The organism is Paenibacillus sp. FSL k6-2145, assembly GCF_037976585.1.
In the GTDB taxonomy this organism is placed as follows: domain Bacteria; phylum Bacillota; class Bacilli; order Paenibacillales; family Paenibacillaceae; genus Paenibacillus.
In genome coordinates this window covers 4,671,163-4,786,505 of sequence record NZ_CP150267.1, presented here as the reverse complement: position 1 = coordinate 4,786,505, position 115,343 = coordinate 4,671,163, and the positions used below count along the sequence as shown (strand labels likewise).

128 protein-coding genes and 3 pseudogenes (2 of these 131 only partly in view) are annotated in these 115,343 nt (G+C 43.7%); 14 read left to right on the top strand and 117 right to left on the bottom strand.

The window, feature by feature from the left end; genetic code table 11:
* The 23 genes and pseudogenes from NZ043_RS21460 to NZ043_RS21350 all read right to left on the bottom strand — a co-directional run.
* Nucleotides 1-21, bottom strand: partial view of an alpha/beta hydrolase gene (locus NZ043_RS21460; RefSeq protein ID WP_133384413.1) — the 5' portion only. The gene continues 1,008 nt to the left of window position 1, outside the view; only the first 21 of its 1,029 coding nucleotides appear in the window; its start codon is at nt 19-21; its stop codon lies off the left edge, out of view.
* Nucleotides 22-72: 51 nt separating this feature from the next.
* The gene (locus NZ043_RS21455) at nt 73-708 is read right to left on the bottom strand and encodes a hypothetical protein (protein WP_133384412.1); all 636 of its coding nucleotides are present in this window, start codon (nt 706-708) and stop codon (nt 73-75) included.
* Nucleotides 705-1,238, bottom strand: a complete 534-nt coding sequence (locus NZ043_RS21450) for a GNAT family N-acetyltransferase (RefSeq protein WP_133384411.1) — start codon at nt 1,236-1,238, stop codon at nt 705-707. Before NZ043_RS21450 ends, NZ043_RS21455 begins: the two co-directional genes overlap by 4 nt.
* A gap of 360 nt (nt 1,239-1,598) precedes the next feature.
* On the bottom strand, nt 1,599-2,066 hold the full coding sequence (locus NZ043_RS21445; RefSeq protein ID WP_133384410.1) for an NUDIX domain-containing protein: 468 nt from the start codon (nt 2,064-2,066) through the stop codon (nt 1,599-1,601).
* Nucleotides 2,067-2,086: 20 nt separating this feature from the next.
* Complete coding sequence (locus NZ043_RS21440; RefSeq protein ID WP_339309185.1) at nt 2,087-2,908, bottom strand: serine hydrolase; 822 nt, start codon at nt 2,906-2,908, stop codon at nt 2,087-2,089.
* 20 nt (nt 2,909-2,928) lie between these two features.
* On the bottom strand, nt 2,929-3,372 hold the full coding sequence (locus NZ043_RS21435) for a GNAT family N-acetyltransferase (protein WP_133384408.1): 444 nt from the start codon (nt 3,370-3,372) through the stop codon (nt 2,929-2,931).
* Nucleotides 3,373-3,431: 59 nt separating this feature from the next.
* Entirely contained in the window at nt 3,432-3,890 is a 459-nt protein-coding gene (locus tag NZ043_RS21430) for a GNAT family N-acetyltransferase (protein WP_133384407.1), read from the bottom strand.
* Nucleotides 3,887-4,456: a hypothetical protein gene (locus NZ043_RS21425; protein WP_133384406.1), complete on the bottom strand. Its 570-nt coding sequence runs from the start codon at nt 4,454-4,456 to the stop codon at nt 3,887-3,889. Before NZ043_RS21425 ends, NZ043_RS21430 begins: the two co-directional genes overlap by 4 nt.
* Nucleotides 4,453-4,995 carry a GNAT family protein gene (locus NZ043_RS21420; protein WP_091031606.1) on the bottom strand — a complete coding sequence of 181 codons (543 nt, stop codon included), beginning with the start codon at nt 4,993-4,995 and terminating at the stop codon, nt 4,453-4,455. The genes NZ043_RS21425 and NZ043_RS21420 overlap by 4 nt, the downstream gene beginning before the upstream one ends.
* A 2-nt stretch (nt 4,996-4,997) precedes the next feature.
* The gene (locus NZ043_RS21415) at nt 4,998-5,495 is read right to left on the bottom strand and encodes a GNAT family N-acetyltransferase (RefSeq protein WP_091031609.1); all 498 of its coding nucleotides are present in this window, start codon (nt 5,493-5,495) and stop codon (nt 4,998-5,000) included.
* Nucleotides 5,496-5,689: 194 nt separating this feature from the next.
* Nucleotides 5,690-5,878 carry a hypothetical protein gene (locus tag NZ043_RS21410; protein ID WP_339309184.1) on the bottom strand — a complete coding sequence of 63 codons (189 nt, stop codon included), beginning with the start codon at nt 5,876-5,878 and terminating at the stop codon, nt 5,690-5,692.
* Between the two features lie 34 nt (nt 5,879-5,912).
* A pseudogene (locus NZ043_RS21405) lies at nt 5,913-6,792 on the bottom strand (methyltransferase domain-containing protein).
* A gap of 391 nt (nt 6,793-7,183) precedes the next feature.
* Nucleotides 7,184-7,651 carry a DUF2691 family protein gene (locus NZ043_RS21400; protein ID WP_091031615.1) on the bottom strand — a complete coding sequence of 156 codons (468 nt, stop codon included), beginning with the start codon at nt 7,649-7,651 and terminating at the stop codon, nt 7,184-7,186.
* 47 nt (nt 7,652-7,698) lie between these two features.
* Nucleotides 7,699-8,229, bottom strand: coding sequence for an AAA family ATPase (locus NZ043_RS21395; protein WP_339309183.1), 531 nt, complete (start codon nt 8,227-8,229; stop codon nt 7,699-7,701).
* 12 nt (nt 8,230-8,241) lie between these two features.
* Nucleotides 8,242-8,727: an N-acetyltransferase family protein gene (locus tag NZ043_RS21390; protein WP_339312822.1), complete on the bottom strand. Its 486-nt coding sequence runs from the start codon at nt 8,725-8,727 to the stop codon at nt 8,242-8,244.
* Nucleotides 8,728-8,800: 73 nt separating this feature from the next.
* Entirely contained in the window at nt 8,801-9,151 is a 351-nt protein-coding gene (locus tag NZ043_RS21385; RefSeq protein WP_289392126.1) for a DUF952 domain-containing protein, read from the bottom strand.
* A 29-nt stretch (nt 9,152-9,180) separates the two neighbouring features.
* Complete coding sequence (locus NZ043_RS21380; protein ID WP_289392125.1) at nt 9,181-9,711, bottom strand: AAA family ATPase; 531 nt, start codon at nt 9,709-9,711, stop codon at nt 9,181-9,183.
* Nucleotides 9,712-9,904: 193 nt separating this feature from the next.
* Nucleotides 9,905-10,969, bottom strand: a complete 1,065-nt coding sequence (locus NZ043_RS21375) for a polysaccharide deacetylase family protein (protein ID WP_249911016.1) — start codon at nt 10,967-10,969, stop codon at nt 9,905-9,907.
* A gap of 218 nt (nt 10,970-11,187) precedes the next feature.
* The gene (locus tag NZ043_RS21370; RefSeq protein ID WP_289392124.1) at nt 11,188-12,240 is read right to left on the bottom strand and encodes an ABC transporter substrate-binding protein; all 1,053 of its coding nucleotides are present in this window, start codon (nt 12,238-12,240) and stop codon (nt 11,188-11,190) included.
* Between the two features lie 105 nt (nt 12,241-12,345).
* Nucleotides 12,346-13,320, bottom strand: a complete 975-nt coding sequence (gene yjfF / locus NZ043_RS21365; protein ID WP_017689006.1) for a galactofuranose ABC transporter, permease protein YjfF — start codon at nt 13,318-13,320, stop codon at nt 12,346-12,348.
* Nucleotides 13,310-14,353: an ABC transporter permease gene (locus NZ043_RS21360; RefSeq protein ID WP_339309182.1), complete on the bottom strand. Its 1,044-nt coding sequence runs from the start codon at nt 14,351-14,353 to the stop codon at nt 13,310-13,312. The genes yjfF and NZ043_RS21360 overlap by 11 nt, the downstream gene beginning before the upstream one ends.
* Before the next feature lie 4 nt (nt 14,354-14,357).
* Nucleotides 14,358-15,869: a sugar ABC transporter ATP-binding protein gene (locus NZ043_RS21355; RefSeq protein WP_289392122.1), complete on the bottom strand. Its 1,512-nt coding sequence runs from the start codon at nt 15,867-15,869 to the stop codon at nt 14,358-14,360.
* Between the two features lie 85 nt (nt 15,870-15,954).
* Complete coding sequence (locus tag NZ043_RS21350; protein WP_289392121.1) at nt 15,955-16,977, bottom strand: ABC transporter substrate-binding protein; 1,023 nt, start codon at nt 16,975-16,977, stop codon at nt 15,955-15,957.
* Between the two features lie 243 nt (nt 16,978-17,220).
* Here NZ043_RS21350 and NZ043_RS21345 point away from each other — a divergent pair, with 243 nt between their 5' ends.
* Genes NZ043_RS21345 through NZ043_RS21335 form a run of 3 tightly spaced genes read left to right on the top strand, consistent with a single transcriptional unit; the run spans nt 17,221 to nt 21,585 of the window.
* Nucleotides 17,221-19,032, top strand: a complete 1,812-nt coding sequence (locus NZ043_RS21345) for a sensor histidine kinase (protein WP_339309181.1) — start codon at nt 17,221-17,223, stop codon at nt 19,030-19,032.
* A 5-nt stretch (nt 19,033-19,037) separates the two neighbouring features.
* Nucleotides 19,038-20,627 carry a response regulator gene (locus NZ043_RS21340; RefSeq protein WP_339312821.1) on the top strand — a complete coding sequence of 530 codons (1,590 nt, stop codon included), beginning with the start codon at nt 19,038-19,040 and terminating at the stop codon, nt 20,625-20,627.
* Nucleotides 20,620-21,585, top strand: a complete 966-nt coding sequence (locus NZ043_RS21335; protein WP_249911022.1) for a substrate-binding domain-containing protein — start codon at nt 20,620-20,622, stop codon at nt 21,583-21,585. Before NZ043_RS21340 ends, NZ043_RS21335 begins: the two co-directional genes overlap by 8 nt.
* 452 nt (nt 21,586-22,037) lie before the next feature.
* Here the strand turns inward: NZ043_RS21335 and NZ043_RS21330 are convergent, their stop codons facing one another.
* The 6 genes from NZ043_RS21330 to NZ043_RS21305 form a co-directional block, all read right to left on the bottom strand.
* The gene (locus NZ043_RS21330; protein ID WP_339309180.1) at nt 22,038-22,562 is read right to left on the bottom strand and encodes a GNAT family protein; all 525 of its coding nucleotides are present in this window, start codon (nt 22,560-22,562) and stop codon (nt 22,038-22,040) included.
* Between the two features lie 36 nt (nt 22,563-22,598).
* Entirely contained in the window at nt 22,599-22,922 is a 324-nt protein-coding gene (locus tag NZ043_RS21325) for a hypothetical protein (RefSeq protein WP_339309179.1), read from the bottom strand.
* Nucleotides 22,923-22,967: 45 nt separating this feature from the next.
* Complete coding sequence (locus NZ043_RS21320; protein WP_339309178.1) at nt 22,968-23,414, bottom strand: GNAT family N-acetyltransferase; 447 nt, start codon at nt 23,412-23,414, stop codon at nt 22,968-22,970.
* A 187-nt stretch (nt 23,415-23,601) separates the two neighbouring features.
* Nucleotides 23,602-24,117 carry a hypothetical protein gene (locus NZ043_RS21315; RefSeq protein WP_339309177.1) on the bottom strand — a complete coding sequence of 172 codons (516 nt, stop codon included), beginning with the start codon at nt 24,115-24,117 and terminating at the stop codon, nt 23,602-23,604.
* Nucleotides 24,118-24,336: 219 nt separating this feature from the next.
* Entirely contained in the window at nt 24,337-24,534 is a 198-nt protein-coding gene (locus NZ043_RS21310; RefSeq protein WP_339309176.1) for a hypothetical protein, read from the bottom strand.
* A 34-nt stretch (nt 24,535-24,568) separates the two neighbouring features.
* Nucleotides 24,569-25,396, bottom strand: coding sequence for a methyltransferase domain-containing protein (locus tag NZ043_RS21305; RefSeq protein ID WP_289392114.1), 828 nt, complete (start codon nt 25,394-25,396; stop codon nt 24,569-24,571).
* A 387-nt stretch (nt 25,397-25,783) separates the two neighbouring features.
* Here NZ043_RS21305 and NZ043_RS21300 point away from each other — a divergent pair, with 387 nt between their 5' ends.
* Nucleotides 25,784-26,233: a DUF1569 domain-containing protein gene (locus tag NZ043_RS21300; protein WP_339309175.1), complete on the top strand. Its 450-nt coding sequence runs from the start codon at nt 25,784-25,786 to the stop codon at nt 26,231-26,233.
* Nucleotides 26,234-26,445: 212 nt separating this feature from the next.
* On the opposite strand, the gene NZ043_RS21295 is transcribed toward NZ043_RS21300, so the two are convergent.
* The 16 genes from NZ043_RS21295 to NZ043_RS21220 all read right to left on the bottom strand — a co-directional run bounded on the left by NZ043_RS21295 (nt 26,446) and on the right by NZ043_RS21220 (nt 36,009).
* On the bottom strand, nt 26,446-27,027 hold the full coding sequence (locus NZ043_RS21295; protein WP_339309174.1) for an HAD-IA family hydrolase: 582 nt from the start codon (nt 27,025-27,027) through the stop codon (nt 26,446-26,448).
* A gap of 232 nt (nt 27,028-27,259) precedes the next feature.
* Nucleotides 27,260-27,739, bottom strand: coding sequence for a DinB family protein (locus NZ043_RS21290; protein WP_339309173.1), 480 nt, complete (start codon nt 27,737-27,739; stop codon nt 27,260-27,262).
* A 35-nt stretch (nt 27,740-27,774) separates the two neighbouring features.
* Nucleotides 27,775-28,572 (bottom strand): AAC(3) family N-acetyltransferase, encoded by a 798-nt coding sequence (locus tag NZ043_RS21285; RefSeq protein ID WP_339309172.1) that lies wholly within the window; start codon nt 28,570-28,572, stop codon nt 27,775-27,777.
* 85 nt (nt 28,573-28,657) lie between these two features.
* Nucleotides 28,658-29,197, bottom strand: a complete 540-nt coding sequence (locus tag NZ043_RS21280) for an AAA family ATPase (RefSeq protein WP_339309171.1) — start codon at nt 29,195-29,197, stop codon at nt 28,658-28,660.
* 54 nt (nt 29,198-29,251) lie between these two features.
* Nucleotides 29,252-29,734 (bottom strand): DinB family protein, encoded by a 483-nt coding sequence (locus tag NZ043_RS21275; RefSeq protein WP_249911031.1) that lies wholly within the window; start codon nt 29,732-29,734, stop codon nt 29,252-29,254.
* A 30-nt stretch (nt 29,735-29,764) separates the two neighbouring features.
* Entirely contained in the window at nt 29,765-30,418 is a 654-nt protein-coding gene (locus tag NZ043_RS21270) for a DUF4367 domain-containing protein (RefSeq protein ID WP_339309170.1), read from the bottom strand.
* 39 nt (nt 30,419-30,457) lie between these two features.
* The gene (locus NZ043_RS21265; RefSeq protein ID WP_339309169.1) at nt 30,458-31,012 is read right to left on the bottom strand and encodes a helicase; all 555 of its coding nucleotides are present in this window, start codon (nt 31,010-31,012) and stop codon (nt 30,458-30,460) included.
* A gap of 187 nt (nt 31,013-31,199) precedes the next feature.
* Nucleotides 31,200-31,745 (bottom strand): YfiT family bacillithiol transferase, encoded by a 546-nt coding sequence (locus tag NZ043_RS21260; RefSeq protein WP_339312819.1) that lies wholly within the window; start codon nt 31,743-31,745, stop codon nt 31,200-31,202.
* Between the two features lie 300 nt (nt 31,746-32,045).
* A complete protein-coding gene (locus NZ043_RS21255) occupies nt 32,046-33,029 on the bottom strand; it encodes a phosphotransferase (RefSeq protein WP_339309168.1) in 984 nt (327 codons plus the stop codon).
* A gap of 167 nt (nt 33,030-33,196) precedes the next feature.
* Nucleotides 33,197-33,598, bottom strand: a complete 402-nt coding sequence (locus tag NZ043_RS21250; protein WP_105598261.1) for an NUDIX hydrolase — start codon at nt 33,596-33,598, stop codon at nt 33,197-33,199.
* Nucleotides 33,599-33,651: 53 nt separating this feature from the next.
* Nucleotides 33,652-34,080, bottom strand: coding sequence for a hypothetical protein (locus tag NZ043_RS21245; protein ID WP_339309167.1), 429 nt, complete (start codon nt 34,078-34,080; stop codon nt 33,652-33,654).
* Nucleotides 34,081-34,166: 86 nt separating this feature from the next.
* On the bottom strand, nt 34,167-34,691 hold the full coding sequence (locus NZ043_RS21240) for a DNA topology modulation protein FlaR (RefSeq protein WP_339309166.1): 525 nt from the start codon (nt 34,689-34,691) through the stop codon (nt 34,167-34,169).
* Between the two features lie 205 nt (nt 34,692-34,896).
* A complete protein-coding gene (locus NZ043_RS21235; RefSeq protein WP_307537520.1) occupies nt 34,897-35,100 on the bottom strand; it encodes a helix-turn-helix transcriptional regulator in 204 nt (67 codons plus the stop codon).
* 103 nt (nt 35,101-35,203) lie between these two features.
* Complete coding sequence (locus NZ043_RS21230; protein ID WP_339312816.1) at nt 35,204-35,413, bottom strand: GNAT family N-acetyltransferase; 210 nt, start codon at nt 35,411-35,413, stop codon at nt 35,204-35,206.
* 43 nt (nt 35,414-35,456) lie between these two features.
* On the bottom strand, nt 35,457-35,603 hold the full coding sequence (locus tag NZ043_RS21225; protein ID WP_339309165.1) for a hypothetical protein: 147 nt from the start codon (nt 35,601-35,603) through the stop codon (nt 35,457-35,459).
* 184 nt (nt 35,604-35,787) lie between these two features.
* The gene (locus NZ043_RS21220) at nt 35,788-36,009 is read right to left on the bottom strand and encodes a helix-turn-helix transcriptional regulator (RefSeq protein ID WP_179086413.1); all 222 of its coding nucleotides are present in this window, start codon (nt 36,007-36,009) and stop codon (nt 35,788-35,790) included.
* A 153-nt stretch (nt 36,010-36,162) separates the two neighbouring features.
* Here NZ043_RS21220 and NZ043_RS21215 point away from each other — a divergent pair, with 153 nt between their 5' ends.
* Nucleotides 36,163-36,450, top strand: a complete 288-nt coding sequence (locus NZ043_RS21215; protein WP_036609138.1) for a hypothetical protein — start codon at nt 36,163-36,165, stop codon at nt 36,448-36,450.
* Nucleotides 36,451-36,633: 183 nt separating this feature from the next.
* Here the strand turns inward: NZ043_RS21215 and NZ043_RS21210 are convergent, their stop codons facing one another.
* The 25 genes and pseudogenes from NZ043_RS21210 to NZ043_RS21090 form a co-directional block, all read right to left on the bottom strand.
* Complete coding sequence (locus NZ043_RS21210; protein WP_249911036.1) at nt 36,634-37,125, bottom strand: GNAT family N-acetyltransferase; 492 nt, start codon at nt 37,123-37,125, stop codon at nt 36,634-36,636.
* A gap of 257 nt (nt 37,126-37,382) precedes the next feature.
* Nucleotides 37,383-38,017: pseudogene (locus NZ043_RS21205) on the bottom strand (lysozyme inhibitor LprI family protein).
* A 205-nt stretch (nt 38,018-38,222) separates the two neighbouring features.
* Nucleotides 38,223-38,573 carry a hypothetical protein gene (locus tag NZ043_RS21200; protein ID WP_339309164.1) on the bottom strand — a complete coding sequence of 117 codons (351 nt, stop codon included), beginning with the start codon at nt 38,571-38,573 and terminating at the stop codon, nt 38,223-38,225.
* A gap of 13 nt (nt 38,574-38,586) precedes the next feature.
* Complete coding sequence (locus NZ043_RS21195; protein WP_249911039.1) at nt 38,587-38,874, bottom strand: DUF4304 domain-containing protein; 288 nt, start codon at nt 38,872-38,874, stop codon at nt 38,587-38,589.
* A gap of 209 nt (nt 38,875-39,083) precedes the next feature.
* Complete coding sequence (locus tag NZ043_RS21190; RefSeq protein ID WP_249911040.1) at nt 39,084-39,626, bottom strand: GrpB family protein; 543 nt, start codon at nt 39,624-39,626, stop codon at nt 39,084-39,086.
* A 156-nt stretch (nt 39,627-39,782) separates the two neighbouring features.
* Nucleotides 39,783-40,805 (bottom strand): phosphotransferase, encoded by a 1,023-nt coding sequence (locus tag NZ043_RS21185; protein ID WP_339309163.1) that lies wholly within the window; start codon nt 40,803-40,805, stop codon nt 39,783-39,785.
* A gap of 163 nt (nt 40,806-40,968) precedes the next feature.
* Nucleotides 40,969-41,769, bottom strand: a complete 801-nt coding sequence (locus tag NZ043_RS21180) for an inositol monophosphatase (RefSeq protein ID WP_339309162.1) — start codon at nt 41,767-41,769, stop codon at nt 40,969-40,971.
* Nucleotides 41,770-41,954: 185 nt separating this feature from the next.
* Complete coding sequence (locus tag NZ043_RS21175; protein WP_339312815.1) at nt 41,955-42,482, bottom strand: AAA family ATPase; 528 nt, start codon at nt 42,480-42,482, stop codon at nt 41,955-41,957.
* A 68-nt stretch (nt 42,483-42,550) separates the two neighbouring features.
* On the bottom strand, nt 42,551-43,183 hold the full coding sequence (locus NZ043_RS21170; protein WP_339309161.1) for a hypothetical protein: 633 nt from the start codon (nt 43,181-43,183) through the stop codon (nt 42,551-42,553).
* A 174-nt stretch (nt 43,184-43,357) separates the two neighbouring features.
* A pseudogene (locus NZ043_RS21165) lies at nt 43,358-43,821 on the bottom strand (VOC family protein).
* Nucleotides 43,822-43,908: 87 nt separating this feature from the next.
* Nucleotides 43,909-44,676 carry a nucleotidyltransferase domain-containing protein gene (locus NZ043_RS21160; RefSeq protein WP_339309160.1) on the bottom strand — a complete coding sequence of 256 codons (768 nt, stop codon included), beginning with the start codon at nt 44,674-44,676 and terminating at the stop codon, nt 43,909-43,911.
* Nucleotides 44,677-44,877: 201 nt separating this feature from the next.
* Nucleotides 44,878-45,657, bottom strand: coding sequence for a Cof-type HAD-IIB family hydrolase (locus NZ043_RS21155; RefSeq protein WP_339309159.1), 780 nt, complete (start codon nt 45,655-45,657; stop codon nt 44,878-44,880).
* 217 nt (nt 45,658-45,874) lie between these two features.
* Nucleotides 45,875-46,525: a Type 1 glutamine amidotransferase-like domain-containing protein gene (locus tag NZ043_RS21150; RefSeq protein ID WP_339309158.1), complete on the bottom strand. Its 651-nt coding sequence runs from the start codon at nt 46,523-46,525 to the stop codon at nt 45,875-45,877.
* Between the two features lie 130 nt (nt 46,526-46,655).
* Nucleotides 46,656-47,060, bottom strand: coding sequence for a DUF4259 domain-containing protein (locus NZ043_RS21145; RefSeq protein ID WP_133384370.1), 405 nt, complete (start codon nt 47,058-47,060; stop codon nt 46,656-46,658).
* 204 nt (nt 47,061-47,264) lie between these two features.
* Nucleotides 47,265-47,909, bottom strand: a complete 645-nt coding sequence (locus tag NZ043_RS21140; protein WP_339309157.1) for an HAD hydrolase-like protein — start codon at nt 47,907-47,909, stop codon at nt 47,265-47,267.
* A 238-nt stretch (nt 47,910-48,147) separates the two neighbouring features.
* Nucleotides 48,148-48,867, bottom strand: coding sequence for a ferritin-like domain-containing protein (locus NZ043_RS21135; protein WP_339309156.1), 720 nt, complete (start codon nt 48,865-48,867; stop codon nt 48,148-48,150).
* A gap of 585 nt (nt 48,868-49,452) precedes the next feature.
* The gene (locus NZ043_RS21130) at nt 49,453-49,893 is read right to left on the bottom strand and encodes a hypothetical protein (protein WP_339309155.1); all 441 of its coding nucleotides are present in this window, start codon (nt 49,891-49,893) and stop codon (nt 49,453-49,455) included.
* Nucleotides 49,894-50,306: 413 nt separating this feature from the next.
* A complete protein-coding gene (locus tag NZ043_RS21125) occupies nt 50,307-50,969 on the bottom strand; it encodes a hypothetical protein (protein WP_133384366.1) in 663 nt (220 codons plus the stop codon).
* 433 nt (nt 50,970-51,402) lie between these two features.
* Nucleotides 51,403-52,032 carry a restriction endonuclease gene (locus NZ043_RS21120; protein WP_339309154.1) on the bottom strand — a complete coding sequence of 210 codons (630 nt, stop codon included), beginning with the start codon at nt 52,030-52,032 and terminating at the stop codon, nt 51,403-51,405.
* Nucleotides 52,033-52,360: 328 nt separating this feature from the next.
* Complete coding sequence (locus NZ043_RS21115; protein WP_124114132.1) at nt 52,361-53,458, bottom strand: Gfo/Idh/MocA family oxidoreductase; 1,098 nt, start codon at nt 53,456-53,458, stop codon at nt 52,361-52,363.
* 63 nt (nt 53,459-53,521) lie between these two features.
* On the bottom strand, nt 53,522-54,694 hold the full coding sequence (locus NZ043_RS21110; RefSeq protein ID WP_339309153.1) for a Gfo/Idh/MocA family oxidoreductase: 1,173 nt from the start codon (nt 54,692-54,694) through the stop codon (nt 53,522-53,524).
* Nucleotides 54,691-55,605, bottom strand: a complete 915-nt coding sequence (locus NZ043_RS21105) for a sugar phosphate isomerase/epimerase family protein (RefSeq protein WP_133384363.1) — start codon at nt 55,603-55,605, stop codon at nt 54,691-54,693. Before NZ043_RS21105 ends, NZ043_RS21110 begins: the two co-directional genes overlap by 4 nt.
* 340 nt (nt 55,606-55,945) lie before the next feature.
* The gene (locus tag NZ043_RS21100) at nt 55,946-56,443 is read right to left on the bottom strand and encodes a metallophosphoesterase (protein WP_091031741.1); all 498 of its coding nucleotides are present in this window, start codon (nt 56,441-56,443) and stop codon (nt 55,946-55,948) included.
* Between the two features lie 256 nt (nt 56,444-56,699).
* Complete coding sequence (locus tag NZ043_RS21095) at nt 56,700-57,134, bottom strand: Rrf2 family transcriptional regulator (RefSeq protein ID WP_091031743.1); 435 nt, start codon at nt 57,132-57,134, stop codon at nt 56,700-56,702.
* Between the two features lie 66 nt (nt 57,135-57,200).
* On the bottom strand, nt 57,201-57,578 hold the full coding sequence (locus NZ043_RS21090; protein ID WP_017689054.1) for a DivIVA domain-containing protein: 378 nt from the start codon (nt 57,576-57,578) through the stop codon (nt 57,201-57,203).
* 198 nt (nt 57,579-57,776) lie between these two features.
* Between NZ043_RS21090 and NZ043_RS21085 the strand changes: the two genes are divergently transcribed.
* Nucleotides 57,777-58,343: a TraR/DksA C4-type zinc finger protein gene (locus NZ043_RS21085; RefSeq protein WP_091031745.1), complete on the top strand. Its 567-nt coding sequence runs from the start codon at nt 57,777-57,779 to the stop codon at nt 58,341-58,343.
* A gap of 187 nt (nt 58,344-58,530) precedes the next feature.
* Here the strand turns inward: NZ043_RS21085 and NZ043_RS21080 are convergent, their stop codons facing one another.
* The 7 genes from NZ043_RS21080 to NZ043_RS21050 all read right to left on the bottom strand — a co-directional run bounded on the left by NZ043_RS21080 (nt 58,531) and on the right by NZ043_RS21050 (nt 64,878).
* Complete coding sequence (locus NZ043_RS21080; RefSeq protein WP_091031747.1) at nt 58,531-59,226, bottom strand: helix-turn-helix domain-containing protein; 696 nt, start codon at nt 59,224-59,226, stop codon at nt 58,531-58,533.
* A 134-nt stretch (nt 59,227-59,360) separates the two neighbouring features.
* The gene (locus NZ043_RS21075; protein ID WP_091031750.1) at nt 59,361-60,650 is read right to left on the bottom strand and encodes an MFS transporter; all 1,290 of its coding nucleotides are present in this window, start codon (nt 60,648-60,650) and stop codon (nt 59,361-59,363) included.
* A gap of 261 nt (nt 60,651-60,911) precedes the next feature.
* Nucleotides 60,912-61,187, bottom strand: a complete 276-nt coding sequence (locus NZ043_RS21070) for a barstar family protein (protein ID WP_339309152.1) — start codon at nt 61,185-61,187, stop codon at nt 60,912-60,914.
* A gap of 14 nt (nt 61,188-61,201) precedes the next feature.
* The gene (locus tag NZ043_RS21065; RefSeq protein WP_091031755.1) at nt 61,202-61,642 is read right to left on the bottom strand and encodes a ribonuclease; all 441 of its coding nucleotides are present in this window, start codon (nt 61,640-61,642) and stop codon (nt 61,202-61,204) included.
* Between the two features lie 269 nt (nt 61,643-61,911).
* Nucleotides 61,912-62,919 carry a Gfo/Idh/MocA family oxidoreductase gene (locus NZ043_RS21060; RefSeq protein WP_339309151.1) on the bottom strand — a complete coding sequence of 336 codons (1,008 nt, stop codon included), beginning with the start codon at nt 62,917-62,919 and terminating at the stop codon, nt 61,912-61,914.
* A 2-nt stretch (nt 62,920-62,921) separates the two neighbouring features.
* Nucleotides 62,922-63,296 (bottom strand): helix-turn-helix transcriptional regulator, encoded by a 375-nt coding sequence (locus NZ043_RS21055; protein ID WP_036609188.1) that lies wholly within the window; start codon nt 63,294-63,296, stop codon nt 62,922-62,924.
* Nucleotides 63,297-63,729: 433 nt separating this feature from the next.
* On the bottom strand, nt 63,730-64,878 hold the full coding sequence (locus NZ043_RS21050; protein WP_339309150.1) for an acyltransferase: 1,149 nt from the start codon (nt 64,876-64,878) through the stop codon (nt 63,730-63,732).
* Between the two features lie 72 nt (nt 64,879-64,950).
* Here NZ043_RS21050 and NZ043_RS21045 point away from each other — a divergent pair, with 72 nt between their 5' ends.
* The gene (locus NZ043_RS21045) at nt 64,951-65,343 is read left to right on the top strand and encodes a DUF202 domain-containing protein (protein ID WP_289392078.1); all 393 of its coding nucleotides are present in this window, start codon (nt 64,951-64,953) and stop codon (nt 65,341-65,343) included.
* A 175-nt stretch (nt 65,344-65,518) separates the two neighbouring features.
* Here NZ043_RS21045 and NZ043_RS21040 read toward each other — a convergent pair whose 3' ends face one another.
* From NZ043_RS21040 to NZ043_RS20990, 11 genes are all read right to left on the bottom strand, one after another.
* The gene (locus NZ043_RS21040; RefSeq protein WP_339309149.1) at nt 65,519-66,121 is read right to left on the bottom strand and encodes a general stress protein; all 603 of its coding nucleotides are present in this window, start codon (nt 66,119-66,121) and stop codon (nt 65,519-65,521) included.
* 522 nt (nt 66,122-66,643) lie between these two features.
* Nucleotides 66,644-69,163: an ATP-dependent helicase HrpB gene (gene hrpB, locus NZ043_RS21035; protein WP_339309148.1), complete on the bottom strand. Its 2,520-nt coding sequence runs from the start codon at nt 69,161-69,163 to the stop codon at nt 66,644-66,646.
* Nucleotides 69,164-69,315: 152 nt separating this feature from the next.
* Nucleotides 69,316-70,122, bottom strand: a complete 807-nt coding sequence (locus NZ043_RS21030) for an SDR family NAD(P)-dependent oxidoreductase (protein ID WP_017689067.1) — start codon at nt 70,120-70,122, stop codon at nt 69,316-69,318.
* A 183-nt stretch (nt 70,123-70,305) separates the two neighbouring features.
* Complete coding sequence (locus NZ043_RS21025) at nt 70,306-71,148, bottom strand: hypothetical protein (protein WP_076208839.1); 843 nt, start codon at nt 71,146-71,148, stop codon at nt 70,306-70,308.
* A 10-nt stretch (nt 71,149-71,158) separates the two neighbouring features.
* On the bottom strand, nt 71,159-71,911 hold the full coding sequence (locus NZ043_RS21020; RefSeq protein ID WP_076330724.1) for a vWA domain-containing protein: 753 nt from the start codon (nt 71,909-71,911) through the stop codon (nt 71,159-71,161).
* A gap of 215 nt (nt 71,912-72,126) precedes the next feature.
* Complete coding sequence (locus NZ043_RS21015) at nt 72,127-74,205, bottom strand: hypothetical protein (RefSeq protein ID WP_339309147.1); 2,079 nt, start codon at nt 74,203-74,205, stop codon at nt 72,127-72,129.
* Nucleotides 74,206-74,363: 158 nt separating this feature from the next.
* The gene (locus NZ043_RS21010; protein ID WP_017689071.1) at nt 74,364-74,639 is read right to left on the bottom strand and encodes a WXG100 family type VII secretion target; all 276 of its coding nucleotides are present in this window, start codon (nt 74,637-74,639) and stop codon (nt 74,364-74,366) included.
* Nucleotides 74,640-74,825: 186 nt separating this feature from the next.
* Nucleotides 74,826-75,374 carry a WXG100 family type VII secretion target gene (locus NZ043_RS21005; RefSeq protein ID WP_339309146.1) on the bottom strand — a complete coding sequence of 183 codons (549 nt, stop codon included), beginning with the start codon at nt 75,372-75,374 and terminating at the stop codon, nt 74,826-74,828.
* A 6-nt stretch (nt 75,375-75,380) separates the two neighbouring features.
* Nucleotides 75,381-76,211, bottom strand: a complete 831-nt coding sequence (locus tag NZ043_RS21000; RefSeq protein WP_339309145.1) for a hypothetical protein — start codon at nt 76,209-76,211, stop codon at nt 75,381-75,383.
* Between the two features lie 16 nt (nt 76,212-76,227).
* Nucleotides 76,228-80,232 (bottom strand): type VII secretion protein EssC, encoded by a 4,005-nt coding sequence (essC, locus tag NZ043_RS20995; protein WP_249911061.1) that lies wholly within the window; start codon nt 80,230-80,232, stop codon nt 76,228-76,230.
* A gap of 54 nt (nt 80,233-80,286) precedes the next feature.
* On the bottom strand, nt 80,287-80,607 hold the full coding sequence (locus NZ043_RS20990) for a hypothetical protein (RefSeq protein ID WP_074094613.1): 321 nt from the start codon (nt 80,605-80,607) through the stop codon (nt 80,287-80,289).
* Nucleotides 80,608-81,029: 422 nt separating this feature from the next.
* On the opposite strand from NZ043_RS20990, the gene NZ043_RS20985 reads away from it, so the two are divergent.
* Nucleotides 81,030-81,269: a hypothetical protein gene (locus NZ043_RS20985; RefSeq protein ID WP_074094612.1), complete on the top strand. Its 240-nt coding sequence runs from the start codon at nt 81,030-81,032 to the stop codon at nt 81,267-81,269.
* Nucleotides 81,270-81,391: 122 nt separating this feature from the next.
* Here the strand turns inward: NZ043_RS20985 and NZ043_RS20980 are convergent, their stop codons facing one another.
* From NZ043_RS20980 to NZ043_RS20955, 6 genes are all read right to left on the bottom strand, one after another.
* Entirely contained in the window at nt 81,392-81,544 is a 153-nt protein-coding gene (locus NZ043_RS20980; RefSeq protein ID WP_164783094.1) for a hypothetical protein, read from the bottom strand.
* 244 nt (nt 81,545-81,788) lie between these two features.
* Complete coding sequence (locus NZ043_RS20975; RefSeq protein WP_339309144.1) at nt 81,789-83,264, bottom strand: aldehyde dehydrogenase family protein; 1,476 nt, start codon at nt 83,262-83,264, stop codon at nt 81,789-81,791.
* Between the two features lie 172 nt (nt 83,265-83,436).
* A complete protein-coding gene (locus tag NZ043_RS20970; RefSeq protein ID WP_289392068.1) occupies nt 83,437-83,973 on the bottom strand; it encodes a GNAT family N-acetyltransferase in 537 nt (178 codons plus the stop codon).
* A gap of 113 nt (nt 83,974-84,086) precedes the next feature.
* Nucleotides 84,087-84,425, bottom strand: a complete 339-nt coding sequence (locus tag NZ043_RS20965) for a L,D-transpeptidase (RefSeq protein WP_076249779.1) — start codon at nt 84,423-84,425, stop codon at nt 84,087-84,089.
* A 56-nt stretch (nt 84,426-84,481) separates the two neighbouring features.
* Nucleotides 84,482-85,615 (bottom strand): ribosome small subunit-dependent GTPase A, encoded by a 1,134-nt coding sequence (rsgA, locus tag NZ043_RS20960; protein WP_339309143.1) that lies wholly within the window; start codon nt 85,613-85,615, stop codon nt 84,482-84,484.
* A 422-nt stretch (nt 85,616-86,037) separates the two neighbouring features.
* A complete protein-coding gene (locus tag NZ043_RS20955; protein ID WP_091034982.1) occupies nt 86,038-86,631 on the bottom strand; it encodes a metalloregulator ArsR/SmtB family transcription factor in 594 nt (197 codons plus the stop codon).
* Nucleotides 86,632-86,809: 178 nt separating this feature from the next.
* Between NZ043_RS20955 and NZ043_RS20950 the strand changes: the two genes are divergently transcribed.
* The 3 genes from NZ043_RS20950 (at nt 86,810) to NZ043_RS20940 (ending at nt 89,089) form a co-directional block, all read left to right on the top strand.
* The gene (locus tag NZ043_RS20950) at nt 86,810-87,808 is read left to right on the top strand and encodes a YpdA family putative bacillithiol disulfide reductase (protein ID WP_133384356.1); all 999 of its coding nucleotides are present in this window, start codon (nt 86,810-86,812) and stop codon (nt 87,806-87,808) included.
* Nucleotides 87,809-87,813: 5 nt separating this feature from the next.
* Nucleotides 87,814-88,257 carry a DUF441 domain-containing protein gene (locus tag NZ043_RS20945; RefSeq protein ID WP_036609212.1) on the top strand — a complete coding sequence of 148 codons (444 nt, stop codon included), beginning with the start codon at nt 87,814-87,816 and terminating at the stop codon, nt 88,255-88,257.
* Nucleotides 88,258-88,576: 319 nt separating this feature from the next.
* Nucleotides 88,577-89,089 carry a hypothetical protein gene (locus NZ043_RS20940; RefSeq protein ID WP_036609214.1) on the top strand — a complete coding sequence of 171 codons (513 nt, stop codon included), beginning with the start codon at nt 88,577-88,579 and terminating at the stop codon, nt 89,087-89,089.
* Nucleotides 89,090-89,188: 99 nt separating this feature from the next.
* Here the strand turns inward: NZ043_RS20940 and NZ043_RS20935 are convergent, their stop codons facing one another.
* Both NZ043_RS20935 and NZ043_RS20930 read right to left on the bottom strand, forming a co-directional pair.
* On the bottom strand, nt 89,189-89,638 hold the full coding sequence (locus NZ043_RS20935; protein WP_133384355.1) for an NUDIX domain-containing protein: 450 nt from the start codon (nt 89,636-89,638) through the stop codon (nt 89,189-89,191).
* A gap of 76 nt (nt 89,639-89,714) precedes the next feature.
* On the bottom strand, nt 89,715-90,011 hold the full coding sequence (locus tag NZ043_RS20930; protein ID WP_036609218.1) for a HesB/YadR/YfhF family protein: 297 nt from the start codon (nt 90,009-90,011) through the stop codon (nt 89,715-89,717).
* Between the two features lie 485 nt (nt 90,012-90,496).
* On the opposite strand from NZ043_RS20930, the gene NZ043_RS20925 reads away from it, so the two are divergent.
* Nucleotides 90,497-92,242, top strand: coding sequence for an ABC transporter transmembrane domain-containing protein (locus tag NZ043_RS20925; protein WP_091031779.1), 1,746 nt, complete (start codon nt 90,497-90,499; stop codon nt 92,240-92,242).
* Nucleotides 92,243-92,254: 12 nt separating this feature from the next.
* Complete coding sequence (locus NZ043_RS20920) at nt 92,255-94,345, top strand: ABC transporter ATP-binding protein (protein ID WP_339309142.1); 2,091 nt, start codon at nt 92,255-92,257, stop codon at nt 94,343-94,345.
* A gap of 184 nt (nt 94,346-94,529) precedes the next feature.
* Here NZ043_RS20920 and NZ043_RS20915 read toward each other — a convergent pair whose 3' ends face one another.
* The 7 genes from NZ043_RS20915 to NZ043_RS20885 all read right to left on the bottom strand — a co-directional run bounded on the left by NZ043_RS20915 (nt 94,530) and on the right by NZ043_RS20885 (nt 101,361).
* On the bottom strand, nt 94,530-95,156 hold the full coding sequence (locus tag NZ043_RS20915; protein ID WP_091031784.1) for a YdcF family protein: 627 nt from the start codon (nt 95,154-95,156) through the stop codon (nt 94,530-94,532).
* Nucleotides 95,153-95,698, bottom strand: coding sequence for a hypothetical protein (locus tag NZ043_RS20910; protein WP_091031787.1), 546 nt, complete (start codon nt 95,696-95,698; stop codon nt 95,153-95,155). Before NZ043_RS20910 ends, NZ043_RS20915 begins: the two co-directional genes overlap by 4 nt.
* Nucleotides 95,699-95,797: 99 nt before the next feature.
* A complete protein-coding gene (locus NZ043_RS20905; RefSeq protein ID WP_091031789.1) occupies nt 95,798-96,508 on the bottom strand; it encodes a hypothetical protein in 711 nt (236 codons plus the stop codon).
* Nucleotides 96,505-97,560, bottom strand: a complete 1,056-nt coding sequence (locus NZ043_RS20900; protein WP_091031792.1) for an ABC transporter ATP-binding protein — start codon at nt 97,558-97,560, stop codon at nt 96,505-96,507. The genes NZ043_RS20905 and NZ043_RS20900 overlap by 4 nt, the downstream gene beginning before the upstream one ends.
* A 6-nt stretch (nt 97,561-97,566) precedes the next feature.
* On the bottom strand, nt 97,567-99,297 hold the full coding sequence (gene argS, locus NZ043_RS20895; RefSeq protein ID WP_339309141.1) for an arginine--tRNA ligase: 1,731 nt from the start codon (nt 99,295-99,297) through the stop codon (nt 97,567-97,569).
* A gap of 536 nt (nt 99,298-99,833) precedes the next feature.
* Nucleotides 99,834-100,169: a four-helix bundle copper-binding protein gene (locus NZ043_RS20890; protein WP_036609230.1), complete on the bottom strand. Its 336-nt coding sequence runs from the start codon at nt 100,167-100,169 to the stop codon at nt 99,834-99,836.
* Nucleotides 100,170-100,242: 73 nt separating this feature from the next.
* A complete protein-coding gene (locus NZ043_RS20885) occupies nt 100,243-101,361 on the bottom strand; it encodes a GTP-binding protein (protein WP_339309140.1) in 1,119 nt (372 codons plus the stop codon).
* Between the two features lie 171 nt (nt 101,362-101,532).
* Here NZ043_RS20885 and NZ043_RS20880 point away from each other — a divergent pair, with 171 nt between their 5' ends.
* Nucleotides 101,533-102,051, top strand: a complete 519-nt coding sequence (locus tag NZ043_RS20880; protein ID WP_339309139.1) for a MogA/MoaB family molybdenum cofactor biosynthesis protein — start codon at nt 101,533-101,535, stop codon at nt 102,049-102,051.
* Nucleotides 102,052-102,127: 76 nt separating this feature from the next.
* Here the strand turns inward: NZ043_RS20880 and NZ043_RS20875 are convergent, their stop codons facing one another.
* From NZ043_RS20875 to rny, 14 genes are all read right to left on the bottom strand, one after another.
* Nucleotides 102,128-102,682: a hypothetical protein gene (locus NZ043_RS20875; protein ID WP_253507558.1), complete on the bottom strand. Its 555-nt coding sequence runs from the start codon at nt 102,680-102,682 to the stop codon at nt 102,128-102,130.
* Between the two features lie 74 nt (nt 102,683-102,756).
* Nucleotides 102,757-103,776 (bottom strand): oxidoreductase, encoded by a 1,020-nt coding sequence (locus tag NZ043_RS20870; protein ID WP_253507555.1) that lies wholly within the window; start codon nt 103,774-103,776, stop codon nt 102,757-102,759.
* A 112-nt stretch (nt 103,777-103,888) separates the two neighbouring features.
* A complete protein-coding gene (locus NZ043_RS20865) occupies nt 103,889-104,539 on the bottom strand; it encodes a hypothetical protein (protein WP_339309138.1) in 651 nt (216 codons plus the stop codon).
* Between the two features lie 393 nt (nt 104,540-104,932).
* Entirely contained in the window at nt 104,933-106,387 is a 1,455-nt protein-coding gene (locus NZ043_RS20860) for a nicotinate phosphoribosyltransferase (protein WP_091017227.1), read from the bottom strand.
* Nucleotides 106,388-106,584: 197 nt separating this feature from the next.
* Nucleotides 106,585-107,142, bottom strand: a complete 558-nt coding sequence (locus tag NZ043_RS20855; RefSeq protein WP_339309137.1) for an isochorismatase family cysteine hydrolase — start codon at nt 107,140-107,142, stop codon at nt 106,585-106,587.
* Nucleotides 107,143-107,209: 67 nt separating this feature from the next.
* Nucleotides 107,210-108,013 (bottom strand): NUDIX domain-containing protein, encoded by an 804-nt coding sequence (locus tag NZ043_RS20850; protein ID WP_091031809.1) that lies wholly within the window; start codon nt 108,011-108,013, stop codon nt 107,210-107,212.
* Between the two features lie 78 nt (nt 108,014-108,091).
* Complete coding sequence (locus tag NZ043_RS20845; RefSeq protein WP_036609249.1) at nt 108,092-108,496, bottom strand: PaaI family thioesterase; 405 nt, start codon at nt 108,494-108,496, stop codon at nt 108,092-108,094.
* Between the two features lie 209 nt (nt 108,497-108,705).
* Complete coding sequence (locus NZ043_RS20840) at nt 108,706-109,155, bottom strand: YlbF family regulator (protein WP_091031814.1); 450 nt, start codon at nt 109,153-109,155, stop codon at nt 108,706-108,708.
* 263 nt (nt 109,156-109,418) lie between these two features.
* The gene (miaB, locus tag NZ043_RS20835; protein ID WP_339309136.1) at nt 109,419-110,975 is read right to left on the bottom strand and encodes a tRNA (N6-isopentenyl adenosine(37)-C2)-methylthiotransferase MiaB; all 1,557 of its coding nucleotides are present in this window, start codon (nt 110,973-110,975) and stop codon (nt 109,419-109,421) included.
* Between the two features lie 312 nt (nt 110,976-111,287).
* A complete protein-coding gene (locus NZ043_RS20830) occupies nt 111,288-111,860 on the bottom strand; it encodes a phosphate propanoyltransferase (RefSeq protein WP_017689107.1) in 573 nt (190 codons plus the stop codon).
* A gap of 194 nt (nt 111,861-112,054) precedes the next feature.
* Entirely contained in the window at nt 112,055-113,050 is a 996-nt protein-coding gene (locus NZ043_RS20825; RefSeq protein WP_339309135.1) for a dipeptidase, read from the bottom strand.
* A gap of 86 nt (nt 113,051-113,136) precedes the next feature.
* Complete coding sequence (locus tag NZ043_RS20820) at nt 113,137-113,397, bottom strand: stage V sporulation protein S (RefSeq protein WP_007430104.1); 261 nt, start codon at nt 113,395-113,397, stop codon at nt 113,137-113,139.
* A 117-nt stretch (nt 113,398-113,514) separates the two neighbouring features.
* Nucleotides 113,515-114,309 carry a TIGR00282 family metallophosphoesterase gene (locus tag NZ043_RS20815; protein WP_076330701.1) on the bottom strand — a complete coding sequence of 265 codons (795 nt, stop codon included), beginning with the start codon at nt 114,307-114,309 and terminating at the stop codon, nt 113,515-113,517.
* A 154-nt stretch (nt 114,310-114,463) separates the two neighbouring features.
* Nucleotides 114,464-115,343, bottom strand: the 3' portion of a protein-coding gene (rny, locus tag NZ043_RS20810) for a ribonuclease Y (protein ID WP_036609258.1). The gene runs 662 nt beyond the window's last position; 880 of the gene's 1,542 nt are visible here — the last part of the coding sequence; the start codon falls outside the window, past its right edge; the stop codon is at nt 114,464-114,466.

Here is a 115,343-nt window from a genome sequence, read left to right as displayed (position 1 = left end):
TTTACGGATTTTTTTGCGCATGTAATGCTCCTTACGTCATAAGTTTCATTTGTCATTCTACCAACGATTCATTTATCGTAACGGATACAGCAATTCAACGGGTTCTTTCACCAGCTCTTCTTGGAAAATATAATTATGATCGGCTCCTACGATACAGAGGATTCGTTTTCCTGGATGAGCTTCAATTGTATTTCTGACTCTTTGAACCATAATCTGATTACGGACCACCCAGCGAAAGTTCTGTGCCTTCGCGTTTACCTGATGCAACCATTCATATTTTTGTCTGGTTACACGATCAAACTCCTTTGAATTAAAAGGAATCTCGCCAAACCGATACGTCTCCATTTGCTCCGCAAACCAATGATCGTCCCGTTGTTCAAGTTCTTGGCGTTCCTCGCCCGAATAACCGTTGAATGGATCAAAAGCATTCCATACATCTAATTCAAACCAATCAATAGGGACAAATGGGATGTTATGCTTCTCGCATAAAGGGAAGACCAATTCCCAATACTCACTAGCTGGTTCTCCCCAGTATCCTCTATCATGTTTGTCCTTCAGGTACCTCAACCAACTCTGCGGATGAACTTCACCACAAATGAGATCTGGTTTAAACTCAGTGATCACATCCTTGTAAAGAGAAAGGGAACAATGATATCGCTCCCTGAGTTCAGGATTATGAATGGTTCCGAGTATCCCAACCGTTGTCATGGGCCCAGCTCCTTTATCATGTGTACATCTTTCGGCTCTTTGTCATAAAGTTCTTGATCAATCTCGCTTGCAATCTGACTGCCCTGACTTCTATAAAAGGATACCGCTGATTTCGTCTCTGTGGAGGAGATATACAGATACTGTGCACCACGTTTCTTAGCCTCTTCACCTAACTCGTTTAGAATACGTTTTCCAATACCTTGTCTTCTGTACCCGCATGAGACATACATCAAGTCAACTTGTAATTGATTTCGTTCTTTTCCTCTATATTGATGTGCCAGCACTCCAAATCCGATTAATTGATCGTCAGCAAACGCGCCATATGCCATGCCACCTTGTTCTAATTCGTACACATATCGATTTTGAATCTCTTTCAAAAGCATCTCATCCCAGTTGGAGCACTCATGATTTTGTTCAAGCTCAACCAATCGGTTCTCTTTCATTTCATAAATGAGATCAATATGTTCCGAGCGATCTATTTCCTGCAGCTGATTCACATCATCAAGGGTCAACGTTCTATACGTTATCATGATTGTTGCCATCTCTCCTTTCCCATGTTATTTCTAAAATCTATGGCTTTATAGATCGAAGTCTGTATTTATCAAAAACTCTTTTATCGTACAAAATAGTGTATTCCTTGTTCTCTTCAATTAGTTTTGACATATCCATTGGAACGGCTATTGTTCTTTCAAGATTATTAAAATTAATTACAGTCATTTCATTTTCACTAATCTTTTGAACAGTAACTGCTTCAAAAATTGAAGTTCGAAAGGAATTCCATAACAAAATTAAAATCAATAAAAGTAATAGTGACATGATGAGTCCCTTATTCTTATTCACTAGTTCTTTTCATCTCCTTTAGTTTCAAAATAGAGTTCCTCCAACTAAAACTAGCTTATTTTAATTACTGGTAACTCATTCAAATGATTTATCTCGATAGTGTATTTCTTAAGCTTATGGTTCTCAAGTCCATCCCATCTGTCTGAGAAACGATAAAACATATCTCCGAAGTTCATACCTTCAGGTAATACATCCACAAGCTTTATTTCATCGATTTCAGACTCCGGTAAGCTCTCCAGCAATTTAACCTCAGCATAAGAGACCATACCAAAGCTCCCATTCCATTCATATACACCATAAGGTATCAATTCGAAGTGTACTGCCCCTGTCTCTTCATAGAGTTCTCGACTTGCCGTGTGTAAAATGGTTTCCCCTATTTCTTTGTTGCCTCCTGGAATCTCCCAACCTCCTCTTTTCCTATTTTTTATAATGATGAATTTATTATTGTATTTAGCGATCATAACTGCAAATTTGATTAACTCTGGATCAAGTTCATCTAGATCAAACCATTGGCTCATGTTATCTCTCCCATAAACAACTATTCTTTCAAAATATAATTGTTAAACCATTGAAGTGGTAACAAGCTATCATCGGATATAATCGTTGTGAATACCGCAACCAATTTTCGCTTTTGGTTAACAAAGATATATTGCCCTCTTCCACCGCCCATACCCATAGCATAAAACGTTTTATTTTCAGCGTCTTCTTCCTTGATGCTTTTCATTATGCGCCAGTGGTAGCTATATAAGGGTTCGCAAGTAAGAGAAGGACTTACACTTCTAGCAATCCAGTCAGCAGAGATGAGTTGTTTAGAATTCCACTCCCCATTCTGAGCGTATAGCAGCCCAAACTTCAGCATATCTTCGATCTTCATTCGCAAACCAAAACCACCGATCGCAATCCCTTGTGTATCCTGATACCAATGGAAATCGTTAATACCTAGAGGTGCAAATAAGTTCTTTCTTGCAAATTCCGAAGTGTTCATACCAGTAGCCTTCTGCAATATGGCGCTAAGTATATGCGAACTCCCGCAACTATATTTCATTTGGATTCCAGGTTCGAATTCAATGGGTTGCTCAAGAACAAATTTCGTCCAATTCCTAGATGGGATCATCGCTTCATTCCCCGGATAGTACAAGCCCGAGGACATCGTTAATAGATGCTTAATCGTAATCCCCTTTTTGCTGTCATCCAGATCGTTAAAATAATTCACAATTGGGGTATCTTCATTCTCAATGTAACCCTGTTGTATAGCTATTCCCACCAATGCGGAGAGCACACTTTTTGTAATTGAATTCACTTTATGTTGTTTTTCTTTCGTTTTTCGATTCCGATAAAATTCATCATTCGTTAAATCCAATACTATGTTAGGTACTCGTCTTATAATCTTTTCTTCATAAAATATTGAATGATTCCATCAGGATACTCATCAATTAATCCAAACACTTCATAGCCCATTTTTTGATAGAATTTCGGTGATTGATATGAAAATGTGCTTGTGTGTGCAAGCTTACATTCTAATTCAGAAGCCTTGCTTTCTGCTTGCATGATTAAAGACTTCCCATATCCTTTCTTTCTGTGTTCCTCATCTATCCAAAAATTATCAATATATAATGTTTCACAATATGTAGCACAGAAGATCCCACCAACTGCCTTACCTGTCTTGTCCCGTAAAAAAAGATTGATAGTCTTTCCAGGCTTATTTAATAACCCATTTGTTTCAGAGACATTATAGTTATATAAGTTATTACAAACTTTTTTGTAGTCTTCTTCATGATCATCAAATACGATTTGTAACTCTTCTTCATAATTCATACGATTCATTGTTTAAGTCCCCTCATTTAGAAAATCATCACATGTAATCTTTACACTATTCAAATTTCTTATTTTATTGCCAACCTGTAGATCACTTCATCATCTGAATTGGTTCTATTCTCACTAATGAAGGACATGCTCTTATACAAATTCTGTGCTATTTCGTTATCCCGTTCAACCGTTAATGAAATAACCTTGCATAACGGATGTTTTTTCGTGATGTAATCTAGTATGGCTCTTAAAGCACGCTTTCCCATTCCTTTACCTTGATAGGATTTATCGATTTGAAAACCACCAATCCAGTAATTATCTGTACTATCTGGAGTATAACTTAGATAAAAGAAACCAAATACCTTCCCATCGATCTCAAGTACGTAAGGATCAAATGCTTCATCCCACGGTTTTATATAGGCGTAAGCGATCCCCTCAACAACGGATGGAACTAATGACGCTTGGTGTTCATACAAAGAGATCTTCAGCGCTTCTTCCCAATTCTCTCGTGTGACTGGTTGAATTTTTATATTCACCACTGTATCTCCTCTTTCGATAATCTTTGATTACCTCTAAGGTTCTTTTCACTTTCACTTACAACCACTTCCAAATGATGTTCAATCAACTGTATCACTTGTTTTTTATTCTTTGTGATTGTTGCAGTTTTGCGATTTGTGTTAATTGTACATATAACTTCTTCTATATTATATTGATGGTTCCATTTTACAATCATCTTGCATAAGTCCGTGAATAACTGCTTGTAATTCCACGGTTGCAGTCCCATTCTGGACAATACAAACCTCTTTATAATCCGATAATCTCTAATGAAAACATTTGGAGCTAATACAAAAATCAAATCCGCTTCCTGGATGGACTTAATGGTCCAATCTTTGCACTGCACTCCTTCTATGATCCAAGCCTCTGAACTGACAATAGATTGGACAGATTCATCCCTAACATGTTCAGGATATCTCAGATTTTCGGCGCTTCTGTCCCATATGAGATTGTCTAATTCATAAGAAGGAATACCGTATTTATCCGATAATTCTTTGGCTAATGTTGATTTCCCACTACCGCAAGATCCAATAATTCGTATTTTCATACATATTCTTTCTTCAAAAATGCATAGATGACATTATCAACAAATCGATTTTTCCAAATAAAATTCTCTTTCAATATGCCTTCTTCACTGAACCCAATTTTCTCAAGCAACTTTCTTGATCCCGCGTTCTCTGGCTCTACAAATGCTTCAATTCTATTTAATTCAAGGTTATTGAATCCATATTCAACGATTTTCTTAGTTACCTCGGTCATGTAACCCTGCCGCCAGAACTCCGGTGCTAATTCATATCCCATCACAGCTTTATGATGTTGTTTCATCCAACCATGAAATCCACATGTTCCAATAATTCTGTTGTCCGATTTCAAAGCAATTCCCCAGCGGATGACCTGACCATTTTCGAATCGTTCATTCCATCTTTGTATGAGTTCTTCTGCTTGTTTTGTATTCGTAAAACTTTCTACATCGTAGAACCTTGTAACTTCATCTGAAGAAAAATATTGAAATATGTCTTGGGAATCACTCTGTTTAATCTCTCTTAACAGCAATCTTTTGGTTTCTAATTCAGGAAATGGAGTCATATTCACTTCACCTCAATCGAGAACACTGCTACATTTTTCCCAATGATGTCTACGTCCTTCTCGTGTTTCATGCCATTCTTTTGCGCGACTTTCATAGAACCCACATTGCCATGTTGAATTAACGATATTAATCGTCTCTGTTTCAAGTGATCCATGCCATATTCTTTCCACGCTTTTGCTTGTTCATATCCGTAACCCATTCCCCAGTATTGCTCTACAACCCAGTAACCAACTTCAAGCTCATCAGTGCCTTCAATGATTTGAGGAATCAGTCCAGAGGTTCCAATTAACTTGTTATCCTCTTTATTAAATGCGAGAAACAGCCCTTTATCGTCTTTATTCCAGTTGATGAACTTTTCCAGGCTTTGCATGGTTTCTTCCTTCGTCCAGGGTCCTCCATGTCTAATAAATTTCATCATATTTGGCTCACGTGTCATCTCAAAAAGTAAATCGAAATCATTTTTGGTATATTTCCGAAATATAAGTCGTTCTGTCTCCATCTTTCTCTCAGCTCCTTTTTTATTCACTTCAAAATCGTTTGTTCGCGCTCTACTGTCGATGTGAAAAACACTTGCCTTATCTCGTCACGAAATACTTCTTTATACCGATGTCTTCCAATCTGATCAAAACGGGCTTGAACTCGCTTTACGTGTTCTTTATCTGATTTTATCTTTTTCTCAATTTCTTCGTATTGTTAAAGAGTATCGTATTCCCACATCGCAAAAATTTCGCTGGTTTCATCATCGATTGGTGTGTGCCATCTCCCAATAAGTCTTGATCCGTATTTCAATTGGGATGGCAGCAAAATATCATTAAACAGAGCATTAAACTCTTCTTCAAAAGAAGTCGCAATAATATAAGTTTTTCTCCTATATATCATCATGTGTACCTCCTTATGTGTGATAGAAGCTATACAACTATCTCGTCACGATTCCCGATGTAATTTTCATGTTTGGAGCATAGGTTAACCATGAGTTTTCATTAAACTTCCTGGCAAATACACTCTCTGCTTCATATTCTCTATTCGCTTCTTCTGAATTCAGTCCTCTTTCAATCAGTTGAGCAACTACTTCATTTCTTGCATTCGGTTCTTGTCCCAGTCCTTCTTCTTTTAATGCATGAAAAAGCTTTCCCTTATCCGAATCTGCCATGTGTTGATCTAAGAAGTTAACTTTGTCACTCACCCGGCATTCTACATTTCGCAAGCCAAGTTGGCTAAGCAGAATCGGAATCTTCATACCGATATTTCCATATTTACCACTCCGTTTGGCATCCGCCTCGAACAATTTTTGGAGAATACCTAGCTTAATAATCTTGGATTGTTCAAGTCCATGTAATTCATAGTTTGACATGTTAGCGATCCAATGAGGTTCAAAACATATGATTCTACCCTCATCTACTACACTGTCGATCATCTTCTGAAGAACGGTGATAGGTTCTGTCATATGTAATAAGAAGGCATGACTTATCGCAATATCGTATTGACGTTTCACTTGCACTGTTTCAATGTCATCTACTATAAAAGTCGTTTGATAAGAGGTCTTTGAGAAACTCTCTTTGGCCTGCTTAATCAATTCTTCACCCTTGTCTAATCCGGTATAGGTTGATCCTTCGGGTAATAAAAGGAAGCAGCTTCAATCCGAGATAGCCATAACCACATCCATAGTCGATGATATCTACTGAATTTTCAATCTTCCATACACGTTGAACCAAAAACTCAAGATAATCATCGTTATAATAAAGCCACCGCGTATTTCTCAGATATTCAATTTGGTCATCCCAATAGTAATCAGACAAGGTGAAATCCCTCCTTTATAAGATGTAATCGTATTCATAAACATTCACATATCATGGGGAAGCGGACTAGAGTGTGTCTTCCAACTCAGGCGATTTACTAAGGAACACAGGACATCTTATTCGTCCCTCACGTCCTCTTTTAAAATTGTAAGGAACATGAGACATCTTATTTCCCAAAATCATCTGATAAAAACACTACAAAAGGCTATTTTTTCTGATATAGCGTGTCTCAGATTCCTTAGATTTCGGAGGACGTTTCAAATTCCCGAATAAGACGTGTCAGGTTCGTTGGCATTAACACCTAACACTAAACTCAACGCTATGTTAACGCATATCAACGAAAGCATGGGAAGATCTATCAAACCTTAGCAGTTAATCCCAATCTCCTTTATCACCAGACCGATAGTATTGTCCTCGTATCATTCTCATCCGTTAAATATTCGAGAGATTCAAATCCCTGTCTATTTATATGATTATATAATTCCTCGACTTTTTCTAGATCTTTACAATAAACCGTGACGTAGATACTATCGATCACAAGAAGAACCATCTGACACTCACTCTCCACATAATCTTCATAGGTGATTACATCTGTTATTTGTGTGCCTTTTGGAAATGCTTTTAAATTCGTAAATATTAAATAATACTCGTTGTTCTCAATAATCTTTTGTAATTCTTCTCCATTCATACCAATAATCATATCCGGAAAAAGATCATCCCCTAACGTATCACCCTCAATGAAATAGGATTCTTCTCCACCAATAAACCAATCGAAATTAGACACCTCCATTGGTTTTAAAATCTCTCCAAGAAAGCGACCATAGGCATTTGGTATTTCAAAACGTATTCCTCTGTTCATCTGTTCACCTCTTATCATTTTCAATTCGAAGCATGATAACAGTGCAGTTATTTCAATCGATATTTTTCATTATTTATAATTTCACTTACTATTTCAGGTAATTGTTCTTCTGTATAATGATTAGTATACAGCTTGTTATCTACTCTCAGATCCGGATGATTTTCAAAGTCATTCAGCAGGATTATACTTCTTTCTTTCATTTGATATTCTTCTGCTCTTAGACGGTCTCTACGAATAATGGTTTGACGATCAACCATTAATACAACATAGATTATGCGAACATGATAGTTTGCCAATTCGGTCATTAATCCATTAATGTCTTCCGGAAAGGCCACATAGTCCAGAACTACATCGTATTTATAGTCCAATAAGTTTTTCACTAGACTGAATATATTTGTCCAAGTTAAGTTATGTGTATCCTTATCAAGCCAGGGTTTACCTCGCCCTTTGACCGGAAAGTGACTAACCGCATCTCCAGAAATATACGCACTTCTCTCTAAAGTCTGAACCAGCAGCTTGGAAGTTGTAGATTTCCCTACTCCAGGGGGGCCAGATATAATATATAGGTTATTACTCATTCTGTATTCTCCTTACAATATCTTTTGGAAACTTCCAATATCCAGTTTTCTATCAAATTTATATCCGATCTCTTTAAACAGAGCACATTGTTCATAACCGTTTCTCTCAAATAATGATTTACTTCTTGTATTCTCCATGCAAATTGTCGCAATTAAGGTATGGAATCCTTGTTCTTTTGCAACCTTCTCAATGAAACCTAGTGCTTGTTTCCCCAAGCCTTTTCCCAAAATATCGTGCTTTAGAAATATGGTGACTTCACCACAGATATCATATGCCTGTTTGCTCTTATATTGGGTAATCAGAACATAGCCCATCATTTGATTGTTTTCAAGAATTACATAAGTTTTATACCGTGTATCTTTGTTCATTACAGAGGATTTAATCTGATCAAGATTTAATTCCTCCGTATGAAACGAAATCGTTGTATTCATTACATAATAGTTATAAATCTCTCTAATTTCAGGGAGGTGCTGTTCGGTTACCTCTTCAAAAGTCACAGTCGTCAATTACGATCCATCCTCTTCTGTTCATTTCTTCAACGATACCAGCGTCTATCCAAGAAATCCGACATCACCGCATGTTCTCTAAATCAGGAGGTAGGGAAAATCTCCCTTCTGTATTAGGCTCAAAATCATATGTATGAAATACCGCGTCAAGATTTAACTCACCGTAAATATGAGGATATTCCCTGCCTTCATTATACAGATCTTCCCATATAACTTCTGATTTTATTTTAGATGCATCCAAGCAAAGTAATACTAACCCCTTTGTCCCGGGGTAATTATAATTAGCCACAGCTACGATCTTATCCACAGGTGAGCAATGAATAAAACCTTCCTTTTCTAAAGATGCTGCTCTGTATACCCCATTGATCAACGCGGCTTCCCAATCTTTTCTTGAGAGTACATGTACAATCATCATCCTAAAATCCTCCTTAATAAAAAAGATAATTATTTGGATAGGACCTTCTTCAAAATGAGTTCTATGATTTCACTAGTCTCCAGATGATCGGTAATAATGCGAGTTTGAAATTGTTCATCCTTGAAAGCTTCAACACACTTTGGTGCTTGTTGATATTGCCAGCCTCCATATTCATCTCCACGTTTAGCCAAACGATGATAAATCGTCTCTTCTGTAGCCGTTAAGCAAAAATGATGAATGTTCTGATCGATCTCTTTCAACTCGTTATAAATGTAATTAAAGTTTTCCTCTTTATAGATGGTCATGGGGACAATTAAGTGTTTGTTGTATTTCTGCTTTACTTCTTTAGCTGTCTTTACGGTTAGAATTTTCCATAGATCGATATCTTGAAAATCATCCGTACGTTCCCTTTCCTCTCTACAATTCTCCGGAAGAAGTTTTCTGAGCATATAACCTATTTCTTCAGGATCGTAGATCATGCTGTTTGCAATTAAGGGCTGAAGTGCTTCTGCTGCAGAAGTTTTTCCCGAACCAAACGCTCCGTTAATCATAATGATCATGTGGTCAATCCACTCCTATTCCATAAATAGTTTCAATACAAACCAAATTTTTCCTATCCTCAATTTCATCCATTATAAATGTTTTTCTTCCACTTTTGTGTTACAAAATGGCCAAAAACATGATGAAATCCCATTGGATTAACCCAACGGGATTTCATCATCACGCATTATTTCTCAATTAACCTTGAACTTGTTAATGTATTTCCAAGTAATCAATATAGATATCCCATGTACCGTCATCGGCTGTTACAACCAACTCAATGACCTGATTTCCCGTTCCGTGGCTGATATTATTCAGGGTATAGACCGCTGGAGAGCTCCCGCCAAAGTAAAAGGTTCCCTTCGTCTGTCCGCCAATCTTCAAATCAACTCTCGCCATGTTGGCATTGTTTGAAGCTCCACGAAGTGAAAAATTGTGTGTGCTCGTTGCAAAATTCTGAGTATATTTAACCAAATCATTGTTAGCATAAAGGACCACGCCATTGAAAGGAGAACTGATATTGCCGGTGTATTGCCCACCTTTGGTCATATTCTCAGCTTCCACTTTTGTTCCGTTACTTGGCGGATTCGTAGTGCTACTATCGGGTGCAACTGCCCGACCGGTCGTTGATGAGATCATACCGGAGCAAAGGCCGCGATTCTTCAGATTTTGTGCAATCTGTGGAATGGCTTGAAGTGTCGTCTGGTACTGATCATGCATTAGAATGACGTCACCACTTTTCATCGTGTTCACTGCTGCTACAATCTGGGCTGCGCTGGCACCATTCCAGTCTTGGGAATCTACGTTCCACAGTATTTCCTTCAGGCCGTTTTGGCTCACAACGGATTTCAAGGTAGCATTTGTCGCACCGTAAGGAGGTCTGAACAGTTTAGGTGAACTTCCGGTAATGGACTGGATTGTCTGCTGTGTCCGTGTAATCTCTGACGACATCTGAGCGCTGTTTAATGTAGTCATATTCGGATGTGTATACGAATGATTGCCAATCCACATGCCTGCTGCCACCTGTGCAGTAACCAGCGATTGATTATTTTGCGCATTTTGCCCAACATTGAACATCGTTGCCCGTAAACCAGCTTGCTTCAACGCGTTAAGCATGTTTGTTGTATTTCCAGATGGGCCATCATCAAACGTCAGACCTACATAACCATTCGGACAACTTGCATCTGCAGCACGAGCATCGGGCACCGCCGGGATAGAAAATAAGGTACCAAAAAGTGCGAGAGATATTACCGCCTTTGCTAGCTTTACTTTAAACATAAAATTACCTCCTCATAATATATTCACAGCATACTACCTTCTACACTCCCTCTCTTTATCAAACTTTCACCCTCGAAAAAAGCGCTTTCATATACACGTAATCCGCTACGTCCTTTCTCATAGATAAGAGCTTTAGTTCAAGGTGAGTTCAGTATAAACGATAACTTTATTTAAAGTAAATTGAATTTTATCCAAAATGTTCTATTTATTCACGAATTCTAGAATCGCCTGTTGTACATCTCCCGTTTAGCACTCTCCTGTGTAAAAATGTCCTCCGGGGGCACCATGCGCTTTGGGAGTGTACGCCCTGCAATAATTTCTTTTGTAGCCTGCATAAGCTGAGGACCAAGCAGCGGGTTACATTCCACCACAGCGTTGATTTTCCCACTCGCCAGAATTTCAAGTGCTTTGCGGGAGCCGTCCACCGAGACAATGATAATGTCCTCTCCCGGCTTCAGCCCAACTTCTTCTATCGCTTGTATGGCGCCAAACGCCATTTCATCATTATGGGCAAAAAGAACCTGCGGCCGTTTGTCTTCCGGGACCTGAAGGAATTCTTTCATGACTTGTTTCCCGTTGTCCTCCGTAAAATCGGCAGGAGCACTTTGTGAGAAGATGATATCTGCTCTGGTGTCGAAAATGCTTCTAAATCCTTCACCACGCTGGATAGAAGGCGTAGAACCACTCGTGCCTTGCAGTTCGGCAATTCGTATCGATCCCGGATGATTTCGCATCCGATCCTGAACGTACTTTCCGGCCTTCACACCTTCCTCATAAAAGTCCGATCCAATCGTTGTCACAAAAAGTGAAGTGTCTTTGACATCAACTGATCGGTCTACGATGATCACGGGTATACCTGCATCCTTGGCCTCCTGAAGAATACCCTCCCAGCCCGATTCCACGACCGGTGCAATGGCAATGACATCCACCTTTTGTCTGATGAACGACCGAACAGCCTCGAACTGTTTCGTCTGAGACTGTTCTGCATTTTTTATCACAAGGGAGATTCCCGATTCTGCCGCAGCATTTCGAATAGACGTGGAGTTTGCCAGACGCCAGGCACTCTCTCTGCCCAGTTGTGAAAAACCCAAAACAATCGGTTTTATAGAGGTATCCCTTGCTACCGCTGATTCTATCCATTCCTCAACAGAGGGAAGAGTTTCCAAGTTGTTAGACGAGATGGGAGGAGGAACAGATTCAGACTCAGGGGTTGTGCAACCGACAAGCAGCAGTAGAATGAACAAGCACAACCCGTTCACATGTCTTCTCACTCACGCATCCCCCATCTCCATGTTAGTCTCTGCAGCCACCAATGCAGAGCACATCGTGTTATATCATTGTTTGGTATTTGTGTTCAGTTATTTAATTCAATTAACTTAATGCAGTGATTTCGAGGATACTCGCCTTCCGCTAAGAAGTCGCTGGAACAAAATAAAAACAAACAGCATTAGGCCAATCACAATCTTGGTCCACCATGAGCTGAGCGTACCTTCGAAGCTAATTATAGTTTGGATAGCCCCCTGGATCAATACACCAATAAAGGTTCCCGCCACATACCCTACACCACCTGTTAACAAGGTGCCTCCGATCACAACAGCCGCGATGGTATCAAGTTCAAGACCCATGGCGTGTAATCCATAACCGGATAACATATAGAAGGTGAAGACAACACCGGCAAGCGCGGAGCACAAACCGCTGAACGTATACACCAGGATTTTGGTACGTGCAACCGGCAGTCCCATGAGCAGCGCGGATTGCTCGCTTCCGCCGATGGCGTAAACGTTGCGCCCAAACCGGGTGTAATGTGCCAGGTAGATCGCGAGCAGTACAATAACCAGAGCAATAATCACATTAATGGAGACAAAACTGCCCCCTGGCAGGGAAATTTTCGCCTGCGCAACCTGTGTGTAAAATGGATTCGTAATGGTAATGGTGTCGAGACTGATGACATAACACAGCCCCCGCGCCAAAAACATGCCTGCCAGTGTCACGATGAAAGGCTGGATTTTGAAATAGTGGATGATCGCACCCATGACTGTGCCAAACAACGCACCCATGACAAGCACCATAGGTATAACAATCGCAGGCGACCACCCTTGCTTCTCGACCAGACTTGCGCTAATGATGGTCGTCAGCGCAATGACAGAACCTACCGACAGGTCGATTCCTCCCGATACAATCACAAAAGTCATGCCAATCGCCGTGATAATCAGAAAGGCGTTATCAATGAGAAGATTAAGCAGTACCTGAGTGGAGAAGAACCCCGTATAACGGAAAGAGCCTATAGCAAACATCACGGCCAGCAAGCCGAAGGTGACAAAGACCGGGAGATACTTACGATTAAGAAACATGGCGGTTAACCCCCTGTTCGGCTGGAAACTTCCGTTTTTTCCAACGGATCACCATGGAATTGCGGAATGAATCGGATTGAATCAAACAAACGGCCAGTACAACAAAGGCCTTGACAACCAACGTAACTTCTGGCGGGACTCCAATCATATAGATCGTCGTTGTTAAGGTTTGGATAATGAGTGCTCCAACGACGGTACCCATTAGATAGAAACGACCACCATTGAGCGAAGTCCCCCCGATGACTACAGCAAGAATGGCATCAAGTTCATACCACAGACCTGCGTTATTGCCATCCGCACTGGATACATTCGAGCTGAGAATAAGCCCGGCAATGCCGGCACACAGACCACAGAAGACATATACCGTGAGAATAACCGTTTTTGAACGAATACCTGCCAATCGGCTCGCGTTTGCGTTACTTCCGACCGATTCGATAAACAGTCCCAGTGCCGTTTTTCTCGTCAACAATGAGGCAACTATCAGCACAGTTAATACGATGAAGATGGAAAAAGGTAATGCTGCAAGCGAACCTGCCCCGATATAAGCGTAGTTCGCGTTGGATACAGTAATAATCTGTCCACTCGTAATCAATTGCGCAATCCCACGTCCAGCTACCATCAGAATAAGCGTTGCAATAATGGGCTGGATTCGGGCAACCGAAACCAGCGCCCCATTCCATATGCCCAAGATCAGGGAGAGACCTATAGATAATCCAAGTGCACCCAACACAAGCCCGAACGAACTCTGATCTACTCCTCTGCTGATGCTCATACAAGCCACGGCACCGGAGATCGCTACAATGGAGCCCACGGACAAATCAATACCTCCGGTCGCAATCACCAGTGTCATGCCGATCGATACCAGAATTAAAGGCGCTCCAAAATTGAGAATATCAATCAAGCTGCCATACAGATTCCCTTCACGCATGACGAGGGAGAAGAAATCCGGAGAGTACAGCAAATTAAAGATTAAAAGTAAACCAAGCATACATAACGGCCAAAACAAATGATGTTTACGCATCTTGCCCGCCATCTCTTTAACCTCCTGCCATTGCTTTCATGATTTGCTGTTGATGGATCTGATCCCCGCTAAGTTCTTGCACTTTTTTGCGGTCCCGGATTACGGCAATCCGGTGGCTGACACGAATCACTTCTTCCAGCTCGGACGAAATGAACAGCACGGCCATGCCCTGCTTCGACAGAGAGAGCACGAGCTTCTGTATTTCAGTCTTGGCACCGATATCAATTCCACGCGTAGGTTCATCGAGAATCAACAGATCGGGGTTCATCAGCAGCCACCGAGCAAGCAACACCTTTTGCTGATTACCGCCGCTCAGATTTTTAATTAAATGCTCCGGGTTTTTCGGATGGATATTTAACAGGTTGATGTACTTTTCGGCGATCTCATCCTGTTTCTTGCGTGAGATTGGTTTGGACCAGCCTCGTGTCGCTTGTAAAGCCAGAATAATGTTCTCCCGAATGGTCAAATCATCGATTATGCCTTCGGTTTTACGGTTCTCGGAGCAAAAAGCAATATTCTGATCAATTGCATGACGCGGCGACTTGACCGTACTTCCTGTATCTACAACGAGCAATTTGCCTTCATCTGAACGATCTGCACCAAAGAAAAGGCGAGCGATCTCGGTACGACCAGACCCCAATAACCCAGCCAAGCCTACGACTTCTCCTTTGCGAATGTCCAGATCGAACGGCTCAATTGCTCCTTTGCGTCCAAGTGCCTTAGCGGTAATTAACAGTTCTCCCGACTCCGCCTGGGCAGCATCCGCTTCCTTCGGAAGCTCCTCAAGCACCTCAAGCTCCTTGCCGATCATCTTGAGCACCAGTTCCATGCGTGGAAGTTCTGCGGCTATGTACTCTCCTTCCAATTCCCCGTTACGGAGCACCGTGAGACGATCCGACATTTCGTATACCTGATCAAGAAAATGAGTAACAAAAAGAATCGCGAGACCTTCACTCTTTAATTTGTGCATAATACGAAACAGTTGCTGAACCTCGTTTTTGTCCAGACTGGATGTGGGTTCATCCAGTATGAGCACTTTTGCCGAGATGCTGAGTGCTCTTGCAATTGCAATCAGTTGTTGAATCGCCACCGAATAGGTCTGTAAAGGAGCCTTAACATCGATGGACAGATGTAATCTGTCTCGCAGAAGGTTCTCCGCATCTTTGTTCATTTGCTTCCAATTGATTTTGCCAAATCGCATCGGCTCCCGCCCGATGAAAATATTCTCAGCAACCGTTAAGTTTGGACAGAGATTGACCTCTTGGTAAACGGTACTGATTCCCGCCTTTTGCGCTTCAAGCGGACCGGAGATCGAAAGATCCCGGTTATCCATCGTTACCGTTCCTTCGTCAATGGAATAAACGCCGGTCAGAACTTTAATAAGCGTGGACTTCCCTGCTCCGTTCTCACCCATCAAGGCATGAATCTCGCCCGGAAACAAGCGAAAGCTGACGCTGGATAGCGCTTTAACCCCGGGAAATTGTTTGGTGATGCCTGTCATTTGCAAAATGGGTGTTTGCTCGGCCATATAACCCTCTCCTTTGTTATGGAAAAAAGTCATTTAGCGACAGCCTGGTCGAAAAATGACTTTTCGGTGTTATACGAATCTGCTTTTAATATTCGCGTGTTGGCAATGCTTCTTTGGCTTGTTCCGATGTGAACGTTGTCTCGTCCGTTACGATTCGGGCTTCGATGTCTTTTCCGTCCACTACCGCTTGAACCGCTTCCATTAATTGAGGTCCTAACAGCGGATTACATTCAACGATAAAGTTGATTTTGCCATCAGCTGCAGCCTGCATCCCATCCTTCACGGCATCCACAGAGATAATGGTGATATCTACGCCTGGTTTCAGTCCTGCCGCTTCAATGGCCTGAATTGCACCAAGTGCCATATCGTCATTATGTGCATAGAGAACATCTATTTTTTTATGTGCTTTGAGGAAAGCTTGCATGACTTCTTTGCCTTTGGCACGTGTAAAGTCACCCGATTGTGAAGCAATCACTTTAAGCTTCGAATTGGAAGCAATCAATTCCATAAAGCCCTCTTGACGGTCATTCGCTGGTGCGGAGCCTGTTGTACCCTGCAGCTCAACGATATTGATCTCGTCTTGTGTGTCCTTGTATTGGTCACTAAGCCACTGACCTGCTTTGCGTCCTTCTTCTACAAAGTCGGATCCAATAAAGGTTTTGTAGAGGGTTTTATCTGGCGAATCCACAGCGCGGTCCGTCAAAATTACGGGAATGCCTGCATCCTTCGCTTCCTTCAATACGGTATCCCAACCGGATTCTACAACAGGGGAAAAAGCAATCACCGTCACCTTCTGTTGTATGAAGGATCGCAAAGCTTTAATTTGATTTTCCTGCTTCTGCTGCGCATCGGAGAATTTCAAATCATAACCCGCTTCTTTGGCTGAATCCTGAATCGACTTGGTATTCGCCGAACGCCAACCACTCTCCGCACCAACCTGCGAAAAACCAAGCGTAATTGTTTTGGCGCTGGCAGGTGTACTGCCATTCCCACTCGTTGAAGTTTCATTATCGGAGCCTGCTCCTCCATTGGTACTGCTACATGCCGTGCTGACCAGCATCACCATAGCCAATGTTATGGCAAGTCCCCACTTTTTTTTGGTTCGCATGTTGTGATCCTCCCTTTTTTCGTTTCACCTTGTGGTGTGACCACATTATAGAACGCTTTCATTCCGAGCTTATATGGAGTCTCATACTTTATTTATGTAATAATTTAGTAATTTCAAAAAATGGAGTCTAAAAAGTGTAATTTCTTTGTTTAATTGTGTAGTATTTAGCGATTCTCTTACATATTAGAAAATCATGTTATACTAATGATACATTTTTGATCCCTTCAGATGGAGTGGAATACGTTGAAACTCATTCAATGGATTGCTTCAAGCCTCAGGCTTAAATTACTCAGCATGTTTATCATCCTCAGTTCAGTACCACTGATCGTGGTTGGATTGATTTCTTACCACAAATCCTATACGGTCGTATCCAATCATAACAAGGCCTCGACACAGCTGGTTGCCGACCAGCTTGCCAGGAATATTGACATCTTGTTTGAGGATACGGAACGGCTGCTCGAACTGGGCAAGAACCCGCAGGTGCTTCAATACTTGTATTCTCAATCGGAGTCCTACCCGGAAGCCAAAGCCATCCTTCAGACATACAACCTTTATCGGGAAACCTACAAGTATGACAAGGTACTTAATATCTCGTTCGTGAATTTTTATGGAAAAGGCATAAGTGAACGAAAAGGCGTGTTCAAGCTGGAACGAAATCCGCTGCGTAACCCGTACTTCAAGTATCTGATACAGTATCCGGATGCCATTCTGCGCATCCCTCATTCTGCAGCCTATGCCGAATATAACAGGCTGGATGGGTTAGCTTACCCTAAACAGAATGCGCTTTCAATTATAACCACGGTCAAAGAGCGGATTACGCATGAGGTCATCGGGTTCATAGTAATTGATTTGAATGATTCGTTCATTGATGATTTTTTGACGAATACCCCCATTAAGGATTCCGGTTTTTTCTATATTAGTGATCAATACGGAAATACACTCTTCAGGCCGGATACCACCCCGGCATCCATAACCATGATGGATCAGATCCGATCGATTCCTTTACATCTACAGCACGACAGCTTTATCCTGTCTGCAGGATCCAAGCCCCAGTTTGTTGTATACAGCACCTCAATACAGACCGGATGGAAAATGATCGGGGTAGCTCCTTATCAGGAAATCATTGCAGAGGCCAATAGCATTCGCCAATTGATCATCATCACGGTGTTGTTAAGTGCGTTCTTTGCAATATCGTTATATTTTTTCCTGAATAATCGACTGATTCTTCCCATTCGGATTCTGATGAACAAGATGCGTAAAGCTGCAAACGGTTACTTGGAAGCCAAAGTCACACCACACGGCTCGGACGAAATTGCTGATCTGGGCAAAAGCTTCAATGTGATGCTGGATAAGCTCAAAACACTAATCGAAAAGAGCATTCGAGAGAATGAACAGGTGAAAATAGCTGAACTACGTACGCTGCAAGCTCAGATCAACCCTCATTTCCTCTATAACACGTTGGAATCCATTCTATGGATGGCTGAAGCAGAGAAAAAAGAAAATGTAATCAAACTTGTGCAAGCCCTCTCGAAGTTCTTTCGTTTGAGTCTGAACAAAGGATTCGACTGGATATCCATTCAAACCGAGCTTGAACATGCGCGGAGTTACTTGGTTATCCAACAGATGAGGTACCACGATATTCTCACCTACGAGATCAGCGTTGATCGTGAGCTTCAGGATTATCCCATTTTGAAAATGACGCTGCAGCCCCTGATTGAAAACGCGCTCTACCATGGAATCAAGAACAAACGCGGTCAAGGGCTGATATCCATCCACGGATATGTAGAGGACAATAGCATCATTCTGACCGTACAGGATAACGGAATTGGCATGTCTGCGGATCGATTGGCACAATTACGTGAAGAGCTGGAGAAGCCGGCTGGTTCCCGTTCACCCCAAGATGACGAGCAGGAAGGCGGATTTGGTCTGCTCAATGTACATCACCGGATTCGACTCTATTTTGGACCAGCTTATGGCGTTGAAATGAAAAGTACGTATATGGAAGGCAGCACATTTATGATTCGTATCCCCAAAAGCAAGGAGGTTAACCGTTGAAAAAGGTGATGATTGTGGATGACGAAATTGGAATTCGGGAGAATATACGGAGCTGCATTGATTGGGAAAAGGAAGGTTTTCACTATTGCGGGGATGCACCTGACGGCGAGCTTGCGTTACCTTTAATTCATGAATGGGCTCCGGATATTCTGATTACGGATATCAAAATGCCATTTATGAACGGATTGGAACTGACCTCCATCGTTCGCACTCAACAACCTGATATCAAAATCATTATCATGAGCGGTCATGATGAATTCAGCTATGCCCAGGAGGCCATCCGACTTGGTGTGACCGAGTACTGTCTAAAGCCCATTAGTGCAGCAGAGCTAATCCAAATGCTTCATAAGGTCAGCAAACAAATGGATGAAGAACATCAACGCATGACAAACCGAACGATCACCAAAGAAAAACTGCTGGCCGATCTGTGCGGAGGACTCATCGGTACAACCGATGCGATTGAATCAGCCAAACAACTCTCACTTCCACTCTCGGCCCGGTATTATACCATTGTCATTATCGACGTTCGATTAACAGATGACTCCCGGGACCCGGAATCCCTGATGAAGAAGCTGCTTCCCATACTGGAGGAAACTCGTGATCCCCACGTCGAACTTCTTCCTTATATTCGAAGCCGGACAGAGCTCGTGCTTCTGCTCAAGTATCACTCCGATGACAGCATATCCGTATATCTGGAGCAGCTTCGCGGGCGGGTTCGTATGGAACTTGAGCATACGTTCAAATGTAATATTATTCTGGGCATTGGCAGTCAACAGGAGCGGCTGCAAGGAATTCATGTCTCTTATCTGGAAGCGGAGGAGGATAAATATATTACCCGGCTCACCCTTCAGAACAGAGCTTCTCTACATGAAAATAACCTGGATGAGCAAACGACTCTTTTTCTCGACAGGAATTCGTTTCTTGAATTTCTCAAAATCGGCAGCCCCAATCAGCGTGACCATTTTGTGGAGGAGTTTGCCGCTCCATTACAATCCTTGGACTGGAAGTCCTCCTCGTATGGCTTCTATCTGTTGAATGATCTTACGCTGGAGTCGTTCCGGCTTGCGAATCAGCTGTTCCGCATGAGTGACCATTCGGATGAGAACATTACTTCCCTGCAACAGACGATTCGGAAGATTACGAGCTGGGAGGATTGCACCCAATACCTGTGTTCCCTACTTAACTTGTTATGGCAGAGAAGAGCAGCTTGCTCCGGAAAATACAGTGATGTCATTGATCAAGTGAAAGCCTATGTATCCCGTGAATACAATAACGAACAGGTCTCGTTGAAGATGATTTCTGCACACGTCAGAATCAGTCCAAGTCATCTAAGCAAGATTTTCAGTCAGGAAACCGGTCAAACGATAACGGAATATCTAACCCAGATTCGAATCGGTAAAGCCAAGGAGTTACTGAAAACAACCAACAACAAAACCTTTGAGATTGCTTACAAAGTTGGTTACAACGACTCTCACTATTTTTCAAATATATTCAAGAAAACAACAGGCTTTACACCAAGAGAATACCGAACTCAAGGAACCGAGGAATCGCAAGCCAGACCATCAGATATGAGAAAAGAGCCCATGTATGAATAAAGCCAGATTTGCACTTTTACTTACACTAATACTGCTGTTCCCGATGATCATTTCATCCGGTTCTGCACACATTCGTCCACAACAAATGGCTGCAACACTTCCTGCAACTTCACCTGTAGAGAAATCTGCAGCGAGCAAAACTTTCGGTATTATTTATCCAATGACGTATCCAACCTATGAGATGATCACGAAGGATGCAACGGAGTATGCAGGGAAACACAATATCACGTTAATTGTAAACGCACCTGATGAAGCCAACACCGAACAGCAGATCCGTATCATGGAGAATATGATCAAACAGCATGTGGACGGAATCGCTATATCGCCTGTGGATGCTGCTGCACTTACCCCCGTTATTGATGCAGCCCAAGCTGCGGGTATTCCGGTCATTACATTTGAGTCAGATGTTCCATCCAGTCACCGAATCGCTTATGTGGGCGCCGATAACTATCGCACTGGCCAGCAATTCGCGATGACAACTACAAGACTTCTGCATAATCAAGGCATGATTCTTGTCGAGAATGGTTTGGAGGAGATGCAAGGTTTGCAGCAGCGGCTTAATGGATTCATTGATTATATCCGCAGTGAAACAGACATCGAAATCTTGGAAGTTCGTTATCATCAAGGGAATGAAGATCAAGCCATGTCCGATATGGAGAATATGATTCAAGCTCACCCTCACTTCAATGCAATTATCGGGCTCGATTTTGTATCCGTCTCTGCCTCTACCTTGATCTGGAAAGCAAAAGGCCTTAATCGGCATTTAATCGCGTTCGGTGACAGCCCGACCAGTGAAAACGGGTTGCTCAACGGTCAATTGTCTGCTGTCATTTCGCAGAATGAAGGAGTCTGGGGTACCAAAATGATGGAGACCCTGTTACTTGCAAGCGACGGTGTGCCTGTGAAGGAATTTATTGATACGGGGATCATTGAAATAAACCAGGAAGGTAGTAATTAAGGGGAGGTCCTCCTGTCATTCTGATGACATGAGAACCTCCCCATTTAAATTTTCGTACACGTAGTTATTACATCCGTTAATCGAAGGGTTTCTCATGAAAGATGACCTTTTTCTGAGAATTGCTCATATCTATCCTTTACGTTTAAGCTTCATAATGAGCCGATCCAGGATGAACCCCACTCCGCCCCAAAAAATCAAATGTAACAAGTATATTAACGGCCTGAACAATGAGTTCGTCTCTGGATTTGTATTTATTTTGGTCAACCAGTCATTCAGCAACGGATTTATAGGATTCGTTAGATAAATCAGAATATTCTTATCATCGTTCCCTGATAGATTAATGAGACATACGGTTAGCGAGAAAATAACAAACCAAAAAGTCAGCTTTTTCAGTATGCTCAGCATGACGAGTGGGTAAACCTCCTCTCAAGTATGATGATCCTTTTGAGAAGTTATTTTTTCCATTCACTTTCTAAAATGCTCATCTCGATAAGATTCCAGAAGGTATCTTCATATCTTCTCGCATCACGAATAAGTCCTTCTTGTACAAAGCCCGCTTTTTCATAACATCGGATGGCTGAGACATTAAAATCAAATACGCCCAGACTGATCCGGTGTAACTTCTCCTCTTCAAATCCAATTCGAAGTGCCTCATCAATCATTTGCTTCCCATAGCCTTTACCCTGATACGACTTACCAAGAAGCACCTTACCGATACGCCCTGAACGATTATATCGATCAATCCCGCCAAGAGCAATATGGCCCACAATCTCCTGAGTCGATTCATCCATCACTTTATAAATGAACTTATTTGAAGTGTTCTTATCATTGGCACCATGCAAATAATCCGATAGCTGCTCTCTGGAAAGTGGATAATGGAACTGAGGGCCGGCCCACTGGAGCAGAAATGCTTCATCCCCACTCCATTCGATTAGTTGTTCAAAATCTTCTGGTTCAAAGTATTGGAATGTAATCATATCAATCTGCCCTTTCTTTTTATGTCATATCATAACCTATTTCAGTTCTCTTGTGTCGTCATAATTATGAGTTTCATCAAACGCTCTGTTTCTTATATTCATTTCACGGATGGAGTTCTGAACCCATTTCATTCTAGCTAATAAACAGATAACTCCACCCAAAATACATATCGCGCCTATCCAATAATTCAGTGCAAAATTCACTTGATAATCACTCGGAGTATAACTGCCAGCTGCTGCTGACTGGAATGCTGCATAGCCTAGCTTGGGAATCACCTCTTCAATCATCTTCGAGATCGTAATAATCACAATTCCTAACATGATAAAGAGTAATGAGAAAATAATGTGTAAATGCTTCAAAGACAAGCTACCTCCTTTATAATCCAAATCGCGTATGTTTTAGCACTACTTGCATCTTAGAAGCCGAATGACCTCGCCATCAATCAGCCCTTCACTTACCCTCTGAAAACCAAGTGATTCATACAAATTCCCGGCGATACTATTTTCCGGCCTATGTCCAATCATGATGCGTTTGCAGTTCAGCGATTCTTTCATTAGATCAATCAACTTCCTAAGCGCTTCTCTTCCATAACCTCTGCCCTGATATTTTGTATCTACCACTAGAGCAAGAAGCCAGTAGTTATCCTCATAATCCGGTTGATCTGAGTACACAGCAAAACCAACCAGATCCGAATCATAATAGATGGCCATGGGGTGAAAATCGGTCACCACCTTGGATTCAGCAATCCAATATACAACCGGCGCGGGAAAACTTTTTTTCTGTTCTTCCGTTACATTCAGTTGAGTACATGCATACCAGTTATCCACCGACACACGTTTTAAATGAATCATAAATTGAAATTCCTCCTCGTGAAGATTACACAGAGGAATCCCTCGGAACCTTTTCTTGGGTCCTCTGCGCTAGACAAAAACACCTCCGGCAACTTTATTTCTTCTACCCAGATTCGTATTGTTTCTCATACGACATCACTCCTTTCACGTTGTTGTGCAAACCTCTGGCAACTCCAATCACCTTATGCTAACCTTTGATCTCTAATAGTTCAGGAGTATGTTTTACAAGATCAGCAATTTCATAAGAGGCATTAACTGCTAATGCATCTTTAACTGCCTCAGTCCCTCTTGTCTTCCATATCGAATATATCCATTTGGAAAAACCATATGAATTCATGTGGTGACCACGTTCCTGTATCTGCATAAACAATTTCACACTTTCCTCATACCTTTCAATATCCGTTAAAATACAGGCCAAATTGTTCAACGCAATGTTGATATCTCTCTGCGAATTTCTAGAGACATTAATATCCTCCCAGCTACCGACCACTTCATCTTTTCTTGAGATAGGCATTGCTCCATCATTGATTGCATCAATCAAGTCTATCGTTTCGTTTACAAGAGCTTCGACTCCAGCAAAATCCCCGGCATGATAAAGCTTAGTCAGACGTTGTTTGTTATATGTAATCCGGGCAAAAAGAATATTGGACCATGTCTCATCTTCTTGTATGAGTTGGTTCATATTTTCAAGCACACTGTCCATTTCACTGTATCTCTCCAAAACCCAAAGCGAACCACCCATAGCCCGATGGCTCTCGAATCGAACACCTCGGTTGGTATCCACCTTCGGGGCATGATCACAAGCATATTGGTACCAATCCATCCAATGATCAAAGTAGTTCCCCAGAGATAATGACAACGCTTGTGTTGAATCCGAAACAATCCAGTGTAACTGCTCCGGAGCGAGATTTTCTTTCCCCCATTAAAAGAATGCCCGGTGATTGGCATAAAGCAGTTCCGGCTCTCTTAGCAAGGCATAACCGTCAGAAACATTCCAGTAGACCCAGCCCTGTTCATGGACAGATAATGGTCTGGATTGTTCGTAGTTTTTCAGTAACTCAATCATACCCTGATGATCCCCTCGAACTACTAATTCCTGAAAAGAATGAACGATATTCATACCCATCCTCCGTCCCTAATTAGTTTCAACCCAGCTATGTCAATGGCTTCGTGCCGCAAGCTGTAATGAAATTCATCATGGCATAGGCTTCCGGCGAATGATTTATCGCTTCAGAAGCTTGTTGCAGCTGAGCAAATTCCTCCGAACTGATCACACCTTTTTCAGCAAAATGTACAAAACGATTAAGATTAAACTGCTGCTTGAACCCTTCAATACCTAACAGATCACTATGTTGAAGGACAGAATCAATGTCAACATCGATGTATCCGTTCCCAGAAAGGAGACGCGGCAGACTTCTGCCAATTAAGCGATTACCGCCGTGTTGTGCCACATAGTCCGAAATTTTCATTAATACCGTATGTAAAGCAGGAACATCAGGATTCACCGCTCCAAAAACGCCGTCATCTACATCAATAATGGCAAGGCGACCGCCAGGCTTCAGTACACGATATATCTCTTGTGCAGCTTCGTCAGGATTGTTCAAGTGAAGGAAGATAAGTCTTGCCACGACAAAATCAAAAGAATCATCAGGCAGATCCATCTGGTAGATGGAAGATTCTACAAATTGCAATCGCTTGGAAGGAATATCTTTCAGCCGTTCTTTGGCTTGTGCTTGCAGTGAACGATCAATCTCAAGCGAGGTAAGCTCGCTGTCCGGCAGACTGTTCAATAGTTGCTCTGTAATGTAACCTGGTCCGCTTCCGACCTCCAATACACGCATTCCATTTTTCAACCCATACCACTCTAGATTTCGGAATTCTTTGGACCACCCCATTACCGCCTGTATCTTTAATCTCTCTAATTCCTCTTGTAAACTTAACACTGCCGTTTGGATACTGTATGTTGAACGCGGATCACTCATATATTCTCTCCTGTTCTTCAGTAGATTAATAAAACATATATCCTTAGACCTTTTTCTTCCCTAGAAAAAGAGCAACCTTATGTTGTTTCTCTATCGTTCCACCTGCAGCATCAATGGAATGTTTGATTCGCTCCATATGTAAAAATACCATCAAACATTTCACTCGGATAGACGGGTCTATATCGTTCATATTCATTGGTTACGAGATTAAACGTTTCCTTATTTTCCAAGTTCGCATCCTCCGATTTCAATTGTGGTTTTCCCATAATACATTGACTAAACTTACCATATCTTATTATTCTTGATAGTAAGAGGATAAACCTTTCAATAAGAGAATGATGATAGTTTAAGTTCAAATTTTATATCCTAGAGGACTGAGGTGTTCTTGTGAAAAGTATATTTGATACGATAAATGCTGCTGAAATTACAGAGCGAATGGATCAACTTAGTGAAAATTCCATCCCTAAATGGGGCACGATGCAAGTCTCTCAGATGCTGGCTCACTGTTCAGCATTTCATGATATCCCCTTAGGAAATGCTTTTCCACCTAGAGGATTACTTGGGAGACTTATAGGAAGGTTCGCAAAACCAATGTTTTATAATGACAAGCCCTTGCCCCATAATATGTCTACGATCCCGACAATCATTATTGATGATCAACGACAGTTTATGGCAGAAAAAGAAAAGCTAGAGCAGCAGTTTAATATCTTTCAACAAGGTGCTTCAGGAAAATTCTCCCGCCACCCCCATCCCTTCTTCGGAAAATTAACAGCCGAGCAATGGGGTAAAGGCATATACAAGCATTTAGATCATCATCTAAAGCAATTTGGAGTTTAGCGGTTATGCGCGGTGTGCCAGTTATCCACTGCGATTCCTTGATTATTAGATTGCGAAGTAAAGCAAGATATTCTTTTGCTTCAATCATACTTCCTTCATCCAGAGCTAAAGGAAAATTGTTCCCGTTCGCATTCCAGAAGGGAGTTTAGATTTCATTCGAAGGTTAGGCTTGTTAATTCCAATGCATAAATAACACGTTCATCCTTTTCATTCTAAATTAGCAATGACTCAACTTCATTAACCCAATCTCCTTCTTCGTCAGCCAGTAAAGTCTCCCAGCCAAGTAGCTTAGCAGAATGTAAATTTTTCTCTTGATCATCTATAAATAGAACCTCTTCCCCAGCTACCAGGAAGGTTTCGACCCGTTGGTATATCTCAATCTCAGGTTTGCATAAACCCACTTGATTAGAGATGGTTACACTTTTGGTAAATGAGCTTAAACGGCTAAGATTCGGCTCAATCCATTCCTTACAATGATTGCTGAGTAGATGGATATCGGCGGACTCACTCCATCGCTCAAGGTATTGAGCGGTTGGTAAGGGAACAATTGAATTGTATAAGATGTCCTTCGCTCGGCTTATTGATAATTCGGGATACATCTCCTTCAACGATTGCCAAAACTCTTCTTCCCTCATCATTCCTGTCCAGAGCTTTCGTTTGATTCCTGCAAAATGTACTTTCAAAGATTCTGCCGATAGGTTGGTTTCCTGAATCATATCTTTCCAGCACGTCAACGACATATTACTTAACAAAACACCTGCGATATCTAAAACGATCTGTGGTCTGCCTTTCATTTAATCGACCCCCAAGTTCATCTAATACGACGTATAACAGGCCTCAAGTTACTTAAAGGCATCATGTGGAAGGACAGCATGCACACCCTTTGGTAAATGAACCAATCAGATTTTCCTGAGTTAATTCAATCGTATGTGTACTCACTACAATCCCTCCCTGGTTTGGGATACGTATTATATTCAAAGCAAGCCACATGCTGCATTCCGTGCCGCCTCCTACATGCTAAATCCTTTACGCTTCAAGATTGGCAAGATATTTCTTCAACGGTTCCATATGATGCTGGTCATGCCATATAAAATCTTTAAGGTACTGGGGAATATAAAATACGTTCCCCTCTGCGTCTAAATACGTCTGATGAAGCTGTTCCTCCGCTAACCCTCGAATGTCATTCATAATTTTATGGCGGTACGTGATAGCCTTATTTACGATTTCGGACGTCTCTGTGCGGTTACCAAATTCAATAGCTTTGCGATTAAACTCTTCAAAATTCATATGTTTCAACGTAACTGCCTGCTTCAGAGCAATCTTCTCAATCGCTTGCTTGTAAAAATATCGGTCCCATAACATCACATGGCTGACGATGGATTTTATCGTCCATTTCCCTGCTTCCATGCTTGAATTCCATATGCTCTCCTCGAGATGAGTCATCGTCTTGACAAACAATGCCCATTCTTCAAAGGTTTGAAGCAAATGTTCAATCTCTTTTGTCATGTTTACATTTCCCCCTTCTTTCTTTTTGAAATGATTCACTGCTCTATTTGTTCTCTTCGGTTCCGATTCATCCATCCCAAAGCATAATCAACCATCTCTCTTTGGGGTATCAAATAACTCACAGCTTTCCCTACCATTCCTTCGGTAACAGCGTTAGTCTGGATCCTAAACTCATTAAAAATCAATTCAAAATCATCCGATTCATTGTTAATATCATCGTATGTAGTCCATTGTTCGATTCCATCCACCAGCATTTTTACTCCCCAGACTTTTGGTTTAACAAATGTATTCTGCTGTTTATACTCTGCCAGGTGCAAGGAGGTGTTACTATTTGTTGGCGCACCAAGTAACAGAATGTATCCACTCAAATCATAGATTTTTCCTAACGGAGATTTCTCATTTAATGCATAATGCAAGTTGTGATCTTCCGTTATCCGTTTTGCCTCTTTCCCCCAGGCAGCAAAAGACATGTGCGGATGTGAGCTTCGTAACACACCATCTTGCCTCCGAAACACCTCAGGAATGATGCCCATATACGAGGTTGGGGTTAGATCAGGATAATAAATAGGCATATTGTCTTTAATGAACTCAATTTCCTCTGAAGACAGGTTCGTATCATGCTCTGAAGGTTCACAAAGATGTTCTGTTTGAGTAGGGATGACAATGGTTCCATTGGTTCCAACGGCTTCTTCCAGAGCTAAAATAACACTTACCGGGCCGCCTATAACCTTACCTATTGCTTTGAAGGAGGAATGTACGATCACCGTCATGCCCTCCCTTACCCCCATTGACTTTAAATCATTAACTATACTTTTTCTTGTTTGTGACTCCATTGGATTCCTCATTTCACCCTCTAGACAAAAGCGGACAAAGTTGTTTATTTGATATCGATTCCACTACAGTTTCGTAATATCATCTTCACATATTTTTCAATGGTTCATGATGGGGGTTGAACAGCGCTGCAATAATCTTTTCTGCACATTCTTCCGGTGTGTTCATACTTGTATCAATTGAATAGCTATAGTTGATATTTTTGGCCATGATTTGATGCTGCTCATCCGACTGCTCTTCTCTTCGATCCCCACGTTCGATGTTCCGCTGACGACAGATATCGAGAGGACAATGCAGTTCCACAATATCCAGTGGATACCCTTCAAAAATCTGTTTGACTTGTTCATAATGCGGCGCGAGCTCCGGTCTTTCAACAAGTATGCCATCGATCAGAACATGGTTTCCATGGTCTGAAAATACTTTTGCCGTATGATACATCATTACAATCGCTTCACTCAGATACTTCCAGTAATCCGTCTGAAGATGTTTATCTCCGATTGTATTTTCAAAAAGATCATTAGCTACCACATAGAAAAACGGATCATCGTATGATTGCATCGCCTCTACAATCGAAGTTTTACCAGAGCTGGTTACACCGTTCAAAAATATAATTTTGCCTTTTTCCATGATAGTCATCTTCCTTTGTTTAAGTATAATTTTATAAACGTAATGCAGCGTGTACTACGTGTGTTTCATTGATTTTTTGAGCAGCATGATCTGGCCAATATGATAGGCATTATGAATACATAGATTTGATACAACTCCCCACCATGGCGCGTTAAAATAGGAAGGGATTTCACGGGTCAATTTATGTTCTTCACTATCTTCGAGTGCCCTGTTCCAATCACTAAAGACGGTTTTCAGTCTATGTAATGTCTTGCTCCACTCCACATCATTCAAGTTAGACGGATCTATGTCGAATGTATCCTCATTATTCACTGAATTCTGCCCGTCGACCTGTTCGGCAATATATCTCTCAAGCCACTTCTCATTCCAGAAAATAAGATGATTGACGATCGCCCAAATGGAGTGCTCCCCTTCATTCTTTACATAAGCGGCTTCCGCCGCATTGAGGTCTGTCAAAATATCATGAAGCGGTATAAACCAGCTCTTGTCATGATAACAGGCGTTTAATTGGTCTATGAGAATAGTTTTGTAACTCATCGTTGCACCTCACTCAGATAATATCATCATTTATCCGTTCATTGACTTCGCAATCTTCATCACAAGATCTTCTGACATGTTTCTGCCAATGATCTCGTATTGTAGCGCCTTCCCATGCACATTCTCTTCGATCCATATCAATTGGAAAGTTTCGTTATCGAAAATATAAAATGCTTGGACGCCACGTATGGCTGCTTGCTTAACCGTAGTACCATCATGATCAGGCAATGCGATCCGGCTCTTTGTTGTCCCGAAAATGTTAAGTTTATAACCACCATACTCTTTATATGTGATGCTGATGCCCACAACCTTCTTATTAGGCTTCAGGTCTCGGATCACTACATTTCTGCCTGACCTGTTACTTTCTTCAATCATTTCATCGATTTCTTGCGGAGTTAAATTATCAAATCCATAAAATACATGAATGGCATCTATATCAGAATCAATCGGAAATTTCGGCTGCCATGGAGAATAAAGTCGTTGCAATTGTTCCAAACCGTCATCCCATGGAATAGCTGCATAATTGGTCTGTTGCGTGAATTGGTTCTCTGTAACATCTGCGGTATAAATCGCTTTCCCGTCACCAGGCTTTAAGTCAATGACGATTCGGTCAATCGCATTATCGCGTAAGGATTCAATTTGAATTTTTCCAAGCACATCTCCGCTTTTGTTTTTGATATCCATTGATCTTCACTCCTTTCCTTTCAAAACATCTTCCTGATCCTAATATAATAGAAGCTGAGCCCTGCAAAAGATAAAGCGATCATAAGGGCTCCAAATATGCAAATGGTCTGCAAGATATCCTCGTAACCATAACTTGTCGTTTATTCGTCTGAGATAAAAACCTTTTGGAAAATCATTATCCTCCGTAAGGGCTTCAGATGCTATAGTAATGGAGCCGGACGGAGCTTTGTTACCCTCTGAAATATTGGTAGAACATATCTCAGGCTGATCCAAATATTGCATTCTTAGATAAGGTCCTAACTCAACCGGACAACATTCCAACCCAAGATCATTTGCTCTTCGAAAGAGCTGAAAAGTCGTAGCACCATCCGAAAATCCAAGTTGTTTGACGGTCAACTCAACCGTTTGCAAGCTTTGCTTTCTACTAGAAACTATAAATCTCTCATCATTTAATAACTGTTCTCCATATTTATTCAATGAAATAGAGTATTGATCCAGTTTCTGAATAAGCTGTGGCTTTGTTAAGCCGCCAATGTCTACAGTTCTTATTTCAACTGAACAGTCAGGGTATACGTTCTCATCTTCAATCAACATCCGCATCCCCCTAATCTAGATTCACTTCTATTATTTGACTTTATATATCAAATGCAGTCACTCACCTAGTTCTGAATCCGTTTACATACTAATCCTAGGTAATTGATAACAGCAGACCAAGGCTCCTCAGAAATTCAACTCACAATTACCCATATGTTACCTCCACACTTGAGATGTGTATAAGACCCTACCACCCTTGCGATGTTATACAAGATTTAATTTGAGCAATATGATGCTGCCCATGCCATACAAATCTTTGAATCGCGATATCCAGTGTAATTGTACCTAACACTTCTGTTCGGAGTTTTCGTCTAAACTGATCGGGATGTAAACTATACAACAGCGTGAGAAATCGCTTGTGTAGTATCTCCATCAGCAAAATTGAATCTTCGATGGTCGTATTCCTGTAATCATGTAAAGATGCCCATATATCCTCTCGATATGAGCTTGCCATCGGTTCCTCTTCAGTCAAGGCTCTCTTGAACCTGATATAAGCGTTCATGTCATTGTCCGCAAGGTGGTGCACAATCTGTGTGATTGTCCAACCGCCACCACGATAAGGAGTACAAAGTTGATCATCATTGAGATGTAGTGTAATCTCTCTTAAGGACTTCGTAATTCCGGGAATTTGACGAATGATATGGATTCGGTCCTCACTAGAGAATTTAATACTTGGCTCAAAGTGTCCTATCGGAAAGCGTATTTTTTCATCCAAGGTTGACCACTTCTCCATTTCTCTACTATAGAACCAAATCATATCCAATATAACCCACAATGTTCCATTTGCGAAGTATAAAAGCAAAAAAAAGCGCCCCTATCTTGGGTCGAATGGTGTTTGTCTAGAACATCACCAACCAAGATAGGAACGACTTTAAGGTGGAGTCTACCATAATGCAGAGCTTATGGAGTGTCATAAGGAGTCGTTTTCTCTCAAATTTATTGCGGTCTCGTCTTTGGGCCGAGGAAGTAAACCCGATGCGTTAATGTATTGTTAGATCACTCACATCTACTTTTTAACGCCAGCCCTCTTATCCTATAATTGGATATCACATCCATCAAAAGGTTTGTCACTTTCAATACGTTTTACCGCTTCAATAATAGCATTCTTCTGAAAATCAGTAAGATTCTCTTCATTCCCATTCCAATTGGTAAGCCACCAAAAGAAGGAACTAATATTTCTATATTCCATAAACAAAGGAATCCTCTGGATCCATTCTTGCTCTATACTATTCTGCTTTATATAACCTTGTAGAAATTCATTTAAGAAATGCTTTGCAAATTCATCTTTCGATCTCCAAGCCTTAAAATGTGAACCCCACCAAACAGCGTGAGTAGCGGCGATTCCAATATCAAGTGCAAACCACCCGTACAACGAATCATCAAAATCAAAAACAGTTATTTTTCCTTGATCGATAAGAAAATTATAAGGATGAAAGTCATAATGGATCAGACCATATGATTCTTTATCCTTAGGCAAGTTTTTCATTTCCTCTTCAATTGTTCTGAGTTTATTGAGGAGTATTTGATAATTACCAAAATGTAAATGTGGATTGTTTATTTCCGCCACATTCCATTCCATCCTTTTGTATTTCAAATCGCCAGGATCATAAGTTTTTGTCAACCGATGCATTGACCCCATTGTTTCGCCCCATGTTTTAAACAAGCTCTGTCCCCATAATTGTGGATCGCTATCGAAAAAAATTCCAGGGGCTCCTTCGAACGCAGTTGCAATATAGCACTTTTCATAGTCCTTACATACAGCAGTTAATTCACCTTCTATAGTTTGGATTGGCAAAGATGCATGAATGCCTCTTTCAACTAAATACCGTACCCAATGGACTTCTGCCTTAATATTAAGTTCAAATTCAACTGGTTTTTCAGATAAACGTAAAAAATATTCCTTATTCCATTTGTTAAACCTATATACTTCATTACAAGAATTGCTTACGAACTTTAACTTATTAGTATCAAATCCAAATGAATTAGCTGCTTGAGAAAGTATTTCATTACCAACCAAAATGATTCTCCTTTTCTACTTCAATGTTATTTCATTCAAGTGTGAGTTTCGGAGTGTTTCATCTAACGTTCCTGTATTCACTAACCAGCTTACGCAGGGTGTGAGGAGAATGCCGGACCAAGGACGAATGTCCGATGCGTTAATGTATTGTGATCTGATGGATGCCCTTATTCTGAAAATTCAATCAAAAATGGATGGCTTTTCTCATCTAATGCATTATGAATTCTGTCATAAAAATTTCCCCATGTTATCATTTGCCCAGCTTCTTCTAAAGTAAAGTAGCCCACCTCTTCACTTTCATCACTGGTAGTTAAAGCTCCACCAATCGGTTTTCCAGTAAATATATTGTTGCATACGCCTCGCGTTATGTTCTGATACAATCCACAAAATTTAATTAATTCAATGTCAATCCCTGTTTCCTCTTTCACTTCTCGAACTGCTGCCTGCCTAATCGTCTCTCCTTCTTCAACACAACCTTGAGGCATTTCCCAACCTCTTCGACCTTTCATGAGTAAAATCTCATTATGTTCATTGAGAACGATTACACTTGCAGAAACGATAAATTTCATTCTAATTCCTCCTATGTTGGTTTAAATAACCACTCTTCCTCGAATAGCTATAGCTAAATCCCTAGAACTGAAACATAATCTTGAGTTGTTAATTGCTTTTTAATCCATACAACAAACTCTATAATTAATTCACGAAGTCTCTGAACACTATTGAGAAAATCTTGTTGAAACTCATCTTTAGAACTGCCAAAGAAGAAATACACATGTTCATTTATTAATTCCATTGTTACTTTTTCATCAAGGAGATTAGCGAACGTTTTCAAATCCTCAAGGATCACCTCCCACGTTTTTCGATGTATTTCATTGAACGCATAATGATCATATCCAGAAAATATACTTTCTATTGTTTTCTCTATATAGCCGAATACTTCTTCATCAAAGTAAATTGAGTTTTCATTCCAACAATGCCCAAGGTACTTCCCGGGTAAAACTTCAATATAACCAGTTCCTTCAAGTTCTTCCCGATCTCTTATTATCTTCATTGTTCACCCTCGTTAAATAATTTCGTCGATTTCACATACTTTTCTGTATATAAGACCCAGCGTATGCTGGGTGTGTGAATGCTGAGTTATGGTATTTCACTGCCTTCATTGAGCAAAGTAATCATTTGCCTGTTGGTTTTTAAGATTATCACTTTGTCTTTATAAGGGGACAAGAAACTACAGATTTCTTTCCGATTTGTACTATTAAATTTATGATTCCAGATAAGCATTTCAATTAGTCCTCTTAATGTTTGCTTGTATATAGATCTTTCGGAGCCTATTCTTTGTTTAACAAATCTCATGATAATTCTAAAATGTCGAATCAACACATTAGTATCTAGGTAATAAATTACATCTGCTCTTGAAAAGCTATCAGAAAGCCATTTATAATATACTCCCTCTACAATCCAACTATCATTATCAATTATTTTATGTAGTAATTTATCTCTCACGTCTGGAGGATTTTTTCCTGAAAACTCCACTCTACTGCTCCACATGACTGTATCTAGTTCGTAGAATTTAATATTTAACTTCTCTGATAAAACTTGACCAAGATATGTTTTTCCGCTACCAGTTGAACCTATAATATGAATTCTTAAAGGTCTAGACATAATTAGTTTCTCCTCTTTAATTTATTGCAGTGATTTCTAATCACCTTCCTGTTTTTATGCAGTTCAACAAACTCGGAGGTGTCTACCATAATATCATCTTCGAAATCCATTCAGCAGACCAAGACTCCATTAGGAGCCGCTGCTTGAATATTATGTTATACGACAGAATCTCATCTTTGAGTAACCAGAAAATGTTCTCATCCCATCATTGATCTTCTATATGCTCCAATAAATCTCCGGGCTGACATCCCAATGCCGTGCATAATTTATCAATTACTTCTAAAGATACATACTCATTCGTATTGAGTTTTGCCATCGTTGCCGATGAAATCCCCGTCATTTTCAATAAATCCTGCTTCTTAATCTCCCTGTCAATCAATAATTTTTGAAATGGTTTATAACTTATCATCTGGTATCCCTTCATATCCGAATTGAAGTTTTATATAGCGACCTTCTCAAAAACAACTCTATCTATAATCAATTCTCATCTGATCGGAATCTTTACTTTAATGCTATACCATATCTGAAATAAACATGGCTTTTGTTCCTTCTTCTGGCTTAAATCCAAATAATCCATAGAATTTTTCTGCACTATCATAAGATATAAGCACTTTTGTTTTTATATTAGAATATCGGCTAAGCATTTGTTCCATCATTCTCTTTCCAATTCCTAATGATTGATATTCTTTGTGTACTAACATGTAATGAAAATATACTGTCATCACGCCGTCAGACAATGCATTTATTAAGCCAACTAATTTGGTATCATCCCGCAGTAATAACCGTATGCGAGTTGTTTATTGCTTGTCTAAGATCTTCTGGGAAATCTCCTGATTTCCAGTCCACCGAATGAAACAGTTCTTGAATTGCCTGTGTATCAATGTCTTTTATTTCTTTGAACATGATTGTCATTATATTGCTCCTATGCTTGTTGTTTGGATTGGGAGTATTGGACAACGTTTCTATATTCAAGAACCCCGAAGGGATGTTTGCTGAAACTCTTCTCGAAATCCATCCGCAGCCCCAGGCTCCCAAGGAGCAATGTTTGAATATTATGTTATAGGATGGAATCGCTTCTCGAATTGACCTTCACGATTTATTTTTCTCCTGGTACGTATTCAATCAAATCAGATAATTTACAATTAAATGTATCGCATAGCTTGAATAAGGTTTCCAGCTTTGTTGTTTCTATATTTGTTTCCCTATAGAGCTTATTGATCGAATTCCGACTTAAGCCCGATTTTGCCATCAATTCTGTTATATCATCTATTCGATGTTCCGCCATGAGTTCTCGTATATTACACTTGATTATGTTCATCTTTTCCCCTCCATAATTCTATCTTATCTTTCATATTAGCAATCATCAACAGAAAGCAAAGTTTTAACTCTACAAAGTCAAATATTCACCTTGTAATTAACCTTGAGGGGTTATATAATAACTTTATAGAGTTAATTAAAGGAGGAACAACATATGATTAATACAGTAGAATCATTAACAGAACCACTGATAAGAATACGTTTAGATTTGCTCTATACTAAGCTTCTGGAGTGTCATAGGGAGTACACTCAGCTTTCTGCTGAGACAGATGAATATTTTAAAACACTTCGTGATGCTTTGCCCGATCAACTTCAACATACAGTTTTTCTTTACGAAGACGCACAAATCTCACTCCAATCCATCCTAGAAAGAAGTATCTACATACAAGGTTTCAAAGATGCCCTACAACTATTTAGTGAATTGCAGAATTCTAGTATTTAGAGGGTTATATGACCCTCTTTTTCTATTGTTTTTGATTCTGTCGTATAACATACCCGTTTTTACGCCCCCTGCGAGGCCATTTCCTTGGAATCCTCGGTTGGACCTAGAGTTAGCACCAGTCAGTTCATGTGTGAATATGAGTTTAGTGATGCTGTACTGAATTAGCCCGCAATATAAATGCCTTTAATATCTTGTACTAAATTCTTGTACATATTTTTTTCGATCTTGTACATAGTGTTCAGTGTAGTTAGTTCCTTTAAAACCTTCTATTACACTTCTCCAAAATGTCCTTGCCGGAAGATTGCTCTCCATTTGCGAAATCTTCCAATTCGCTTTGTACATTTTAAATGCTTCTATTGCTGCTTTACGACCTATACCTGATCTTCTGTATTTCTGTAAAACCATAAAATCGTATATCACATGCGTCGGATCTGGATCAGTATCCATATTCTCAAAAAGGACTACTATAAAACCAACGATTATACCTGCTACTTCTATAAAAAATGGATTCCATCTTTCGTCGCCTTCCCAATAATAATCTATGTTTACTTCAAATTTTCCGTTTCTATCTATATCTCGACCTGTATATTTACTGAAGTCATACTCGTACAATTCATATAAATTGATTAGTATACTTTTATCTTCAGGATTTACTGGGACAAGTTTTAATTCCATGTTTGCATCTAGCTCCTTTTTGTTTTTTCAATGCACTTTGCGGTTTCGCCTAACGTATGTCCATTGCTAACTTTGATTCCCATTAGATAGCTATTATCTTAGGAAAAATCAAAGTGTCGTCTGAATTCACTTCATCGAAACGTCTCAGGCGACCAAGGCGTGGTATCCCCGCAACTTGAATACATTGTTATGTTCCGTTACCCTCTTCGAAGTATCACCTAAAACCTTTGATCCAGATTCCAATTCTATTTTTTACTTTAGTATAAAAACTCAACTTCACCATCTAACAAATATCGATATTCAAATAATTGCATTGTTCTTTCCCTAATTCTCTCCCGTATAACCGTGCCTAGGCTTACCGATCCTTGTGATCCTAGGTAACCATTATTAATAAATGTCTTCTCTACAAATTTTGTTTCCCTTAAGTGATACTGTAGCCATTCTTTCTGCGATTCAATTAGTGCTTCTCTTGGTTCTCTATCCAACTTAGAAAGCAGCTTTTTATATATTTGATTCATTTCTTTATCCCAAATCTCGGTATATTTGCTTTCCAACGCCCCCCATCCCAATGTTGTAATAATCTCTTTGGAAGTTTATTAAATTCCACTTCATAATCATGATCTATAGGATTTCGAAGCATTTCATCATAAAAATCTCCAGTCGAATCATAGTTCCCAATACTCATGGATAACACTTGATTATTAGAAGGATCTGATTGACCTTCAGTTATTTCTTTCGATTCTGTTCGATTACCTGTACTCACTACATCAGGAGGCAGTTCAGAATTCATTATTGATTTAGTTTCGCTGTTCATGGTAGTCAATTGACTACTATTTTGGCAAGATGAAAACACTATCGTAATAAATAATAAGAAGAGTATCTTACCTTTCATAAATTATCTCCTTAAATATTATCTTTGATATTTACCGATAATGGGGCATAACGTTGTTGTATCCATGACCCTCCCACCGACTTAAGAGACCAATTGGAGCGGCCGCGATGCGGTTAGTCTTACGGATGTGTCCGCTAATTCTCTCCCCTGCCGATTGCTTCTCGCGGACCGTGGAGCCTTTAGGCGCCGAAGCACGGATATGATGTTAGAAACTCCCTAGACCTATGGCCTCAAAGTCCTTAATGAGTCCTTTTGCTTCCCCAATATTATTTAATCCCCATTGAGCATAATCTTTCGCGTCCCTATCATTACCTAGAAATTTATGCGTTCGTGCAATTAACAAAACCAGCCTTAAATCAAGTGGAGCTCCAAAATCTTCAATCTTCTTAGATCTAGCTATTATCTCGGCCAATGAAATTGATGTAATCATCCTAGGATCATTAAATTGAGAAAAATAACTCATTCCTTGATCCAAAAATAACTTTTTCATTTCATTTATAGTAACTATCGCATCATTCTCTGTTTCTCCGTATTGAAACCATCTTTCACGCTCCACTGTAAAAAATCTCTTAAACCAATTTGCTTTTTTTATCAAGACGTTTTCTGAATTCACAATCATAGGTCGTGATTTCATTTGAAGACTTAAATTCACCAATAGAATTGGGGAGGAAATTTAGATGCACCCCCATCTCCATAACACAAGATCCACCGGATTTATCTGCCTGAATCACCAGAGTGTATATAAAGTGATTATCAGTTGTCTTAACAAAATGATGATCGGTTCCCATAAACCCAACCTCATGTAGTTTTGGAGCAAAATACACCCTAATTAGCTTTCTAAAATCTTTAGTATTCACGTTTTCATATCCTTTGTGAGATTTTCGATAACGTTGTTTTATTCACAAACCCGAGAGCTTAAAGAGCACCAGCGACTGGGTCGAAGACCTAGCATCATAGGAGTTGTATGTCTGATACGACTTCCTCGAAAGATCTCTGGCAGACCAAGAGGCGTTAACCCCGCAGCGTGGTTAATTTGCTATCGGATGTTTTAGTCCCATTGAGCAACCTACAAGTTCTTTCCATATTCATTAAGTACTTTATTTACAAATTCGGTCTTCCCATCCGTATAAGACTGACGATTTTCTCTATATTTAATAGCAAGTTCTTTCTTTAGATTGGCATATTTGACTACAAATTCGGGACTGCTAATTAATGCATCTCTGAAGGATATATGTCTTAATAACTCTTTGCTCTCTTTATTACAAACATATAAATGATGTTCAAGTTTCTGTATTTTTACTATACTATAAGGCACATTTGCATCCTTTCTTGCAAAAGCTTCTCTGTTCTCAACACCCAAATTCCCTTCATGATAGTAACCTAAACTTTCTAATCCTTGAATTACATCTGGAAGCAAGTCCATAGAATCAATTACTACATCAATATCTAAAATAGGTTTTGCCGCTAGTCCCGGTACTGCGGTACTACCAACGTGCTCAATTCTAAGTACTAGATCCCCGAGTCTATGTTCTATGATGGATTTTAGATCAGAAAACATTTCAGGCCATTCATTGTTGTAATTTTCAATAATTATTGTTTTTTCACTCATCCTTGAGATGCCCTCCCAAAAAATAAAGTATTTACGAATTTTTCCGATAATATTCCTGTATCTACGAACCTGAGAGGCGTAAGATGTATCGCACCTTGTCCGACGGATTTGACCTCGCTGGGCTGTCGCTGACTAGTCCGAATTAACCCACAATGATTAGTTAAAGATAGTTGTGAATATCTCTTCGAGATTCTCCCACTCATTCCCTATCCAAATCATTTCTTCTATAAACCGAGACATTGTTTTATCTTGACTATACTTTTCATGTACCCACTTAAACTCTTTGTACCAAGTTAATTTAATCGATAGTACCAATTGTTCTATCGTAAGATTAGTATGAATTCTATAACCATCAATATATGCCCTAGTTGAATCTACATTTAATTTCCCGTCATCTAAAAGTGCACTTGAGAGTATTGCACGGGAAATGTCAAAATCTGAATATACGTAGTGTAGTCTATCAAAATCTAAAATATCTTCTAACCTATCTTCGTGAAATAATAAATTGTCGACATGCATATCCCAATGCGCCCATCCTTTAGCACAGTCATTAAATATATCCAAATCTAATTCTTTAAGAATAATTCTTTGATTCTCTATAGCTTCTATGTATCTTTGATTAGTCATTTTTTTCATTTCATTTAGATTTGTTTGTATCTTTTCAAACATCTTTGCCTTTGAAGGCAACTCCCACTGTAAGTATGGTAATTTCGGCATATGTGTTTTCATCCACATATGCATACGACCAGTAGCTTCACCAAGACTATACATCTGAAGACTATTTAATTGCCCCGCTTCTATTAAACTTCCTGTGCTAACACCAGAAATCATATAATCCTCGCCGGAAAATGTGGTATGAACACATTCACTGTTGAAACTATATACTGGCTGACAAGGAATTCCATCAAGATGCATAAGATGTTGATACTTCAGTGCTTCTCGAACCCCATCTAATCCGCGTCGATACCTTATCTTACAATATTGTTTAACAAAGATGGGCCCAATGTTAGTTGTCATAATCCACTTTAAATTACCATAACCCAAATAGTTTGATTCAACTGCATGTACAATCCATCCATATTTTGTTTCGATATCTTTTATAATTTCGTTTTGTACGGATTTAGTATTTATAACACTCATCATTTCACCATCTTTCGAATAAATTAATTCCTTATTCACGACTCGAGAATCTTAAGTGACCGAAGCGAACGGGTCGCCAGACTTATGCTCGCAGGGGTATCCGGCTGTTTTCACTTTCCTGCTAATCGCTTCTCGCGGATCGAGGAGCTGTCAAGCTCTGAAGCGTGAATATAATGTTAAATGAAATCAGTTGCTTCTAGCGTTAACTCAATCCTTCTCTTACAATTTGCAATAGTTCTTCTTTGTGGTCTGGGTGACATGCAATTAGATAAGGTTCTTCTTTCATTCCATTAAACTTATTTCCTTCAAAATCTATAACAAGCCCCCCTGCTTCCTTAACCATTAAGATACCTGAATACAAGTCATCACCCTCAGAATTGTACAGAACAATTCCATCAATATCTCCTTTGGCCAACATACACCATTGAAGCGTTGGAGCCCATAATCTTAACATTCGTTTAAATCTAATATCAATGTGTTGTCTTAGTTTTACTGCTTGTGGGTCGTTTTGTACTCTGTGACCTTGAATCCAACCTATATTTCCTTTGAAAATATTAGGGTTACTCTTAATTTGTATTTGTCGATTATTGCAGCTTGTCCCTTCACCAATAACAGATACAAATAAACGTTCTGTTAGAGGTTCATAGACCACTCCAATCACAGGCTCTCTTTTGTACATTAAGGTAATTGATATCGAAAAAACAGCTAAACCAATTGCAAAATTATTAGTTCCATCTAAAGGATCAATTAACCATAACCAATCGTGCTTAGTTCCAATAAGCCCTGCCTCTTCACTGTGTATCTGATGATTTGGAAATACGTCTTGTATTTGTTTGATGATGATTTCTTCACAGATATGATCTACTTCAGTAACCACATCCCCAAATTCATCTTTAGATCTCAGTTCAACAAAGTTATCAAATTTCTCTTTAGAGATTAGACCTGCTTCGCGAATAATTCTTATTGCTATCTCTTTTGCGGTTTGAATAATCTTACGATCCATTACGCACCTCATATTAATTTTGATTTTAACTGATTTCTTTTGAATTTCATGTGTTCGGATCATTCCAATTCCAATTTCTTCTGTTGAATTTACCTCTTTTAATTCACCTCTAACTTCTGCCGAATCGAGGGTAGCTTGATGCCTGAACATTGTGTTATGTGGAGTCAGTCACTACGTTGAATTACTCACAAATTGATTTTTGAAACCTTTCTTAAAATTATTCTTATAACTTCTTCTGTTTCTTTATTATCTGTGTCAATATGTTCTTGAAATTTAATATCTTTAAATGCAATTAGACCCGCGTTTGTTTGCTTCTGATACCAAAAATCAAATTTGTCTCCACGTTTTTCAATTCGTTTTTTGATCATCTCTTCAGATGCTAAGAGGCAAAAATGAAAAGTATCTCGATCGATACTTCTAAATCCATTTAATATGTAATTGAAATTTTCAGACTTATAAATGGTCATTGGAACAATAAGATGTTTCTTATACTTATTCATTAATTCTTTAGCTGTCTGTACTACAAGTATTCTCCATAGTTCCATATCCTGAAAGTCATCAGTTCGTTCTTCTTCAAAGTAGATGTCTTCTGTTATGATTTTTCTCAACATATATCCAATTTCTTCAGGATCATAAATCATACTATTAGGTATTAGAGGCTGCAGCTTTTGAGAAGTCGAGGTCTTACCGGATCCAAATGATCCATTAATCATAATAATCAAGTGATCACTCCTTCTGGTTTAGTTTTACATTGTGCACTTGACTGAGCTTGAACATGTGGTTAGGCGATGTCGTTGCCCTTCATGATTACCCTTACATACTCATCCCAATCCTTACCATCTGTATTGATTTCTATTGTTGGCACTCTTGAGATTTGAGCTTGATGTCTTAAAACATTTTGGATTTTTAATAATTCATTTACCGACGATCTTACATCTTCTTCTGTTTTATAGATCCATTCTTCGGGTTGTCTACTTTTAATTCTTTCTTCTACGACTTCGGGCGAGATTGTAAGCAAAATACACTTGGCACCTAAAGACTCAAGCTGTTCTTCTATTTTATTTATCTCATCCAAATCCGAATCTACAAATGCGGCTCTATGATTTAAATGAAACCTTTCCAGAACATAAAATAGTCCCCTAGATCCTCTAGATGCAGGACCAAGTTGAATTGCCCATTCGTTAAGTTTCTTTAGCATTTCAACCCGCTCTTTAAGTAACTCAATGTGTCCTTCTCGGGTCAGACTTACATATTCTCCATGTTTATTATTCAAAATTTGAGAATAATGTTCTCCAAGAATAACTACGCTCCGTTCTGAGGATTCTTCTTGTGATTGATAACGTTTAATTGCTTTTAATACTGAAGTCTTCCCGGCATTGGAGTATCCTTCAAGAATTATTCCTCTAATATGCATTTAAATCTCCTTCCACTAGCAATTATTTCGCTTAACGTTTCTATATTCATCGTTCAACGTAGTTGAATATATGATGAAGCGCTTTCACCCTGCAGACCAAGACTCCGCAGGAGCCGCAGCGTAAATATTATGTTATCTGATGCTGATACTTCTTTTAACTCCCCCATACATTCTTTAGTTTTTATCTTTCAAAAGATCTTCCCATTCTTCGATTGATAATTTATTGGCTATATTCTTTAAGTTTTCAGGGACACTTACAAAACACATAATTCTAAACTATTTCCATCTGGATCATTGAAGTAGACCGAAGCATTTCCCTGATTAGGCCTTACAAATGGATTTATTGAATCTCTTTTTCCAAATGGGACAGGCTCTATTTCAATAGTTTGAAGCCATTTCACACTGTCTTTAAGATCTTCATAACTCACTCGAAATGCTATATGCCTTAATGATGGATGATAAGAAGTGAGATACTCTTCGCCTTGCCATAGACCGACCCAACTCTTTTCTTTTTCAATCCAGAAGAAAGCTGTATCTTCATCTCTCCAGGCCAGCTCTAATCCTAATTTAGAATAAAATTCGATCGATTGATGTAAGTTACTTACTGGTAAATGTGCTTCATACAACCCAAGTATCATTTTTCTCCTTTCAATCTTGCCAGTGATGTCCCGACGGGCTTAGGGGCTGAATCGCTTCTCAGAGTGACTACGAGCGTCAATATGTTGTTAGCCAAATAAATTTCTGGAAGCAGCCATTGTGTTTAAGGCGTTCTCAAAATAGCTATATACTTCATCTGCGATTTCCAGAAACTCTTCAACAGATACATCGCTATCCAAGTAACAAGCATACAGATACTCAACTAAAGCGGAGTTAATCTCACAATAGTTTAATATGGCATTCTTCATCTTAATGATTTCATCTTCCCATACCCCTGTATCTTCTAAAACCAAAGAGTATAATGCACGAATTAATCTCTTAGAGTAACCTTTAATATATCTAGTTTTCATTGAGTGATCACTAACATTAGAAAGTGAACGATGTACACGATCTACTTCCTCCTTGGTATCTGTATTTAAGTCTAAAATGAACTCTGGAGAAATTATGATCGGGGGTACTTTTTCACCAATGTCCTCCCCATGTATGCAAACACAAATGATCTTAACCCAAAAACCCCAATCATTCGGTCTACTTAATACATCATCAATCGAGCAAATGATCGTATCCATCTTAGTGACGAATGGATATTCTTCCAAAAGCCTGTCTTTGATATTTGACAATCTCTCGTAATCAATATCTTGGGGATTTGCACATACAATAGTAAAGTCTGCATCTGACTTAAAAGGTTGAGCCGTTCCTTTGGGAATCGAGCCACACATATAAATGCTATGAATCTTATCTTTGAATTCGTTAAGAATATGATCCACATACTTATCAACCAAATCCTTATATTCACTTTGTATTGCAATTCTATTTATAACTTTTTCTAATATCATATAGACTCCTCCTAAAATAAGAACTTCTTTCGGCTAACGTTGTTGTATTCCTGACGTTCAAGCAGCTTACCGTAGGGAACGGGTCAATAGACTTAGCTGATTGAATGTGTCGCCTTAATCAACTTCTCCGATATCCTTCTTGGCGACCGAGGAGCAAGTGCGACGGTGTATGCATGTACTGTGAGATAAAGTAACCTTGAGTTACCCACAAAATCTTTCTAGACATACAGCAACACCGTTTTCATCATTATTAACGGTTATTTCATCAGCGATTTCCTTCAATTCCCTAATCGCATTTCCCATAGCAATAGAATATCCCGCCATCTTAAACAGGCCTACATCATTATGATCATCACCAAATACAATAACGGAATCCAATTCTACATTATATAATTCACAGAGTTTAGTAATTGCCATTTCCTTCGATGCCAGAAGAGGCATGATTTGTACTAGTTTATTATTATCCGTAATTAGTATATTCACTCTACCCTGGAATTTTTCAATCAATCCAGAATTGTGATTATTGCCAGTCAGAAGTATCTTCGTAGCATCATATTGCTTTAATTCTTTTAAGGGTTTTACTATGGGGTTTGATTGTGTGTTCATTGAGCTGATATAATCAAGTTCTCTTAAACTAAACCACTCATCCTTCACTTCCATAGTCAGCTCAATTTGAGGGTCACACTTCAAACAGTAATCAAGAATTTCTGTAGTTACATTAGCAGGGATTGATTCGTTAATTTCTATCTTGGTTTCCTTACATATCACTTGAGCTCCGTTGTAATATACAAAAGCCCCGATATCTACTAATCCTTGTGGAAGCAACCAATTAACCGCCCTGGGCGGTCGAGCTGTTGCAAATATTATTCTCATTCCTTTCTGATAACAAGATAAGACCGCATCTACGTTTCTCTTAGATACTTCTTTTTTTGAATTTAATAATGTTCCGTCCAAGTCAAGAACTACAGTTGAATACTTCAATGAATCAACTCCCAATACAAACTTCTTCGTTATTTTATCTACCGTTGTTGTATTTACGAACCAGAGAGACTTAAAGGAGCGACTGGGTCGAAGACTTATCCTCACAGGAGTTGTCTGCTGGATACTACTTACTCGAAATCCCGCTGACAGACCAAGGGGCTAGCCCCGCAGCGTGAATACGCTGTTGGCAAGATTTCAGGTGTTCTTCGGGCTACTTTCAATGTGCTTGGTTCATTAAGATTAAGATATATTCTTCATCTTTAAGCCTTGTCACCTTACAGTTCTCATTGCATTCAAATTCTACTATTCTCTCTTCAATTGTTTTATTAGTACTATCTTTAAATATGTCCTCTCTATCATAGTGAGGAAAAATAAGCTTGTCGGTTACACCTAATGCCTTAAAATCCGTTAAATCCATTTTGTTCATCTGTGGAGTAAAGAAATCCACAATGTTGATATTCGGCCCCAGTAATAATGTTCCTGCACTTACTCCAACTATAATTACATTCTGTGCGGCCAGTGTTTTAATAATTTCATCAGCACCACTTTTCTTCGCGTAATACAATAATGTAAATGGATTTCCACCATTAATATATATAACGTCTCTATGTAAGAGAATTTGCGGGTCATCAAATTCAATATCTACAAAATTGATATGCTGAAATCCCATGTCCTTAAACTCTTGCATTGCTCTTTGTGCATATCTATTAGTTTCTTTTCTAGGGGATGCTGTTGTAATAATTGAGACTTTTAATTGAGAAATATCTCCATCAATAAAATCCAGAAATTGACTTTTAATATCTTCAGTATAAAAACCACAAGAGGTTAGTAACAAGCTACTCATTGAAATCCCCGTTTCTTTATTCATGAACCCCAAAGGGGTTGTCTGCCGAAATTGCCTCATCGGAACCCTTCCAGCAGACCACGGCTCCAACGGAGCCACAGCTTGAATATTTTGTTATGTGAAGTTCCCTCTTCTCGAAAAGCTATCAATTTCTTTATAATCGATTTTCTAAGTCATTTATTGTATTTAACCAGATCGGGTATTCTTCTGATTCTTCCCACAGCTCTTTTAGTTCTGAATCTTTCTTAATTTTCTTAACTGCTCGTTTAGCTTTTGAAATGAGTTTTTTTCCTTTACCTTTATGTTTATCAATCCAGTCATATAGATCCTCTGTATTACTTTGATTATTCAAAATTTCTGTCCCAGGATTACCTTGTAATGCTACAAGGATCTCAATTGCGCCTAAAGCATTGGAAGCTAAATCTGACTCAATATAATCTTCTTCTAATACTTCTTCAATCGTCTCTTCAATTAATTCGATGTCATCAGAATCAAGTAAATCTGCCTTCCAATCTAATACATCATCGTTCTCGAAAATTCCAGTTCCCCATGCTCCCATCAATTAACCTCCAAAAAGTGTCATTATGTTTTAAAGCTCTTAGGGACATAACGTTCCTGTATTCATGAACCCCGTAGGGGGTGTCTGCCGAACGAAATCCTTGCAGACCAAAACTCCGTGAGGAGCCGCTACTTGAATATGATGTTATAGGATGTCAGTGTATTCTTCCATAACACTTACACAAATATTCCACTTCCCATGATGTTAAATATATTTTTTCAATTCAAGTAAATCATCAATAATATAATCCGCTTGTTTAAGCTCCCATTCTTGGGCAAAGTCAAATCGACAACCAAAAGCCTTCAATCCATTGTTTTTTGCTGCATTGAAATCAGAGATCCTGTCACCAACTACAGCAGCGTTGTTGATGTGATATTTCATAAGGATATATCTAACTAAGTCATCCTTATTCTGAGTCTCTATTTGTTGGATGCTAAAGGTTTCTGTCACCCAATTATTTAACTTGTAACAGTTAACGATAGCATTGAGGTATTCGATTAGTCCATTACTTGCAATAAAAATTAAGCAGTCTTTCTGTTTTAAAAAATCAAAAACTTCTTTGACATGCGGATAAAGCGCACCTTTGCCATAATTAATATTTGCAATTAGCTTCTCTAGGAAGATCTCGTCCACAATTCGTCTGATTTCGTTTGAATGGTTCGGTAGTAGCGTTTCCCAAACTACTGGTAGAGGAACTCCCATAATTTCACGATATTTTTGAGTTGGAGTTTCACTCGACCATTCGTTACGAGACCTCAAGACAGAAAACGTTTCTTCTAACGATAACTCTAAGATTTTGTTTGTTTGAAATAGTGTACCATCCATATCGAAAATAACCGCTTCCAGCATGATTTCACTCCTATTCAGAGTTTGAAAAATTTATTTTGTATTTTTATACGCTGATTTCCTATAACGTCACTGTATCCACGACGCCCCACCGACTTAAGCCACGTTAGGGAGCGACCGCGATGCGGTTAGTCCGTGCGGATGTGTCCGCCTGATTCCACTTCCCTGCCAATTCCCTTCGGGCTGACCGAGGGAGCGCCAGAATCCAAAGCTTGGATATAATGTTATCTGACGTAAACCTCTACAGTGAATTAGCTATAATCTTCTTTGTTAGGTTAAACTCATGACGGCATTCATAGTAATAACTTTTGAGTTTATATCCCCCAGCTTTAAATACAGGCTTATGTTGATACCACACTATAATTAGCGTTCCTTCAAAAAGGATTCTACGAAGGATATAAACTATTCTGTTAAAGAGAACGTTCCTATTTTGAGCAAATTTATGAAGAGTTTCGGATTGAAACTGAACATGTTTCTCCTCATCACTTAAAATCTGATTACATAAATCTATTAATACTTCTGACTTTGTAGATTTTTGCAAAGCTTTATAGTACAACTTAGCAATGATCTCAGCAGTTAATAGAACAATGACTGATTGTTCTAGACTCGCATATTGACGTAATCTTCTAAATACATTGTCCACCCAATGTCTACGGAGGAGTGGGATTCCCTGTAACTTCATAAATCTGCCTAGATCTCTAGCGTGCCTCTGTTCTTCTTTAATGAATTCTATAAGCGCTTCATAGTAATCCTGATCTAGTGTCTGATGTACATATTCTTGCGCACGTTTAATTAGATGTTTACCTTCAGAGTTTTCTCCTAATTGAAACTGTTGAATTGACTTAATGATTATTTCTCTTTCATTAGTTGTTAATTTATAGTTGTCATCCCAATGAATATATTTGAGGTTTTGATTATTTCTTCGATAATATTGAACCCATGCCGAGAAAGTGATATTCATTATTTGCTCCTAAAATGTAATAGTTTTATGTCAGATAACGTTGCGCATTTCTGACGTCCAAACGGCTCAAGGACCGGAGGTCCGGGTGGCTTTGCCACTTAGCCGGTTGGATGTGTCGCCTGATTCCACTTCTCCGAAATCCCTCTTGAAGACCGAGGAACGTCAGCGACGAAGCAAAATGCATTGTTATACGCTGCCCCTTCTTCTTCGATTCCACATCCTTATATGTCTTGTGTGTTTTATGTATTTAATATGTCTTTACGTGTTTTGTCTCTTGGTTCTATCTTTTGCTCCTATCAAATCCGTTTCCGCATAGGAAAGATCCCCTCATTTACTCTCGTACGCCTTCAGCAGTATCAACTTTGGTTTGTTTAGTAACTTCATCCAATGAATGCTAGCCTTATAAGAGGCTCGTGTTCCTCGGACCGGAGATTTGCCGATGGCTTATTTCAGATTCCTGCTCACGTTGGACACCCCTGCCTTAAGCTATGGCTTACTTCTAACCTCACCATTCGAGACCTAATCCTTGATATAGAATACATGCTGAACGCACAATCAAAATTTAAGAGGATTGTTGTCCTCCCTTTAATTCGCAATAGACACATATGTATTAATGACATGCACAATACCAAAAAGTACTGTTGGTATAATAGCCAGATAATTTTGAAGCCAAATCTCAGCTAATATAAAATATACTACCGGGAGAACGGCCATCCCCAAAAAAACAATCGAGTTTGCGTTGCCTGTAAAATACAATATCCATAGCCCATAATAAAAAATCAACATTATTGCCATACCAATTATATAAGGACATCGCATTTCAGATGCTTGTTTTCTTACAACAAATATCAGAAGAAAGAAAAATATCGCCTGACTTCCGTGCTCCAAAACATCTAAAATCAAATGGCTATTTGCATTGTTTCCTGATATATCTGACGCAGGAATAAAAAAATAAAATACATTTGGTATCATTGGCAATAAAAAGATTATCAGACCCTTCCATGAAAAGCCAAAATGATAATTCATTTGATCCTCTCTTTCGCATAATAGAAATATTCTATAGTTTGCACTTTATTATGAATCCGCTTCTCTGGTATTTCTCTTGATGACCAAGGAGCATAACTAACGATGTGGAAATTTATTGTTATATGGTACACCTTCTAATATTCCGTTCATCTTGGTTTTCAACTGCTACGTGTAAATGTATTCTTTCACCTATATTTATTATTTGTTATTAATTGGTTGCATGGTTTAACATTCTTAAGGGGTTGCGTATAACGTTACTGTATCCACGACGTCCCACCGATTTAAGCCCCGTCAGGGGCGGATGTGTCCTCTGAATCTGCTTCCCTTGACAATCCGCTTCTTGCGGACCCAGGAGCTGTAAGGTTCCGATGCGTGGATATGATGTTAGATGGTGGTCACGACTTCTTGAATTACTATAGAGGCAAGTTGTTTATCATTTTCTTTAGCTTCTGTTTCTCCGAATAAAAATTTTTCTGAGAACTAGAAAGACAATCCCACATTTGCTTCACTTTATAATCTGCTAATTCAAGAAGTTGGTCTTTATCCTTATTTTTCTTAATAGTCAATTTAAAATGGGACTTTATATGATTTATTTTGTACTTTTCCAACCTCCAAATTAATGTTGAAAGCTGTTTTGGAGTAAAGGCTCCATTATCTTTTAAGTATTTAATAAAGCTTTCAATCTCAAATTCATTATCAACTTTTGAGAGACTTACTAAGGAATTAATTACACTTTTTACTTTTGCTTCGGTTACTAGCTTGTTTTTATCTTTATTCACTTTCTTTTTTGCTTTCTCAGAGGATAGTAGCACCCCTTTATTATCAAGCACTCCAATCTCAAATCTATTGATACATTCTGACCCTATTTGAAGTGTATTTGAATTAATTATATTTACAATTTCAAATTGATATCTAATGTGTGGATGATCACATAATTCACACGTTTCTTCTGCAATTTCAACATCATACATATCACCTTCGTAAACCCATTCTTTTAAAGCCTTTAGCACATCAATTTGTTCTTCACTTACAGGGAGGATATTATTTTTCACTCTTTCCAGCCAAGTTGAATTCATTTAATCACCTCCTTTAAAAATGTTCTTCGTGGCTTTCATCTAACGTTTCTGTATTCACGACTCGACGCATGTCGAGTGTCCGGCAAATGCCGGACCAAGGACGTATGTCCGCAGCGTGAATATTATGTTATAGGATGTCGGTGCTTTAAAGGTTTATAATCTATTCAATTGATCCCTTTTATGCTTTTTCTAATCTCTTCATCAGTAATCAATTTATTAATACTTCCGTCTTGATTTCTTATTAATAATTTATGCTTCCCATAAGGATCAACTTCAATTGTTTCATCAGTCTTTGAAAATGGAATACAATATGATAATCCTAACAATTCAATCAATGACCAGAAATCTCAAGAAATTTCCCTTTCAACCAAAAAGAACCCTGTGCCATATCCTCAAAACCATTTTGTATATTAGTGGATGATAATTCACTTAACTACGTGATAACATTTCTATTCTCATCATAAAAATTTTCTATAAGAACTTGAATTTTACCTTCTACTAATTTTCCTTCTTTTATCAATTGGTCAATCTTGTCTTTTCCGTTCTCCGAAAAAATTGGTGTGTAAACAATCTCATCATCTTTGGGAGTAAAGATACTTATAATTACAAGAATCTTCATTATTCTTCCTTCTTCATCTAACTCTGTTGACGGTCTTAAATTGTACAATTGTATATCCTTCCCAAACATCTTCGAACTTGCTTCTGCATATTCCATGGCTGGCTTTGTATAGTCCGTTGCAGAAAAGAATGCTCCACCTGTTACTTCATTTAGATCCACTAAAGCTCCGCTTAACTTTTGAATATCTCCTCTCCCTACTTTTGCTCCCTTCACAGTATAATCCTTCGCCTCGCCCATTCTTTTTTTGGCTTCCTCTTCTAGCATCACATCTATTTGATATAATGTGTCGCTAAACTCTCCTCTAAGTTTTTCATCATGCGTCACCTTGCTATCTTTGTGTAGCAATTTCATAACAGCGGCTGAAATTTTCTCATATGCTTCTCCACTTTTTTTAGGCTTGAATCCAAAAAGCTCTTCAAATAAAATATCAATTTTTGAAGTCATTTTCTTCCCTCCAATAATTATTTAATACTCTTCTATACCTTTAATTGATAGTTCTTACCGATTTCCTATAACATCATATATACGAACTTCGTAAATACCTCTCTTTTCAAACAATATCCGAACTACATATAATATAACCCATATTAATCCATCTGCGAAGTCACAAACATACTCAAAAAAAGCAGCCCCCGTGAACTGTCCCATATGTTAGCCATAACTAACATGTAGGATGCAGTTTAACATTTGGGCTGCTCTTTCTTCACTCAACAATAGAAGAATTACGGATAACCTTTAGTGATCAACCTTTGCTCCCCTTCACCTAAAACATTTACTTCGCTCCGCTACTCCACACCACGCGCTCGCTCATCGCTTTATGCTGTGCAATCAGGCAGAGTTCTGCCGCTTTGAATGCATGTTCTTGTGTCATGGCTGTCTCGGTGCGATCCAAACAATCGCGAATGAGCTGACCGAAGAACGGATAACCGACCTTGCCTTTTACATTGTAGCGGTACTCCCCTTCATGATTGACCAGGTACACCTGATCCCCCTGAGATTCCCTTGCGATGTCAATATACTTCCGCAACTCGATATAACCGTCCGTTCCCAGAATAACTGTACGCCCATCGCCCCATGTGCCCAGACCATCCGGTGTGAACCAGTCCACTCGGAAGTAACCGGACGCTCCGTTGTCACCAATCAGAGAAGCTTCGCCGAAGTCTTCCAGTTCCGGGAACTGTGGGTGATTGAAGTTATGCACACGACTGAACCCTACCTCCGCGTCTGTACATGAGGCAAACGTCAGAAATTGTTCGATCTGGTGACTCCCGATATCACAGAGAATGCCGCCATACTGCTCATGCTTGAAGAACCAGTCGGGTCTTCCTCCTGCATTTAAGCGATGTGGTCCCGTTCCCATAACCTGAACTACTTTGCCGATTGCCCCTTGTTCGATGAGCTGCCCCGCATAGATCGCACTTTCTACATGCAGTCGTTCACTGTAATACACCATGTACTTTTTGCCTGTTCGCTTCACTTCTTCTCGTGCAAGCTTTAATTGCTCCAGCGTAGTAAACGGTGCTTTGTCTGTAAAATAATCCTTGCCTGCGGCCAGAACTCTCATACCAAGCGGTGCACGATCTGAAGTGATCGCTGCACTTGCCACCAATAACACCTCATCATCTGCAAGCACTTCGGCTTCAGATCCAGCAACTTGAGCCTGTGGGAACTGCTTCTGAAATGCCGCTACCTTCGCCGGGTCCGGATCATACACCCACTTGAGGGTAGCTCCAGCCTCCAACAATCCCCCAACCATGCCGTAGATGTGTCCATGATCCAGCGCAACAGCAGCAATCGTGAACTCACCCGGGCCACATACGACCTCTTTTGTAACACTTTTTGGTGCATAGAACATCCCGTCTTTAGCCATGTCATCCCATCCTTATTATAAAATGTTGATTACAATGAACTCGTCTTATATATCAAATCATCTTCATTTAAACGTCTGACTCAGATCAGCAGGTTGACTGCCACTGAATGCCTTGTCTTTCTTCGTCGTTGATCCAGCAATGCGTTCCTGCAGATGCTCATAGAACAGATCCTCATCGATCGGCAGATCCACCCAGTTATCCGTCCAGGTAGACAGCAGCATAGCGTTTGATAACGTTAATCCGTGTATACCATCCTCACCAGGAGCAATAAGGGGTGCGCCTGTACGAATCGCATCAACCCAGTTGCGAATCAGACCCGGATGCCCCGTTTCCACACCGGTAATCGGAATCTCACATTTCCAACATTCAGGCTGTCCAAAACCTCCGGTAAACCGCTGGTTGAATTCAGGCTCAGATTCCCGAAGTCGCCAGAACGTCAGCTTTCCATCTTCGATTACGATTTTCCCTCGATCTCCGTTAACCTCAAATCGGTTCGTACCTGGCGCTTCCCCAGTAGTCGTTACGAAGACACCTGTTGCGCCATTTTCATACTCCACATAAGCCGTTACATCATCTTCCACTTCAATATTCCGATACTTGCCAAACGAACAGAAAGCACGCATTCGCACCGGCATCATGCCGATGGTCCACTGCCACAGATCCAGTTGGTGCGGGTCCTGGTTAATCAGTACACCGCCACCTTCCCCTGCCCAAGTTGCCCGCCAGCCGCCGGAATCATAGTAACTCTGGGATCGGTACCAGTTCGTAATAATCCAGTTGGTACGCCGTACCTCTCCCAGTTCCCCCGAAGCAATCAAGTCTCTCAGCTTGATGTAGAGTGGATTGGTCCGCTGGTTGTACATCATGGAAAAGACTTTGCCGCTGGCTGTTGCAGCTTCATTCATCTTGCGCACCTGTTTCGTGTATACGCCAGCTGGCTTCTCGATCATGACATGCAAGCCATGCTGGAAAGCCTGAATAGCCTGCTCCGGATGGTCATAGTGCGGCGTTGCAATAATAACCGCATCAATCGTACCCGAAGCCATCATCTGCTCTGCATCCTGCCAATAGGTGACCGTAGCCGGAAGATGACTGTATACCCAGCTCTCCATCTCTCTTCTTACATCACATACGGCGACCAGTTCTGCACCTGGTACTTCTCCGGCCACCAATGTTCTGGCATGTGATGCTCCCATATTTCCAATACCAATCACGGCTACTCGTACGATACTCATGCCTGCTCCCCCTCTTCCACACGACGCTTAATTTCAGTGAATACATCTGCAAAATGCTGTAACATCGCCTTGGAGTCCAAGGCACCACTAAAGTCCTCAATTCCGTAGTATCCGTCATATCCAACGGCTCTCAGATCCCGGAACATCTGTACCCAATCCACCATGCCTTCAGTCAACGGTGTCCAGTGACATTTCCAAGGTGTATTCAGACTCATTTCGTTGCTCTTTTCAGTCACATTAGCCTTTTGCATATCATTCGCTTCTGCTTCAAACCACCCGGCATTCTTCACATGCACATGAGCCAGATACGGACCTAGCAACTCAAGTCCCATCCGATGATTCTCGTATCCTTCATGCACCATATTGCCCGGATCGTACAATACACCAACATGCTGCGGGTCCAGCGATTGCACCAGTCGATAGGCCAGCGAAGCTGTCGGTGCAATCGTCTGATGATGCGTCTCTACAAGGGCCTTGATCTTGTACTGTTTGGCTAGATCCTGTACTTCACTCAGATAATGAACGGCTTTACGATACAACTCAGGATAACTGGTCTTGCGATCATATCCGGGAACACCAACACGCATCATCGAAGCTCCTAACCCTGCTGCAGCCTGAAACGCCTGCTCTGTAGCAGACAGATCACCACAATTCAGATACGGTACGAGTGCAATGGATCTTCTACCTTGGCTTACCGCCGCTTCACGGAAAACAGGAATCTGTTCCTCCCAGCGACTCGGATCTACCGAGCATCGATTATTTCTCCAGTAAGAAGGTTCCTCGGATATCGCATACTCAGGAATTCCGCGAAAACGCCACTCGATTCCATCGATCCCGGCTGCTGCTGCAGCTGATGCCAACTCTTCTGCATTCAAATCTGGGGTAGCTACGGTGAATACAGACAATTTCATCTATGTTCCATCTCCTTATGTAAACGTATTCAATTCATGTCGTAAAGGCATTGTATCACCACACTGAACGTGACCATAGGGGAAAACGCCAACAGATGAATGACAGATAACGAACAGAGCACATTCCCCATTCAGAGATAACTTCCAAGAGAATGATGTGATCAAAAATCAAAAAAGACATCCTTGGAACAGATTTCAATTCTGTTCAAAGATGCCTTGTACAATAATTATATATAGGATGTTTGATGAAAAGGTTCCCTATCAGTTATCCAGTCGCGACTTCAGAAGCTGGGTATTCTGGTACTTGTACTCTTCCGACTTGCAACCAGCGCATATCTCTCTAATCCCGATCAAAGAACACGTGTTCAGCCTGTATTTTCCCCTGATCTATAGTCATGATGCCAAATGAGTATTGCTTCTGAAAACGCCGATCCGTAGGCGACCCCGGATTAAATACCAGTGTGTTGTCCACGGTATGCATCACCGGGATATGTGAGTGTCCGTAGATCACAGCATCCACATGCTGGCCTGCAAAGGTATGAATTGCATTCTGCTCCGTACCCTTTGATCCCAGATGACCGTGCACAAGCCCCAGACGAATTCCTTCCACCTCAACAATACGGGAATATCCCAGTTTTTCAGCGATTTCGGACGGGTCCGTATTACCAGCTACACCTTCAACTGGTGCATACTCACTAAGCAATGGGTATACGCTCCAATCCGACCAGTCACCAGCATGAAGAATGAGATCGGCACTGGACAGTACCTCAAGGAGCCTAGCCGGTAATTTCTGTGATTTACGTGAACAATGCGTGTCAGAGATTACTACAATTTTCATATAACAACCCACCTTTCCTTTAAGAGGTCGTTCAAAAAGTTCGCTTTTGATTACGAAGGATGCCTAATCGCATCGCAGCATCGAATATGGAATTCAGCCGAAATAAGCATATGCTTACGAAGGTTGTTTCCTACGGAAACATTGTAGTTGCTCACGTAGTTTCCTACGCTCCGCTACTCCATTTCTAGCTTCATCCCATCTTCTCGGTACTGAAAACCACCCTTTTTGAACATGCACTTTAAGTCTTTATTGCAATCTATTCTGTCTGTGATGGAACAGCTTGCATCTGGGAACTGGAACGTTCCATATCTTCGAGTGTAATGGATGCAAAGAACTGCTCTACCTTCTCCTCGGCAACCTGATACAGATTGGTCAGCAAGCTGTCAATATGCAAGCCCACTTCACAATCCGGGTTACAATTGCCGTGAATCGGGAACAATGGGCCTTCGTCCTTGGCAGCCTGATAGATCATGGCTAATGTGATTTCACTTGATGGCTTCGCTAAGTAGAAGCCTCTTGTTCCAGGAGAGGAGTTCACCAATCCTGCCTTTTTCAGCCCGCCCAGAATACGTCTGACGACGACAGGGTTGGTATTCACGCTACCTGCAATATGTGCAGACGTGATTCGTTCAGGCGCGCTGAGTGACAATAACAACAAACAATGCACACTGACCGAAAAATGAGTACTCATGATTAACCACCTTTATTTGATATAATCCAAGACATGCTGACCTTATTCAGAGAACAGATCCTTCTTTTATTCAGAAAACAGATCCTTTTCAGGACGTGCTCTGATCTTGAGCTGTCGCACACTGTATTCCAGTTGTTTCACAATATCATCCAGCTGTTTGCGATCAATCTTGGTCGGATCTTCCACCGGTTTCGCGGACGACTTGAGATCACGGATCGTTAACTGCTGTTCTTGCCATTTGTCCATCAGATCTGCAATATTGGCATAGAAACGTTCGTAATCTTTGATGACCAGATCAAGATAAGCATCTACCTCATCCGGATCATAACCACGAAGTTTATAATTAAATTGTTTTTCATGAATCGATAACGCATCTAGCTGCACACCCAATTGTTTGAACAATTGTCTCTGTTTATCCAATCTTCGTTTCATATGTTCATCCATATTGACAACCTCCATTATAAGCCAAGCCGTGGTTCTATTTCCTGTAAAGAACATACGGCATTTTCTCTCTCTATTTTTTATAACACATAATCCGTCAGATATAAAATGATACAGCCCTATTCCTTACGAAATGATTGCTTTTCATCCAATTCGGGTAAAGACTCACTACACCCCACAACGGGAAAGGAGCATGTCCTTATGAGTACATTAACTAAAGATCAACGCCAAGAACTGAAAAACGCCCTTTTGGAGCAACGTGAAAACTTGCAGCGTCATTTTGAATCCAGCATGGAAGACGGTGCTCCAGTCGAGTCGCTGAAAGATTCAACCGGTGAGCTGTCCTCCTATGATAATCATCCGGCAGATGCCGGTACAGAAACATTTGAACGTAGCCGTGATCTGGCAATTGACGATACATTAACAGACGAATTCAATCAAGTGAACGACGCATTGGAACGTATGGAGCAAGGTACATATGGAACCTGTGTAACGTGCGGAGAAGATATCCCCTTCGAACGACTTGAGGCTATCCCTTATACCGCTTACTGTATTGATGACACGCCTAACCGGGAGATAAGCAACGATCGGCCCGTTGAAGAGGAAGTAATGACCATGCCTCCAAGTGGTGCGGGAGAAGGAAGACAGCAGCGGGCCGGCAAGTTCGACAACGCAGATGCCTGGGAAGCGGTCGAAGAATATGGTACATCCAACTCCCCCGCAACCGCAGCCAAACGTGATGTGAAGGGCTATGATGAGAACATGTAACATCGTTATGAACTGAAACGGTAAGCGTCAAAATTAAATTGAATTCAATAGGCTGCTCCACCCGTAGCCATCCTCATCACGCATCAAAAAGCCGCCAATGGCGGCTTTTTCTAGTTTTCTCCAATGTAGTCACACACGTGTTGCCGTTACTTACTTCCAACAAAATCACTGAACACTTTCCGTCCGCTTATTCTTCCGACTCATTACCAGATGATGCAGATTCCTGCCGTTTCGAAACAGATCCAGATGATTTCCCAGTTGATTTGGCCTTACCTGACGCAGCTTTTTTTTTCTCTTTTGCATCTGCTGTCTTGGAAACAGGTGTCTGCATTATAGGTTTAGAAAGGGCAGAAAATAACTGAAACACCTCATGTTCCCCTTGTTGATTCTCCTTCGTTGTATAGGGTTCACAGAGTTTTATGATGTTTTTATACAACTGCTCTACTTCCTCACGGGTTGCATACAGCGTCATGTCCGAGAGAAACATCCGATCTTCGTTTTCCGCCTGATGCATGAACCGCTGACGACTCTGTTCGAACATCTCATTTAATAATTTGAGGGTTTCAGACCGAAACACCTGTTTCAGTGGTGAATTTTCATTGTCTTCATCTTCATGACGGAGATGGATCTCTCCGGTGAATGGTTCGTAGTATTTTGCGATAATCCCATTAATCTCACGCGTGGAAACGATCGTCAGTAGACCAATTTTCTCCAGCTTTTTTACATGATAGTGAACTTTGGCTGGCACCTCACCCATCTGGTCGGCGATCTCTTTGACAGTGGATGGTCTGCCCTGCTTGTTAAACATATTCATAATCTGTATCCGATACGGATCGGAGTAGATTTTAATTTCTTCAATGGTTGAAAGAACCTTGTGCTCCATTCCTGTATCCTCATTTCCGGGGTACCTGTTGTCCATCAATGTCTCTATTATACCGCTCCGTCTGGGCTTCGGTCAAAACGAGCCGGAAATGAATGGATACAGAAAATCAGCAAATGATTGCTTCTGAATATACTTCACAGAGCACTTCGAAAACTTTTGCTAAATAACAGCATACCTGCGGACATGGCAAGCATAATACCGAAGACGATAAACAGAACAGGCATGCTCATCCAATCTGCAAGTGCTCCCGAAGCCAGGCTTCCAAGGGGGGCGACACTCACGACGAGCATACTCTGTAGAGCATACACTCTGCCCAGCATTTCGGAAGGGGTAACTTCCATCAGATACGTCGCCAGCGGGGTCGTAGCCAGTGGAATACCCAATCCCATCAGAAGACAAAAGACTGCTGCAACAGGCAGTTGGAAGGACGTCATATAAGCCGGGAGTGCCGTCATGGCATAACTGAGACCCAACATAACAACACCACTGATGACCAGAACACTTTTACGATAATTGGCACCCCTTTGCGTCATCCACACCCCACCAAGCACCATGCCTCCTACCATCAGTCCACTGAGCAGACTTAATCCCCCGGCGCCAGCATGCAACGTTTCAATCACATAGGGTGTACGGAGCACATTGAACGGCATCAGGCAGAAATTAACGAAGGCAAACAAGATGGAGACAATTAATAATAAGGCATGTTTACGGAGAAAATAAAAAGCTTCCGCCATTTCGGAGAATATACTACGTTTTTCGGATGGAACAGAATTCATATCAGATGATGTCTTATCTTCATTGTTAGCAGATTTTGAATCTTCAGGGTAGCCAACTCGACTCATTATTAAAGCACTAAGCGCAAACAACCCCGCATCAATCAGGATCGTCCAGGCAATTCCTATTGAAGCAATAAGAGTACCAGCTACTGCAAGTCCTGCGAGTTCGGCCACTCGGGTTGCGGAAGAGGACATGGCATTCCCCGAAAGCAGCATCGATTGGGGAAGCAATCGGGGAACACTGGACACTTCCGCAGGAGTAGTGAAGCATTCCAGCAAAGAATTCAGAATCGTGATGACAAACAGATGCCAGACTTCGAGTTGCCCCAGTCCAAACAGCAGCGCTGTAATACCCACGAACAACCCCCGGCCGGTATTGGTGATCACAATCACTTTTTTGAGAGACATGCGATCTACCAAAGCCCCGGCAAACAGACCCAGAAAGATACTGGGCAAGAAATTTACCGCCAGCAATGTACCCATCAGCACTTTTGAACCGGTCAAAATGTACACCATCCAACTGTAGGCAATCGAATCAATGGAATCACCAAATCGGGATACAACTTTACTAAGCATAAACTGCATATAAGGCTTGATTCGTATTAATTCCCCTATACCTTGCTTGCCTACGGCTGTGCTATCATTCATGAACTTCCACTCCCTAACGTTAAAATATTTTTCATGTTAATTTTATTTTAACGTAAGTTATGCAGAAATCAATACCTTCGTGAAAATAATTTTAACGATAAGTAAGTAAAGTAAAATCTCGCTCTACTTTCAGATGATTCGTAATCAACACAAAGACTTTTTGAACAACCTTTTCGAACAACCTCCTATAACACAAAAAAACAGACCACATGTGGTCTGCTCGGCTGGACGGATTATATTTGAACTGCCTTTATTTGCTGCCTACTTCTCAACACGCAATTGAAATCCAGGCTGTTCAGCCTGTACCTCCAACATCAAATCACGTACCCGGCCTGCTTCATTCCCCAGTCGTTCTTCGCTGATTCGGTAGTTGGTCCATCTTAACTCTAGTGGAAGTTCAACCGTACCCGTCAGGCAATCCCATAGAGCGTCGAGATTACCCCCATAAAAATCCGGCAGCTTCAACTTATCCTTTAATTGCTGATGAAGTTCAGCGCTACTAGCAAAATCTTCTCCATCCAGAATCACGGTGTTCATGGCTGCTCCTTCCTCTACTTCATGCGTGTAAATGATGCATAGTGATCTGTCGTTTTGTAGATGAGTCCATCATTGGAGTACACAATCCGATCCGAATTACGGAAGCCGGAAGTATAGTTAATATCCGCTTCGCGCCATGTACGTCCACTTGCTGAAGGCAGAAGCCCCTCCCGATTGCCAAATACGTCTCCGCCGATACTTTTCCCAGGAGCCACTACTGCCAAGTTTCCTTGTGAAGCTACCCAGCCGAGTCCTGTTGCTTGTGATTTGGTAATAAAGTTACATGGCAACGTTCCGTTTGCACTCAAATAATTTGCTACACCCGTAAACGTATTGATGATGGTACATGTTGCAGCAGATGCCTTCTGCTGTCCGACTGGAGTGAACTGTGAACCTGTGAGGAAAACAAACGTTAACAACAATGCCAGTAATGCGGTGGATATCAACTTTTTCATCAATCCGGCCTCCCGATCCTTCAAAGTAGATGAACGTTGTCACGATATGCATCCTGCAAGCTGTAACTTTTCTAGTTGTGCCTTCTGCTAGATTATGTAAACGAGTCATCTCATGACTATTTATATCACATCAATTTGGTAGAAATATAAAATTCAGACGATTAAATTGTAAAATATTATAATTGTAACATTTTAAGACAGAAAAAAGACTCTCATCCCTGAAGATGGAGTCTGCATTTACCAGTATGTGTAAATTGACTTGACTTAATCTAATCGATCAGCTGCACACGTTGACGAGTTCGAGCCGATTCCAGGCATGCATCAATAACGCGCATGTTTTGAATGGTATTTTCCGGACTGAAAGGTAGAGCTGCTCCATCAAGTACAGCCGTTGCAAATGTCTCTACCTGAAGCACATAGGAATTCGACACCGATACACGCTCCTCACGGCTGACCGAATCGGTGTGCACAATAATCTGAGGTGGAATATCACTGTTCTCCCAGCCGAACACTTTTGGCAGTTCAATCCGCCCTTCCGTCCCGAGAATCTCCATCTCCGCTCGACCTGAAGCCCACATGCCACAGTCAAAAGTTAAGGCTACCGAATTCGGAAATTCTACCAGTCCCGACGCCATCATATCCACGCCATCATGCTCGTCCGAGAATAGAGCGTGTACGGTCACCGCTTCCGGTTCCTGTCCCAGATACATCCGGGCTGCCGAGATCGGATACACGCCAAGATCGAATAATGATCCGCCGCCCATCTCTCTTTTGAACCTTACATTTTCCTTGTCATCAGCGGTATTACACGTAAAGTTACCATGGATGGCTCTAACGATACCAATCTCCCCACTAGCTATAATCTCTTGCACACGTCTATGCTTGGGATGATATCGATACATAATCGCTTCTGCAAAAAGAACACCATGCTGCTCACACGCCTCAACCATTTCTGCCGATTCATCTGCATTCAGGGCTGCTGGTTTCTCACACAACACGTGTTTGCCAGCCTGTGCCGCTTTGATGGTCCATTCTTTGTGCATATGGTTAGGCAAAGGAATATAGACGGCTTCGATATCTGGATCAGCGATGAGCTCTTCATAACTGCCATATGATCTGGCAATGCCGAGTTCCTCGGCAAGGGTATCCGCCTTTTCTTTGCTGCGGCTGGCAATCGCCAACACCTCACCACGTTCGGACTGCTGGATTGCCGGAATGACTGCATTTTTGGCAATGGTTGACGTACCGAGTACACCCCACTGTAACTGTCTGTTCATGCTCATCTTCCTTTCGTACCGTAATTGTCCTCTTCTGCCTTGTGTAACATGCCGAGACAACGATCCAAATCCGTTTTGACCTGTTTCTTGTATAACTCAGCTTTTTCCGCACCATCATCCGTGAAATGATATAAAACGATTTCCTGAAAATCGACCTTAGGATCATTACCTTTCAGCTTCTTCGTGCGATAAAATACCCCCTGCTGTACCAATTCATGCAGTGCCCGATATACCTCGCTCTGGGGTGGAACATAACCGTAGTCTTTGAATTCCTGCTTCATCGCCTCCAGCATCTCGTAACCATACCCCCTGTGCTGTTCAACCATCGTAATTAGATACAGCTTGATAAATGCCCGCTGTGCAATCATAAAAGCCACGTTCATTCCCCTCCTGTCAGAACCTATATATCTAGTATTATAAAACTTATGTTCGGGTTCTGCCATCTTTCTCCGCTTTGCCTCCCTTTTATCCACCTTCAAAGAAGGTGAGAAAGAAATCGTGTGAATACGGGTTAGCCTGAGGTAGCACGGAAAAAGATTTTCTGTTGTGAATTTTTCATGTATTGAAATTTTAAATATTATTGGAAAGTTTGTTTTATTTCAGGAACTCAGCGAGTCGTTCGATCGAATTTTAAAATTTTAATCATAAGACTGTGCAGAGGCTGTTACATCTGTACATCTGTACTCCTGAATCCTGTATCCTGCATACCTGAATCCTGTGTAGCCAATCCTGAATTCCTATACCGGCATTGACCCTGTACAATCCTGTACAGTTGTGATTCTGTTATGAATTTTTCATATGTTGATGGATTCATTTGTTGCGGGCAGGCTTGGGGACAGTTCCCACAATCCATTTGCCCCAACTTATGCGCGAGATGAGCCATGTCAGCACACAGGATAATGTAAGAGCCAACAACCAGGTAATGATCATTCGAACGACAGGGTTCAAGCCCATAGCAACATAGAACAACTCATCCGGAATGTAGCTGTACCGCAGCATCAACATATGCATCAGATAACCGCCATACGATACACCACCAATCCATCCCAGCAATCGTGTAGCCCTGAGGTTATGCAGTTTCCCGGCCAGCTGGTACATGACCATAATGGAAGCGATCAGAAAGAGTGCCATATCAGGGCGGATCAAGCTGACTGTGTAGAATGTAATTTTGATTCCTTCCGGCTTCTGAAACTCCAGCATTAATAAGTAAGTAAACCGCAGACCCAGAACAATAAACACTGTCCAGTATATCCAGCGCAATCGATGAATCCATTCATTCCAATGCTGGACGGATAACCCCGCGGCTGCACCTAGCACAAAATAAATAAAAAAATAGAGGAAATTGCGGTCTGCATACGTTGTAAAAGCATCTGTCAGCACCGGGATATTCAGCCGTTCCATGAATTTGGCGATGTTACCTAATTGATCTGCAAGCACCAGATACACCACGCCAGAAATCAATAATGCGATCATACGCCCCTTGGCCTCATATCGGTTATATACATAACGAATTGCACGTAAGAAGAGCGGAAATAACAGATAAAACTGGATCAACATAATGATGTACCAAAAGTGTGAAGTCGTTTTGCCAGTAATCAACTTCAGGCCTAGGTCCGGGATGTCATTCCATCCAAATCCTGTCCAGCCACGCGGTGCAAGTGTAAAATAAATGAATGACCAGATCAGATAAGGTACGATGACGTCGTTTACTCTTTTTCTCATGAACTGGCCATAGTGCAGCTTGTCTCCCGTGTTATAAAACAGTACCATCCCTGTTATGAATATGAATAAAGGAACTGCAAATTTGGAGAGCATCAGCAGTATGGCCAGTAACACGCCATCCTCCAGTCTCGTTTCCGGGACCAGAGAGTAATGTGCGATGGAATGCTGGAGAACGACCGCTCCAAAGGCAATTCCCCTTAAGCTCTCTATTTCTGTAATTCGTTCTTTGCGAGGCATACATTCAGCCATCCTTTCTTGGTTTTGCGATAAAAACAAAGTACAATGAAGCCGTATATTTAATGAACGGAGTTGATTCACATTTCTTTAACAGACAAAGACGTAACCACTACTGACTCCAAGTATGTCCAACAACATCTGGCTAACGAGCGAACTTTTCTGGCCTGGGTACGCACGGGTATTGCCATGGCGGGCATTGGCTTTCTTGCTGCCGGATTTGGCTTCAATTCGTCGGCGTATGATCAACTTGCTCATGTTGCGGCGATTATTACCGGTATCACTTCTCTGATTGGCGGCATATCCATCATTGTGTACTCGGCAGCAGCGTATCATCGGAAGCGTACACAAATCAATGAACAGACGTTTCAGGCATCGACCGGATTAATCCGGTTTCTTACCATGATGCTACTGGTGATTGGACTCGCTTTGGCTGTACTGTTATATGTATTGTTATTCCCTGCTTGACTGGGTAAAAACACCATCCGACATTATTGACACCGACCCATATGCAACACAGGGACAAAAGCCGGCTTCCCTTAAGGAAACCGGCTAATGACCATCTGGTGGATCATATATGTCATTCCATTTTGCAGATAGTAAGTCATTAGATTCTATTTCATATCAACTCAATGCGGCAAGATTACAGGAATGTATTGTTGCCCAATCGTGCTGCTTTGGTTTGGGCTTCCAGTCTGCGTTCTTCCATATCGAGATCCGGACGTTCAGCAGGAACATCTGTACGATGAGCTTGCGCTCTGTCCCGATTAAGTTGGCTGTTGCTGCTAAACACATCGTACACATCGGTGTCCCGATCCGTAGAGTCTACGAGCAGCAGGATTTTACCATTCTGTACATACTCCTCATACTGTTTAGCGTCCTCTTCCGGAATACCGAGACCGACCAGCCCCCCCACCAATCCTCCAGCTCCCGCACCTACAGCTGCACCGGTAAATGCTGCTGCGATAGGGCCTGCGGCCAGAATCGGTCCTATACCGGGTATGGCTAGTGCACCAATACCTGCAAGCAGACCGGCTACGCCACCAAGTACACCACCTGTTGCTGCACCAGCAGCCACACCCTCAGGGGCTTTTGTACCTGTCTCTTCCCGAATCGCCTTCAATTCATCCCGATCTTGCGTAACAACCGAGATCTCGTCTGAAGTGAATCCTTGTGCCTTCAAACCCTCGATAGCCTGCGATGCTTCACGTTCTGTATTAAACACACCTACGATTTTCTTTTGCATAATGAATCCCTCCTCATCTGATTGAGTGGTTCGTTATGTTATTACCCGCCTTCGTTTCTTTCAAACGCTTGCAAGTCAATATCGTATGTGTTAATAGCAATGAATTGCTGAGGTTCATTCCTTTTTATTCCCTCATTATGGTGTGTCTTCAAACTCAGGCATGTGATACATTGTCAGGCATGCTCTACGTTGAAGGACGTGGGCGTCCAAAACAGCTTGAAGTACAGGCTGGCTGATCCTGGCGAATTGTCCAGAAGATTTTCTAAGGAACCGAGGACGTCTTATTTAGCCTTCGGGTCCTCCTTTTATTTTGTAAGGAACATGAGACACGTTATTTACCAAAATTACCTGACAAACCCGTTGTAAACGGCTGGTTATTCAAATATAGCGTGTTTCAGATTCCTTAGATTACTGAGGGCGCTTCAAATCGCTGAATAAGACGTCACAGGTTCGTTAGCGCTCCGCTCCATGGTTCTGCTCCAGACACGTGTCGTTGATATCTGAAAAAACGAAATAATTAATCTATTTCCCCCGCGGTTTAGCCCGATTTGTGGCGACCGCTTCAAGTGGATTATCCGGCCAGTAATGCTTCGGATAGCGACCTTTCAGATCTTTTTTGACATCAAAGTACGTCTCTCGCCAGAAATTGGCCAAATCTCGTGTGACCTGTACAGGTCGCTGAGCCGGCGATAACAAGTGGATGGTCAACGGGACTCGCCCACCCGCTATACGCGGTGTCTCCTGTTGTCCAAACATCTCCTGTAATCTTACCGCCAGCGCAGGGTCCTCTGGACGACTGTAGTCCACAGGAATACGTGAACCACTGGGCACCTGTATATGCGTCGGCGCTTCATCGTCCAGTTGTTGTCGTTGCGTCCAGCTCAATCCACCCAGTAATACATCATGCATCGACAATCTCTTGAGGTCAGCTGCCGAACGCATGCCTGTCAGATAAGGGGTAAGATGTTCTGCCAACTCTTCTGTCAGATCATCTTCAATCAGGTCAGGCCACTCAGGTAGATGGAGATGCAAGAACCGTAGCCTGTCCGCAAGTTGTCTGGATGTTTTTGTCCAGGGCAGACAATCCAGCCCTTCCATTCGAATTCCGGTTAATAGTGCTTCCAGCACCTGATCTTCAGGCGGCTGTGCAATACTGCTCTCTTTAATCACAAGGGCTCCAATACGAAGTCTCTTATGTGCGCGCACGCTGCGAGTATTGGAATCCCAAGCCACTTGCACTTCATTGTGCAGCAAGTGCTGACCTGCCTGCAACAAGGTCTGCTCCTGCAACGGCGCAGCCAGCAGGATACGTGCATCTGCGCCCTGGTCGTCTGCTTCGGCTGCGACCAGATACGCTGAACGGCTCAGCGATTCTGTCGCTGCGAGCCGTACGCCGCGACCGCTGCTCAGCAGATAGCGGCCGTCCTCCCGGCGTTGCCCGATCCGGTCCGGATAGGCGAAGGACAGCAGCAATCCGCAGCTGTCCTCATCCGGCTGCACCGGATCGGCCGCCGGGCCGAGCGCCGAGCGCAGCTGGCGGCTCTCCTGGAGCATGCGCCGCACGGCCGCGCCGTCTGCGACAGCCGCTGCCGCTTGCGGCATATTGCTGCTGTCAGCGGTCAGCAGCGCCTCTACGCGCGGGCGGAGGTCCGTGCCCGCGCCTGCACTGCCACTGCTGCGGAGGCCGGCAGGCTCCTGCAGCAGTGCCGCCAGCATGCTGGCGTAGCTGGCCAGCCCAAGCTCCGCTGCGCGGAGCAGCATGCTGGCCAGTCGCGGATGCACGCCAAGCGTGTTCATCCGCCGCCCGAAGGGCGTGATGCGGCCTGCGTCGTCCAGGCCGCCCAGCTGGCGCAGCAACGCCTGTGCCTGGCCGTAGGCGGCGTCAGGCGGGGTGTCCAGCCATTGCAGCTCTGCTGGGGACTGGACACCCCAGACGGCAAGCTCCAGCGCCAGCGGCGCAAGATCCGCGGAAGTGATCTCCGGGCGAGCTGCCTCAGGCAGCCCCCCATGAACCTCTTCGCTCCATAGCCGGTAACACACCCCCGGGGCAATTCGCCCCGCACGACCCCTCCGTTGGTCGGCTGACGCCTTGGACACCGGCAGGGTGACAAGCCGGCTCATGCCCGTTCGCGGCGAGAATGCCGATGCACGACTCAGCCCTGCGTCTACCACAATCTTAACTCCAGCGAGTGTGAGACTGGATTCCGCAATGGAGGTGGACAGCACCACTTTGCGCGTACCCTCAGCCGCCGGACGTATGGCCTCATCCTGTTGTTCCACCGGCATACTGCCATACAGGGAATGAACTTTCACATGTCCAGGAAGAGATCCATTTGATAACTCCCGCTCTGTACGGTGTATCTCTCTAGCCCCTGGAAGGAAAACAAGCACGTCCCCCTCCTGTTCGACTAATGCCTTGGTCACCGTCTGAGCCGTGAATTGTTCCAGCGGCATAGCTGCTGGTCTCGGCACATATCGTGTTTCCACCGGAAACGTGCGTCCCGGACAGTGAATTGATTTTGTACCTTCGCCAAGCAATGCACAGACGGGAACAGGATCAAGGGTAGCCGACATGACCAACAGTTTCAGATCTGGACGTAACATCGCTCGCGACTCCAATGTAAGGGCCAAGCCCAAGTCCCCGTGTAGATGCCGCTCATGGAATTCATCGAATATAATCATTGCCGTATCTTCAAGACCCTGGTCCTGCTGCAACATCCGGGTCAATACCCCTTCCGTCACCACTTCAATGCGTGTCCCCTGACTCACCCGGGTATCCATGCGTACACGATATCCTACAGTCTGACCCGCTTTTTCCCCAAGCGTAGCCGCCAGTCTCGACGCAGCCGAACGCGCGGCCAGCCTCCGGGGTTCCAGCATTATGATTTTCCGTCCCGCAACCCACGGTTCTTCCAGCAAAGCCAGCGGTACAACAGTTGTTTTTCCCGCTCCTGGCTCTGCAATTAACACACCTGTATCTTGATCCCGAAATAACTGTTTTAACTCAGGAATAACCTCTTGTATCGGTAACTCTATATGCATATGATCGCTCCTATTGAATGTACCTACTGCTCTTCAATATCTCTATTCGAATGTTAGCATTATAACAAAAAAAGCCGTTCCAGAGGAACGACTATCGCAGACACACCCTAAGACACGCCTTAGCAAAAATGAAATTTATCCAGAATGCTCACTTAGCTGAGCAATGATTCTGCACCATCAATCACGATCTCTGCTCCGGTAATATGTCTGGATTCGGACGATGCAAGGAAGCTTACCAGATCGGCAACATGTTCCGGCTGACCCGGCCCGTCCGCAAGCGGTTGCTGTCCTTCCGGGAACTCCATCGGAATAATGATCTGTTGCAGATCATCCGTTTTGACCGTACTTTGATCGATATTTGTCGCAATCGCTCCTGGGCAGATCACGTTCACACGTATCTTGAACTTCGCCAGCTCAAGTGCAGCCATCTTGGCAAAAGCAACCTGTCCTGCCTTGGACGTGCTGTACGCCGACATGCCAAAGCTTGAGAAACGTTGATTGCCATTAATCGAACTCGTGATGATGATACTGCCGCCACCCCGTTTTTTCACGTGAGGCAATGCATATTTAATCGTGAAAAATGTACCATTCAGGTTGGTTGTAATAATCTGCTGCCAATCCTCAACCTGAATCTCCTCAATGGGTGCCGAGACACCGTTAATGCCCGCATTGGCAAAAACAATATCCAAACCGCCGAATAACTCAACGGTTTCCAGTACAGCCTTTTCCACACGTGCCGGGTCGGAAATGTCTACATCAAATGCTCTTGCCGCACCGGGGTGCAGCGCATTAATCTCTGCTTCCGTTTCCGAGATCCGATCATTCACCAGATCAAACAATGCAACATGTGCACCCTCTTTAGCCAGCTTGACCGCAGTGGCTTTCCCAATCCCGGAGCCTGCTCCGGTAATAATCGCAACCTTGCCTTGGAACCGTGACTTGCCGTTATGCTGTGTCATTATCCATCCCACTCCTTCATTTTAGCAATTATGTAAGAATGTACGTTCAAGCTCAAAGTCAATTCTTCACAAGATTACCCAAAAAGAGTGTCTTTTAAATCAACACCAGCAAGTTTTTTCACCATTGAGCTACACCAACGTCACAGCAACTTCAGGATCGGTCCACAACTTTATAACTGGCACTCACCATTCCAGCTCAATGAAAGCGGCATCATCTTCAAGTCCGCCGGTATGTGTAGCATCCAGCAATACCTGAATGTGTTCATCCGGGACATAGGCTTGTATGGCATCCAGGTCGTTCAGTCCATCCGTATATAACTGGAGCCGCAGCGAATCACCTGCTGAACCTTTTGTCTCATAGATGTGCGGTTTACCTCCAACGGGACCTTCGAGTGTAGACCAACGCTCATTTGTCTTGCAGTGAGTCTGAAATAATTCAGACTGTTCCTGACCATTACGCCACAGGCGAATACGGGAATCTCCTTGCCACGCAAGCCACACCCGACTTTTGCGGCCGCCTCCCGTGAGCTCGATCCGTCCACATACATACATGGCCTGACTGCCCCGACTTCGCTTTTCCATCAACACTTCACGCAGCAACAAAGGGGAACTTTCCAGTGGCTGTAATTTCTCCAATTGCTCAGATGCAGGAAGGGTTAGATCATGGAGAAGACGCTCAACACCCTCTACCGTTGTGTGTTGCGTTGTTTCCAACCAATCCAGCAAAGCATTCCCTAGAAAACGCGCTGCAAAATCGCCCAGGTAACTCATGCCTACCCCATCACACAAAACAAAATTGCAAATATTCCCTTTCATACGCACCGCAGCAAAGTCCTGTCCGGTATCTCCCTGATGTACCGTCTCAGCCGCTCTGCCATAACCATATCTGCACTTGAATGTGCCCTGATAGCGAGTTAGCGGCTGTTCCCCGGTCTGTACACTCACATAGCGAAAGTTGCCATGCCGTTGCTCGGCATGGCCCCCCTTATCTCCAGCAGACAATGTTGCCAAACGCATCGCTCTCATGATTCCCCTCCTATCTCACAGGCGTAGCAGCGGACATCTGGAACCCGATTGATACCAATTCTGCACATGTACCTGGCAGCATCATGAGTGCACCGGGTGCAAGCAAATAATCAGCTTCAACAAGCATTTCCCGATAACTTTCGGGCAGGACGGATGACATATTCCGCAGCTTCTCTCCATGCTCATCCTGTAGATTTGTTTCCGAAGAGATTCCCTTCCATCTTCTAGGTTCAGCAATTGGTCCTTCCAGCAGATGATCCGATATAAAAATATTCTCCACCAGTACATTGCCGTCAGGTACACTCATGCCCATGATTCTTTTCGCAATGGGCTCAGGATCTTCACCTGTGGCTACCCCATCGGTCATATGGCACACAAGTGGTGCAGGACAATCCTGCATATTCGGAATTTCGGCCTGCAGAATCTTTTCCGCCTGCAGGAAAGCCTTCGCAGAATCTGAAAACCGTTTCGGTGTCAAGTCAGGCAGAGAACCAACGGCAGCGATCTCGTCAATTCCTTTGATACCGTTCAACAAGTCATATACATCATCGCTGTAAGCTAATATGGCTATACGATAGCGAGGTGTCAGACGATTTCCCTTTGTAGAGCGAAACACCATTTGGCGGATCGCGAGAGATAGGGCATCATAGACGACGTCAATCCGTCGACGATTTTCCAGAACCATGTTCATGGAGGCGCTAATATCAATTAAATATATAATAAGTGCAGGTGTACGCTGTGATGCTTGAATCGTGTAGTTCATCTAGGGTGAGTCACCTCCATCATTCACATTAATTTACAAGGTTGTTCAAAAAGTCCGCTTTTGATTACGAAGGATGCCTTCAGGCATCATCAGCATCGAATATGAAATTCAGCCGAAATGTCCGTTGCTCACGTAGTTTTCCCTACGCTCCGCTACTCCATTTCTAGCTTCATCCCATCTTCTCGGTACTGAAAACCGTCCTTTTTGAACACGTACTATAAGTTGGGCAACGTGTAGCTGTTGTTGCTCAGGAATTTGTTAATGGCACTCATTCGAGCGGCCACTTTGCCGACACCTTTGAAATAGGAAGCATCGGTATTGTAAAGATTTTTGAAATCACGGGCATATGCTTCCGCATTTTCAATTTTTCTGCCTTTTTGCGCGTTATACGTCTTATTATAATGAGCAATCAGCGTGACCACATTCTGGGCACGTTTTTTCTTCAGAGCTGCTTTCTGAGCAATCTCCTGTTGACGTTTAACTTCAGCTGCCGCTTTACGCTCCGCTTCCTGTTTTGCAAGCTTGGCATCATTCTCTTTTTTCCAGACCAGATAAGCTTCATATTTTGCCTGTTTATCGTACTTCTCCTGCTGCGCTCTCTTAGCGGCTTCTTTCTTCTGCTGCTCCTGCTTCACCAGATAGGCCTCATATTTCGCCTGTTTGTCGTACTTGGCTTGTAACGCCTTACGTTCTTCTTCTTTTTTCTTTGCTTCCGCTTCCTTCTGCTTGGCTTCAGCGAGCTTTTTCTTTTCCTCTGCGTCCAGTTTTGCAGCATCTGCGGCCTTTTGCTTCTCTTGTTCTTCCTGTTGTTTGAGCGCAGCTGCCTTTGCTGCTTCAGCCTCTTCCGCAGCTTTGATCTCTGCCAGTCGTGTGGCTTCCTGCTGTTCTTTCTGTTTCACCTCTGCCTGATCGGCGAGTATTTTAACCGTTGGCACGCCACCTGCCAGCAATAGAATAAGCACAGCGGAGGAAATCATGAACTTTTTGGATCTGTAGAATGGCACAGGTACAGGTTTGTCTGTGTCTTCTTTTGGATTAAGCTTGGCATCCAGTTCCTTGATTGCAGCCTCAACTTCCATCTGCATCGCGCTGTTATGAGGGATAAAATGATAAAGCGAGCGGTACACTTCCAGTGCTGCAGCCGGTTTATCTTCATCCTCCAGGGCTCTTGCTTGCAGGAACAGACGGTTCACAACCGCTTCCTGATCGGGAGATTGCGGCGTTTGAGGACGGTTCCCGTCTTGCGTATTCACCGGTTCACTTACTGGTTCTGAGCTCTTTTTCAGATTCACATCAGCTGCTTCGGACGGATTGGCAGTTTCTTCTTCCGATGTCACAGCAGCCGCCGCATTGGCCTGATCCACGTCTACCGCAGCCAATGCAACATACCACTCACCAAACGTCGGACAGCTGCTCAGATCGTGACTTTCCCAAGCTCGAATGAACAGATCTGACAGTTTGGAACCCCAACGCTTCTCAAGGGACTCCCGCATCGCATAATACCGTTCACTCACTGTTTGCATTTCATGCTGGTCAAAATAACTTTCGCCCCACGCTTTCTCTACAATCACAGGGTCCGACCAGCTTAACATTTCAGCAATAATAACAGCTCCGGCAAATCGGTCAGCATATGAACTCCACAAACCGCTGTGCACTGTTCGATGGGCTGCATAACCGGGTGACCCGGCAAGCAGGGCATCCGGACGATCCATTTTGGAACCGTACATCTGCTCGACATCCACAAGTTCTACCGCAGACGTCTTCCCCAGGTTCTCCACTTCGGAAAAAAACGGAATCATTACATTGGGAGCGGACATATCGCAATGAGCCAGTCCACGTTGTTCCATAGCCGAACCTGTTCCAGCAAGCGCTCTGGCCAGCTTCAGGCTCTCTTCAGCCGTCAACTGTCTCTGATCACTGATCACATCGAACCAGGTCTGACCTTGCACCCATGGCATCAACACCGCATATAACAGATCGGGATGTTTTCCAATGAGCGCTCCGTTTCTTTCCGGAGTGAGCACATCACGCTTGCATACCTGCAAACCTGGCAGTTCACTGTAAGACTCCATATGTTCAGACTGATACACCATAGCTGGAATACGGAATTTAGGAAAAAATACTTTTAGTGCTTTGGCCCCATGAATGGAACCATTACGGGGTATCAACTGATAAACAATCCCCTGCCTTCCGGCTTGGGCATAAGCCAGACCCGGCGCAGCCGGATGTTGCCCAATCGTATAGGCAATGTCGTTAATCACCACTTCATCCCCGGGATTTGGTTGAAAAGACATGCTTATCCCTCTCTCTGTCCTAGTGTCATAGTTGCAGCAAAAACCGGGTGTTGTGACAACGCCCGGTTTTTGCTGTAGTTGTACATCTTCAGCTTGCTATCCACCTATAATTCAGGACGAATTCAGACTTCACATCGGCCTGATCTATGTAAAGCAGATTAACGAGCTTGGTCAGCTGTACGGAATTTGTTAGCAATAGCTGTAAGTTCAGCGCTGATGCTGTTCAGCGTTTGAACGAATGATTGCATTTGTTTGCTAGCTTCTTGGAACTCTTGGAAGAAGCGTTGCTTTGTCATACCTTCCCATTGTCCTTCCATGCTTGTGATGGATTGAGTCAATGTAGATACGATTTGCTGACTTTGCTCACCGCTTTGTTTAAATTGGTTGGAAACCTGATCAAGCTGCTCTGGGGTAACTAAAATACGTCCTGCCATTTGTAAATTCCTCCTTGGTTTGTGCAATTAAATTTTTACTTGTTCAAATTGTACTATACCAGGATCGATCGGACAAAAGCCGAAGGACCTAATCCTATTTACCCCATTTTCAGTACTTGAAACTTCTCCTAACAGCCTATTTACAAAAAAAGATTCACTTCCTGCTGTTACTTTTATTCATGCTGTTCAGGAAACCACAGGCTCGGACCCTCTTCTTCCCCGAAAGGAAGGATCTGTGAATCTCCATGCTACAGGCTCAGGCTGCATAGCCTGCACCAGTGTAGCCGGGGAGCCATCAGGCGGAGCGGCATCCTGAACACGATATACGGCCGCCATTGCGGAAAGGGGATCGGATACTACAGCTACAGTTGCAGAATGTGCAGGCATGATTTCTCCTGTACGATTGTTCTGAAGAACATTCAGCATATTGACCGCATTACCATAGGCTGTGTTCACATGACTCAGCACGGAACGATACTCCATGTCTGCCTGCTGGAATAACAACGCTTTGCGTCCCAGCTGTACGCTTAAGTCCATTAATCGACGCAGCGCATCCTCGCCCAGTCGTTTACTGTGATTCCATTCATTCATCACCGCTGCGCGGGATTCTACCTCCCACTCCAGCGAATGAATCGCCTGATCCAACACTGTCATCTTTTGCTGTATTTGCTCCGCTGCATACTGAATCTGCTTGCTCAGTGCCCGAAGCACATCCGGTTCCACACGAATGCGCATTTACCATCACCTTTCCTCTTCCCCTGCAGGCTGTTTAAGCCAGTCCAGCAGCATCTCGTGAAACTGTTCTCTAGTCGTTAGTGCTGCAACAAGCCAATCATCTGAAGCCGCAGTGCTCATCCGGAACAACCAGTTGGATACCGCACTTGCAGCAAATGCTGCCGACTGCGACTTCCACCCGTCTTCATTCCATACAAGCAACCTGAGCTCCCCGTCTGACTCCTTACCCACCAGACAGCGTGCCAGTGCTAGTGAGCCCTCAGGATCACTTGTCTCCTGTTCGAGTTCCGCTGCTACGGTCTGTACTCCGCTGTTTTCGAGCTCATTCATGACATCATAAAATTTTTTCTTGGAGCACATTAGGGCCGGTTTCTCCGCAGGAGAATGGCCGCTCCATTTCATCCGCTCTATCAGAACATCAATGGCTTCACGAACACTTCCCAGATCGCTGAGCCGGAACGAGTCCGGTACTTCGTCAACACGGGAAACTTCAACGACCCGCTCATCCGTGCAATGGATATAACTCTCATACGACTTGCCGTTGATCGTGTAGCGAATCCAACAAGCTCTGTCAGACAATCCGGCAATGGCTACCCTGGAGAAAACGGTCGGTGTCATGATCAGCTCATCGGTATCCTGATCCCGAATCAGATATCCTTTGTCAAGCAGGGAGGTTTTGACACGCTCCCACTCCATCGCGATATCCTCCGCCATATAGCCGCGAAACGGATCTTCCACACCAAGCAGTCGGTCTGAACCGAGAATACCAGCTAGGAAAAAAAGTTCCTTTGTTTGCAACGTGACTACCTTTTGCTTAGAATCATGAACCGTCAACATTATGAGCCACCTCCCCTCAAACTACAACATGCCATCGGTCACGAATTTCAGAAATCCAATCGGTCATTTTCCAGCTGTCATCACATGGAACTGCACCTTTAACCCTGGAATATTTACGTTTTACATAATAACCTTGACCCGGAGGCAGTACCTTCAGCCCACCTGAACTACCTCCAGATTCGGAATAAGGTATACGGAAGAACGAGAGATCGTTAGGGTCTAAAGTCCCGAACAGCATTCCGCTCTGGGAAGCCTTCACATCCGTTACCCAGTCAGAACCGAAGGTCGGGAAGTCTGCCGGAACCCCGGACAGAATCACGTGTACACCGCGATCCCTTCCTTGACGAACAATCGCTCCCAATTGATCTTTTACATTAAAATCGTTTAGCTGCTTGGACAAGGTGTCCGCATCATCGATGACGAGCACAAGTTCCGGTCCACCGGAAATCTCGCCTCTTTTCAGAACTTCATCGTACAACTGTTGAATCACAGGTGCAAGCTGTTCTTCTCGCGATACATGTCCACGGACATGGGGCAAACTGCTGATTTCCCCCAGCCCACCTGAGCCATAACGCATATCTACTGTGTATATTTGCACATCTTCCGGAGAAGCATGATAAGCCAGTGATAACATCCATGTCAATAAAAATGTTGTTTTGCCGCCTTCCATCGGACTTGTTACCATGAAATGCGGACCTTCACGCAGATTAAGCTCGAATGGTTCCAGATCATCCGTAAGCAGTCCCACAGGGACAGTTACAGACGATGTATCCCAAGCCTGACCATATGATCCTGTCCGAATGAGCAGATCTTTCAGTTTGATCTCTTCCGGAAGTGGAGCAATCTGCGGTGCTTCTTCCCCTGTCCAGCCTTGGCGAATCTCAGCAATCGTACGGCGCAGTGCCGATGAACGCTTGCCCTCATCTGCCCCTGAAGAAGGTAATGCCGCCTGGAACATTAATGGAGGCACTTGCCCTTTGACCAGACCTCTTCCTGGCGGAAGTTGGCTTGGCGCCTTGGAAGGTCTTCCCACGGCATAATAATAATCGCTTGGATCGGATAACTCAAATGAAACCGCATTGGGAATATTGCTTCTGAATTTTTCAAATACATCTGTTACCCGATTGGCGGTGAGCACAAAGGTGATACCCAAACTTCCGCCTTCACGCAGGATCGTCTCCAGAAGTTCATTTTCTTCCGGATAGGCATTGCGGAATGAAAGATAACCATCGATAACGACCACAACCTGCGGTACAGCCGCGTGAGCTGTCCGGCGGTACGCCGAAATCGTTTTAACACCCGCCTCCGAGATGATATCTTTGCGTTGTGCTGACAGCTTGAGAATATAGCGGAATAACCGCTTGATCCGGTCTTCCTCTTCAGCCATCATCACGCCACCGATCTGAGGTAGTGCTGCAAAGTCCTTCATCATGCGACCCATGTCGATAATGTAACCATGCCAAGGCTCAGTTCTGTGGGAACGGGCCAGAGACATAAGCAAGGTCTGAACAAAAGTTGTTTTTCCTAGTCCCGGCATGCCGTACACGACCAGATGGCCTTGATCCACAGGCAATGCGAGCGGCTGTTGGCGCTGATTAGGGAGATCATCCAGCAAACCAACCAGTGGTTTCAGACCACTCGCTCCGCCATCAAGCAGCAGATCCCGATTCTCTTCTTCCTGCCATTCCTGAAGACCTTCCCATTCCAGTGTCTCTGGTAAAGGTGGCAACCATGGTCCTGGCAAACGACGGATACCCGCATCCGCTGCAGACTGCGCAACATAATCAATAAATACCTGAAGCTGTTTCGGAACATCTTCACCTTTGAGAACGGCTCTACGCTCTCCAGTTAACAGAGGCTCCCGCTTACCGTTCAGGCGTACTTCCATAACAGGCAATACCGTCGTTGAATCCTCCTGCTGGTTATAGGGTGCACCACTCCAGGCGAATTGCATTTCTTCAAACACTTCATCACTACCAACCTGGAAATATCCACGACCAGGCTTTGTAATCCAGGCAGCATTTGGAATCTTGATCATATCCCTGCTATCTCCCTCACTCTGTACGCGAAGGCAGATCCGGAAGCGCGAATTACTCCATATTTTATCGTCCACAACACCAGCTGGCTTTTGGGTTGCCAGAATTAGATGAACCCCAAGTGTCCGGCCAATGGCCGCGATACTGATCAATTCATCCATGAACTCCGGCTGGTCCCGCTTCAATTGAGCAAACTCGTCAATGATAATAACCAGATGCGGAAGTGGCTGTTCATGTCTGGAGCGCAGAATTTTGTAATATTCATCAATATGCTGGAGGTTTCCCGCATCATTTAATATTTTTTGCCTTCTGACCAGTTCGGCCCGAAGTGAGATATTCGCCCGCTCGATCAGATTGCCATCCAGATTGGTGATCGTCCCTACCACATGAGGCAGATCAACAAATGTATTGGACATCCCGCCACCTTTATAGTCAATCAGCATGAAGGCCAGATCGTGTGGATGGAATTCAGCAGCGAGTGAAGCTACGATGGACTGGATGACTTCACTTTTACCTGAACCGGTTGTACCTGCAATCAGACCATGGGGACCATGACCCTGACGTTCAATTTTGTCATGCAGGTTTATCGCTATTTTTTTGCCGCCAGCTCGTACACCCATTGGTACGGGCAGTGTGTCAGGATATCTCGTCTGTCCCCACCTGGACACCACATCCAGATCTTCCACGCGAGATGTGCTCAGCATATCGAATAACGGAAGCACTTGTGGGATATCTGAAGCAGATGACCGCTTTAACCGGATCGGTGACATATAACGGGAAAGTGCCTCTGCCATCTCCTTCGAGATCACATCAGGCTTGTACGTTTGTTGAATAACATCTGCATCTTCCGTTTTTTTGATATACACCCCTTTGCCTTTCGAGGCATCCATAATCAACTGACAATGCATCGGTAGAGACTCCTTGCGATTAGCCAGTATGATGGTGCATACATCAATGTCCTGAGCCGACTCCAGCAGCAGCGGAAGTAACGGTTCTTCTTCAATCAATTGCGTATCGGAGAGAATTACAACGTAACATGGCGTTTGTACGCTTTTCTTGTAACGGTCTTCCTTATTGTTACGACGCCGGTTCAACACGGAAAACAAGCTGTCCGCTAATTGATGCGCACCGCTGTGCCTGTCGGCCATATAGCGTTGTCCTTGGTCTTCATCCCAGATATGGGGCATCCAGCGAAGCCAGTCCCATTCCTTGCTGTCCTTTTCTTCATAGAAAGCAGCAAGCTTCAATTCATCCGGAGAATGGCGTACTGTCAGCTGTGAGATGATGACTCGCAGGGAAGCAAGCACTTCCTCCCGATCACCGACAAGTCCCATAACCTTCGATTGGAACAAAGGCAATGTAATGGAAGCATCCGGTACCGTCTGGAATTCAGCCGCAAGTTCATGGGCCGCTTCAATTAGCTCATCCTTCTCGTATCCATCAATCCGCGGAACCTGAAGTTTGATGCGAAATGGAATCTCTCCCGTACCAATGCGCACCTGAAGGAAATCATCATCCTCTGGTGAACGCTCCCACAGGGAACTGTTCCGGTTCTTCACCACTTGAAGACACACACCCGGATCACCATGAATTTCGTACAGGCTTTTCACTTGCTCCGCCTGAGCTTCCTTCAGTTCTTCCCGGTGTTTGTCCAGTTGGGCAAGATACATTGTTTTTCGTTCTTCCAATTTTTTGCGATATGATTTCTTGTTGCTCAGATACACGAAGAATGGAATGGTGTAAGAAGTAAGCATCATCATGACCGTCATCATCTGAAACATCATATAACTGCTGTTATTCATTTTGCCGGTCATATTGATATATACGTAGAAACCAATGCTGACCATGGTCATCATGATCGGCACAATAATGGATATCATGGAAAACGTGGGTTTGCTCGGTTCTGTTGGAGGCCTGAGTATTTCGAGTCCTTCTTCCTTGAGAACCGGTGTCATTCTTGGAGAACGCTGATATAACACATTCACGAAGAGAAGACCTCCTTTAGTTCGTTCAATAATGAATGTATACGTTCAAAAGCCCTATTCGTTGCTGTCCTGTTGAAACAATGAACGTCTTCCATATACAGGCGCTTCTTCCGAAGTCGTTGAAAAAGCCCGCTGGACACGTACGCAACTGCCTTGTCGCAGCCCTGTTTCCATTAACTGCTGTGCGTTCTGCGGAGAGAACCACAGACCTTCCGGAAACTTGGCTTCAAGGATGTACTGAATGCCGTCTCCCGGTGCCTGTCCAAAAATGCGAACACCGAGTAATGTCTTCAAATGTTCAATGGTACATTCGTCCGGAACATCAATGTCGAACCATTCTCCTTCCTCGCGGCCGGAATACACGGTTAGAATCATCCGAATCCCTCCCATGGTCTCATATGTAAATTGTCCTAATGTCAGATTAAATCAAAAAAAAGAGAATGAATCGTTATATCAACCCTATTTTCTTACATAAACACCCTGTTTGCAATGTACCACCTGTAATTTTGTTACATATGACCCACGTATATATTAAAATATCGTACATTCGACTCAGAACTTTCGTGGCAGTTATGCATTTAAATATTGCGAGGATACGAAACTCTTCGTTTTTTGTTCCATTTAAATGGTAATTAAGTTACGTTTTTCAGGACTTTTATTCCTTCGCTCACAATTGAATTGTGAACACTTTTCAAACATTACCCACCTTTATGTTTTCATAAGCTGATTTTAAGGTAATTTTAAGCATTGGAATTTAATATTACCTGTATGAAATAACAACCGTGAGGTGATTTCAAGTGAGAACCCTAATAACCTTTCAAAACAAATCAATCCCTGTATATTTTAATCAAGAAAACAAACAACCTATGCAGAAGACATTAAGATTGCTTAGCAGTGCTCTTGAGCATAAAATTAGCAACGGTAAACGCGCCATTCAAAAATGTCTGCATTCTTTAATTAGTATTGAGATTGTTAATGGAGAAGCCATTCTCCACAGTCGAAGTGAAAACGACTCCCTTGCTTTATCTTTATATTAAAAGGAGTCAACCAAGACACATTCATTACAAGACATGAAAAAGGAAGCTGTCGTTATAGACAAGCTTCCTTTTTTGAGTTGTATACACGTTAACAGCGGATCGCAATTATTAGCAGCCATCACTCAGTGCAGTTTGCTCAGGACATAGGCGGCATCATGTTCTTCCGCAATCTCGGCTTTACGAATACGAATGACAAACAGCCGAACCAAATTGGCACGTGTATGTTCTTCCTGACAGGTATTCAGTTTCCTCAGAATAAAGCGGTCAATGGACATGAATTTAAGCCCCTTTGCCATTGGATTTACGGATCGATTCTTCCGTGTATCCATAAATAACCAGATAGCGTCAGCCCCAAACAGCTTTTCCGCTCTTATATTAAGCCGTATTTTGCTGAGGTGTAAAATTGTGCAAAAAGCCCGTCCCACCAAGCTGGAGACGGACTTTCGCATGATTTGTCGATCTTTTTATAACCCACTCTAAACATTCATAAATGCCCCTGCTAGTTCACTCTTTTTCGACTTATTTCACTCCCGGATATTCCCGATATTGGTGCTGAATGCTGATCCAACGCGTACGTGTAAACTTCTCAATGGCCCAATCCCCACCGAAACGTCCAATCCCTGAAGCTTTTTCACCGCCAAACATCACATGCGCTTCATCGTTCACAGACTGATCATTTACATGCACCATACCCGATTCAATGCGCTGGGCAACCTGATATCCTCGATTCAGATCTTTGGTGAATACGGAACCACTAAGTCCATAAGGCGTATCATTTGCCAAACGAACAGCTTCCTGTTCATCATGAGCCTTCATGATCACTGCCACCGGGCCAAACAATTCCTGCTGCACGATATCTTGTTCAGGTTGAACATCGGCAAGTACAGTAGGAGACAGCACACTGCCTTTACTGGTCCCCCCGAGCAATAACTGTGCTCCTTCATTTTCAGCTTTGTTCACAAGTTCCAGCAATCGTTCTACCTCTTTTTCCCGAATGAGTGGACCCACGAGTGTTTTGGCATCCGCCGGATCACCTGCCTGGACATTCTTCGTTTTGGCAACAAATGATTCGACGAATTGGTCGTAAATATCGGCATGCACGATGATACGATTCAGAGCCATGCAGATCTGTCCCTGATGCAGAAACTTGCCAAAGACTGCCGCTTCGGCAGCACGTTCAATGTCCGCATCTTCAAGCACAACCATCGCGTTGTTGCCACCTAGTTCCAGTGCCGTTTCTTTTAAATGTTCACCCGCCAGTTTACCGATCCCTTGCCCAACTTCTGTGGAACCCGTAAATGAAATTACTTTGGGAACCGGATGAGCGACAAAGTAATCCCCGATCTCGCTGCCACTTCCCGCAACGACATTCAGCACTCCGTCAGGCAGACCAGCCTGTTCAAACAAATCGGCAATGAGCCAACCTGCCGTAATCGGAGTGTCTGATGCTGGTTTAATCACTACACCATTCCCAAGAGCAATTGCTGGAGCTACAGATCGCAGGCATAGATGCAAAGGGAAGTTCCATGGCCCGATAACACCAATCACTCCCTTCGGCTCACGAACCACACGGTTCTCTTTGCCATGAGTATTGGACGGAATAATCTCACCCTTCATGCGATAAGGAAAAGATGCTGCTTCGTCCACAATGCGTTTAGCCGCTGCAAACTCCGCCTCCGATTTGATTCGGGTACTCCCGGATTCCGTGATCAACAGTTGAATAATCTCCTCTTTTCGCTCTGTCATCTGGGATGAAACTTTACGCAATACCTCTTCTTTCGCAGCGGGCAAAGACTTCGCCCATTCAATCGAATTTTTCTGAGCTGACTGATAAGCCTTATCTATGTCTTTCTTATTGGAAGAGCGCCATGTGGCAATAACTTCTCCCGTATAAGGATTGATATTCTCCATTGTTTTCTCACCGGAGCCATCTACCCATTGGCCATTAATATATTGTTTCGTCCATGTTGTATGTTCAGTGTCCATTAAAGTCATGTGAATACGCCTCCTGATCAAGATTAAATGTCACACCTGCACAACGGTGTAATACATCATTAACCTTGTTCAGAATTACGCAAACGTGAAGACCTGAATTAGCTATTCCATTCTTTAAGCTTAAGGAAACAACACAACCCACACTATTCTGTCGCCATCTGGACGTCTTTCATCAGTCGGGCAGGCTTTTCTCTCCAAAGAGGCTCAAGTCTTCCCATCCGTAGCCAACTTCGATCAGATCTTGACCACCAATGCGGAGAGACTGTGTCTGGACTGGAGTGCCTCCCATCTTTTCATAGAAGCGACAAGCTGAATTACGCTCCAAAGCCCATATGATCAAACGTTTCATATTGTAAGTCTGCAGATGATGAACGACATGTGTCGCCAGTTGCTGACCTATCCCCGTTTGTTGCACTTCCTTCAGCAAATATATAGCGTACAACTCTCCATCATAAGGTAATTTGCCTTCACGCTCCTTACCCCCACACGCAAATCCGACAATGTTCCCATGATCCTGTTCAGCTACCACCAGGATCTGATCCTTTTCGCCAGAACGAATGGTCTTCTCCCACTGAGACAATCTTGATTCTATAGTCAAATGATCCAAAAAATCGTCAGGCACAATTCCCCGATATGTTGTTTTCCAACTCTCCGTATGTACATGGGCTATCCCCTGCGCATCCCCTTCACGCGCCGGCCTGATCAGCATAGCTATCACTCACTTTCTCTCGTAACTGCCGTAGATTTACCATATTATATGTTCTTCTTTCTATAATTCCAAATTTATCCATTGAACTACCTCTTATAAAGTCACATCCGGCCCTACGGCCGGATCGTTACCCTAGTGCCTACAGATACCTTGGAAGACAGGTCCAGTACATCCGAGTTGTACATGCGTATACAACCATGGGAGACGGATTTGCCAATAGACCAAGGCTCATTGGTTCCGTGTATACCATAATGGGGAGCTGACAGTCCCATCCAGAACACGCCAAATGGCCCACCTGGATTCGATTGTTTGTTAATAATAGTGAACTCCCCGTTTGGAGTCTGCGTGAGCATCTTTCCGGTTGCCACAGGATAGCCCTTAATCACCTGATTGCCATCCAGAAGATATAACATGTGGTCAGACAGATCTACAATAATCCTGTAATCTGGCATAATGACATCCCTCCTGACCTATCTTATGCAAGATGCCGGATGATGCCCGCCTGATTTCAGGCTTCCTCCCACTCTTTCACACTACGGGAGTGCTTGGGTTTGCGACTATTGGCCGGTTTGCTGGAGGCGGTACGCCTTCTGGATGCCACTTCTTCCTTGCGTTGCTGATATTGCAATTCCTTCTGCATTTTCAGATAATTATTCAGTCTTTTTTCATCCAATGAACCATCCTGTATGGCCTCTTTCACTGCACATCCAGCTTCCCGTGTATGACTGCAATCCAGAAATCTGCACTTGGCCGCAAGTTCTTCAATTTCTCCAAACGCATGCGACAGCCCATCATTGCCCTCATCCCAAAGATTAAGCTCGCGCATTCCCGGAGTATCGATCAATACGGCTCCCTGTGGAAGTACAAACATCTCCCGGTGTGTTGTCGTATGTCTCCCACGGCTGTCTCCCTCGCGGACGGATTGTGTAAGCTGCACATCCTCACCCATCATCCAGTTCACCAGCGTAGACTTGCCACTCCCAGAAGATCCTGTGAGCGCAACAGTCAGCCCTGGCTGCAAGTATCGTTCCAATAAGGATTTCCCTTGACCCTCCACTGCAGATATCGCAAGCACTTCAACGCCTGGAGCAATCCCTTCTACACTTCGGATCTGTTCTTCCACATTGTTGCACAGATCACTTTTGCTCAAGACAATGACTGGCCTTACGCCACCATTCCAAGCCATCATCACGTATCTTTCGAGTCGTCTAAGGTTAAAATCATGATTAAGTGCAGCCACGATTAACAGTGTATCTACGTTTGCGGCGATTAATTGTTCCTTGGTCACCGGACCTGCTGCCTGTCTCGATACCCTGCTCCGACGGGGCACCAGATTGTGAATAATTGCTTCTTCACCTGCCTGACCTGTAATCGCCACCCAATCTCCAACCGCTGGTACCAAGCTGGTCTCCAGACTATCATGACGCATTCTACCCGATATTCTTCCCCAGCATTCGCCCTCTTCTGTAACCAAACGTTGCAGATGTCCATGGTCTGCGATAATTCTGGCTGGCTTTTTCTCCTGCTCTTCCATTCCTGTCTCTTGCCACAGTTTCTGCCACTTTGCAGACCAGCCGTACTTCTCAATATGATTATCTAAAATAAAAATTCCTCCCAAAATAAGTTTGTTTACTTCATTCAAGCCGAGTGAACAATCATCTCCGGTTCAGATCAAAACAAAAAACCACGAGTAGAAATACACCCGCGGCAATAAGTAGTTAGCCGAATTAAAGACCATCCCTTCTTGTAGATCTACCGGATAGAGTACTTAACCCTCCGATATAAACAATTCAGGAACACCCTTTTATCGGCAAACAAAAAAGCCACGGGTGCGTCACCCGTGGCTTCATCTGAGCATGTGATACTTCACGTTACAATGGATACTGCTATCCAGCTAACGCAAAATTACATGCTTTGATCCGTTCCGGAGACGCTGTTCACATTCAAATTAACGTATACTGCATTTAAGTTTGTCATAAACAATCGCCTCCCTTGTAGAATTATCCATTATGTTACACACTGAGCTTTGCAGTTGTCAAGCCCAAACTATTTTACCTGTCTACTTTATTTGACCTGATCCCAGCGCGTCCACATTTCCTTCGGATTCAATTCATAGATCTCCTCTTCCCGATACATGAACTGATGCATGATAAATTCCCGCCGAATCGTGGCAAAGTCTTCATGGTATTGCTTTATAAATGTATTAATTTCTTTCTCCGTATACTTCCGACCAAATTCAAGCTGCTCGACCAGATGACCAAGTACAATCAGTTTTTTCTTGTATTGAGCCGGAATCTGACGCAGTCGTCCATCTTTGGAGAAAAAATTTCTCATGACCGACGCTTTCAATGTTTCGTTCACATCACTCATATCCGTAACCTCCTCTCGCTTAAAGATAAAATCAACCGAAGCCTGTGCATTCTCGCGGATAAACGAAGGATTTAGTGTGAAATACACTGTATTTTTCTCCCGTCGTTCCTTGATCAGCGCCGCCTCCCTCAGCTTGGATGCATGATGTGTCACGGTTGGCTGTGACAGATTCAACCGCTCGGCAAGTGCCTGTCCGTGCAGTTCACCCTGTGCCAACAACAGCAGCATGCGAAGCCGGGTCGGGTCAGCCAACGCTTTATGATAAGCCACAATTTTCTCCAGCTGCATCATCGTTCATCTCGCTTTCGTTTAGATATATATCTAATTTGATATTAGTCTTTTCTCCTCTCCACGTCAACTCCTTTGGATTCAAGTAAGCTTGTCTAATTTAAACTCACGCTTGAACTGGCATTGGCTCGTTATTTACGGTAGGATTATATTGCTTGAAATAAGGAGGATTAAGAACATGGAAGATGTCATTATTATCGGCGGAGGCCCATGCGGTCTGTCTGCTGCCATTGAATGTGAGCGGCTGGGACTGTCCGCTGTGATCGTTGAGAAATACAATATCGTTCAATCTATTTATCTGTATCCAACCCATATGCAGTTTTTCAGCACAGCCGAGCTGCTTGAGATCGGGAACGTTCCGTTCAGCACACCTAATGATAAACCGTTTCGATATGAAGCACTTGCCTATTATCGCAGGGTAACCGAACATTTTGGTCTGCGTGTTCATAACTATGAGGAAGCCCGTGAAATTAAACGCAAGGATGATGGTACGTTTGAGGTACATACGCTCAATCGCCGCGGGGAGGCCATCGTACATGTTGGACGCAATGTAGTTGTAGCTACCGGTTATTTTGACCATCCTAACTATCTGGGTATCCCTGGAGAAGATAAAGATAAAGTAACTCATTACTTCCGGGAAGCCCACCCTTATACCCGTACACGTGTCGCCATTATTGGAGGAAGCAACTCCGCCGTGGATGCGGCCATGGAATTGGTTCGGGTCGGAGCTCATATTGATATGGTTTATCGCGGCAACGGTCTGTCCCAGCATATTAAACCATGGGTACGTCCGTTATTCGAGAGCATGGTGACAAAAGGTCGTATCACACTGCACCTGGAATCACGCGTGAATGAAATACTGGATGATTCGATTCGTCTGATACACACGGATGGTTCCACTCGGGAACTGGATAATGACTTTGTACTGGCAATGACCGGTTTCCGTCCAGATCGTCAACTACTCACATCGGTAGGTGTGGAAATGTCTGATGATATGGATAAACCTCTATATGATGCACAAACGATGGAAAGTAGCGTACCTGGTGTATATGTGGGCGGAGTCATCGCTTCGGGGCGTAATGCCAATGAAGTCTTTATTGAATCCGGGCGCTGGCATGGACGTTACATTGCGGAACATATCGTTAGCAAACAACGTGGACAGACTGAAGGGAAATGAAAACCATGGATATGACTTCCCTGCTGTTGCTCGTATTTGCGGCTCTCGGGATTATCAGCAGCAACACACCTGTGACCGTAGCGATGGTATTTCTGTTGTTGCTACGAGTCCTGAACCTGAATCAGGCATTTCCATGGCTTGAAAAATACGGACTTACACTGGGCATTATCATTCTGACCATTGGCGTGATGGCACCTCTTGCCAGTGGCAAGATGAGTCTGCAGACGATCGGTGAGTCTTTCCTGCACTGGAAATCACTGCTCGCCATTGGTGTAGGATTACTCGTGGCATATCTCGGAGGACGTGGTGCTACGCTGATGGGTACACAGCCAACTGTCGTTGCAGGGCTGTTAATCGGAACGGTACTTGGCGTTGCCCTGTTCAAGGGTGTACCTGTGGGTCCATTGATTGCGGCGGGAATTTTATCATTGCTACTGGGCAAATCCTGATTCAAGTTGTGAAGGTTGTGACCTGACATGCTATGCAGATTGGCTGTATTTCCCACCGTTGTGTGATATACTTCTATTCATGCAAATTATGTACACGAGTCTACAGCAGAATAATGCATATTAGAGGTTGTTCAAAAAGTCCGCTTTTGATTACGAAGGATGCCTAGAGGCATCATCAGCATCGAATATGGAATTCAGCCGAAATGTCTTCTCGGTACTGAAAACCGTCCTATTTGAACACGTACTATTATGGTTATGCTGTTGCATGAAATATAGATTCACTTTGCAACTATTAATGGCGCAGGAGGATTAAGGAACCATGTCACGTCAGTTTATTACAGAAGCCGTGATGGTGGCCATTTACGGTCAATTGCTAGCGCCGCCCGCGCCTGTTGAATATATTGTTCCTTATACCACCATCCTTGAGCTATATGAATTCCAGACCAGTCCTGATCCCATGATGGATAACCCGGCAGATGATCAGCATGTGAAATCCAAAATCAATGAAATGATTTCTTATTTCGAGGAACCGCTGAATAAGAAAAAAATAGAGCGTGCGTTACTTGTTCCATGGGCCAAAAGCCCCTCCATTTTATTTGGTGACCAAGTATCCATTGCCATTATCAACGCAATAGATACGGCACAGTACGGGGAGTATTTCGATCCCATTGAGACAGAACTGCTGCTGACATCTCAGCGACTGAGTATCCCAATTCTCACCGATCAGGTTGAACTGATCGCACGCATAATTGAGTCCGAATCACCTGTACAGGTATTTGATATTGATGATTTTGATTTTGCGATGGATGATGAACCACTGGATCAGGTGTAATTCATGCTCTGAGCACGTAAATCGGATTTTTAAGAAAAATGACCTTGGCATCCACTTTATCGTGCATGCCAAGGTCATTTTTTTGCGTCAACACTTATTTTATTCTGCAATATCCCGCGCTAACAGAATTCGGCTAATCTGATTCAGAGGTGGTAACGACTCCAGCGAAAAAAACTTCAGACCTGCATCACTATTTACACGCGACTCCACAAGGCCATCCTGAATGATCACTGTCCGAAACAAAGCAATGACATAATACTCTTCATCTCCGCTTGAATGCAGATACCGAAGGTCAGGCCCCGAATAGAGACCTTCCAGTGTCATGGTATCAGCAGTCCAACCTGTCTCTTCCCACAACTCCCGATGTGCAGCATCTTCAATGGCCTCACCCGGGCGCATCTCACCTGCTGGCAACCGCCAGTGACCGTGTTCAGCATGCTGAATCAGCAGTAATTCACCTTGTTCGTTCTCAGCCCGCACAGCCGCCTTTACAACAATATGAGAGCGTTTTGCTATATACTGGGCCAAATCTCGTGCTGGCAGATTCACTGCTTATCCCCTCCTCCTACTCGGAAGCCGGTGGCGACCTGTAATCCATCTATTGCTTAGCAGAATACTTCAAGGATTAGACTTCGGTATAACGGTATTCGATATCCTGACCTTCATCAACGATATCCACATGCAGTTGGTGCCCTTTCAGATACCAATAATCGTGATCTTCCATAAAGAATTGAATCCCCGACACTTCGGTTTGATCCGCAGGATGTCTTGGTTTCTCCACAGCAATACCTAGCGAAAATCCAGGGTGAAGACCTCCGCCAGAGCTATAACGGGCAAAAAATCGAATGCTGTCTCCCTCGTTCAAATTCAGTTCTTCCTTGTACCAGCGAGCAGCTTGATCGGATACATGTATGGTACTCATTTGGTGTCAGCTCCTTCTGTATATATATGTTCCATCATATCTCGACAGGGACTTGAATACAAACCCAAGTGACCACATGAAGACAAATTAAGTTGTGAAAAATGTTTGACAGATTGTAAAAGCCGGTGTTAAGATGCAAACATACGAGGTCTACATTGTATTTATTTCCAAAAAAGAAAGGGTGATTACGGTGTTTAACAAACATATGATAGGTCAATTCAGTACACAACTAAATACCGGAGCACACCCGAAATCATTATTCCGTTCATAAGTCGGCATGACAAGGCGTTCTTTCATTAGAACCTCTGTGATGTTTACTCACAATCGAACTTATATATGGTGGCGGCTCTGTTCTCTGAGCCATGCTGCCGTATGATTATATGAAGACATACCGCCTGCGTGCGGTATGTCTTTTTTTGTGGGTACTTTTCGGCATACATGAACGGAATCTGCATTTCTCGGACATCGAAAGGAAGGGATAACACTTGTTCTCTGTACTTAAAAACCTGGCCTGGTTCTTCCGGCTGGAACGCAAACGATACCTAACCGGTGTCATCTTGCTTATTCTGGTGGGCATTGCCGAACTGCTGCCTCCTCGTCTTCTTGGTAATGCCATCGACGAGATTGTGCGCGGTTCCATTACCGGCACCTCACTTACCCGTTATATCTTGCTTATTCTGGGAACGGTCATCATTATCTATCTGGTTACATACGTTTGGATGCACAAACTGTTTGGTGGTGCCAATCTGGTGGAGCGGCTGCTTCGTTCACGCTTTATGGACCACTTGTTACGGATGACTCCTCCCTTTTTTGAGAAAAACAGAACAGGAGATCTGATGGCACGGGCCACCAATGATCTTCGTTCCATTGCCACTACAGCAGGCTTCGGCATGCTGACCTTAACAGACTCTACAGCCTTTCTGGCCACCGTATTGTTCGCTATGGGTTTCCTGGTCAGTTGGAAACTGACCTTGGCGGCAATCCTGCCATTACCTTTTATCGCCATTGCCATGATGATCTATGGTAAAGCTGTACATCAACGTTACACCCTGGCACAGGATGCATTCGGAGATATGAATGACCAGGTGCTGGAATCCATTGCCGGGATCCGTGTTGTGCGTGCCTATGTGCAGGAACGTCTGGACGAGAAACGGTTCGCCGACGTGACCGAAGATGTGTATCGCAAAAATCTGGCTGTTGCCAGAATGGATGCGCTATTCGAACCCACCATCCGGCTCTTCGTAGGACTCAGTTATGTGATTGCACTTGCCTACGGCATATATCTTGTATTTCATAATGAAATTACCCTAGGGGATCTCGTATCGTTCAACATGTACCTGGGGATGATGATCTGGCCCATGTTTGCCATCGGCGAATTAATTAACCTGATGCAACGTGGTAGCGCTTCGCTTGATCGGGTCAACGAGACTTTATCGGTAGAACCTGCCGTACAAGATGTGGAGCAACCTGCTCACGTTACGAATCCGGAAGAAATTGCGATGCAGGATGTTACATTCCGTTACCCCAGCTCCACTGTCGACAATCTCAGTCATATCAGCTTTTCGCTGCGACGGGGTCAAACATTGGGTGTTGTGGGTCGTACGGGTAGCGGTAAGTCTACTTTGCTCAAACAACTGCTTCATGAATACCCTGCCGGTTCGGGCACATTAAGCATCTCGGGTCATCCCATTCAGGATATCGCCAAAGATGACTTGCACAGCTGGATCGGGTACGTACCACAGGAACAAGTTCTGTTCTCCAAATCAGTTCGTCAGAACATTCAATTTGGTAAACCTGGGGCCAGTGATGAAGTCATCATGGAAGCCATTCGTACAGCCGCTTTTGACGGGGATCTGGGAACCTTGTCCGATGGACTCGATACACTTGTTGGTGAAAAAGGAATCTCTCTGTCCGGAGGACAGAAACAGCGGGTATCGCTGGCGCGTGCCTTTATTGCTAATCCTGATATCCTGATCCTCGATGATGCCTTATCTGCTGTCGATGCACGTACTGAAGCCAAAATCATTGAAAATATACGCAACAAACGCTCGGGCAAAACCACGCTGATCTCGACTCATCGCCTGTCTGCTATTGAACATGCTGACCGAATCATCGTACTGGAGCACGGGAAAATTACGGAAGAAGGCACTCACCAGGAACTGTTAGCCATGAACGGCTGGTACCGTGAACAGTATGAACGGCAACAGGTCGAGTCCAATCTGTCCACGTAGGAGGTCAATTCATTGAAGTCTAATACAGGCAAAAGGCTGCTTGATTACGCCTTGAAAGCCAAAGGAACATTTATCGCTGCATTAATTATGCTTACCATTGGTGTTGCGGCCGAGCTTGCCGGGCCGTTCATCGCCAAATCCATGATCGACAATCACTTGCTCGCGATTGAGCAGCCTTTTTATGAGACGACAGCTTCAGATGAAGCCGCAGTCTACAACGGTAAGAACTACAAACGCGAAGGCTTGTTCGAACCGGATGAAAACAAAGGTTCGGAAGTGCGGGTATTACAAGCCGGCAGAAGTTTTTATTTTGTAAACGAACCGGTAAGCGCACCTGACGGGGACCGCACATATGCGGATGGAACCCTCACGGTTACACGCGCAGGTGAAGTGACAGGCCAATATGCGGCAGCCCCCCTGTCCGCTGGTGAACTGTTTGCTTTTTACAAACCGGAGATGCCCAGCATCTATCAATTAATTGTGTATTACATGATCTTCCTCGTGATCTCGGTCATTATGGAGTTTGGTAAAACATTCTGGCTGCAGTCCTCGGCCAACAAGGTCATTCAAAGACTGCGTAACGATGTGTATGCCCATATTCAGCGACTGCCGGTGCACTTTTTTGATAACCTGCCCGCAGGTAAAGTTGTATCTCGGGTCACGAACGATACGGAAGCCGTCAAGGATCTGTTCGTTGCCGTTCTTTCGAACTTTTTCTCAGGAATCATCACGATTACAGGTGTGTATGTCGCACTCTTCCTGCTTGATGTTCGCCTGGGTCTAATCTCATTATTCGTTGTGCCGATGCTCATTACATGGATTGTGCTCTATCGCAAATTCGCTACTCGTTACAACACGATCATTCGATCCCGACTGAGTGAGATCAATGCAATCATTAACGAGTCCATCCAGGGGATGTCCATTATCCGCGTATTCCGCCATCAGAAACAAACCAAACAGGAATTCGAAGATCTGAATGATGACTATATGAAACACCAGAACAAAATGCTTAACCTGAATGCCTTCACCTCACACAACCTGGTTAACGTATTACGGAATATCGCCTTTGCGGTGGTCCTGTGGTACTTCGGTTCCAGTGTCCTGGATGGCACAAGTATTATCTCTCTGGGTGTTCTGTATGCCTTCGTTGATGTTCTGGGTCGCTTGTTCCAGCCAATCACCGGTATGGTGAATCAACTCGCCAACCTGGACTCCTCCCTCGTATCTGCTGGTCGCGTCTTTGAGCTGATGGATGAAAAGGGAGAAGCTGTAACCGATGGCTCCATGCCAAGATACAAAGGGAATGTTGTCTTCGATGATGTATCCTTTGCCTATAAAAAAGATTACGTGCTTAACAATATCTCGTTTAAAGCATCCCAAGGTCAGACGGTCGCTCTGGTCGGCCACACCGGTTCGGGTAAAAGCTCAATCATCAACCTGCTATTCCGGTTCTATGATCCGCAAAAAGGCAAGATCACAATTGACGGTCAGAACGTCAAGGATCTGCCTAAACAGTGGATTCGCGAGCATATGGGGATTGTATTGCAGGACCCGTATCTGTTCACAGGCACCATTGCTTCCAACGTCAGTCTTGGCGATGAGAAGATCTCCCGTGAACGGATTGAACAGGCGCTGCGTGATGTAGGCGCTGAACGTATACTGGCTCATTTGCCTCAAGGCTTTGACGAACCTGTCATCGAAAAAGGAAGCACATTGTCTGCTGGACAGCGTCAGTTGATCTCCTTTGCTCGTGCACTGGCGTTTGATCCGGCCATCCTCATTTTGGATGAAGCGACAGCCAATATTGATACGGAAACGGAAGCATTAATTCAGAACGCACTCGAAGTCCTCAAAAAAGGACGTACCACCTTCATCATTGCTCACCGTCTCTCCACCATTCGTTCAGCAGATCAGATTCTGGTTCTGCATCGCGGGCGTATCGTTGAGCAAGGTGCACATGATGAACTGATGGAGCTTAAAGGCCGCTATTATAAGATGTATCAGCTTCAACAAGGTGCGCAAGCAGCAGCGGTCGCAACTCTCGAGAATCCGTCAGGTAATTCCGTTCCAACCTCAACCTCCTTTGCCGGAGGCAATGCATAACAGAGTAAAGCTGAAAGTTCTTTAAGTAACCAATCAAAAATGATGTACTCGACGGCAACACAAAAACCGATCTACACCGCAAACCCTGAGGTAGCTGTGTAGATCGGTTTTTTATATTTTCATCGGGATTCAAATTCCGATACTGTTTATTTCCTCCAGACAAAAAAACAATCCGCGTGCAACCTCATGGCTGCTGCGGATTGTCTATCCATCCTTTGATCGTATATCCCATGTACATCACGGTCTCTCTTGCGAGAAAAGGAAACTTGCTGCGCCAGGTTCGATACGCCGTTGTTCGTGTCGGAGAGGGTACGGCATCCATACCCAGACCGGCAGCCAGCTTCATGGCCCGTTTCATATGTAATGGATCACTCACAATCGTATAGGTTTGATAACCGGCCTGTTCACCAATTGGAATTGAATTGACTAGATTCTCCTCGGTAATTCTGGATTTGGTCTCTATGCGAATGTCCGCAGGATCTACTCCATGTGCGATGGCATACTTCTGACCCACTTCAGCTTCCGTATGTTCTCCCTCATCACCTGACCCGCCTGTGAAAAGCAGATTACGAACGGTACCCTGACGGTATAATTCAATCCCGTGTTCAATACGTTCGCGAAATACAGGTGAAGGGTTATCCCCCGCCACGGCTGCGCCCAGAATGATTGCTGCATCCGATATCCTGGATGAATCCTCATCCGTATATGCAGATATACGGATTGCGGTAACCACGGTCCACAGGATTCCACCCAATACTACAGCCAGAACCGTCATTAATATCCAGCGTTTCGTTATCCGTTTGCTTGTCATTCATCCTCTTCCAAAGCCCTTGCTTGCATACTCTCGGTATGAATCCGCTCCAGCGTTTGTAGAGCTGCTGCGGATTCGGCATCCAGACCAAGCTCTGCAATCCAGGCACCCGTATATTGCTGAAGACGGATCTCCAACTCCTGTGCACGGTCTTTGAAATCCTCCAATTCCTTAATCATGCGTGATCGTCCTTCCGGACTGAATGTCTCGTGAATTCGTTCCTTGAAATAATGATGTACGATACGGTTACGTTGCTGCCATAATTCATTCAACTGGCGAGTCTCTTCCTCAGAGAATGTAAAATGATGGCGCACTTCGTGAATGAGCTGCCCCAGTGAACTGCTCATCTTTCGTTCGTACAGATCTTCCAGATCCTCTTCAGACACGGCTTTGCCCTGAGACATTTTCATTAATAAAATCAGATTGACCAGCTGCTGTTCAAGCGCCTGCCCGTAGTACACGGCCAATCCGTAATAGGCAAACAATTCCCTGGAGTGTTCGCTGTCCAGCATGTCACCATTCTGGATATCTGTATTTTGCATATGCGAGCGCCCCCTTCAACCGTACAATGTTAACCATTCCATGTCCCTCTATCCTAACCAAACCAAGAGCAACATTCAAGTTATCGGGAAGCGCGTCTTCTAACTCCGCAGATCTCTTCTACCGGACAGCCACACATGGATGATTAGTAACCCCATTGCGTAGAGCACAGTCCACAGCGTAACCGAAACAAAAGAGTCCATCTTTGATTCATCAAATAACATCATCTCACGAACCAGATAAAAAGCTGGCGGAAGAATGCGGCCAAGCCATTCTAATGATTCAGGCAAACGTTCACTTAAGGAACCTTGGATAAACGATAGTAATAATACAATAATGAGGGCAGGCATACTTCGACTAAGCAAGGGAATGTACGATTTTTGAAAAAATACACTGATGCCTAATCCCAGCAGTGATAACCCCAAATGTCCTAACCAAGTCATCATCCACTCCTCACCTGTGGGTTGTCTCTCGAACATTCCAGCGAACACGGGATACAGCACAGTGATTACGGTGAGCATGAATTGCATTATCCAGGCACAAATGAGTTGACTTGTTACAACCTTACGCCTGCTTCCTGTATGAAGGACGAGCAATTGATACTGCTTTGCAGGTTCCGTATTCATCACCATTACTCCGAGCCAAGCAGCTGCCAGAAATAACAGCATAGCCGTAACACTGTAACTGTCCGCAATAGGGTTGGGTTTGTAGGAATAGATTAGCAGCATGGCGATGATATAAAAGATAACCGGTGCAAAATATTTCTGTGAGCGAATGTGATGCCTTAACAAATATCGGGTCAGATAGATCATTTGGCTTCTCCCCCCGCATCATCCATGGAAGAGCTTAAGTCCACAGATTCTGTGACATCTCCACGACTCGCATGTACAGCTGGATGTTGTCCTTCCAGCAGACTTTCCATATGTAATTGACTTTCTTCCTGTTGTACGGACACAACCGAACCTCCGGAAGCCAGAATCATTCTGAGTACATCATCAGTTGATTGTTGAACTACTTTCCAATCCCACAACCAAGACTTGGATTTCTCCGAGCTCGTATTACGAACTAAAGACAGTACTCCCGGTTGTTGTACAACGGATGGATTTTTGGCCAGATCCTCTCCAGCTTCCGTCAGACTTTGAATACATACAACGGGTTCGCCAGCTTGTAGTATATCTTCACGACTCCAGTAACGGAGGACGCGGCCTTGCTTCAACACAATCACCTGGTCTGCCAAACGTTCAATAAGCAACGGTTCATGGCACGCTGTAACGATGGATGTCCCTTCATCCTTCCATTGCCCCAATAAGGATACAACTGCCTCTTGAGCTGGAATATCCAAGCCTGATAAAGGTTCATCCAGCAACAAAAGACCACCCGGTTCAGGTAACAGGGCCTGAATCAAATTTACTTTTTGCAGTGTGCCCTTCGATAATAAGGGTAACTTCTGATCAATCGCGGTATCGAGATATAAAAGTTCACTAAGTTCTCTAATCCGCCCACGCAGTACTTCGGGGCGAATGCCCCGAATCCGACCCATGTCCCACAAGTACTCTCCAGAGGTAAAGGGTAAACGTGGCAGACCATCTACTGCATACCCATCAGAACCCTTCATTGTGCGCTGGATCGATCCTGTATCGGGTAACAAAATACCTGCCAACATACGTAGCAACGTGCTTTTGCCCGAGCCGTTTCTGCCAACAAGCACAGAACATTCGCCCTGTTTCACTTCCAGATTAATTTGATTCAGTACCTGAGTACTGCCTAATCGCTTGCTCACTTGTTGAAGCAACATACCTCGACCTGATGAGTCTGCTACATCTTGATCGGCTTTCTTGAAAAGTCCACGTGTACTCCATATCACCTGGGATCACATCCGCTCTGGAGCTTGCACACCTAGCAAATGTAAACTGTACGCGAGGCGTTCGGCAGTCCGTTTGGCCAATGCCACCCGGAAGGATCTTACATCAGATGACGCATCCGCAATCCGTTCGGCGTGATAGAAGCGGTTGAATGCTTGAGCGACATCTATTGTATATTTGGCAATGACCGAAGGCTCATTCCGATGAATTGCTTTTTCCAAATACTCGGGATATTCACCAAGCAGTTTCAGCAATGCCCATGAGGTATCTCCGACACAGGATGGAGTGGTCACTGTGTCATTCTCACCATCCGCAAGGCTGGGGTTAGGCAGAGGGTTTTCATTTTCCACGCGGATCGCCTCTTCTGCCTTGGCAAGCACACTTTGAATCCGAGCATGGGTGTATTGCACATAGGGTCCGGTCTCCCCTTCAAAACTCACCGCATCTTCCAGTGAGAAGTCCACATCGTTTAACCGATTATTACGTAGATCACCGAAGACAATTGCACCTACACCAACAGCCTCGGCCACTTTCTGAGGGTTCTCCAGATTCGGGTTTTTCTCCTGAATAATCTGTAGTGCACGAGCAACTGCCTCATCCAACACTTCCTGCAAAAAGACGACTTTACCACGACGTGTAGACATTTTCCGTCCCTCAAAACGCATTAAGCCAAACGGGATATGTTCACACTTCGCAGACCATTCATGACCCATCCGGGATAGGACCGCAAATACCTGCCGGAAATGTAGCTTCTGCTCGCCTCCGACCACATATAACAACCGATCTGCCTTCATCACCTCATGACGATAAACCGCCGTAGCCAAATCCCGTGTAGGATAGATTGTTGTTCCATCTTTTTTGATAATCAGGCACGGGGGCATGTTCTCGTCCTCCAGACGTACCACGAGTGCTCCATCACTCTCTTCAAGTAAACCTTTCTCCTTGAGTTCTTCAACCACCGCGCCCATCTTGTCATTGTAAAAGCTCTCCCCCAGCGTATGGTCGAACTGTACATTCAGACGTTCATACATCCGGTTGAATTCCTTCATGCTCACTTCCACAAAGAACGCCCATAACCGCTGTGCTTCATCATCCCCTTGCTCCAGCTTGCGGAACCACTCCCGTGCCTCAATCTCCAGAGAAGGATCGTTCTCCGCCTCATCGTGGAAACGCACATACAGCTCCAGAGAAGTACGGATCGGGTCTGCCTGCAAGGCTTCATCATTGCCCCACCGCTTGTACGCTGCGATCTGCTTGCCAAACTGGGTTCCCCAGTCTCCCAGATGATTCACACTTACGGAGGTATAACCCGCTTCGTTATACAACCTATACAGTGCTGCACCGATTACAGTAGAACGCAAATGTCCGATTCCGAAGGGTTTTGCGATGTTAGGGGAAGACATATCAATCACAACACGTGAACCTTGACCAAGCTGAAGCTTACCAAATGTGGCATTCCCCAGTTCTTTCAGCAGATTCGGCGCGAGCTTCTCCCGGTTGAAACGGATATTTACATACGGCCCGGCGGGAGTCACTTCAAGTCCTGCTGCCTGCAATCCCGTTGCGAGCTCGGTCGCAATGACTGCCGGTGCTTTTTTTAATGACTTCGCTAATACAAAACAAGGGAAGGCTGCATCACCCATCTCCGCCTGCGGTGGGACTTCGAGTAATCTCAGAACCTCTTCTTCATTCAATCCCGTTAAAGGGGCAATATCGGCCGCAGCCTGCTTCATCAACATGTCGAACACTCCTATCCATTCATTATTGGGTGAAAATAAACACAAAAAAGCTCTCGTCTCTACATAAGAGACGAGAGCTGACTTAACAGTTCCCGCGGTACCACTCTAGGTGAACAGCTACTCTTAATATGCATCAACATGCATACCAGTAAAACCTGTTCCGCTCGATGCGTATAACGGTCGCAAGCCGAATTACCCTCAGACAGATATAGTACACCCACACTCAGGATGCAAACATCTTTTCGGATAACCATCTCACGGGTGCGGTTCACTCAGGTCATATCATACCGGCTTCCACCTCTCCCGGCTCGCTGTCATGTATGGATCTGGTTACTCTCCCGATCATTGATATTCTTCGTTTCAATTCATTGCCATCATTATACATACCACGATCAGACTTGGCAACCCGCATTAAAAATCCCCTACTGAAAGGCAACACATAGGCACATCGTCTCAGATGCCTGTGTTCACTGCCTTCCCTTAGGGGACAACGGTCATTATCGGTTTTAATTATATATATTCCAGAGAAAAAATAATTACGCTACTGCTGCCATCAATCGGCAAGCTTCTGCACATCTGCGGCAAGCCTCTGCACATGCTTGGCAGTGATCATGGTGATGTTTGCCACACTCTGCGGCGCAAGCTTCACAAGCTTTCACACACAATTCGCATATTTCAGCAATAAAATCACTTCCACGTGTCATCGCTTGTGCAGCAAAACTGCAGATCTCCGCACATTCCCGATTCAAACGAATGCAATCACGCAGCATCGCCAGATCATATTCTTTAAGACTCGATATGTAACATACGTTGCAAGCATTCATGCACTCCAGGCAAGCATCGATACATTGTTGATATTGTTGTTGTGTCATTTAAAGTTACCTCCCAGGCAAAGTTTGCTATGCATCTTAATACCCAGTTCGGAGGAATATTGAATCATCTAACCTACTTTATCGCTTCCAATTCCAGTAATTGGTCACGAATGACAGTTTGGTCAAAATGTTCACCTATAAACACTGCAACATTAGGGACCTCTCCCTGAGGTGTGATCTTCATGTAGTCCGATTCACGGTAGGCATACTGGAACCAGAAACGGCTCGCTGTGTCACTAAACGATAAAATGCCTTTTGCTCGATACACATCCCGTGGCAATGCAGATACAAATTGTTCAAACGCCTCACTGTTCACCGGATGACTGAAATAATGCGTATACACCATAACATGTTCGTGTGAGGCATGTGGAGCAGAATGCTCGTGACCGTGGTCATGACTATGGTTATAAGATGCGTCAGTATTCGTAGCATCGCCTTGGACTGTACCATGTGTATGCTCATGTCCATGATTGCAGTCATGTGTACCACAGGTTTCCGTATGCACATGATGTTCTTGGTGAGCCGGCTTATCTGCTTCAGAAGCTGAATCACGTACATGCACGTCTGCCCCGCTGCGAAGCAGCAGATCCATCTCCACCTCACATTTCACTGTAGGAATTACAGGTGCGAAGCCATTCCATTTTGCCAAAAGCTGTTCCAAGTCCTTCAGTTCCTGTGCACTCACCCGATCCGTTTTATTCAAGAGAAGCACAGACGCACAGCGAATCTGCTCCTGCATCAGTTTGAACGTCTGCCCCTTCTGCTCCTGATATAGGCCAGATAGATGCGCTGCATCCACAACGGTAATGAGACTTTTCAGTTCCAGTCGCATGTAGAGTGAGGTCTCCGTTACCGCATCCAAAATCTCCATTGGGTTCGCGGCACCGGTGGCTTCAATGATGATCACATCCGGTGATTCCTCTTGAACGAGATCAGCAAGTTGCAATCCCAAGTCACCACGTACGGTACAACAGATGCATCCACCTAACATCTCTGTCATCGGAACGGTGGAATCCACAATCTGACCATCCAGATTGACTTCGCCTAACTCATTCATCACCACTGCGGGACGCAAACCCTGCTGTTGCCAATGTTCGATCAACTGAACAAGCAGTGTTGTTTTGCCACTCCCCAAAAAACCTGACAGTATATATACAGGTATGGATTGTTCTTTTAAAATCGTTTCGTTCATCCTTAAACACCTCTCTGATTGTCCTTCTTGTAACCTGATCTAACTATATCTAGCGAGTGTACACCATCCCGCATTCGTTGTGCAATAACGTTCAACTCTTCCCCATTACATTGCCTGATTCTACCGGATGGTCTATGCTATGAGGACATGTTGATTGAAGGAGGAAGTTTCATGACTAATTCAGTGGAACAACATCGCCAGGAAGCTCCGACCACGGTATCGTGCATGATTGTTACAGTATCGGACACACGCACTAAAGACACTGACACCAGTGGCCAGCTCATACACCAGCTTCTGAATGAAGCGGGTTATCAGATTGTTGAATACATCATCACACCAGATGAAACGGAGAACATTCGAAGCATCCTGCAAGATGCAGCCGTTCGTGATGATATCGAAGCCGTGCTGCTTAGCGGCGGAACAGGGATTGCACCCCGAGATACAACCTACGAAGCGGTATCCTCACTACTCGACAAGGAACTCCCGGGTTTCGGCGAGATCTTCCGTTTTCTCAGTTACACCGAAGATATCGGTTCCGCTGCCATCCTGAGCAGAGCCGTCGCTGGAACGATTGGACGCACAGCTGTATTCTCCATGCCGGGTTCCAAAGGAGCTGTCAAATTGGCCATGGAAAAACTCATTTTGCCCGAGCTGCGGCATGTGATGCGTGAAATATATAAACCCGTCTGAAAGATCAGACGGGTTTTTCGGGTTTATTTTCAGCTGTAGGGTAAGGATTGAAAGTTCTCTGTGCTCCCATCTTCTCCTACCTTAGTTGCTCCAGCACATGTTGGAACACCTGCATAACGTCCTGCTCATACTCGTCCTTTTCCCCACCAGAAGCCGTATACACGAGTGAGACGTTTCCTTTGCTGCGAATCGTTGTTCGGCCAAGCGCATTCTCCAAGACAGCTTCATCACGATTCTCACTGTACATTTGTTTCATGCTGGCAGCCCGGGTTGTCGCATCACTGAAAATGTGGACTTTCACGATATGTCTGCCACTTCCATTCAACAAATACATATAAGAGATCCCACCATGGCCGTCATCGGCAGACATATTATTCATCAGCTGAATGCCTTTTGCTTCAAAACTCTTACTGATCTCACTCACCAATTCACCGTTTAATCCGTGTCCTTGACTCTGTGCCCTCATATTTCCTTCATCTGTCGCTTCGCGGGTGTAGACCTTCCGCTCCTGTTCAATGGATGATGCCGAACAAGCCACCAGTGACCAGATACTCGTGATCAACACGCCACTTACAAGTACCAACTTCATTGTTCTTCCAGCCAGACTTCGGCCTTTTCTAGCAAACCACATGCCAATCCTTCCTTTCCAGCCACGTGTACTGTGACCCAATCAGGTAGAATTAGCATGTCTAAGGACTTAGAATCTTATGCGGATGGCAGATCTGATATCGTATTGACCACCGTACGACCTACTGCACCACCTTGGAGTATCGTCTCCAGCGTATGAGGCAACTGGTCTAGAGAAATTTCGCGGATTCCCAGTTCCAGCGCACGCTCCGGTTTCCATTCTCCGCCGAGCAGTTTCCACAATCGTTCCCGACGTTCCATCGGACAATACACAGAGTCTATACCAATAAGCTGGATGCCACGCAAAATAAACGGAAGTACCGTGGATTCAAAAGCTGTGCCGCCTGTTAACCCTGATACCGCTAACGCACCTCCGTATTGAATCTGTTTTAATCGCTCCGCGAGAGCTGGTCCTCCTGTTGGATCAACAACTCCCGCCCATAGCTGTTTCCCCATGGCTCCTTTGGCTGGAGCATCAGCTTCTTCACGAGTAATAACCTCTGAGGCACCCAAGTTTCGGAGCAATGACTCCTCCTGATCCTTCTTGCCTGTGCTGGCTGTTACTTCAAAGCCAAGTTTCGCCAGAATCGCAACTGCCATACTTCCAACGCCACCTGTTGCACCCGTAACCAGAATCTTGCCCATCTCCGGTTTCACTCCAGCCTGTAACAGCGCATCTACCGAAAGTGCAGCCGTAAATCCTGCGGTTCCAATCGCCATGGCTTCTTTCTCACTAAGGCCCGGTGGCAGAGGCACCAGCCATTCACTGCGCAGACGAGCATACTCGCTGTACCCCCCGTAATGGGATACGCCAGGTTCGAACCCTGTACTGATCACCCGATCTCCTGGTGCAAAACGTCCACTGACCGACTCCTCTACCGTTCCAGCCAGATCAATTCCCGGTACCATCGGATATTCACGAACGACACCACCCTTTTCAAGCGTCGCGAGTCCGTCTTTATAATTGACACTGGAATATTGCACCTTTACCATAACATCTCCATTTGGCAGATCTTCCTTCTTCAGTTGCTCTATAGAAGCGTTCACTCCGCCCTGTTCTTCTTTACGGACAACGTATGCGTTAAATTGATTTTTCATTGATAGCCACTCCTTCTTTGAATTTTGTATATTTTTCCATTAAGCACATGAATTGTTCGTATTTCGGCTTAACGGTTACCTTTTACTTTTGGATTCTTCCTCATGTTAATGATCAAGCTCTGTCTCTCCTGAGCGTCAACAGATAGATTAGTGGACCCACGATGGGGATAATGCCTGTCACTGCCCAAGCTGGTGAACGTCGACTCGCTTCAGTATCCCTGTATATCGCAATCATGGAAAGTAAGGTCAGCAGTACAAAATCAATCGTCATGATATGTACAAAGGCAGATTGATTGAATGCATCCATATATACATCCGGATGACCTTGCGTCACGGCATAGAATGCTGCCCCCAGTGTCAACAGCAGAAGGACTACATGCGTCAACTTATGAGCTGCTAACCGTCCAATTCCCCACTTCCGCTGACGACCAAAATGCAAGCTTGTGTAACCCGAAGATCTATTCGCGGACGATGACCATGCATAAAAGGGAAGCAGGGCAAAAGCACCCAGTCCAAAAGAAAGTATGACAAAAGGCCAAGCCGGAACACGGCCTCGTTCTTTCACAGATGTTCTTAACAGCATACAGGCATACACTGCCGGGAAAATACCTAACCACGAAAATACAGTAAGTAACCAAGGCTCTTTACTTTGCATTGTAATCAACTCTTTGAATATCGGATCACTTCCAGGTGACTGCCCCGGTGCCAACAACAATGCATAGGCAATAAAAGCAATCCAGACCAGTCCTAATATCCATCTCATGTCTGCACCTCCTCTTACTTTCATCCCCTACAGCTACGGGATTGAATCAATAGTTGCAGAATTTGGCGTCTCCTGCGCTTTCCCGAGAAATAATTACTGCTTTTCCCCTACATCTTGAATCGGGCATGGCTATTTCCAGTATAGCCTGCTACCTCGGCAGTCTGTCCATGAGATTTCTTACATCAATGGTCCATCTCATCGGGATCATATAAGAAAAAAGTCTATCAACTATCGACGTACTTTAACAGAAGACAGAACGCATTTAGCTGAAGTTTTTCTTGCGATCATCGAATCGTTCAACTCCGCTAAGAACGTATACATTTTATAGGCATCAAAAAGGCATAAGCCAGTATTCCTCACTGGATATGCCTCTCTGTAATTCTTATGTGTAGATCATTCCTCTGTGGATTTCACATGTTCCGCAATGAGCTTCTGCTTCATATTCCATGCCGCAGGGCTGATGTTCACACGATAGATCTCCGGATTGAGCTTCCGTTGGTATTCAGGCCAGAAGAGGTTCATCTGTTCCCGGTGGTACGCCCGAATCTCATCCAGATTAGGCAGTTCATACACTTTACGTCCATTCACAAAGATTGGCTCCAGCATATTAACCGCTTCGTAGCGGGTAACTGTCTTTTTCAGGTAAGGGTGTAGCGGGTTGAACAGCTTGAGCGGTCCGCCCTGTAGCGGCTGCTCTTCATCTGGATAGCAGATATAATCTGCAATCGCTTTGCCATGTTTCGGATCAATGATCCGGAACACTTCCTTTTTACCTGGAGTGGACACCTTTTCAGGATTGGCAGATATTTTGATCGTAGGTAGCATGGCACCGTCTACTTCACGCTCCACCAATTTGTACACTCCACCCAAAGATGGCTGGTCAGAAGCCGTAATCAACTGTGTACCAACACCCCATGTATCAATCCGTGCTCCTTGAGCCTTCAGGTTGAAAATCGTATTTTCATCCAAATCATTGGATGCAACAATTTTCACATAATCCAGGCCAGCCTCATCCAACATCTGACGTGCCTGAATCGACAAGTACGCTAGGTCACCACTGTCGAGACGAATGGCATTCATCTTTTTGCCTTGGCTCTCCAACTTCTTGGCTGTTTTGATAGCGTGAGGTACTCCACTGTTCAACGTGTCAAAGGTATCAACCAGCAGCGTAACCTGATCAGGTAACACTTTGGCATACACGTCAAACGCCTCCTGTTCGCTCATAAAGCTCTGTACCCAGGAATGGGCGTGTGTACCTGCTGTTGGGATCCCAAAGCGCTCTCCGGCCAGCATATTAGACGTTGCATGGAAACCTGCTACATACGAGGCACGTGCGCCCCAGATGGCAGCATCCGCTTCCTGTGCACGCCGTGTGCCGAATTCGAGCAACGTATCCTGCTGCGCTACCTGTTTGATCCGCGAAGCCTTGGTTGCAATCAACGTCTGATAATTCATGAAGTTAAGTATCGCTGTCTCCACCAATTGTGTCTCCATAATGGAGCCTTCTACCCGAATGAGCGGTTCGTCAGGGAAAACAATTGCACCCTCCTTCATGGAATGAATCGTCCCCTGAAATGAAAACTGGAGCAACTCTTCCAGAAAGACCGGATCGTAATTTTCCTCTTGTTTGGATAAAAATTTGATGTCGTCCATCGTAAACCGAAGCTGGCTGATATAGTTAACAATCCGTTCCAATCCGGCAAATACCGCATATCCGTTGCCAAAAGGAAGCTTACGGAAATAGGCTTCAAATACCGCCTTCCGCTTGTGAGTACCATTCACCCAATGGGCGTACATCATATTGATCTGATATTTATCCGTATGTAAAGCCAGGCTAGTTGTCTGCATTTGTCTCATCCTCTCTGACTTCCGCTCGTGCCCCCAGATTTCATCTGTGGACACGGGTTAACATATGGAGACTTATTCTTCATGATTCTGTTCATCCGTATTCAACAAACAAGTCTCCCGTAAAAAACTCTATACACCATTCACCACATTCATCCGGTTCCTAACATGAGGCCAACCAAACATGACTATGGAGTAAATTAAGCCAAGACTGTCTCGCTCGCCTTAACCACCGAAGCACCCAGGCTGGAACGAAAATGTCCAAGTGCCCACTCATGCCCTGCCGGATTAAAGCTGGCAACTGCATCTTCATATACCGTAATATGAAAACCTTTATTGTAAGCATCCACTGCGGTATGCAATATGCAAATATCCGTACATACCCCAATCAGTGCAATATCCGTAATACCACGTGCACGCAGTCTGAGTTCCAGATCAGTCCCACAGAATGCACTATATCTCGTCTTATCCATCCACTGTATATCTGTTTTCCGTTCTTCCATCACCTGGGCAAGACGACCATATAACTGTCTCCCCTCCGTATTTCTGATGTTATGAGGTGGAAAAAGGACAGTCTCCGGGTGATATGGATCATTTTCCTCGTGCAGATCCACAGCCATGATTACCTCATGTTTGTTCTTACAATAGGCCTCGGTTACAGCTGCAATCGTCTCGTCGATCTCTACTGCCGGCTGACCTACAGGCAAAGAACCTGTCACAAAATCGTTCGTAAAATCAATGACAATCAGTGCTTTCATCGTCAACACTCCCTTAGCCAAGAAATGGTTGATCCTGATTCAATCAGATTGACACACCTACACCTTATTACGTATAGATGGAAAGTCGTGGTACGAGTTCTGTAAAACGATATAGTTGCGCCGGACGCTGCGAGTACTGGTTGGAACTCACCAGGTTCCCCTCTTCATCCCGTACTTCTTCCACAATGCCTTTACGGCTGCGGGTAGACGTAATCTTGCGAATGAAGTTTGGTTCTTCAAAATCCGGTACAACACTTTGAATAACCTGATATAATTCACTTAATGTAAACTCACGTGGCAGGAATTGACGAGCAATCGTCGTTTCCAGCATCTGCTGTTGAATACGTCGATAAGCATCTTCGATGATTGTTCTGTGATCAAAAGCCAGTTCCAGTTCTTGCAGCGCCTCCTGAATGGTGAACAATCCAACATCCTCAGCATCATCTGCTGCTTGGCGTTGATCCAGCATCCATTCTTCCACAAGTGCAAAAAATGCGTGAGAGATAATCCAGCCCCTTGGGTCACGACCCGGCTGACTGTATACATTCAAGTATTCCAGATGTCCACCGTCTACACCTGTCTCTTCCATCAGCTCACGCTTAGCTGCACCGTAGATGGATTCATTCTCCTGACAAAATCCACCGGGCAATGCCCATCTGCCTGCAAAAGGCCAGCCTTTGCGCTTGATCAGCATCACTTTCAGTTCCCGAATGGGAAGTGTCTTCGTCACCGTCTTGCGCTCCCGCTTGGTCAAGGTGAACATAACGATATCCGCAGGAACACCATCGGGGGTACGATATTTTTTGGAACTATAAGCACGTGCTGCTTGTTCGTCGCTCTCTGCATTAAAGTGTTCGTAGTTTTCGCTCATGGGCACCACCGACTATTTTCATTTTGATAATTTCATTATGACATAATAATATCTTTTGTCAACCGCAGGATTCTTGCGTTACGTTCTCGGGCGTGCTATGCGGAATGTCGCCGTAGCCATACATCCCAACGTGCCCGATGCATCACGAACCTCCGATTGAGTCGTAACACTGCGTCCTGCTTGATGCAGTACCGTAGCTGTCACCGTTAACTCCCCTTGTTTCATTGGTGCAAGAAAATGCACGTTCAGATTCGTTGTCACACAGCCGTCCACTTCCATTGCTGCTGTTGCGACCATCCCCATCGCCTGATCCATCAGTGAAGTCAATACACCCCCATGAATAATCCCCATGGAGTTCGTATGATGTTCGCCTGCTGTCAACGCGATCTGTACTTCTTTACCGTCTCCTTTAATATAACGACAGCCGAGAAATCCCCAGAATCGTCCGTCTCCGTCTTCCACCATTTTGTCCAAAATACTCATTATTCATTTCTCCTTTATTCACTGTACGTATCAAGCTCTCTTGATGTCATGTGCCTTTATCATTAAAAATCAGCTGCGCCACACAAAATAACCCCACAGCGTGGAGCTTTGCTTGGAATTATATTCCGAGTACTTGGCGATAGCCACTCCACGTTTACGGTTATGTAATGTCAAAAAAGGCGCGGACAGCGTCCGCACCCTTCCGTCATTTAACCGCAACTGGTCGGAGGTGAATCCGTTCCAGCCTCCACGTTTACTTTTTCAGAAACCGTATCCCGGATTACAGAGATCACTAGTTGAAGCAAGTAGTTGATGTCGCTCTGGCTCTGCTGGAATTCCGTAACCAATGGAATACTGTCCAGTTCGCTTTGCAGATCGTCAATTTCCTGTTCAATTTTGCTGACCATCTCCACATTTTTGAAGCTTTCAAAAGCAACAATCTCTTTTTGTTTTTTCTTGATCGTTGCAATCAACTGCTGGATGCGCTCATGATCACGAATTTTGGTTTCAGCCTGTTGAAACTGTCTAACTTCCTCACTCGTTCCGAGCATATCAGCCAATTCTTTGGCTTTTCCCATAATGTCGTCGCGTATGACCAGATTGCGCGTATCGTAGGTTGGCATTCCATAATGGTTGTACTGCACTTCTTCCTGCGCCACTGAAATCGCTCCATTCTATGAGATGATATAAGATGAATATTCATGTTGCCCTAGCTCAGTTGACTGCTCAGTGACCGCTACGGTGTCGGATCGTTCTTTTGATCGCTGTTGTCTCCGAATTTTTTTCGATTGAACATATTCAAGGTGAAAATTCGGAGACAAAGGCGAACGCTTCGCTTCTACAGAATCGATTCCGTCACCTTCGCTACGCTCGGCGTAACCCCGCTAAGTGCAAAAAATCATTCATCTTATTGGTGTGTGTATTACTGATTGGCAGCTACCGGCTCGGAGAGCAGGTTGCCCCGAATATAAAAAGTCATCGGATCGGTGATTTCCACTTGTACGAAAGTACCGATCAATTCTTTGGGTCCTTCAAAATGCACCAGCTTGTTGCTGCGCGTACGTCCTGCCAGAACTTCGGAATTCCGCTTGCTCTCGCCTTCAACGAGTACTTCAACGATTTTGCCGCGTTGCTCTTCATTGCTTCGGTGGCTGTATTCGTTGATCGTTTCGTTCAAGCGTTTCAAACGTTCCTTCTTCACTTCCATCGGTACGTTGTCTTCCATCACCGCAGCCGGTGTACCTTCCCGTGGGGAATAAATAAAGGTATAGGCAAAATCATACCCTACTTCACGGACAAGGGAAAGGGTATCTTCAAACTGTTCTTCCGTTTCACCCGGAAAACCAACAATAATATCCGTTGTTAACACCACATTCGGGATGGCTTTTTTAATTTTGTCAGCCAGTTTCAGATAGTGTTCCCGGCTATACTTGCGGCTCATACGTTTGAGCACTTCCGAACTGCCAGATTGCACCGGAAGATGAATGTGCTCCACCAGGTTTCCGCCCTTGGCCAGCACTTCAATCAAGCGGTCATCGAAGTCACGTGGGTGACTGGTTGTAAACCGTACTCGCGGAATATCAATTTGGCGAATGGCATCCATTAAGTCACCAAAGCTGTAGTTCAGGTCGGTGAAATCCTTGCCGTACGCATTAACATTTTGACCAAGCAGCGTGATCTCCTTAAAGCCTTGTCGTGCCAAATCCCGAACTTCGGCAATGACATCTTCCGGACGACGGCTGCGTTCTTTGCCCCGCGTAAACGGAACAATGCAATATGTACAGAACTTGTCGCAGCCATACATAATGTTCACCCAGCCGCGCATACCCTCACGTTTCTTCGGCAGGTTCTCAATAATGTCGCCTTCCTTGGACCATACCTCAACAACCATTTCTTTGCTGAACAGCGCTTCCTGGATTAGATGTGGCAATCGATGCACATTATGTGTACCAAAGATCATATCCACAAATCCATGCTTCTGCATGATTCGGTTAACGACGCCTTCTTCTTGGGACATACACCCGCATACGCCAAGTAACAATCCCGGACGTTCGAGTTTTAGCGTTTTCAGGTGACCAAGCTCACCAAATACTTTATCTTCCGCATTTTCCCGTATGGCACACGTATTGAGCAGAATAATATCAGCTTCTTTGCGATTCTCTGTAGCCTGATATCCCATAGACTCAAGCAGTCCTTTGATGGTTTCTGAGTCATGCTCGTTCATCTGACATCCATACGTATATACAATATAATGTTTGCCTTTCCCTATGTTTTTCAGTTCATCGGGAACGGCATTTTCGTAAAGCACCTGGACGTCTTCCTTGCCCCGCTGTTTCTCCTGACGATGATTGGGTTCCGATTTGATGTTAATCTCACGGCCCCGGATTCTTATCTTTTTGCTGAATTCATCTTGCGAAATTACTTTGGCATCGGAGAAATCAAAATATTGGGAGTAATCCTTTTTTGAGTCTTTAGCCATTTCCTTCGGTCACTCCTTACAGCCTCTATTAATAAAAAATCGTTCATTCATCCCTGTTCCAGGTGAATTTCTTGCTTGGAACACCAAAAGAGCATTACAGCAAATTATAGCATGAATTGGGCTGTAGTTCCACATCCAAAGCACATGTCCCTTCGTCTAATCCGTAACATGCCATGTTCAGAAGAATACTCAGAAAATACAAAAACCTGAGCCTTGCCATCAGGGCTGGAATTAACCGTCCCCTGTTGGCTGTGCTCAGGTTTATTTGTTATTCAGACCGCCCCAATTGGCGGCTGAAGCTATTACACGTAATTAATCGATGATTTCAGCAGTGTCGCCATTACGAGCGCCAGCAGCGTTAGCTTCATCTGTATCAATATGCATGTCCAGTGCGAAAGAATCGGATACACGAGCCAGTACATTTTCCAGTACAAGACCGCGATCTCCGCCGAGGCGAACTTTCAGCATTTGTTTGTCCTCGATACCCCATTTAGCAGCATCAGAAGTATGGAAGTGAATGTGACGAGCAGCAACGATAACACCTTTATCAATCGTAACTTCGCCAGCAGGACCTTTAATTGTGATTCCTGGTGTACCTTCAATACTTCCAGATTCACGTACAGGTGCTTTAACACCAATGGCAAATGAATCTGTCATGGAGATCTCCAGTTGCGTTTCAGGGCGAACAGGTCCAAGGATACGCACTTTATCAAACTGTCCTTTCGAACCAATTACCGCTACAGTTTCGTTAGCAGCGTATTGGCCAGGCTGGGACAGAGGTTTAAATTCAGTCAGTTCATAACCTTTGCCAAACAAAATTTCAACGTGCTCTTGGGATACATGAATGTGACGGGCAGATACGCCCACAGGTACTGTTTTACTCATTGTAAATTTCACTCCTTGTTTATCTATGGCCTGTACTCAGGCTCTTAACAATCCAATGGTATTATACCCCTTTTTGGAGTGAAATGAAAACGAACTGGTGAAAATTCATGAAATACACTTATTTCACCATCATTCCCGTCCTTTATTTGGAAAACTAGTTTCATTTCAACACATTCAGCGCACACACCAGTTCACTATTTCATGGAATTCCCCTTTATCTTTGGATTGCTCTCTGGCAAGTGTTCCCCCAGATAACTCATCGCATTCCCCCACAACCAGCCGCGAACCAGATGTTCATCATAATGCTTGAGCAGGATTTCCGTCAGTCTCGGATAATGCCCTGAGTGTTCAAGTCTCTGAATATACGTGGAGATCCCATCAAAATCAGACCCCATCATCAGATGATGCTGCCCGCCCAGAGAACAGATCTCCTCAATATGAGGAAGCAGATCTTCTATACGTACCTCACCCTCCTGTTTTACAAACCAGGGCACAAACGTCAGTCCGATCCGCCCTTCCCGGGCAATGATGGCCTGAATCTGATCATCTTTCAGATTACGCACATGGGGACATACGCTATAGCTGTTGGAATGGGAGGCGATAAAAGGTCGTTTACTCAAATCAGCCAGCTCCCAGAAACCTTTCTCCGTCAAATGTGACACATCTAACAGCATTCCAATTTCATTACACTGGCGCACCAGTTCTTTCCCCTTCTCGGTCAGACCTGCTCCTCGCTTCTCCATCACTCCGTCAGCCGCCCAATTGGCATAATTCCACGTTAGTCCAATAATTCGAACACCCATCTGATAACATAACTCCAGATAGAACAGGTTGCCCTCCAGGCCATCTACACCCTCCAGTGTGATTAATCCCCACGGACCCTCTGTCTGCCCCACCTGAGCCACCTGTTCACGCCATAACAACGTCTGTGTGCCGCCAGGCCGCTCCTGACTTCTCTCCACACGTCTACGATAAATCTCCAACTGCCCCATCACATGTTCAAACTTGCCTCTGCCAAGTACTTCGGGTAAATAGATGGCGAACGCCTGCAATCCTACATTCCCCTCATTCAAACGTTTCAAGTTCACATCCAGTTGTGGAGCATCTTCAAATGAAAGAGCAGGCTGCATCAAAATTTTGCTCAGTGCATCACAGTGAAAATCAGCTACACGCCAATCAGACACGGACATCTTAAACCCTCCTCCATATTTTATTGCAAAAAAAACGCAAAAAAACCTGTCTACATCGTAAACAGGTTCAATGCATACTGCATGTATTATCTGGGCTCCACAATCAGCTTAATGGCCGTTCGGTCCTCGCCGTCGATCACAATGTCTGTAAAAGCTGGAATACAAATCAGGTCAACTCCGCTTGGTGCTACAAATCCCCGGGCTATCGCTACCGCTTTAATGGCTTGGTTCAGTGCTCCCGCTCCAATTGCCTGCAGTTCAGCATTTCCACGTTCACGAAGAACCCCTGCAAGAGCGCCGGCTACAGAATTAGGATTGGACTTTGCTGAAACTTTTAATACATCCATGGTAAGTACCTCCCTGGGAATGTTGAAAGTTTGTTTCCACTTACTAGATGTTATTCGCGGGAGGCAAAAAAATTCCTTCTTTTTAGACGGGTTTCCCTGCAAAATGGGACAATACCCCTATTCCATGCGCCACTCGTCCTCCGTCAGACGAATTTTTTCGATGCGTGTTGCCGCACCTGTGGTTTCATCAATTTCAACAAAAACACCATGGAAGTGCCATTTGCCATCATCCACAACAAAACGTACAGGTAGTTGGGTGTAGAACTTACGCAGCACGGCCTCACGCTCCATACCCAATATGCCGTCACGAGGTCCTACCATGCCTGCATCCGTCAAGTAAGCTGTTCCTCCAGGCAAAATCCGATCATCATTACTCTGTACATGCGTATGTGTACCTACAACGAGAGACGCACGTCCATCCAGATGCCATCCCATGGCAATCTTTTCTGACGTCGCTTCAGCATGCATATCAACTAAAATACATTTATAGTCTTGGCGCAACTCATCTACAATTTCATCAGCTACACGGAATGGACAATCCAGAGCAGGCAGGAATGTTCTTCCTTGCAGATTGACAATCGCTAGCTCTTTCCCTTCGCCTTTGACAACCGTGTATCCTCGTCCTGGTGTGCCTGGTGGAAAGTTCGCTGGACGAATCATGCGCGGCTCATCATCTATAAAATCAAAAATATCTTTATTGTCCCAAGTATGATTACCAAGTGTAATACCATGTACACCCCAGTTGAAAAACTCATTTGCGATTGCACCGGTAATGCCGCGACCTGCTGCCGCATTTTCACCATTCACAATCACTACATGTGGCTTATACTTCGATTTCAGATACGGTAAATTTTCCTTTAATGCCTTACGTCCCACGTTACCTACAATGTCACCAATAAACAAAACTTTCATTGATTACTGCCTCCTCAATTCCTGCAAAGTCCTCTTACTTCAAATGTTGAACCTTTGCAGGACTCTATCTCATGCTCCATAATGTGTAGTTGCCTTTTAACAGGCTATCAACAGGAAAAGTGGCCCACTACTGCGGCCACTTTTCCGTAATGCTCTATTTTGCGTATTCAACCGCACGGGTTTCCCGGATGACGGTGACTTTGATGTGACCCGGATAGTCGAGTTCATTCTCAATCATCTTTGTGATGTCACGGGCTAAGCGGAAGGCTTCAGCATCATCGATCTTCTCAGGCTGTACCATAACGCGAACTTCGCGTCCGGCCTGAATGGCGTACGATTTCTCGACACCTTCGAAGGATTCTGAGATTTCTTCCAGCTTCTCCAGTCGTTTGATATACGTTTCCAGCGTTTCGCGGCGTGCGCCTGGTCTTGCTGCGGATAGCGCATCTGCTGCGCCAACCAACATGGCAATGACCGAAGTCGCTTCGCAATCTCCGTGATGGGACGCGATACTGTTGATTACAACCGGATGTTCTTTGTATTTCTTCGCCAGTTCCACGCCAATTTCGACGTGTGATCCTTCCACTTCGTGATCCAGCGCTTTACCGATGTCATGCAATAGACCTGCACGTCTTGCCAGAGTTACGTCTTCTCCGAGTTCGCCAGCCATCAGTCCAGCCAGATAAGCGACTTCCATGGAATGTTTCAAGACGTTTTGACCGTAACTTGTACGGAACTTCAACCGGCCCAAAATTTTGATCAGATCCGGATGCAGACCATGCACGCCCACTTCAAAGGTAGCTTGCTCACCGTATTCACGGATGCGCTCATCCACTTCTTTGCGGGATTTCTCAACCATCTCTTCAATCCGTGCCGGGTGAATACGTCCATCAGCCACCAGTTTCTCCAGGGCAGTACGGGCGATCTCACGGCGAATCGGGTCAAAGCCCGACAGAATAACAGCTTCTGGCGTATCATCGATAATGAGGTCAATCCCTGTAAGGGTTTCAAGCGCACGGATGTTACGTCCTTCA

Bases quoted from the DNA above. Each gene is read 5' to 3' on its own strand.
- NZ043_RS21455 (WP_133384412.1), bottom strand. From the start codon at position 708: ATGACAACGGTTGGGATACTCGGAACCATTCATAATCCTGAACTCAGG.
- NZ043_RS21450 (WP_133384411.1), bottom strand. From the start codon at position 1,238: ATGATAACGTATAGAACGTTGACCCTTGATGATGTGAATCAGCTGCAG.
- NZ043_RS21445 (WP_133384410.1), bottom strand. From the start codon at position 2,066: ATGAGCCAATGGTTTGATCTAGATGAACTTGATCCAGAGTTAATCAAA.
- NZ043_RS21435 (WP_133384408.1), bottom strand. From the start codon at position 3,372: ATGAATCGTATGAATTATGAAGAAGAGTTACAAATCGTATTTGATGAT.
- NZ043_RS21425 (WP_133384406.1), bottom strand. From the start codon at position 4,456: ATGAAAATACGAATTATTGGATCTTGCGGTAGTGGGAAATCAACATTA.
- NZ043_RS21420 (WP_091031606.1), bottom strand. From the start codon at position 4,995: ATGACTCCATTTCCTGAATTAGAAACCAAAAGATTGCTGTTAAGAGAG.
- NZ043_RS21415 (WP_091031609.1), bottom strand. From the start codon at position 5,495: ATGGAGACAGAACGACTTATATTTCGGAAATATACCAAAAATGATTTC.
- NZ043_RS21410 (WP_339309184.1), bottom strand. From the start codon at position 5,878: ATGATGATATATAGGAGAAAAACTTATATTATTGCGACTTCTTTTGAA.
- NZ043_RS21400 (WP_091031615.1), bottom strand. From the start codon at position 7,651: ATGAACAGAGGAATACGTTTTGAAATACCAAATGCCTATGGTCGCTTT.
- NZ043_RS21395 (WP_339309183.1), bottom strand. From the start codon at position 8,229: ATGAGTAATAACCTATATATTATATCTGGCCCCCCTGGAGTAGGGAAA.
- NZ043_RS21385 (WP_289392126.1), bottom strand. From the start codon at position 9,151: ATGATGATTGTACATGTACTCTCAAGAAAAGATTGGGAAGCCGCGTTG.
- NZ043_RS21380 (WP_289392125.1), bottom strand. From the start codon at position 9,711: ATGATCATTATGATTAACGGAGCGTTTGGTTCGGGAAAAACTTCTGCA.
- NZ043_RS21375 (WP_249911016.1), bottom strand. From the start codon at position 10,969: ATGTTTAAAGTAAAGCTAGCAAAGGCGGTAATATCTCTCGCACTTTTT.
- yjfF (WP_017689006.1), bottom strand. From the start codon at position 13,320: ATGTTTCTTAATCGTAAGTATCTCCCGGTCTTTGTCACCTTCGGCTTG.
- NZ043_RS21360 (WP_339309182.1), bottom strand. From the start codon at position 14,353: ATGGCGGGCAAGATGCGTAAACATCATTTGTTTTGGCCGTTATGTATG.
- NZ043_RS21355 (WP_289392122.1), bottom strand. From the start codon at position 15,869: ATGGCCGAGCAAACACCCATTTTGCAAATGACAGGCATCACCAAACAA.
- NZ043_RS21350 (WP_289392121.1), bottom strand. From the start codon at position 16,977: ATGCGAACCAAAAAAAAGTGGGGACTTGCCATAACATTGGCTATGGTG.
- NZ043_RS21335 (WP_249911022.1), top strand. From the start codon at position 20,620: ATGAATAAAGCCAGATTTGCACTTTTACTTACACTAATACTGCTGTTC.
- NZ043_RS21330 (WP_339309180.1), bottom strand. From the start codon at position 22,562: ATGATTACATTCCAATACTTTGAACCAGAAGATTTTGAACAACTAATC.
- NZ043_RS21320 (WP_339309178.1), bottom strand. From the start codon at position 23,414: ATGATTCATTTAAAACGTGTGTCGGTGGATAACTGGTATGCATGTACT.
- NZ043_RS21315 (WP_339309177.1), bottom strand. From the start codon at position 24,117: ATGGACAGTGTGCTTGAAAATATGAACCAACTCATACAAGAAGATGAG.
- NZ043_RS21310 (WP_339309176.1), bottom strand. From the start codon at position 24,534: ATGAATATCGTTCATTCTTTTCAGGAATTAGTAGTTCGAGGGGATCAT.
- NZ043_RS21305 (WP_289392114.1), bottom strand. From the start codon at position 25,396: ATGAGTGATCCGCGTTCAACATACAGTATCCAAACGGCAGTGTTAAGT.
- NZ043_RS21295 (WP_339309174.1), bottom strand. From the start codon at position 27,027: ATGAAAGGCAGACCACAGATCGTTTTAGATATCGCAGGTGTTTTGTTA.
- NZ043_RS21290 (WP_339309173.1), bottom strand. From the start codon at position 27,739: ATGACAAAAGAGATTGAACATTTGCTTCAAACCTTTGAAGAATGGGCA.
- NZ043_RS21285 (WP_339309172.1), bottom strand. From the start codon at position 28,572: ATGGAGTCACAAACAAGAAAAAGTATAGTTAATGATTTAAAGTCAATG.
- NZ043_RS21280 (WP_339309171.1), bottom strand. From the start codon at position 29,197: ATGGAAAAAGGCAAAATTATATTTTTGAACGGTGTAACCAGCTCTGGT.
- NZ043_RS21275 (WP_249911031.1), bottom strand. From the start codon at position 29,734: ATGAGTTACAAAACTATTCTCATAGACCAATTAAACGCCTGTTATCAT.
- NZ043_RS21270 (WP_339309170.1), bottom strand. From the start codon at position 30,418: ATGGATATCAAAAACAAAAGCGGAGATGTGCTTGGAAAAATTCAAATT.
- NZ043_RS21265 (WP_339309169.1), bottom strand. From the start codon at position 31,012: ATGTTGATTGAAGATGAGAACGTATACCCTGACTGTTCAGTTGAAATA.
- NZ043_RS21260 (WP_339312819.1), bottom strand. From the start codon at position 31,745: ATGGAGAAGTGGTCAACCTTGGATGAAAAAATACGCTTTCCGATAGGA.
- NZ043_RS21250 (WP_105598261.1), bottom strand. From the start codon at position 33,598: ATGAAATTTATCGTTTCTGCAAGTGTAATCGTTCTCAATGAACATAAT.
- NZ043_RS21245 (WP_339309167.1), bottom strand. From the start codon at position 34,080: ATGAAGATAATAAGAGATCGGGAAGAACTTGAAGGAACTGGTTATATT.
- NZ043_RS21240 (WP_339309166.1), bottom strand. From the start codon at position 34,691: ATGTCTAGACCTTTAAGAATTCATATTATAGGTTCAACTGGTAGCGGA.
- NZ043_RS21235 (WP_307537520.1), bottom strand. From the start codon at position 35,100: ATGATAAGTTATAAACCATTTCAAAAATTATTGATTGACAGGGAGATT.
- NZ043_RS21230 (WP_339312816.1), bottom strand. From the start codon at position 35,413: ATGACAGTATATTTTCATTACATGTTAGTACACAAAGAATATCAATCA.
- NZ043_RS21225 (WP_339309165.1), bottom strand. From the start codon at position 35,603: ATGACAATCATGTTCAAAGAAATAAAAGACATTGATACACAGGCAATT.
- NZ043_RS21220 (WP_179086413.1), bottom strand. From the start codon at position 36,009: ATGAACATAATCAAGTGTAATATACGAGAACTCATGGCGGAACATCGA.
- NZ043_RS21215 (WP_036609138.1), top strand. From the start codon at position 36,163: ATGATTAATACAGTAGAATCATTAACAGAACCACTGATAAGAATACGT.
- NZ043_RS21210 (WP_249911036.1), bottom strand. From the start codon at position 37,125: ATGGAATTAAAACTTGTCCCAGTAAATCCTGAAGATAAAAGTATACTA.
- NZ043_RS21190 (WP_249911040.1), bottom strand. From the start codon at position 39,626: ATGAGTGAAAAAACAATAATTATTGAAAATTACAACAATGAATGGCCT.
- NZ043_RS21180 (WP_339309162.1), bottom strand. From the start codon at position 41,769: ATGGATCGTAAGATTATTCAAACCGCAAAAGAGATAGCAATAAGAATT.
- NZ043_RS21175 (WP_339312815.1), bottom strand. From the start codon at position 42,482: ATGATTAATGGATCATTTGGATCCGGTAAGACCTCGACTTCTCAAAAG.
- NZ043_RS21170 (WP_339309161.1), bottom strand. From the start codon at position 43,183: ATGCATATTAGAGGAATAATTCTTGAAGGATACTCCAATGCCGGGAAG.
- NZ043_RS21160 (WP_339309160.1), bottom strand. From the start codon at position 44,676: ATGATATTAGAAAAAGTTATAAATAGAATTGCAATACAAAGTGAATAT.
- NZ043_RS21150 (WP_339309158.1), bottom strand. From the start codon at position 46,525: ATGAATAAAGAAACGGGGATTTCAATGAGTAGCTTGTTACTAACCTCT.
- NZ043_RS21145 (WP_133384370.1), bottom strand. From the start codon at position 47,060: ATGGGAGCATGGGGAACTGGAATTTTCGAGAACGATGATGTATTAGAT.
- NZ043_RS21140 (WP_339309157.1), bottom strand. From the start codon at position 47,909: ATGCTGGAAGCGGTTATTTTCGATATGGATGGTACACTATTTCAAACA.
- NZ043_RS21135 (WP_339309156.1), bottom strand. From the start codon at position 48,867: ATGAATATCACTTTCTCGGCATGGGTTCAATATTATCGAAGAAATAAT.
- NZ043_RS21130 (WP_339309155.1), bottom strand. From the start codon at position 49,893: ATGAATTATCATTTTGGCTTTTCATGGAAGGGTCTGATAATCTTTTTA.
- NZ043_RS21125 (WP_133384366.1), bottom strand. From the start codon at position 50,969: ATGAATTCAACTTGGCTGGAAAGAGTGAAAAATAATATCCTCCCTGTA.
- NZ043_RS21120 (WP_339309154.1), bottom strand. From the start codon at position 52,032: ATGACTTCAAAAATTGATATTTTATTTGAAGAGCTTTTTGGATTCAAG.
- NZ043_RS21115 (WP_124114132.1), bottom strand. From the start codon at position 53,458: ATGGCTAAAGACGGGATGTTCTATGCACCAAAAAGTGTTACAAAAGAG.
- NZ043_RS21110 (WP_339309153.1), bottom strand. From the start codon at position 54,694: ATGAGTATCGTACGAGTAGCCGTGATTGGTATTGGAAATATGGGAGCA.
- NZ043_RS21105 (WP_133384363.1), bottom strand. From the start codon at position 55,605: ATGAAATTGTCTGTATTCACCGTAGCTACCCCAGATTTGAATGCAGAA.
- NZ043_RS21100 (WP_091031741.1), bottom strand. From the start codon at position 56,443: ATGAAAATTGTAGTAATCTCTGACACGCATTGTTCACGTAAATCACAG.
- NZ043_RS21095 (WP_091031743.1), bottom strand. From the start codon at position 57,134: ATGAGTACTCATTTTTCGGTCAGTGTGCATTGTTTGTTGTTATTGTCA.
- NZ043_RS21090 (WP_017689054.1), bottom strand. From the start codon at position 57,578: ATGGATGAACATATGAAACGAAGATTGGATAAACAGAGACAATTGTTC.
- NZ043_RS21085 (WP_091031745.1), top strand. From the start codon at position 57,777: ATGAGTACATTAACTAAAGATCAACGCCAAGAACTGAAAAACGCCCTT.
- NZ043_RS21080 (WP_091031747.1), bottom strand. From the start codon at position 59,226: ATGGAGCACAAGGTTCTTTCAACCATTGAAGAAATTAAAATCTACTCC.
- NZ043_RS21075 (WP_091031750.1), bottom strand. From the start codon at position 60,650: ATGAATGATAGCACAGCCGTAGGCAAGCAAGGTATAGGGGAATTAATA.
- NZ043_RS21070 (WP_339309152.1), bottom strand. From the start codon at position 61,187: ATGAACACCGTGATTCTGGATGGAGAAGATTTTGCTAGTAGCGCTGAA.
- NZ043_RS21065 (WP_091031755.1), bottom strand. From the start codon at position 61,642: ATGAAAAAGTTGATATCCACCGCATTACTGGCATTGTTGTTAACGTTT.
- NZ043_RS21060 (WP_339309151.1), bottom strand. From the start codon at position 62,919: ATGAACAGACAGTTACAGTGGGGTGTACTCGGTACGTCAACCATTGCC.
- NZ043_RS21050 (WP_339309150.1), bottom strand. From the start codon at position 64,878: ATGCCTCGCAAAGAACGAATTACAGAAATAGAGAGCTTAAGGGGAATT.
- NZ043_RS21040 (WP_339309149.1), bottom strand. From the start codon at position 66,121: ATGCAAAAGAAAATCGTAGGTGTGTTTAATACAGAACGTGAAGCATCG.
- hrpB (WP_339309148.1), bottom strand. From the start codon at position 69,163: ATGCATATAGAGTTACCGATACAAGAGGTTATTCCTGAGTTAAAACAG.
- NZ043_RS21030 (WP_017689067.1), bottom strand. From the start codon at position 70,122: ATGACACAGCATAACGGCAAGTCACGGTTCCAAGGCAAGGTTGCGATT.
- NZ043_RS21025 (WP_076208839.1), bottom strand. From the start codon at position 71,148: ATGAGAGCGATGCGTTTGGCAACATTGTCTGCTGGAGATAAGGGGGGC.
- NZ043_RS21020 (WP_076330724.1), bottom strand. From the start codon at position 71,911: ATGAACTACACGATTCAAGCATCACAGCGTACACCTGCACTTATTATA.
- NZ043_RS21015 (WP_339309147.1), bottom strand. From the start codon at position 74,205: ATGTCTTTTCAACCAAATCCCGGGGATGAAGTGGTGATTAACGACATT.
- NZ043_RS21010 (WP_017689071.1), bottom strand. From the start codon at position 74,639: ATGGCAGGACGTATTTTAGTTACCCCAGAGCAGCTTGATCAGGTTTCC.
- NZ043_RS21005 (WP_339309146.1), bottom strand. From the start codon at position 75,374: ATGCGCATTCGTGTGGAACCGGATGTGCTTCGGGCACTGAGCAAGCAG.
- NZ043_RS21000 (WP_339309145.1), bottom strand. From the start codon at position 76,211: ATGTTGACGGTTCATGATTCTAAGCAAAAGGTAGTCACGTTGCAAACA.
- NZ043_RS20990 (WP_074094613.1), bottom strand. From the start codon at position 80,607: ATGATTCTAACCGTGTATTCCGGCCGCGAGGAAGGAGAATGGTTCGAC.
- NZ043_RS20980 (WP_164783094.1), bottom strand. From the start codon at position 81,544: ATGTCCATTGACCGCTTTATTCTGAGGAAACTGAATACCTGTCAGGAA.
- NZ043_RS20975 (WP_339309144.1), bottom strand. From the start codon at position 83,264: ATGACTTTAATGGACACTGAACATACAACATGGACGAAACAATATATT.
- NZ043_RS20970 (WP_289392068.1), bottom strand. From the start codon at position 83,973: ATGCTGATCAGGCCGGCGCGTGAAGGGGATGCGCAGGGGATAGCCCAT.
- NZ043_RS20965 (WP_076249779.1), bottom strand. From the start codon at position 84,425: ATGCCAGATTACAGGATTATTGTAGATCTGTCTGACCACATGTTATAT.
- NZ043_RS20955 (WP_091034982.1), bottom strand. From the start codon at position 86,631: ATGCAGCTGGAGAAAATTGTGGCTTATCATAAAGCGTTGGCTGACCCG.
- NZ043_RS20950 (WP_133384356.1), top strand. From the start codon at position 86,810: ATGGAAGATGTCATTATTATCGGCGGAGGCCCATGCGGTCTGTCTGCT.
- NZ043_RS20945 (WP_036609212.1), top strand. From the start codon at position 87,814: ATGGATATGACTTCCCTGCTGTTGCTCGTATTTGCGGCTCTCGGGATT.
- NZ043_RS20940 (WP_036609214.1), top strand. From the start codon at position 88,577: ATGTCACGTCAGTTTATTACAGAAGCCGTGATGGTGGCCATTTACGGT.
- NZ043_RS20930 (WP_036609218.1), bottom strand. From the start codon at position 90,011: ATGAGTACCATACATGTATCCGATCAAGCTGCTCGCTGGTACAAGGAA.
- NZ043_RS20915 (WP_091031784.1), bottom strand. From the start codon at position 95,156: ATGACAAGCAAACGGATAACGAAACGCTGGATATTAATGACGGTTCTG.
- NZ043_RS20910 (WP_091031787.1), bottom strand. From the start codon at position 95,698: ATGCAAAATACAGATATCCAGAATGGTGACATGCTGGACAGCGAACAC.
- NZ043_RS20905 (WP_091031789.1), bottom strand. From the start codon at position 96,508: ATGATCTATCTGACCCGATATTTGTTAAGGCATCACATTCGCTCACAG.
- argS (WP_339309141.1), bottom strand. From the start codon at position 99,297: ATGTTGATGAAGCAGGCTGCGGCCGATATTGCCCCTTTAACGGGATTG.
- NZ043_RS20890 (WP_036609230.1), bottom strand. From the start codon at position 100,169: ATGACACAACAACAATATCAACAATGTATCGATGCTTGCCTGGAGTGC.
- NZ043_RS20885 (WP_339309140.1), bottom strand. From the start codon at position 101,361: ATGAACGAAACGATTTTAAAAGAACAATCCATACCTGTATATATACTG.
- NZ043_RS20880 (WP_339309139.1), top strand. From the start codon at position 101,533: ATGACTAATTCAGTGGAACAACATCGCCAGGAAGCTCCGACCACGGTA.
- NZ043_RS20875 (WP_253507558.1), bottom strand. From the start codon at position 102,682: ATGTGGTTTGCTAGAAAAGGCCGAAGTCTGGCTGGAAGAACAATGAAG.
- NZ043_RS20870 (WP_253507555.1), bottom strand. From the start codon at position 103,776: ATGAAAAATCAATTTAACGCATACGTTGTCCGTAAAGAAGAACAGGGC.
- NZ043_RS20865 (WP_339309138.1), bottom strand. From the start codon at position 104,539: ATGAGATGGATATTAGGACTGGTCTGGATTGCTTTTATTGCCTATGCA.
- NZ043_RS20860 (WP_091017227.1), bottom strand. From the start codon at position 106,387: ATGCAGACAACTAGCCTGGCTTTACATACGGATAAATATCAGATCAAT.
- NZ043_RS20855 (WP_339309137.1), bottom strand. From the start codon at position 107,142: ATGAAAGCACTGATTGTCATTGATTTTACGAACGATTTTGTGACAGGT.
- NZ043_RS20850 (WP_091031809.1), bottom strand. From the start codon at position 108,013: ATGAGCGAAAACTACGAACACTTTAATGCAGAGAGCGACGAACAAGCA.
- NZ043_RS20845 (WP_036609249.1), bottom strand. From the start codon at position 108,496: ATGAGTATTTTGGACAAAATGGTGGAAGACGGAGACGGACGATTCTGG.
- miaB (WP_339309136.1), bottom strand. From the start codon at position 110,975: ATGGCTAAAGACTCAAAAAAGGATTACTCCCAATATTTTGATTTCTCC.
- NZ043_RS20830 (WP_017689107.1), bottom strand. From the start codon at position 111,860: ATGAGTAAAACAGTACCTGTGGGCGTATCTGCCCGTCACATTCATGTA.
- NZ043_RS20825 (WP_339309135.1), bottom strand. From the start codon at position 113,050: ATGTCCGTGTCTGATTGGCGTGTAGCTGATTTTCACTGTGATGCACTG.
- NZ043_RS20820 (WP_007430104.1), bottom strand. From the start codon at position 113,397: ATGGATGTATTAAAAGTTTCAGCAAAGTCCAATCCTAATTCTGTAGCC.
- NZ043_RS20815 (WP_076330701.1), bottom strand. From the start codon at position 114,309: ATGAAAGTTTTGTTTATTGGTGACATTGTAGGTAACGTGGGACGTAAG.